Source organism: Streptomyces sp. NPDC058576, assembly GCF_042718715.1.
Taxonomy (GTDB): Bacteria; Actinomycetota; Actinomycetes; order Streptomycetales; family Streptomycetaceae; genus Streptomyces.
This window is the reverse complement of record NZ_JBHXPF010000007.1, coordinates 1-97814: the sequence shown is the minus strand read 5'-3', so window position 1 is coordinate 97814 and position 97814 is coordinate 1. Positions and strand designations below refer to the sequence as shown.

Annotated in this window: 86 protein-coding genes; 26 read left to right on the top strand and 60 right to left on the bottom strand. The window is 72.4% G+C overall.

Annotated features, from left to right (window positions below; all coding sequences use genetic code 11):
• Positions 1-189: 189 nt before the first annotated feature.
• The 5 genes from ACFWRV_RS08250 to ACFWRV_RS08230 all read right to left on the bottom strand — a co-directional run bounded on the left by ACFWRV_RS08250 (position 190) and on the right by ACFWRV_RS08230 (position 5138).
• The gene (locus ACFWRV_RS08250; RefSeq protein ID WP_384330045.1) at positions 190-1824 is read right to left on the bottom strand and encodes a DEAD/DEAH box helicase; all 1635 of its coding nucleotides are present in this window, start codon (positions 1822-1824) and stop codon (positions 190-192) included.
• A gap of 196 nt (positions 1825-2020) precedes the next feature.
• On the bottom strand, positions 2021-2224 hold the full coding sequence (locus tag ACFWRV_RS08245) for a cold-shock protein (protein ID WP_003969786.1): 204 nt from the start codon (positions 2222-2224) through the stop codon (positions 2021-2023).
• Between the two features lie 265 nt (positions 2225-2489).
• A complete protein-coding gene (locus ACFWRV_RS08240) occupies positions 2490-3647 on the bottom strand; it encodes an acetyl-CoA C-acetyltransferase (protein ID WP_384330042.1) in 1158 nt (385 codons plus the stop codon).
• A gap of 27 nt (positions 3648-3674) precedes the next feature.
• Positions 3675-4286 carry a TetR/AcrR family transcriptional regulator gene (locus ACFWRV_RS08235; RefSeq protein ID WP_384330039.1) on the bottom strand — a complete coding sequence of 204 codons (612 nt, stop codon included), beginning with the start codon at positions 4284-4286 and terminating at the stop codon, positions 3675-3677.
• A 63-nt stretch (positions 4287-4349) separates the two neighbouring features.
• Positions 4350-5138 carry an SDR family oxidoreductase gene (locus ACFWRV_RS08230; protein ID WP_384330036.1) on the bottom strand — a complete coding sequence of 263 codons (789 nt, stop codon included), beginning with the start codon at positions 5136-5138 and terminating at the stop codon, positions 4350-4352.
• Between the two features lie 112 nt (positions 5139-5250).
• Here ACFWRV_RS08230 and ACFWRV_RS08225 point away from each other — a divergent pair, with 112 nt between their 5' ends.
• Complete coding sequence (locus ACFWRV_RS08225; protein ID WP_384330033.1) at positions 5251-6396, top strand: acyl-CoA dehydrogenase family protein; 1146 nt, start codon at positions 5251-5253, stop codon at positions 6394-6396.
• Entirely contained in the window at positions 6396-7382 is a 987-nt protein-coding gene (locus ACFWRV_RS08220) for an acyl-CoA dehydrogenase family protein (protein WP_384330030.1), read from the top strand. The genes ACFWRV_RS08225 and ACFWRV_RS08220 overlap by 1 nt, the downstream gene beginning before the upstream one ends.
• Before the next feature lie 12 nt (positions 7383-7394).
• On the opposite strand, the gene ACFWRV_RS08215 is transcribed toward ACFWRV_RS08220, so the two are convergent.
• From ACFWRV_RS08215 to ACFWRV_RS08205, 3 genes are read right to left on the bottom strand one after another with little or no spacing between them, the layout of a single operon-like run.
• A complete protein-coding gene (locus tag ACFWRV_RS08215; protein WP_384330027.1) occupies positions 7395-7916 on the bottom strand; it encodes a pyridoxamine 5'-phosphate oxidase family protein in 522 nt (173 codons plus the stop codon).
• A 45-nt stretch (positions 7917-7961) separates the two neighbouring features.
• Positions 7962-8528 (bottom strand): HutD family protein, encoded by a 567-nt coding sequence (locus tag ACFWRV_RS08210; protein ID WP_384330024.1) that lies wholly within the window; start codon positions 8526-8528, stop codon positions 7962-7964.
• On the bottom strand, positions 8525-9274 hold the full coding sequence (locus ACFWRV_RS08205) for a vWA domain-containing protein (RefSeq protein ID WP_384330022.1): 750 nt from the start codon (positions 9272-9274) through the stop codon (positions 8525-8527). Before ACFWRV_RS08205 ends, ACFWRV_RS08210 begins: the two co-directional genes overlap by 4 nt.
• 153 nt (positions 9275-9427) lie before the next feature.
• Between ACFWRV_RS08205 and ACFWRV_RS08200 the strand changes: the two genes are divergently transcribed.
• Positions 9428-10345 carry a rhomboid family intramembrane serine protease gene (locus ACFWRV_RS08200; protein WP_384330019.1) on the top strand — a complete coding sequence of 306 codons (918 nt, stop codon included), beginning with the start codon at positions 9428-9430 and terminating at the stop codon, positions 10343-10345.
• Between the two features lie 175 nt (positions 10346-10520).
• Here the strand turns inward: ACFWRV_RS08200 and ACFWRV_RS08195 are convergent, their stop codons facing one another.
• The 3 genes from ACFWRV_RS08195 to ACFWRV_RS08185 all read right to left on the bottom strand — a co-directional run bounded on the left by ACFWRV_RS08195 (position 10521) and on the right by ACFWRV_RS08185 (position 17696).
• Positions 10521-11981 carry a glutamate synthase subunit beta gene (locus ACFWRV_RS08195; RefSeq protein WP_384330016.1) on the bottom strand — a complete coding sequence of 487 codons (1461 nt, stop codon included), beginning with the start codon at positions 11979-11981 and terminating at the stop codon, positions 10521-10523.
• Positions 11974-16533 (bottom strand): glutamate synthase large subunit, encoded by a 4560-nt coding sequence (gene gltB / locus ACFWRV_RS08190; RefSeq protein WP_384330013.1) that lies wholly within the window; start codon positions 16531-16533, stop codon positions 11974-11976. Before gltB ends, ACFWRV_RS08195 begins: the two co-directional genes overlap by 8 nt.
• A gap of 431 nt (positions 16534-16964) precedes the next feature.
• Positions 16965-17696, bottom strand: a complete 732-nt coding sequence (locus tag ACFWRV_RS08185; protein WP_384330010.1) for a VIT1/CCC1 transporter family protein — start codon at positions 17694-17696, stop codon at positions 16965-16967.
• 250 nt (positions 17697-17946) lie between these two features.
• Here ACFWRV_RS08185 and ACFWRV_RS08180 point away from each other — a divergent pair, with 250 nt between their 5' ends.
• Genes ACFWRV_RS08180 through ACFWRV_RS08150 form a run of 7 tightly spaced genes read left to right on the top strand, consistent with a single transcriptional unit; the run spans position 17947 to position 25853 of the window.
• Positions 17947-19047: an ADP-ribosylglycohydrolase family protein gene (locus ACFWRV_RS08180; RefSeq protein WP_384330007.1), complete on the top strand. Its 1101-nt coding sequence runs from the start codon at positions 17947-17949 to the stop codon at positions 19045-19047.
• Positions 19044-20390: an ADP-ribosylglycohydrolase family protein gene (locus ACFWRV_RS08175; protein WP_384330004.1), complete on the top strand. Its 1347-nt coding sequence runs from the start codon at positions 19044-19046 to the stop codon at positions 20388-20390. Before ACFWRV_RS08180 ends, ACFWRV_RS08175 begins: the two co-directional genes overlap by 4 nt.
• Positions 20311-21510, top strand: coding sequence for an ADP-ribosylglycohydrolase family protein (locus tag ACFWRV_RS08170; RefSeq protein WP_384330001.1), 1200 nt, complete (start codon positions 20311-20313; stop codon positions 21508-21510). Before ACFWRV_RS08175 ends, ACFWRV_RS08170 begins: the two co-directional genes overlap by 80 nt.
• Entirely contained in the window at positions 21507-22910 is a 1404-nt protein-coding gene (locus ACFWRV_RS08165; RefSeq protein WP_384329998.1) for an ADP-ribosylglycohydrolase family protein, read from the top strand. Before ACFWRV_RS08170 ends, ACFWRV_RS08165 begins: the two co-directional genes overlap by 4 nt.
• Positions 22907-23797 carry a ribokinase gene (gene rbsK, locus ACFWRV_RS08160; protein ID WP_384329995.1) on the top strand — a complete coding sequence of 297 codons (891 nt, stop codon included), beginning with the start codon at positions 22907-22909 and terminating at the stop codon, positions 23795-23797. Before ACFWRV_RS08165 ends, rbsK begins: the two co-directional genes overlap by 4 nt.
• Positions 23794-24990: a CaiB/BaiF CoA transferase family protein gene (locus tag ACFWRV_RS08155; RefSeq protein ID WP_384329992.1), complete on the top strand. Its 1197-nt coding sequence runs from the start codon at positions 23794-23796 to the stop codon at positions 24988-24990. Before rbsK ends, ACFWRV_RS08155 begins: the two co-directional genes overlap by 4 nt.
• 26 nt (positions 24991-25016) lie before the next feature.
• The gene (locus ACFWRV_RS08150) at positions 25017-25853 is read left to right on the top strand and encodes an HpcH/HpaI aldolase/citrate lyase family protein (RefSeq protein WP_384330348.1); all 837 of its coding nucleotides are present in this window, start codon (positions 25017-25019) and stop codon (positions 25851-25853) included.
• 71 nt (positions 25854-25924) lie between these two features.
• Here the strand turns inward: ACFWRV_RS08150 and lgt are convergent, their stop codons facing one another.
• The 11 genes from lgt to hisI form a co-directional block, all read right to left on the bottom strand.
• Positions 25925-26887 carry a prolipoprotein diacylglyceryl transferase gene (gene lgt / locus ACFWRV_RS08145; protein ID WP_384329989.1) on the bottom strand — a complete coding sequence of 321 codons (963 nt, stop codon included), beginning with the start codon at positions 26885-26887 and terminating at the stop codon, positions 25925-25927.
• Positions 26888-26985: 98 nt separating this feature from the next.
• On the bottom strand, positions 26986-27846 hold the full coding sequence (locus ACFWRV_RS08140; protein ID WP_384329986.1) for a DsbA family protein: 861 nt from the start codon (positions 27844-27846) through the stop codon (positions 26986-26988).
• A gap of 75 nt (positions 27847-27921) precedes the next feature.
• A complete protein-coding gene (gene trpA / locus ACFWRV_RS08135) occupies positions 27922-28734 on the bottom strand; it encodes a tryptophan synthase subunit alpha (RefSeq protein WP_384329983.1) in 813 nt (270 codons plus the stop codon).
• Complete coding sequence (trpB, locus tag ACFWRV_RS08130; protein WP_384329980.1) at positions 28731-30017, bottom strand: tryptophan synthase subunit beta; 1287 nt, start codon at positions 30015-30017, stop codon at positions 28731-28733. Before trpB ends, trpA begins: the two co-directional genes overlap by 4 nt.
• Positions 30018-30156: 139 nt before the next feature.
• A complete protein-coding gene (gene trpM / locus ACFWRV_RS08125) occupies positions 30157-30369 on the bottom strand; it encodes a tryptophan biosynthesis modulator TrpM (protein WP_384329977.1) in 213 nt (70 codons plus the stop codon).
• A gap of 16 nt (positions 30370-30385) precedes the next feature.
• Positions 30386-31195: an indole-3-glycerol phosphate synthase TrpC gene (gene trpC / locus ACFWRV_RS08120; RefSeq protein ID WP_384329974.1), complete on the bottom strand. Its 810-nt coding sequence runs from the start codon at positions 31193-31195 to the stop codon at positions 30386-30388.
• Positions 31196-31311: 116 nt separating this feature from the next.
• Complete coding sequence (locus tag ACFWRV_RS08115; RefSeq protein WP_384329971.1) at positions 31312-31752, bottom strand: DUF2752 domain-containing protein; 441 nt, start codon at positions 31750-31752, stop codon at positions 31312-31314.
• Between the two features lie 543 nt (positions 31753-32295).
• The gene (locus tag ACFWRV_RS08110) at positions 32296-32547 is read right to left on the bottom strand and encodes an HGxxPAAW family protein (RefSeq protein ID WP_384329968.1); all 252 of its coding nucleotides are present in this window, start codon (positions 32545-32547) and stop codon (positions 32296-32298) included.
• Between the two features lie 111 nt (positions 32548-32658).
• Positions 32659-33333: a TIGR02234 family membrane protein gene (locus tag ACFWRV_RS08105; protein ID WP_384329965.1), complete on the bottom strand. Its 675-nt coding sequence runs from the start codon at positions 33331-33333 to the stop codon at positions 32659-32661.
• Positions 33334-33381: 48 nt separating this feature from the next.
• Positions 33382-34875, bottom strand: coding sequence for an anthranilate synthase component I (locus ACFWRV_RS08100; protein ID WP_384329962.1), 1494 nt, complete (start codon positions 34873-34875; stop codon positions 33382-33384).
• A 9-nt stretch (positions 34876-34884) separates the two neighbouring features.
• Entirely contained in the window at positions 34885-35265 is a 381-nt protein-coding gene (hisI, locus tag ACFWRV_RS08095; RefSeq protein WP_384329958.1) for a phosphoribosyl-AMP cyclohydrolase, read from the bottom strand.
• Between the two features lie 84 nt (positions 35266-35349).
• Between hisI and ACFWRV_RS08090 the strand changes: the two genes are divergently transcribed.
• Positions 35350-35982, top strand: a complete 633-nt coding sequence (locus ACFWRV_RS08090; RefSeq protein ID WP_384329955.1) for a TIGR03085 family metal-binding protein — start codon at positions 35350-35352, stop codon at positions 35980-35982.
• A gap of 25 nt (positions 35983-36007) precedes the next feature.
• Here ACFWRV_RS08090 and ACFWRV_RS08085 read toward each other — a convergent pair whose 3' ends face one another.
• From ACFWRV_RS08085 to hisD, 11 genes are all read right to left on the bottom strand, one after another.
• On the bottom strand, positions 36008-37279 hold the full coding sequence (locus ACFWRV_RS08085) for an MFS transporter (RefSeq protein ID WP_384329952.1): 1272 nt from the start codon (positions 37277-37279) through the stop codon (positions 36008-36010).
• A 77-nt stretch (positions 37280-37356) separates the two neighbouring features.
• Positions 37357-37944, bottom strand: a complete 588-nt coding sequence (locus ACFWRV_RS08080; protein WP_384329948.1) for an ArsR/SmtB family transcription factor — start codon at positions 37942-37944, stop codon at positions 37357-37359.
• Positions 37945-38030: 86 nt separating this feature from the next.
• The gene (locus ACFWRV_RS08075) at positions 38031-39314 is read right to left on the bottom strand and encodes a PucR family transcriptional regulator (protein ID WP_384329945.1); all 1284 of its coding nucleotides are present in this window, start codon (positions 39312-39314) and stop codon (positions 38031-38033) included.
• A gap of 214 nt (positions 39315-39528) precedes the next feature.
• A complete protein-coding gene (gene hisF, locus ACFWRV_RS08070) occupies positions 39529-40284 on the bottom strand; it encodes an imidazole glycerol phosphate synthase subunit HisF (RefSeq protein WP_359146918.1) in 756 nt (251 codons plus the stop codon).
• Positions 40281-40688: a RidA family protein gene (locus ACFWRV_RS08065; RefSeq protein WP_384329941.1), complete on the bottom strand. Its 408-nt coding sequence runs from the start codon at positions 40686-40688 to the stop codon at positions 40281-40283. The genes hisF and ACFWRV_RS08065 overlap by 4 nt, the downstream gene beginning before the upstream one ends.
• Positions 40685-41410, bottom strand: coding sequence for a bifunctional 1-(5-phosphoribosyl)-5-((5-phosphoribosylamino)methylideneamino)imidazole-4-carboxamide isomerase/phosphoribosylanthranilate isomerase PriA (priA, locus tag ACFWRV_RS08060; protein ID WP_384329938.1), 726 nt, complete (start codon positions 41408-41410; stop codon positions 40685-40687). Before priA ends, ACFWRV_RS08065 begins: the two co-directional genes overlap by 4 nt.
• A complete protein-coding gene (gene hisH, locus ACFWRV_RS08055; protein WP_384329935.1) occupies positions 41410-42054 on the bottom strand; it encodes an imidazole glycerol phosphate synthase subunit HisH in 645 nt (214 codons plus the stop codon). The genes priA and hisH overlap by 1 nt, the downstream gene beginning before the upstream one ends.
• A 13-nt stretch (positions 42055-42067) precedes the next feature.
• Entirely contained in the window at positions 42068-42235 is a 168-nt protein-coding gene (locus tag ACFWRV_RS08050; RefSeq protein ID WP_003969742.1) for a hypothetical protein, read from the bottom strand.
• On the bottom strand, positions 42232-42828 hold the full coding sequence (gene hisB / locus ACFWRV_RS08045; RefSeq protein ID WP_031122041.1) for an imidazoleglycerol-phosphate dehydratase HisB: 597 nt from the start codon (positions 42826-42828) through the stop codon (positions 42232-42234). The genes ACFWRV_RS08050 and hisB overlap by 4 nt, the downstream gene beginning before the upstream one ends.
• Entirely contained in the window at positions 42825-43955 is a 1131-nt protein-coding gene (locus tag ACFWRV_RS08040; protein ID WP_384329931.1) for a histidinol-phosphate transaminase, read from the bottom strand. The genes hisB and ACFWRV_RS08040 overlap by 4 nt, the downstream gene beginning before the upstream one ends.
• Positions 43952-45274 (bottom strand): histidinol dehydrogenase, encoded by a 1323-nt coding sequence (hisD, locus tag ACFWRV_RS08035; protein WP_384329928.1) that lies wholly within the window; start codon positions 45272-45274, stop codon positions 43952-43954. Before hisD ends, ACFWRV_RS08040 begins: the two co-directional genes overlap by 4 nt.
• A 184-nt stretch (positions 45275-45458) precedes the next feature.
• On the opposite strand from hisD, the gene ACFWRV_RS08030 reads away from it, so the two are divergent.
• From ACFWRV_RS08030 to ybaK, 4 genes are all read left to right on the top strand, one after another.
• Complete coding sequence (locus ACFWRV_RS08030; RefSeq protein ID WP_384329925.1) at positions 45459-47060, top strand: oxidoreductase; 1602 nt, start codon at positions 45459-45461, stop codon at positions 47058-47060.
• 256 nt (positions 47061-47316) lie between these two features.
• Positions 47317-48357 carry a hypothetical protein gene (locus ACFWRV_RS08025; protein ID WP_384329923.1) on the top strand — a complete coding sequence of 347 codons (1041 nt, stop codon included), beginning with the start codon at positions 47317-47319 and terminating at the stop codon, positions 48355-48357.
• Between the two features lie 5 nt (positions 48358-48362).
• Positions 48363-49127 carry an LON peptidase substrate-binding domain-containing protein gene (locus ACFWRV_RS08020; protein ID WP_384329920.1) on the top strand — a complete coding sequence of 255 codons (765 nt, stop codon included), beginning with the start codon at positions 48363-48365 and terminating at the stop codon, positions 49125-49127.
• A gap of 15 nt (positions 49128-49142) precedes the next feature.
• On the top strand, positions 49143-49643 hold the full coding sequence (gene ybaK / locus ACFWRV_RS08015; protein ID WP_384329917.1) for a Cys-tRNA(Pro) deacylase: 501 nt from the start codon (positions 49143-49145) through the stop codon (positions 49641-49643).
• Positions 49644-49885: 242 nt separating this feature from the next.
• On the opposite strand, the gene ACFWRV_RS08010 is transcribed toward ybaK, so the two are convergent.
• From ACFWRV_RS08010 to ACFWRV_RS07995, 4 genes are all read right to left on the bottom strand, one after another.
• The gene (locus tag ACFWRV_RS08010) at positions 49886-50632 is read right to left on the bottom strand and encodes an ABC transporter permease (protein WP_384329914.1); all 747 of its coding nucleotides are present in this window, start codon (positions 50630-50632) and stop codon (positions 49886-49888) included.
• Positions 50633-50684: 52 nt separating this feature from the next.
• Complete coding sequence (locus tag ACFWRV_RS08005) at positions 50685-51527, bottom strand: ABC transporter permease (RefSeq protein ID WP_384329911.1); 843 nt, start codon at positions 51525-51527, stop codon at positions 50685-50687.
• Positions 51528-51696: 169 nt separating this feature from the next.
• Positions 51697-52680: an ABC transporter ATP-binding protein gene (locus ACFWRV_RS08000; protein WP_384330345.1), complete on the bottom strand. Its 984-nt coding sequence runs from the start codon at positions 52678-52680 to the stop codon at positions 51697-51699.
• Between the two features lie 116 nt (positions 52681-52796).
• A complete protein-coding gene (locus tag ACFWRV_RS07995) occupies positions 52797-54062 on the bottom strand; it encodes an NYN domain-containing protein (RefSeq protein WP_384329908.1) in 1266 nt (421 codons plus the stop codon).
• Between the two features lie 325 nt (positions 54063-54387).
• Between ACFWRV_RS07995 and ACFWRV_RS07990 the strand changes: the two genes are divergently transcribed.
• Positions 54388-54567: a hypothetical protein gene (locus tag ACFWRV_RS07990; protein WP_018957500.1), complete on the top strand. Its 180-nt coding sequence runs from the start codon at positions 54388-54390 to the stop codon at positions 54565-54567.
• Positions 54568-54662: 95 nt separating this feature from the next.
• On the opposite strand, the gene dnaE is transcribed toward ACFWRV_RS07990, so the two are convergent.
• A complete protein-coding gene (dnaE, locus tag ACFWRV_RS07985; protein ID WP_384329905.1) occupies positions 54663-58199 on the bottom strand; it encodes a DNA polymerase III subunit alpha in 3537 nt (1178 codons plus the stop codon).
• A gap of 214 nt (positions 58200-58413) precedes the next feature.
• Between dnaE and ACFWRV_RS07980 the strand changes: the two genes are divergently transcribed.
• The 4 genes from ACFWRV_RS07980 to ACFWRV_RS07965 all read left to right on the top strand — a co-directional run bounded on the left by ACFWRV_RS07980 (position 58414) and on the right by ACFWRV_RS07965 (position 63233).
• On the top strand, positions 58414-59751 hold the full coding sequence (locus ACFWRV_RS07980; protein ID WP_384329902.1) for a DUF2252 domain-containing protein: 1338 nt from the start codon (positions 58414-58416) through the stop codon (positions 59749-59751).
• A gap of 87 nt (positions 59752-59838) precedes the next feature.
• The gene (locus ACFWRV_RS07975) at positions 59839-60564 is read left to right on the top strand and encodes a hypothetical protein (protein ID WP_384329899.1); all 726 of its coding nucleotides are present in this window, start codon (positions 59839-59841) and stop codon (positions 60562-60564) included.
• A gap of 65 nt (positions 60565-60629) precedes the next feature.
• The gene (locus ACFWRV_RS07970) at positions 60630-61445 is read left to right on the top strand and encodes a DsbA family protein (RefSeq protein ID WP_384329896.1); all 816 of its coding nucleotides are present in this window, start codon (positions 60630-60632) and stop codon (positions 61443-61445) included.
• Between the two features lie 117 nt (positions 61446-61562).
• Positions 61563-63233, top strand: coding sequence for an alkaline phosphatase D family protein (locus ACFWRV_RS07965; RefSeq protein ID WP_384329893.1), 1671 nt, complete (start codon positions 61563-61565; stop codon positions 63231-63233).
• A gap of 15 nt (positions 63234-63248) precedes the next feature.
• Here the strand turns inward: ACFWRV_RS07965 and ACFWRV_RS07960 are convergent, their stop codons facing one another.
• On the bottom strand, positions 63249-63827 hold the full coding sequence (locus ACFWRV_RS07960) for a dienelactone hydrolase family protein (protein WP_384329890.1): 579 nt from the start codon (positions 63825-63827) through the stop codon (positions 63249-63251).
• Between the two features lie 52 nt (positions 63828-63879).
• Here ACFWRV_RS07960 and ACFWRV_RS07955 point away from each other — a divergent pair, with 52 nt between their 5' ends.
• Positions 63880-65034 carry a mechanosensitive ion channel family protein gene (locus ACFWRV_RS07955; protein ID WP_384329887.1) on the top strand — a complete coding sequence of 385 codons (1155 nt, stop codon included), beginning with the start codon at positions 63880-63882 and terminating at the stop codon, positions 65032-65034.
• A 12-nt stretch (positions 65035-65046) separates the two neighbouring features.
• Here the strand turns inward: ACFWRV_RS07955 and ACFWRV_RS07950 are convergent, their stop codons facing one another.
• The 5 genes from ACFWRV_RS07950 to ACFWRV_RS07930 form a co-directional block, all read right to left on the bottom strand.
• A complete protein-coding gene (locus ACFWRV_RS07950; RefSeq protein ID WP_384329884.1) occupies positions 65047-66633 on the bottom strand; it encodes a Na+/H+ antiporter in 1587 nt (528 codons plus the stop codon).
• Between the two features lie 132 nt (positions 66634-66765).
• On the bottom strand, positions 66766-67251 hold the full coding sequence (locus ACFWRV_RS07945) for a GNAT family N-acetyltransferase (RefSeq protein ID WP_384329881.1): 486 nt from the start codon (positions 67249-67251) through the stop codon (positions 66766-66768).
• The gene (locus ACFWRV_RS07940; protein ID WP_384329878.1) at positions 67248-68189 is read right to left on the bottom strand and encodes an RluA family pseudouridine synthase; all 942 of its coding nucleotides are present in this window, start codon (positions 68187-68189) and stop codon (positions 67248-67250) included. Before ACFWRV_RS07940 ends, ACFWRV_RS07945 begins: the two co-directional genes overlap by 4 nt.
• 49 nt (positions 68190-68238) lie before the next feature.
• Positions 68239-68829 carry a signal peptidase II gene (gene lspA / locus ACFWRV_RS07935; RefSeq protein WP_384329875.1) on the bottom strand — a complete coding sequence of 197 codons (591 nt, stop codon included), beginning with the start codon at positions 68827-68829 and terminating at the stop codon, positions 68239-68241.
• Positions 68830-68888: 59 nt separating this feature from the next.
• Entirely contained in the window at positions 68889-69644 is a 756-nt protein-coding gene (locus tag ACFWRV_RS07930) for a TraR/DksA family transcriptional regulator (RefSeq protein WP_384329872.1), read from the bottom strand.
• A 568-nt stretch (positions 69645-70212) separates the two neighbouring features.
• Between ACFWRV_RS07930 and ileS the strand changes: the two genes are divergently transcribed.
• Positions 70213-73356 carry an isoleucine--tRNA ligase gene (ileS, locus tag ACFWRV_RS07925; protein WP_384329869.1) on the top strand — a complete coding sequence of 1048 codons (3144 nt, stop codon included), beginning with the start codon at positions 70213-70215 and terminating at the stop codon, positions 73354-73356.
• 265 nt (positions 73357-73621) lie between these two features.
• Here ileS and ACFWRV_RS07920 read toward each other — a convergent pair whose 3' ends face one another.
• The 16 genes from ACFWRV_RS07920 to rsmH all read right to left on the bottom strand — a co-directional run bounded on the left by ACFWRV_RS07920 (position 73622) and on the right by rsmH (position 91677).
• Positions 73622-74773, bottom strand: a complete 1152-nt coding sequence (locus ACFWRV_RS07920; protein WP_030086687.1) for a DivIVA domain-containing protein — start codon at positions 74771-74773, stop codon at positions 73622-73624.
• Between the two features lie 49 nt (positions 74774-74822).
• Complete coding sequence (locus ACFWRV_RS07915; protein ID WP_006123846.1) at positions 74823-75107, bottom strand: YggT family protein; 285 nt, start codon at positions 75105-75107, stop codon at positions 74823-74825.
• A gap of 91 nt (positions 75108-75198) precedes the next feature.
• A complete protein-coding gene (locus ACFWRV_RS07910) occupies positions 75199-75840 on the bottom strand; it encodes a cell division protein SepF (RefSeq protein WP_010057900.1) in 642 nt (213 codons plus the stop codon).
• A gap of 125 nt (positions 75841-75965) precedes the next feature.
• A complete protein-coding gene (locus ACFWRV_RS07905; RefSeq protein ID WP_384329864.1) occupies positions 75966-76685 on the bottom strand; it encodes a YggS family pyridoxal phosphate-dependent enzyme in 720 nt (239 codons plus the stop codon).
• Positions 76686-76691: 6 nt separating this feature from the next.
• Entirely contained in the window at positions 76692-77432 is a 741-nt protein-coding gene (gene pgeF, locus ACFWRV_RS07900; protein ID WP_384329861.1) for a peptidoglycan editing factor PgeF, read from the bottom strand.
• Entirely contained in the window at positions 77429-78652 is a 1224-nt protein-coding gene (gene ftsZ, locus ACFWRV_RS07895) for a cell division protein FtsZ (RefSeq protein ID WP_384329858.1), read from the bottom strand. Before ftsZ ends, pgeF begins: the two co-directional genes overlap by 4 nt.
• 276 nt (positions 78653-78928) lie before the next feature.
• A complete protein-coding gene (locus ACFWRV_RS07890) occupies positions 78929-79723 on the bottom strand; it encodes a cell division protein FtsQ/DivIB (RefSeq protein WP_384329854.1) in 795 nt (264 codons plus the stop codon).
• Positions 79724-79785: 62 nt separating this feature from the next.
• Positions 79786-80874, bottom strand: a complete 1089-nt coding sequence (murG, locus tag ACFWRV_RS07885; protein WP_007451369.1) for an undecaprenyldiphospho-muramoylpentapeptide beta-N-acetylglucosaminyltransferase — start codon at positions 80872-80874, stop codon at positions 79786-79788.
• Positions 80875-80880: 6 nt separating this feature from the next.
• Positions 80881-82329, bottom strand: a complete 1449-nt coding sequence (gene ftsW, locus ACFWRV_RS07880; RefSeq protein ID WP_384329851.1) for a putative lipid II flippase FtsW — start codon at positions 82327-82329, stop codon at positions 80881-80883.
• 64 nt (positions 82330-82393) lie between these two features.
• Positions 82394-83836: a UDP-N-acetylmuramoyl-L-alanine--D-glutamate ligase gene (gene murD / locus ACFWRV_RS07875; protein ID WP_384329848.1), complete on the bottom strand. Its 1443-nt coding sequence runs from the start codon at positions 83834-83836 to the stop codon at positions 82394-82396.
• Entirely contained in the window at positions 83818-84888 is a 1071-nt protein-coding gene (gene mraY, locus ACFWRV_RS07870) for a phospho-N-acetylmuramoyl-pentapeptide-transferase (protein WP_383262076.1), read from the bottom strand. Before mraY ends, murD begins: the two co-directional genes overlap by 19 nt.
• Positions 84885-86306 carry a UDP-N-acetylmuramoyl-tripeptide--D-alanyl-D-alanine ligase gene (gene murF / locus ACFWRV_RS07865; protein ID WP_384329844.1) on the bottom strand — a complete coding sequence of 474 codons (1422 nt, stop codon included), beginning with the start codon at positions 86304-86306 and terminating at the stop codon, positions 84885-84887. The genes mraY and murF overlap by 4 nt, the downstream gene beginning before the upstream one ends.
• A gap of 4 nt (positions 86307-86310) precedes the next feature.
• Positions 86311-88026, bottom strand: coding sequence for a UDP-N-acetylmuramoyl-L-alanyl-D-glutamate--2,6-diaminopimelate ligase (locus ACFWRV_RS07860; protein WP_384329841.1), 1716 nt, complete (start codon positions 88024-88026; stop codon positions 86311-86313).
• A 40-nt stretch (positions 88027-88066) separates the two neighbouring features.
• The gene (locus ACFWRV_RS07855) at positions 88067-90055 is read right to left on the bottom strand and encodes a peptidoglycan D,D-transpeptidase FtsI family protein (RefSeq protein ID WP_384329838.1); all 1989 of its coding nucleotides are present in this window, start codon (positions 90053-90055) and stop codon (positions 88067-88069) included.
• 4 nt (positions 90056-90059) lie between these two features.
• Positions 90060-90647 carry a septum formation initiator family protein gene (locus tag ACFWRV_RS07850; protein ID WP_384329835.1) on the bottom strand — a complete coding sequence of 196 codons (588 nt, stop codon included), beginning with the start codon at positions 90645-90647 and terminating at the stop codon, positions 90060-90062.
• A 64-nt stretch (positions 90648-90711) separates the two neighbouring features.
• Positions 90712-91677 (bottom strand): 16S rRNA (cytosine(1402)-N(4))-methyltransferase RsmH, encoded by a 966-nt coding sequence (gene rsmH, locus ACFWRV_RS07845; protein ID WP_384329832.1) that lies wholly within the window; start codon positions 91675-91677, stop codon positions 90712-90714.
• Positions 91678-92106: 429 nt separating this feature from the next.
• Between rsmH and ACFWRV_RS07840 the strand changes: the two genes are divergently transcribed.
• The 4 genes from ACFWRV_RS07840 (at position 92107) to ACFWRV_RS07825 (ending at position 97754) form a co-directional block, all read left to right on the top strand.
• Complete coding sequence (locus ACFWRV_RS07840; RefSeq protein ID WP_384329829.1) at positions 92107-92670, top strand: beta-class carbonic anhydrase; 564 nt, start codon at positions 92107-92109, stop codon at positions 92668-92670.
• Positions 92671-92920: 250 nt separating this feature from the next.
• The gene (locus ACFWRV_RS07835) at positions 92921-93973 is read left to right on the top strand and encodes an AAA family ATPase (RefSeq protein WP_384329826.1); all 1053 of its coding nucleotides are present in this window, start codon (positions 92921-92923) and stop codon (positions 93971-93973) included.
• The gene (locus ACFWRV_RS07830) at positions 93973-95340 is read left to right on the top strand and encodes a DUF58 domain-containing protein (RefSeq protein ID WP_384329823.1); all 1368 of its coding nucleotides are present in this window, start codon (positions 93973-93975) and stop codon (positions 95338-95340) included. Before ACFWRV_RS07835 ends, ACFWRV_RS07830 begins: the two co-directional genes overlap by 1 nt.
• Positions 95337-97754 carry a DUF3488 and DUF4129 domain-containing transglutaminase family protein gene (locus ACFWRV_RS07825; protein WP_384329820.1) on the top strand — a complete coding sequence of 806 codons (2418 nt, stop codon included), beginning with the start codon at positions 95337-95339 and terminating at the stop codon, positions 97752-97754. Before ACFWRV_RS07830 ends, ACFWRV_RS07825 begins: the two co-directional genes overlap by 4 nt.
• Positions 97755-97814 lie beyond the last annotated feature (60 nt).

Below are 97814 nucleotides of genomic sequence, written 5' to 3'. Positions count from 1 at the left end.
GCCCCCTCACTACCCGGGGCGGGCGTTGGTGTCCGCCCCCCCCCTCCCCCCCCCGGCCCGTGGGTGTTCTCCCCCCACCCCCCCCCCCCCCACCCCGGGGTTCCCGGTTGGCGCCCCAAGCCCCGGTCCGGGGCTTTCGGGGCTCTGCCCCGGACCCCGGTCCTCAATCGCCGGACGGCTGGATTCGTCCTACGCGGCCCGACGGCCCCGGGCAGGCGCGCCGGAGCGGCCGGTGCCGCGGGCCTCGCCGCCCGAACGGCCCGCGCCACCGGAACGCGCACCCTGAGCACCGCCCCCCGCACCCGCACCGGACCCACGCCGTCCGCGCCCCCGGCTGCCGGACCGCACCGTGCCGCCGCCGGAACCGGAACCCGCCGCACCGCCCGACCGCGTCCGCTGCTTCGGCGGAGTCGGCTGCGGCACCTCGATCACGATCGCGATGCCCGAAGGCTCCCGCGCCCCCGTGATCCGGCCCAGCTCAGCGTCGCTGGAGGTGACCCGCGTGGTGCGCGGCGCGATGCCCGCGTCCTGCATCAGGCGCGTCATCTCCCGCTTCTCCTCGGGCAGCACCAGCGTGACGACGCTGCCGGACTCCCCGGCGCGCGCGGTGCGCCCACCGCGGTGGAGGTAGTCCTTGTGGTCGGTCGGCGGGTCCACGTTGACGACCAGGTCGAGGTCGTCGACGTGGATGCCGCGGGCCGCGACGTTCGTCGCGACGAGCGCGGTGACCTGCCCGTTCTTGAACTGGTCGAGCGTCCGGTTGCGCTGCGGCTGCGAGCGCCCGCCGTGCAGGGCGGCCGCCCGCACGCCGCTGGCGAGCAGCCGCTTGGCGAAGCGGTCGGCGGCGCGCTTGGTGTCGACGAACATGATCACCCGGCCCTCGCGGGCGGCGATCTTCGTGGCGACGGCCTTCTTGTCGGTCTCGTCCAGGACGTGTAGCACGTGGTGCTCCATCGTGGTGACCGCACCGGCGGACGGGTCGACGGAGTGCACGACCGGGTCGGTGAGGAACATCTTGACGAGCCGGTCGATGTTCTTGTCGAGGGTCGCGGAGAACAGCATCCGCTGGCCGTCCGCCTCGACCTGCTTGAGCAGGGCGACGACCTGCGGCATGAAGCCCATGTCGGCCATCTGGTCGGCCTCGTCGAGGACGGTGATGGAGACCTCGTCCAGGCGGCAGTCGCCGCGCTCGATGAGGTCCTTGAGCCGCCCCGGGGTGGCGACGAGCACTTCGGCCCCGCGCCGCAGGGTGGCGGACTGCTTGGTGATCGACATGCCGCCGACGACGGTGGCGAGCCGCAGGTTCACGGCGGTCGCGTACGGGGTCAGCGCGTCGGTGACCTGCTGGGCCAGCTCGCGCGTGGGCACGAGGACCATGGCGAGCGGGGCGCGCGGCTCGCTGCGGCGGCCGGCGGTGCGGGCCAGCAGCGCCAGGCCGAAGGCGAGGGTCTTGCCGGAGCCGGTGCGCCCGCGGCCGAGGATGTCCCGGCCGGCCAGCGAGTTCGGCAGGGTCGCGCCCTGAATCGGGAACGGCTCGGTGACGCCCTGCGCGGCGAGGGTCTTCAGCAGCGCGGCGGGCATGTCCAGGTCGGCGAAGGCGTCGACGGACGGCAGCGCGGGGGTCACGGTCTCCGGCAGGGCGAACTCGCCCTGCGGCGGGGTGGCGCGGCGACGGGCCGGGGGCTTGGAGCCGCCCTGGGCCTTGGAGCGGGGTGCGCCGCCACGGCCGTTCGAGGGAGCCTGGGGGCCTGCGCCCTGGCCGCGGCCTCGGCCGCGGGCCGGTCGGGAGCGGGGGGTGCGGTCCTGGCGTTCGGAGCTGGTCATACGGAATTGCCCTCCTGGGGGATTCCTGGGCAACTGCCGAATGGGTTTGGTGCGATGTGCCGGCCGGGCCGTCCGGGTGCGCCCCCAGGATGTGCGCACAGAACGGGTTGGTGCGACGCGTGGTCGCTCGGACAGCACAAACCGGGGCCCGCACCTCACGGTGCGGGCCCCGGTCAGCGAGGTACGCGTCCGGCAATTAGGCCGGGACGATGTTCTCCGCCTGCGGGCCCTTCTGGCCCTGCGTGACGTCGAAGGAGACCTTCTGGCCCTCCTGGAGCTCACGGAAGCCCGAGGTGGCGATGTTGGAGTAGTGGGCGAAGACGTCGGCGCCGCCGCCGTCCTGCTCGATGAAGCCGAAGCCCTTTTCCGAGTTGAACCACTTCACGGTTCCAGTAGCCATGTCATTCTCCTAAAAGAGGTGCAGTGCCGGAAATCCGCACTTTACGGATTCCAAGTCGCCGCATTGAGCCCCATCCGGAGAAAGCCGGAAAACAATAAAGCGCCTGAGGAAGCATTCCCGTCAGGCGCACATAAAGTTCATGGGTACCAAAACTGCAACGGGAAACACCCTAGCACGTCCTCCCCTCCGGCGGTGGGGCACGCCGCGCCGCAGGAGGGGAAACATGGCTGACCAGAGGGCGTACGGCAGGCGTACGGCAGATGCCTCAGAGCCGCTCGACGATGGTGACGTTGGCCTGTCCGCCGCCCTCGCACATCGTCTGGAGCCCGTAGCGGCCGCCGGTGCGTTCGAGTTCGTGCAGCAAGGTCGTCATCAGCCGGGCGCCGGTTGCCCCGAGCGGGTGACCCAGGGCGATGGCTCCGCCGTTGACGTTGACCCGCTCGGGGTCCGCACCGGTCTCTTTCAGCCAGGCCAGGACGACCGGGGCGAACGCCTCGTTGATCTCGACGAGGTCGATGGCGTCGATCGTGAGGCCGGTCTTCTTCAGGGCGTACGCGGTGGCCGGGATCGGGGCCGAGAGCATCCGGATCGGGTCCTCGCCCCGTACGGACAGGTGGTGGACGCGGGCCCGCGGGGTCAGGCCGTGTTCGGCGACGGCCCGTTCCGAGGCGATGAGCAGGGCGGCGGCCCCGTCGGAGACCTGGGAGGAGCAGGCGGCGGTGATGGTGCCGCCCTCGACGACGGGACGCAGTCCGGCCATTTTCTCCAGGGTGGTGTCGCGGCGCGGCCCCTCGTCAGCGGTGACGTCTCCGTAGGCGACGGTCTCCCGGCCGAAGCGGCCCTCGTCGAGGGCGCGGACCGCCCGCCGGTGGGAGGTGAGGGCGAACTCCTCCATGTCCCGGCGGCTGATGCCCCACTTCTCGGCGATCAGCTGGGCGCCGTGGAACTGGTTGACGGGGGCGTCGCCGTAGCGGGCGCGCCAGCCCTCGCTGCCCGCGAAGGGCCCCTGGGTGAGGCCGAGGGGTTCGGCGGCCTGGCGGGAGGCGAAGGCGATCGGGATCTGGGTCATGTTCTGGGTGCCGCCCGCGACGACGAGGTCCTGGGTGCCGGAGAGGACGCCCTGGGCCGCGAAGTGGAGGGCCTGCTGGGAGGAGCCGCACTGCCGGTCGACGGTGACGCCGGGGACCTCCTCGGGCAGTCCGGCGGCGAGCCATGACGTACGGGCGATGTCGCCGGCCTGCGGGCCGACGGTGTCCAGGCAGCCGAAGACGACGTCCTCGACGGCCGCCGGGTCGACGCCGGAGCGGGCGATCAGCTCCTTCAGCACGTGTGCGCCGAGGTCGGCGGGGTGGACGGCCCCGAGGCCGCCCTTGCGCCGCCCGACAGGGGTGCGTACGGCTTCGACGATGTAGGCCTCGGTCATGGCTGCTGCTCCTCGGGGCGCTCGGGGTCAGGTACGCAGGGCGATGCCGTCCAGCACCATCGAGAGGTACTGGCGGGCGATCTCCTCGGGGCTGTGGTGTCCGCCGGGCCTGTACCAGGAGGCGGCGACCCACACCGTGTCGCGGACGAAGCGGTAGGTGAGGCGGATGTCGAGGTCGTCGCGGAAGGCGCCTTCGGCGACGCCGCGCTCCAGGGTGCCGAGCCAGGCCTTCTCGAACTTGGTCTGCGAGTCGGCGAGGTAGGCGAAGCGCGGCTGGGCGGCGAGGTGTCTGGACTCCTTCTGGTAGATCGCGACGGCGGGGCGGTGCCGGTCGATCTCCCGGAAGGACTCGGTGACCAGGGCCTCGATGGTCTCGCGGGGGCCGAGCCCGGCTGCCAGGACCTCGTCGTAGCCCCGCCAGAGCTCGTCGAGGAAGGTGGAGAGGATCTCGTCGACCATCGATTCCTTGGAATCGAAGTGGTAGTAGAGGCTGCCCGCGAGCATCCCGGCCTCGTCGGCGATGCGGCGCACGGTGGTGGCGTTGTATCCGTGGGCGGCGAAGACCTCGGCGGCGGTGGCGAGCAGTTCGCGTCGCCGCTCGGGTGTGGGGGTCACCTGGGGCTTCTTCTTGGTAGGCACCCGGCCATTGTCCGCCCGCGGCCTGTGTGTTCACGCAGGTGTTCGCGCGGGCGCCGGGCGTGCTCACGCATGCTGACTGCTGACGGGGACGACTTCGCCGGTCATGTACGAGGAGTAGCCGCTGGCGAGGAAGACGATCACGTTGGCGACCTCCCAGGGTTCGGCGTACCGGCCGAAGGCCTCCTTGGCGGTGAGTTCGGCGAGGAGTTCGGCGGAGGTGACCTTGGCCAGGTGGGGGTGCATGGCGAGGCTGGGGGCGACGGCGTTCACGCGGACCCCGTAGTCGGCGGCCTCGACGGCGGCGCAGCGGGTGAGGGCCATGACGCCGGCCTTGGCGGCGGCGTAGTGGGCCTGGCCGCGCTGGGCGCGCCAGCCGACGACGGACGCGTTGTTGACGACGACTCCCCCTCGCCCGGCGGCCTTGAGGGAGCGCAGGGCGGCGCGGGTGCAGCGGAAGGTGCCGTTCAGGGTGACGTCGAGGATCTTCGTCCACTGGTCGTCGGTCATCTCGGTGAGTTCGGCGGTGCCGCCGAGGCCCGCGTTGTTGACGACGATGTCGAGGCCGCCGTGGGTGCGTTCGGCGTGGGCGAAGAGGGCGCCGACCTGCTCCTCGTCGGTGACGTCGCAGGTGAGGTGGGTGACGCGGTCGGGGCCGAACGCCTCGGCGAGGAGGTGGGCGCTCTCCTTCAGCCGGCGGGCGTGGGCGTCGCTGATCACTACGCGCGCCCCCTCCTCCAGGAAGCGGCGGGCGGTGGCGCCGCCGATGCCGGCTCCGGCGGCGGCGGTGACGACGGCGGTGCGGCCGGCCAGCAGCCCGTGTCCCGGCAGGTACGGCGGTGCGCTCGCGCTCATGCCCGTTCCCCCGGCTTCTCGACGGTGTAGGGGTCGTAGGTTAACCTACCAAACACTTGTTAGGGAACTCTCCCGGTGATGGTCACGACGGAGCGGGGAAGGCGGGCCGGTCATGGATCTGGCGCACACGGCAGGGACGAAAGCCCTGCGGGCCGAGGCCCGGGCCTGGCTGCGGGAGCACGTACCGTCCCGGCCGCTGCCCTCCCTGGAGACCGAGGAGGGGTTCGCCGCGCACCGGGAGTGGGAGGCGCTGCTGTACACCGGCCGGTGGTCGGCTCCCTCCTGGCCCGAGGAGTACGGGGGCCGGGGCGCGGATCTCTTCGGCTGGCTGGCGTTCGAGGAGGAGTACTGGGCGGCCGGTGCGCCCGGCCGGGTCTCGCAGAACGGGATCAGCCTCCTCGCCCCGACGCTGCTCGCCCACGGCACGGCACGGCAGCGGGCCCGGGTGCTGCCCGAGATGGCGAGCGGCGAGGTGATCTGGGCGCAGGCCTGGTCGGAGCCGGAGGCCGGCTCCGACCTGGCGGCGCTGCGGTCGCGGGCGGTGCGCACGGGGGGCGGCTGGCTGCTGTCGGGGCAGAAGACCTGGTCCTCGCGGGCGGCGTTCGCGGACCGGGCGTTCGGCATCTTCCGTACGGACCCGGGGGCCGCGAAACCGCACCAGGGGCTGACGTATCTGATGTTCGGGCTGCGGGATCCCGGGGTGACGGTCCGTCCCATCGGGCGGCTGGACGGGAAGCCCGCGTTCGCCGAGATCTTCCTCGACGAGGTCTTCGTACCGGACGAGGACGTCATCGGGGAGCCGGGGCAGGGCTGGCGGATCGCCATGTCGGCCACCGGCGACGAGCGCGGGCTCACCCTCCGCTCCCCCGGCCGCTTCCTGGCCGCCGCCGACCGGCTGGCGGCCCTGTGGCGGGGGGCGGGCGATCCGGCGGACACGGCGCTGCGCGACCGGGTGGCGGACGCGGTGATCGGGGCGCGGGCGTATCAGCTGTTCACGGCGGCCTCCGCGGCCCGGTTCGCGGCGGGGGCGGCGCTGGGGCCGGAGTCCAGCCTGAACAAGGTGTTCTGGTCGCGTTACGACATCGCGCTGCACGAGACGGCCCTCGATCTGCTGGGCCCGGACGCGGAGCTGGCGGACACCGCGTGGGCGGAGGGGTACGTCTTCGCGCTCGCCGGTCCGGTCTACGCCGGGACGAACGAGATCCAGCGCGACATCATCGCCGAGCGGCTGCTCGGCCTGCCGAGGGGACGGCGCTGATGAGCTTCCTGCTCACCGACGAGCAGCGGGAGTTCGGGCGTTCCCTGGACGCGATGCTGACGGCGGCGGACACCCCGGCGGTGCTGCGGGCGTGGGCCGCCGGGGAGCACGGTCCGGGGCGGGCCCTGTGGGGGCGGCTGGCGGACGCCGGGGTGTTCGCGCTCGCCGTCCCGGAGGCGTACGGGGGTCTGGGGCCGCTGCCCGTGGAGAGCGCCGTCGCCTGCGTCGAGCTGGGGCGGCACGCGGTGCCCGGACCGGTGGCGGAGACCCTGGCGGCCGGGGCGCTGCTGGCCGGGGCGGGCGGGCCGGTGGCCGAGGAGTGGCTGCCGGGGATCGTCTCCGGGAGGGCGGTGCTCTCGCTGCGGCTGGAGGGGTACGGGCCGTACGCCCTGGACGCGGACACGGCGGACGCGGTGCTCATGGTGACCGGCGACGAACTGCGGCTCGCGCCGGGGCCCGGGGAGCTGTCGGTGTCGGCGGATCCGGCGCGGCGGCTGTTCCGGCCGGAGGCGGGCGGCGCGCCCGTCGCGAAGGGCCCGGCGATACGGGCGGCGGCACGGGCGGCGGGCGACGCGGCATCCTTCGCCACGGCGGCCCTGGCGCTGGGCTGCGGGGAGGAGCTGCTGCGGGCGACCGTGGCGTACGTGAAGCAGCGCACCCAGTTCGGGGTGCCCGTCGGGTCCTTCCAGGCGGTCAAGCACCGCCTGGCGGACACCCTGCTCGGCCTGGAGTTCGCGCGCCCGCTGCTGTACGGGGCGGCGGTGGAGCTGGCCGAGGGGTCGCCCGGGGCCGGGGCGGCGGTCGCGGCGGCGAAGGTGGCGGCGGGCGAGGCGGGGTACGCGGCGGCCCGCACCGCGCTCCAGTCGCACGGCGCGGTGGGCTACACCGAGGAGCTGGACCTGGCGTGGTGGCTGCGCCGGGCCCGGCCGCTGCGGGACGCGTGGGGCACGCCGTCCGTCTGCCGGGCCCGGGTGCTGGCGGGCTGAGCGGCCCCGGTCTCAGGGGACCTCGACCACCGGGGCGTCGTCGCCGGTCCGGCGTACCGTGCGCAGCGGTCGGCCCGGCTGCCAGGACCGGATGACCAGCGCCTCGCCGTCGAGTCCGATGCGGACCACCTCGGTCAGCTCCGCACGGAAGAGGTGGAAGGGCTCGGGCGGGGTCGCCTCCTCGATGAAGCGGGCGATCACCGCCGGGTCGGTGATCTCCACGGCCCGGCCGCTGACCCGGACGTCCCCGTCGTTCAGCTCGGCGTCGGGGCCAGGGTTGGCGTGGAGTGCGAAGCGCGGGTCGCGGCGCAGGTCCAGGGCCTTGAGGGAGTTCGGCATCATGCCGAGCAGCAGCTCACCGAAGCGGAAGTCGGCCTCCAGGCCGGTGACCCGGGGCGAGCCGTCCTTCCGCAGGGTGGCCAGGACGTGGTGCTTGTAGAGCCGGAAGCGGCGTTGCACGGTGTCGGCGAAGTCGGGCTCGGCGGCGGCGAAGCCGCCCCAGGACAGAGGTGAAGAAGACGTCATGGGCGTCATCGAACACCGGATACCCGACATCCTCCGTCCGGATTCGCCGGGCGATCACACGTGCGAGAAGGTGATCAGCACCGCCTGGCCCATCGTCCGCAGGACCCCGGGCGGCTCCCCGGCCGCCAGCACCGCGTCGTAGCGGTCCAGCCGGACACCGTCCGGCCCCGCCAGCTCCGCGCCGTCGTCCAGGGAGACCGCCAGCACCGCGCCGCCCTCCGGCGGCAGCAGGCGGACGGTGCCGCAGACGACGGCGGTCTCCGCCCGCGTACGGGCCCTGCGGTACATGACGTTGAGGTTGACGACGGGGCCGGCCAGCAGGAAGCCCTCGGTGGGCAGGTCGCCGGGGAACCCGTGCGGCCAGAGGGGCTCGTCGACGATGTGGTGCTCGCCGCCGACGACGAGGTCCATGCCGGCGCCCTCGACCACGGTCAGGATGCGGTCCACGCCGGGGAAGGCGGAGAAGGGGCCGTCGGCGGTGACGTCCGCGAGGCTCACCCGCCAGTCGAAGGCGTCGCTCCCGGCGCCCTCGGGGCCGGTGGCGATCTCCCGGACGATCCCGCCGCCGTTCTTCCAGGGGACGGGTGTGCGGTCGGCGGCGCGCAGGATCCGTACCGTCACCGGACGATCCCCCGCTCCCGGGCGGCGGTCAGCCAGAGCGGGAACTCGGCGACGAGCCGGTCGTACAGCTCGGAGTCCGGGACCTGCCGGGGGTCGAGGCCCGCGTGGAAGTACCCGGCGTTGTCGACGGACCGCTTGGCGGGGACGGCCAGTTCGTCGAGCTTGCGCAGGAAGTCGAACTGGCTGCTGCGGGTGTTGCCGAAACCGACGAACTGCCAGAACAGCGGCAGCTCGGCGGCCTTGCAGAGGTAGCGTTCGGCGGCGAGCTTGTTGATCGGTCCGCCGTCCGTCTGGAAGACGACCAGGGCGGGCGCGGTGGAGCCGCTGTCGAGGTAGTGGTCGATGACGGCGTCCATCGCCAGGTGGTAGCTGGTCTTCCCCATGTGTCCGAGACCCGCCGCGATCTCCTCGATCCGGCCGTGGTGGTTGGCGAGGGCGATGTCGGTGACGGCGTCGACGTCGGTGGAGAAGAAGACGACGGGGACCGTGCCGTCGTCGTCGAGGTTGGCCGACAGGCCCAGCACCCGGTCGGCCAGCGCCTGGACGCTGCCGTCCGCGTAGTAGGGCTTCATCGAGCCGGAGTGGTCGAGGACGAGGTAGACGGCCGCGCGGTGGCCGCCGAGGCCGTGCTTCTCCAGCGAGATCCCGGCGCTCTTGTAGAGGCTGACCAGGGCCGGAGCCGTCTCCTCCACCTTGGTCAGGCTGATGGCCGGGCCCGCGCCCGCGGCCGTGTTCGTACCGTGCATGACGGCTCCCCCCGCTGTGCGTTCCGCGTTCTGCGGAGTTCGAGCGTAGGCCACGCCCGGGCCCCGGGCTCACGGCCCTCCGTGCCGGTTCGCTATCTTGATCGCCGCCGCCCCCACCGGCCCCGTTGCCCACCCCCAGTGAAGGAGCCGGCCATGGAGGCCGCCGCCCCCGCGTGTTACCGCCACCCGTCCACCGAGACGTATGTGCGCTGCACCCGTTGCGAGCGCTACATCTGCCCGGACTGCATGCGCGATGCCTCCGTCGGCCACCACTGCGTGGAGTGCGTGAAGGAGGGGCAGCGTTCGGTGCGGCAGCCCCGTACGGTCTTCGGCGGTGCGGTGTCCCGGGCGACGGCGCCGCTTGTGACGTACGCCCTGATGGCGCTCAACGTGCTGGTCTACCTCAGCGAGGTGGTCAGGCCGGAGATCGTGGACCGGTTCGCGGTGCTCGGCGCGGCCCTTACCGGGCCGGACGGTGAGCAGTACTACTACCGGGGTGACACCTTCCCGGGGTACGAGCTGACGGGCATCGCGGACGGCGAGTGGTACCGGCTGGTGACCGGGGCCTTCCTGCACCTGCCGCCGGACGCCTCGTTCGGGGTGATGCACCTGCTGTTCAACATGTTCGCGCTGTGGAACATCGGCCGGGCGGTGGAGGGGCAGCTCGGCCGGGTCCGCTACCTCGCGCTGTATCTGCTGTCGGCGGTGGGCGGTTCGGTCCTGGTGTACCTGCTGGCCCCGGACACCTCGACGGTCGGCGCCTCCGGTGCGGTCTTCGGTCTTGCCGCCGCGTACTGGGTCATCCACCGGAGGCTCGGCCGTGACATGGCGGCCGTCAACCGCTTCATGGCCGGGTTCCTGCTCTGGATGGTGCTCTCGGCGCTGTTCACCTCGTGGCAGGGGCACCTGGGCGGGCTGCTGACCGGGGCGCTGGTGACGTACGGGCTCGCCTTCGCGCCGCCGAAGCTGCGGAGCGGGCCGGTGCAGGTGGCGGGCGCGGTGGTGCTGCTGGGGCTGTTCGCGGTGGCGGTGGTCGTGAAGACCTCGGCGCTCACCGGCGGCGGCGTCTGAGGTGAACCCATCCCGGGCGCGGGCCGGGGCGCGAAACCGGCCCCGGACGCGCCACGGCGCCCGCTGAGTCCGGTCGGGGACAGGCAGGCGCCGCGTTCAGTTCCGTACGCCGTTGTACGGGACGTTGCTGGGGGCTCCCCCGGGCCGCGTGGCCCAGGGGGAACCCGGGTGGTGCTCAGACCAGCAGGGACCGGTCCGTCGGGCGGATCGGCGCGTGCAGGGCGCTGGTCCCGGTCAGGAAGCGGTCCACTCCGCGGGCGGCGGAGCGGCCCTCGGCGATGGCCCACACGATCAGCGACTGGCCGCGTCCCGCGTCGCCGGCGACAAAGACGCCGTCGACGTTGGTCGCGTAGCTCTCGTCGCGGGCGACGTTGCCGCGCTGGTCGAGCTCCAGGCCGAACTGCTGGACCAGACCGTTGGACTGGTCGGTTCCGGTGAAGCCCATGGCGAGCGTGACGAGCTGCGCGGGGATGCGCCGCTCCGTGCCGGGCTTCTGCTCCAGCTTACCGTCCTTGAACTCGACCTCGATCAGGTGGAGGGCGGCAACGTTTCCGTCCTCGTCGCCCTCGAAGTGGGTGGTGGAGACGGAGTAGACCCGCTCGCCGCCCTCCTCGTGCGCGGAGGTGACCTTGTAGAGCATCGGGAAGGTCGGCCACGGCTGGCCCGGGTTCCGCTCCTCGCCCGGCTTGGGCATGATCTCCAGCTGGGTGACGGAGGCCGCGCCCTGGCGGTGGGCGGTGCCGACGCAGTCGGCGCCGGTGTCGCCGCCGCCGATGACGACGACGTGCTTGCCGGCGGCGTGGATCGGGGAGACCGTGAGGTCGCCTTCCTGCACCTTGTTGGCGAGCGGCAGGTACTCCATCGCGAAGTGGATGCCGCCCAGCTCACGGCCGGGGACCGGCAGGTCGCGGGAGACGGTGGCGCCGGCCGCGATGACGACCGCGTCGTAGCGGCGGCGGAGCTTCGCGGCGTCGATGTCCTTGCCGATCTCCACCTCCGTACGGAACTTGGTGCCTTCCAGGCGCATCTGCTCGATGCGGCGGTTGATGTGCGACTTCTCCATCTTGAACTCGGGGATGCCGTAGCGCAGCAGGCCCCCGATGCGGTCCGCGCGCTCGTAGACGGCGACGGTGTGGCCGGCCCGGGTCAGCTGCTGGGCGGCGGCGAGTCCCGCCGGGCCCGAGCCGATGACCGCGACGGTCTTGCCGGAGAGGCGCTCGGGCGGCTGCGGGGTGACGTCGCCGCTCTCCCACGCCTTGTCGATGATGGAGACCTCGACGTTCTTGATGGTGACGGCCGGCTGGTTGATGCCGAGCACGCACGCCGACTCGCAGGGGGCCGGACACAGCCGCCCGGTGAACTCCGGGAAGTTGTTCGTGGCGTGCAGCCGCTCGGAGGCCGCGGTCCAGTCCTCGCGGTAGGCGTAGTCGTTCCACTCGGGGATGAGGTTTCCGAGCGGGCAGCCGTTGTGGCAGAACGGGATGCCGCAGTCCATGCAGCGGCCGGCCTGCTTGCTGATGATCGGGAGCAGCGAGCCCGGAACGTAGACCTCGTTCCAGTCCTTCACGCGCTCGGCCACGGGGCGGGTCTGGGCGACCTCGCGTCCGGTGGTCAGGAAGCCCTTGGGGTCAGCCATGGGTCGCCGCCTCCATCATCTTCTCGGTGGTCTCCTGCTCGGAGAGACCGGCGAGCTCAGCGGCGTCCTTGGCGGCGAGCACAGCCTTGTACGTGGACGGGATGATCTTGCTGAAGCGGGTCACGGCGGTGTCCCACTCGGCGAGGAGCTTCTCGGCGACGGTGGAGCCGGTCTCCTCCTCGTGGCGGCGCACCACGTCGTGCAGCCACTGCCGGTCGGTGTCGTCGAGCTCCTCGACCGCGCCGAGGTTGCCGACGTTGACGTCGTCGCGGTTCAGGTCGATGACGTACGCGACACCGCCCGACATGCCGGCGGCGAAGTTGCGGCCGGTCTCGCCGAGGACGACCGCGTGGCCGCCGGTCATGTACTCGCAGCCGTGGTCGCCGACGCCCTCGGAGACGACCAGCGCACCGGAGTTGCGGACGCAGAAGCGCTCGCCGGTACGGCCGCGGAGGAAGATCTCGCCGCCGGTGGCTCCGTAGCCGATGGTGTTGCCGGCGATGGTGGAGTACTCGGCGAGGTGGTCGGCGCCCCGGTCCGGGCGGACGATCACGCGGCCGCCGGAGAGGCCCTTGCCGACGTAGTCGTTGGCGTCGCCCTCCAGGCGCAGGGTGACCCCGCGCGGCAGGAACGCGCCGAAGGACTGGCCGGCCGAGCCGGTGAAGGTCAGGTCGATGGTGTTCTCGGGCAGGCCCGGACCACCGAACTTCTTGGTCACCTCGTGGCCGAGCATCGTGCCGACGGTCCGGTTGATGTTGCGGATCGCGACCTGGGCGCGGACCGGCTGGGCGGCCTCGGCGCTGTCGGCTCCGAGCGCGTCGGCGGCCAGCTTGATCAGCTGGTTGTCGAGCGCCTTGGTCAGACCGTGGTCCTGCTCGACGATGCGGTGGCGGACCGCGCCCTCGGGCAGCTCGGGCACGTGGAAGAGCGGGGCGAGGTCGAGGCCCTGCGCCTTCCAGTGGGTGACCGCACGGTCGGTGTCGAGGAGTTCGGCGTGGCCGACGGCCTCCTCGATGGTGCGGAAGCCCAGCTCGGCGAGGATCTCGCGGACCTCTTCGGCGATGAACTCGAAGAAGTTGACGACGTACTCGGCCTTGCCGGAGAACCGGTCGCGCAGGACCGGGTTCTGGGTGGCGATGCCGACCGGGCAGGTGTCCAGGTGGCAGACGCGCATCATGACGCAGCCGGAGACGACGAGCGGCGCGGTCGCGAAACCGAACTCCTCGGCGCCCAGCAGCGCGGCGATGACGACGTCGCGGCCGGTCTTGAGCTGGCCGTCGGTCTGCACGACGATGCGGTCGCGCAGGCCGTTGAGCAGCAGGGTCTGCTGGGTCTCGGCGAGGCCGAGCTCCCAGGGGCCGCCCGCGTGCTTGAGCGAGGTGAGCGGGGACGCGCCCGTTCCGCCGTCGTGGCCGGAGATGAGGACGACGTCCGCGTGCGCCTTGGAGACCCCGGCGGCGACCGTGCCGACGCCGACCTCGGAGACCAGCTTCACGTGGATCCGCGCCTGCGGGTTCGCGTTCTTCAGGTCGTGGATCAGCTGGGCGAGGTCTTCGATGGAGTAGATGTCGTGGTGCGGCGGCGGCGAGATGAGGCCGACGCCGGGCGTCGAGTGACGCGTCTTGGCGACCCACGGGTAGACCTTGTGGCCGGGCAGCTGGCCGCCCTCGCCGGGCTTGGCGCCCTGCGCCATCTTGATCTGGATGTCGTCCGCGTTGACCAGGTATTCGCTGGTCACACCGAAGCGGCCGGAGGCGACCTGCTTGATGGAGGAGCGGCGCGCCGGGTCGTACAGGCGGTCGGCGTCCTCGCCGCCCTCGCCGGTGTTGGACTTGCCGCCGAGCTGGTTCATCGCGATGGCGAGCGTCTCGTGCGCCTCGCGGGAGATGGAGCCGTAGGACATGGCGCCGGTGGAGAAGCGCTTGACGATCTCGGAGGCGGGCTCGACCTCGTCGAGGGAGATCGGCTCGCGGCCGGAGTCGAAGCCGAAGAGGCCGCGGAGCGTCATGAGGCGCTCGGACTGCTCGTTCACCCGGTCCGTGTACTGCTTGAAGATGTCGTAGCGCCGGTTGCGGGTGGCGTGCTGGAGGCGGAAGACCGTCTCCGGGTCGAACAGGTGCGGTTCGCCCTCGCGCCGCCACTGGTACTCGCCGCCGATCTCCAGCGCGCGGTGCGAGGCCGCGATGCCGGACGCGGGGTACGCCTTGGTGTGCCGGGCGGCGACCTCCTTGGCGACGACGTCGAGTCCGGCGCCGCCGATCTTGGTGGCGGTGCCGTTGAAGTACGTCGCGACGAAGGCCTCGTCCAGGCCGACGGCCTCGAAGACCTGGGCGCCGCGGTAGGAGGCGACGGTGGAGATGCCCATCTTGGACATGACCTTCAGGACGCCCTTGCCGAGCGCGTAGATCAGGTTCCGGATGGCCTGCTCGGCCTCGATGTTCTCGATGAAGGTGCCGGCGCGGACCAGGTCCTCGACGGACTCCATCGCGAGGTACGGGTTGACCGCGGCCGCGCCGTAGCCGATGAGCAGGGCGACGTGGTGGACCTCGCGGACGTCCCCGGCCTCGATCAGCAGGCCCACCTGGGTGCGCTGCTTGGTGCGGATGAGGTGGTGGTGGACGGCGGAGGTGAGCAGCAGCGAGGGGATCGGCGCGTGCTCGGCGTCGGAGTGCCGGTCGGAGAGGACGATCAGGCGGGCGCCGTCCTCGATGGCGGCGTCGACCTCGGTACAGATCTTCTCCAGCCGCGCGGCCAGCGCGTCACCGCCGCCGCTGACCCGGTAGAGGCCGGAGAGGGTCGCGGCGCGCATGCCCGGCATGTCGCCGTCGGCGTTGATGTGTATCAGCTTGGCGAGCTCGTCGTTGTCGATCACCGGGAAGGGCAGCGTGACGCTGCGGGCCGCGGCGGCGGTCGGCTCCAGGATGTTGCCCTGGGGGCCGAGCGAGGAGCGCAGCGAGGTGACGAGCTCTTCGCGGATGGCGTCCAGCGGCGGGTTGGTGACCTGGGCGAAGAGCTGGGTGAAGTAGTCGAAGAGCAGCCGGGGGCGCTCGGAGAGCGCGGCGATCGGCGAGTCGGTGCCCATGGAGCCGAGCGGTTCGCCGGCGGTGCGGGCCATCGGCGCGAGGATGACGCGGAGCTCTTCCTCGGTGTAGCCGAAGGTCTGCTGGCGGCGGGTGACCGAGGCATGGGTGTGCACGATGTGCTCGCGCTCGGGCAGGTCGCTCAGCTCGATCTCGCCGGTCTCCAGCCACTCCTGGTAGGGCTGCTCGGCGGCGAGGGACGCCTTGATCTCGTCGTCCTCGATGATGCGGTGCTCGGCGGTGTCGACGAGGAACATCCTGCCGGGCTGGAGGCGGCCCTTGCGGACGACCTTCGCGGGGTCGATGTCGAGGACGCCGACCTCGGAGGAGAGCACGACGAGGCCGTCGTCGGTGACCCAGTAGCGGCCGGGGCGCAGCCCGTTGCGGTCGAGGACCGCGCCGACCTGGACGCCGTCGGTGAAGGTCACGCAGGCCGGGCCGTCCCAGGGCTCCATCATCGCGGAGTGGTACTGGTAGAAGGCGCGCCGGGCCGGGTCCATGGAGTCGTGGTTCTCCCACGCCTCGGGGACCATCATCAGCACCGCGTGCGGCAGCGACCGGCCTCCGAGGTGGAGCAGCTCCAGGACCTCGTCGAAGGAGGCCGAGTCGGAGGCGTCCGGGGTGCAGACGGGGAAGATCCGGTCGAGCTGCGCCGGTCCGAAGAGCTCGGAGGCGAGCTGGGACTCGCGGGCCTTCATCCAGTTGCGGTTGCCCTTGACCGTGTTGATCTCACCGTTGTGCGCGACGAAGCGGTACGGATGGGCCAGCGGCCAGCTCGGGAAGGTGTTGGTGGAGAAGCGGGAGTGGACCAGCGCGACCGTGGAGGCGAAGCGGCGGTCGGAGAGGTCCGGGAAGAACGGCTCCAGCTGCCCGGTGGTGAGCATGCCCTTGTAGACGATGGTGCGGGCGGAGAGCGAGGGGAAGTACACCCCGGCCTCACGCTCGGCACGCTTGCGCAGGACGAACGCCTTGCGGTCCAGGACGATGCCGGTGGACTCGCCGTCGGCGACGAAGACCTGGCGGAACTCGGGCATGGTGGCGCGGGCGCCGCTGCCGAGGAGTTCGGGGGTGACCGGGACGTCGCGCCAGCCGAGGACCTTCAGGCCCTCCTGCGTGGCGATCTTCTCGATCGTGCGGACGGCCTCGGCGGAGTCGTCCGCGGGGAGGAAGGCGATGCCCACGGCGTACGAGCCGGCCTCGGGAAGCTCAAAAGGGGTCTCGGCGCGCAGGAAGGCGTCCGGGACCTGGCACAGGATGCCGGCGCCGTCGCCGGAGTCGGGCTCGGAGCCGGTGGCGCCGCGGTGTTCGAGGTTGCGCAGTACGGTCAGCGCCTGCTCGACCAGCTCATGGCTGGCCACACCGGTCAGAGTGGCCACGAACCCGACGCCACAGGCGTCGTGCTCGTTACGGGGGTCGTACATCCCCTGCTGGGCGGGGCGACCGTCCATGGGCGACCAGGCGTCGATACGCATCGGCTCTCCCGTCGTCGTCGTGGCATTTGCGGTGCCGAGGGACGACGTTGGCCCTCTGCGAAATTTCGTGCAGGTTACATGATGGGGCGCTTCTCAAGAAGCGGAAGGCTTGTTCCAACATACGGACACCGTGGTGACCGGAAGTGACTGGGTGACCAGAGATGACCGGCTGACCAGAGGGTGGGTCGCTGTCGGAACGATCGGCGCCCGGGAGTCTGCAGAGAGCAGGCGTCGTTGCCTGCGGTGCTTACGGCTCTTGCCCGGTGGTCGAGTGAACGAAACCACCGAGTAACGGCTACTTATGTGTAGCGCTGCATAGCGTCTCATTTTACGACTGTGGAGCCGGTCACGCCCAGTGGGCGGCGCCAAGACGTACGTCACACGGGTTGCCGTGGCGTTGCGCCGATCGGGGCGGCCCGGTTGCGCCGTCGTCACCCGGCGGCGACGCCGAACAGCGTGCCCAGCCCGTACGTCATCGCGGCGGCGGCGCCGCCGAGGGCGAGCTGGCGCAGTCCGCTGAACCACCAGCTGCGGGCCGTCACCCGGGCCACGACCGCACCGCAGCCGAAGAGGCCGAGGAGCGCGAGGAGGACGGCGGGCCACAGGGCGCTCGCGCCGAGGAGGTAGGGCAGGACGGGCAGCAGGGCGCCGAGCGCGAAGGCGCCGAACGAGGAGACGGCGGCCACCAGCGGCGAGGGCAGGTCGCTCGGGTCGATGCCGAGCTCCTCGCGGGCGTGGATCTCCAGCGCCTGCTCCGGGTCGCGCGACAGCTGCCGGGCGACCTCGCGGGCCAGCGGGGCGTCCACGCCCCGGGACTCGTAGAGCGCGGCCAGCTCGGCCATCTCGTCCTTGGGGTGCTTACTCAGCTCCCGGCGCTCGACGTCGAGCTCGGCCTCGACCAGCTCGCGCTGCGAGGCGACGGAGGTGTACTCGCCGGCCGCCATGGAGAAGGCTCCGGCGGCGAGCCCCGCGAGCCCGGTGATCACTATGGTCTGCTGGGACACCGCGCCGCCGGCGACGCCGGTCATCAGGGCGAGGTTGGACACCAGGCCGTCCATCGCGCCGAAGACGGCGGGGCGCAGCCAGCCGCCGTTGACATCCCGGTGGGTGTGGTTGTCCCGGTGCGCCTCGTGCAGAACGGCGTCGGTCTCGATGATGGCCACGACTCGCTACTCCCCAGGTGAGTACAACTCTCGACAAAGTCCAAACTACGCTGTTCGAGCGGTCGCCGCCAGGAAGGCAAGGCTGCCCTACAACCCCACTGACCTGCGAAGAAAGGCCAGCCTCAGCTATCTCGGCCGTCATCCGACCGGCCCCTTTCCCCGCCATTTCCGCCTCCCCCCGCCCTCCGCGTGGCACAGATGCGGACAGGGCCCGGAAACGGACTCGCCGGACGAGCGGAAGGGCGACGCGATGAACACGGCCGTCGGCAATGACCGGGCCAGGGGTGCGCTGCTGGGCCTGGCGGTCGGGGACGCGCTCGGCGCCCCGGCGGAGAACCTGCGGCCCTCCGAGATCCGCCGCCGCTGGGGACGGATCGAGGGGTTCGTCAGCGACGACCCGGCGGGGACCGACGACACGGAGTACGCGATCTTCTCCGGGCTGCTGCTGGCCCGGCACGGCTCCGCGCTCGACGTCTCCCATGTCGAGCGGGCCTGGCACCACTGGATCGCCGATCTGGACGAGGGCCCGTTCCGGGGGGCCGGGTTCAGCGAGCGCGGCACCCTGGAGAACCTGCGCCGGGGCCTGGCCGCACCGATCTCGGCCCAGCACCGGCACGCCTGGAGCGACGGTCTCGCGATGCGGGCGGCCCCCTTCGGGGTGTTCGCGGCGGGCCGCCCCGCCGAGGCGGCCCGGCTGGTGGCGGTGGACGGCCGGGTCAGCCACGAGGGCGAGGGGATCTACGGGGGCCAGGCGGTGGCGGCCGGGGTGGCTGCGGCCATGGTCGGCTCGGGCCTCGCCTCGGTGATCGCGGCCGCGCTCTCGGTGGTCCCGATGGACTCCTGGACAGCCCGGTCGCTGCGCCGGGCGGTGACGGCGGCCCAGCGGCCCTACCCCGACCGGCTCACGATGGAGCGGGCGGTGCGCTCGGCGGTGGTGATCGCCGGCTACCCGTGGACGGACCTGGCGCCGGAGGCGGTGGGCCTGGCGTTCGGGGCGTTCACGGCGGCGCGCGGGGACTTCCCCGCGGCGGTGCTCACGGCCGTCAACATGGGCCGCGACGCCGACACGACGGCGGCGGTGGCGGGCGCCCTGGCCGGAGCGCTGAACGGGGAGAGCGCCATTCCACCGGACTGGGCGGGCGCGATCGGCCCGGTCCGGGGCAGTTGCCTGCCCTCGATGCGCGGCTACCACGTGCTGGACATCGCGGAGCTGCTGACCCCGGAGGACCCGGACGCGACCGCGCCCTCAGGGCCCGCGCAGGAACGGGGCGGCGGTCGCGAGCCCTCGGCCGTACGGGACATGGCCTCCGTGGCGGCCTCCTTCGAGCCCGTACGGGAGGAAGGGCGATGACGACGGCAGGCGGAGCGCCCGGGGGCGGCCGGGCGGCGATTCCACGCGATACGGCTGCCCCCGAATCCCCCGGGCGCGGCCCGGCGACGACGGCCGCCCGCGACACGGCCGCCACCGGGGCCCCCGCCCCCTCCCGCCGCGCCCGGATCGAGGGACTGCTGCTCGGGCTCGCGGCGGGCGACGCCGCCGGCTGGCCCGCCGCCCGGCACCGGGCGGCCCGGATGCCCGAGTGGACCCGGCGGCTCACCCGGGAGCTGGACACCTTCGCCGAGCAGAACGCCACCACCACACTGCCGGTGCCCATCGCCCTCAACCAGCCGCCCGAGCCGCTGCGGCTCGGGCCGTCCGACGACGCCGAGTGGGCCGCGTTCGCCGCTCGTACGGTGCTGGCGGCGGCCGACGACGCGGCGGGTCTGGCCCCCGGCCGGCGGATGCGGGACGCGGTCGACCGGGCCTGGAACGCGCTGGCCGCCGCCGTCGCCGCAGCCAGCGCCCGGGCCCCCGAGGTCGAGGCGGCGGTACTTCCGCTGCGGGCCCGGATCTCGGTGCGGGCCGGGCTCGGCAACCTGGCCGCCGGGCTCCGGCCGCCCGCCACCGGGCACGACAACCCGCACTACTTCGACGACGCCGCGTGCGTACGGGCGGCCGTGCTCGCCGTGGTCCACCCGGGCGACCCGGAGGAGGCCGCCGCACTCGCCGAGTTCGACGCCCGCTACACCCAGGACGGCGACGGGGTGCACGGGGCTCGGGCCATGGCCGCCGCCATCGCTGTGGCCCTGACCGGGGCGGACGTCGACACGGTGGTGAACGCCGCCCTCGACCGGCTCCCCGAGGGCACCGAGATCGCCCGCAACGCCGTACACGCGGTCCGCCTGGCCCGGGAGTTCGCGGACGAGCCGGCCGGGGCGTTCGCCCTGGTCCCGGTGTTGGAGCACCAGATCGTCGACCACGTCTACAGCTACGGGATCGCCGCGGCCGAGACCGTGCCGGTCGCCCTGGCGCTGACCACCGCCGCCCGGGGCGAGATCGCCCAGGCGGTCCCGGCCGCCGCCTGCCTCTCCCGGGTCGCGGACTCCGCGCCCGCCCTGGCCGGGGCGCTGACCGGGGCCATCGGCTCGATCACCGCCGTACCGGCGGGCTGGCGCGAGGCCTGCCGGACACTCGCGGGCTGCGCGCTGCCCCGGCTCGCGGGCACGGACCTGATCGAACTCGCCGGGCTGCTGGCAGCCACGGAACCGGCCCTCCCGGGTGGACAATTCCGACATGACGCCCACAACGGCCACGGCAGCCGCGCCCGCCCCCTCGACACCGCTCCCCTCCCCCACCGCGCCCGGACTGGATGAACGCATCACCCGGGCCCTCGTCGGAGCCGCCGTCGGCGACGCGCTCGGCGGCCCGGTCGAGGGCTGGACCCCCGAGCAGATCGCCGAGCGCCACGGCGGCCGGGTGACCGGGATCGTCGGCCCCTGGTACGGCGAGGACTGGCGCACCGCGCGCCCCATCGCGCCGTACCACAAGGGCGACGGCCACGTCACCGACGACACCTTGATGACCCACGCACTGATCCGGGTCTACGAGAAGGTCCGCGACCACCTCGACGCGTACGCCGTCGCCGACCACCTCGTCCCCGACCTGCTCTCGCCCCGGTGGATCCCGGAGCTGGAGGCCGAGGCGCTCCCCCTCCAGCGGATCTTCCTGGCGGAGAAGTGGATCGTGGCCCGGCTGCACTACGGGCACGTGGACCCCCGCGAGGCAGGTGCGGGCAACATCGTCAACTGCGGGGCGGCGATGTACATGGCCCCGGTGGGCCTGGTCAACGCCGGCCACCCCCGGGCCGCGTACGCCGAGGCGCTGGAGGTCGCGGCTCCCCACCAGTCGTCGTACGGGCGGGAGGCCGCCGGGGTGTTCGCGGCCGCCGTCGCCGCCGCCTGCCTCCCGGGCGCCACCCCGGGCACGGTGGTCGAGGCCGCCCTCGCGCTGGCCGAGGACGGCACCCGGTCCGCGATCGAGGCGGTCTGCGAAGTGGCCACGCGCCACGACGACTTCGAGACCGCGCTCGCCCCGCTGCGGGCCGCGGTCGAGCCCTTCGACACGGTGGGCCCCGACTACCGAAGCCCCGCGCTCGGCGCCCGCCGCCCCTCCCGGCTGCACGCCATCGAGGAACTGCCCGTCGCGCTCGGGATGTTGCTGGTCGGGGGCGGCGACTACCGGCGTACGGTGCTCGGTTCGGTGAACTACGGGCGGGACTGCGACTCCATCGCGACGATGAGCGGGGCGATCGTGGGCGCGCTGGGCGGCGAGGTCCCGGCGGACTGGGCGGCCACGGTCGCGAAGGCGAGCCGACTGGACCTGCACACCCCGGCCCGGGCGCTGGCCGAGGTGGCCCGGGAGGTCTTCGCCCGGGACCTGGAGCGCCGCCGGGCCCACGAGGAGGCGTTCACCGCGCTGGCCGGTGAGCGGTGAGCGTCCGCCCTCCCCGGGCACGGCTCCAGGCCCCGCCCGTCCGCCTCACCTGGGTGCAGCCCGAGGATCTGGTCGGGCACGAGCTGCGGCAGGCCGCGCAGGACGGCCGGGACGCCCGGGAGATCCAGGAGCGGTGGTACGCGGCCGGGGGCTCCCCGGCCCCGGACCGGGCGGGCGCCTCCGAGCCGCCCGCGCCGGCCCGGCTGCGGGCCCTGGCCGGTGAGCTGCTGGACGAACTCGCCACGCTGGAATCGCCGTCGGCCGCCGACGAGCCGACCGGTCTGGACGAGATCGTGGCCGCGTGCCCGCACTGGCCGGGGCCTTCGGACGCCGTGCCGCTCGTCGGCCGGGACCGGCTGCACGCCGCCTGGCTCGGCCGGGCGGCGGGCTGCCTGCTGGGCAAGCCCGTGGAGAAGCTGCCGCTGCCCGGCATCCGCGCGCTCGCCCGAGCCACCGGCAACTGGCCGCTCACCACCTGGTTCACCGCGCGCCAGGTGCCCGCCGAGCTGCTCGCCGCCCACCCCTGGAACCGCCGCTCGGCCCCTACGTCGCTGGCCGAGAACATCGACGGCATGCCGGAGGACGACGACCTCAACTACCCCTTGCTGACTCTGCTGCTGCTCCAGCGGCACGGGCGCTCCTTCACCACGGCCGACCTGGCCCGGCTCTGGCTCGACGAACTCCCGGCCGGGCGCACCTTCACCGCCGAGCGGATCGCGTACGGCAACCTCCTGGCGGGTGTCGAGCCCCCGGAGGCGGCCCGCTTCCGCAACCCGTTCCGGGAGTGGATCGGCGCGCAGATCCGGGCCGACGTGCACGGCTGGACCCGCCCCGGCGACCCGGCCGGGGCCGCCGCCCAGGCCCATCGCGACGCGGTCCTCACCCACACCGGCAACGGGGTGTACGGCGCGATGTTCACCGCCGCCGCGCTCGCCGTCGCGGCCGGCGGCGAGAGCGATGTGCACGGCTGCCTCGCGGCCGGGCTGCGGGTGGTGCCGCCGCACTCGCGGTACGCCCGCGCGGTCCGCCTCGGCATCGAAACCGCCCGCACGGAAAGGGACTTCGACCTCGTCGTGGACCGGCTGCACGCCGTCTACGCGGACACCCACCACTGGGTGCACGTCCTGCCCAACGCCGCACTGCTGGCAGCCGCTCTCACCCACGCCGACGGCGACTTCACCCGCTCCATCGGGTGTGCCGTCTCCGGCGGCTGGGACACCGACTCCAACGGGGCGAGCGCCGGCTCGCTCGCCGGACTGCTGGCGGGCGGCCCGGACGGACTGCCCGCGCACTGGACGGCTCCGCTGAAGAACCGGCTCGCCACCTCCGTGCCCGGTTTCGACCGGACCGGGTTCGACACCCTCGCCGCACTGACCCATCAGGAGGCTCTGCGCCCATGACCCGCATCGCGGTGCTCGGCAGCACCAATATGGACCTCGTCGCGTACACCGCCCGCGCCCCGGGCCTCGGCGAGACCGTCACCGGACGGGAGTTCCGGACGATCCCCGGCGGCAAGGGCGCCAACCAGGCCGTCGCCGCCGCCCGCGCGGGCGGGGAGGTGGCGATGATCGGCGCGGTCGGCGACGACGTGTACGGGGCGCGGCTGCGCGACGGCCTCGAACACGCGGGGGTGGACACCGACCTCCTGCACACCGCCGAGGGGCCCAGCGGCACCGCGCACATCGTGGTCGACGACACCGGGTCCAACGCGATCGTGGTGGTCCCCGGGGCGAACGGGGTGGTGACCGCGCTCGGACCCGGGGAGATCGCGGCGGTCGCCGCCGCCGATCTGCTGCTGATGCAGCTCGAACTCCCGCTGTCCGCCGTCGTGGAGGGCGCCCGCGCGGCCCGCGCCCAGGGCGTACGGACCATCCTCACGCCCGCCCCCGTGCAGCCGCTGCCCGACGAACTCCTCGACCACATTGACCTGTTGGTCCCCAACGAGCACGAGGCCGCCGAGCTGTCCGGGCAGGCCGATCCGCACGCCGCCGCACAGATCCTGCTGCGCCGGGTGCCCGAGGTCATCGTCACGCTGGGCGCGAAGGGCTGCCTGTACGCGGCCCGGGGCGGCGAGCCGGTGCTCTTCGAGGCGCCCTCGGTGATCGCCGTCGACACGACCGGGGCCGGGGACACCTTCGTCGGCTCGCTGGCCGTGGCGCTCGGCGAGGGGCGGCCGGTGGCCGAGGCCGTGGCGTTCGCCTCCTCGGCCGCCGCGCTCTGCGTCCAGAAACCGGGCGCGTCCACGTCCATGCCCTACCGCAGCGAGATCGAGGCCGGTGCCGTATGAGTACGACAGCAGGGCCCCTGACCGGGCTGAAGGTCATCGACCTGGCCACCCTCTTCGCCGGCCCGCTCGCGGCCACGATGCTGGGCGACTTCGGCGCCGATGTGATCAAGGTCGAGCACCCCCGTAAGCCGGACCCCTCGCGCGGGCACGGGCCCGCCAAGGACGGGGTCGGCCTGTGGTGGAAGCTGCTGGGCCGCAACAAGCGCGCCCTCACCCTGGACCTGTCCGCCCCGGGTGGCCGGGACGTTCTCCTCCGACTGGCCGCCGAGACCGACGTCATCGTCGAGAACTTCCGGCCGGGGACCCTGGAGCGCTGGGGTCTGGGCCCCGAGGAGCTGCACGCCGTCAACCCGCGTCTGGTGCTGGCCCGGGTCACCGGCTTCGGCCAGTTCGGGCCGTACGCCCACCGCCCCGGGTTCGGCACGCTCGCCGAGGCGATGAGCGGGTTCGCCGCGATCACCGGGGAGCCGGACGGGCCGCCGACGCTGCCGCCGTTCGGGCTCGCCGACTCCATCGCCGCCCTGGCCACGGCGTACGCGGTGATGGCGGCGCTCGCCGGGCGGGAGAAGACGGGCGAGGGCCAAGTGGTGGACCTGGCGATCATCGAGCCGATCCTCACCGTGCTGGGCCCGCAGCCGCTCTGGTACGACCAGCTCGGCTACGTCCAGCCGCGCACCGGCAACCGCTCCCGCAACAATGCCCCGCGCAACACCTACCGCACCGCCGACGGCCACTGGGTCGCGGTCTCCACCTCCGCCCAGTCCGTCGCCGAGCGGGTGATGCGCCTGGTCGGCCGCCCGGACCTGATCGACGAGCCGTGGTTCGGCGCGGGCACCACCCGGGCCGAGCACACCGAGGAGCTGGACGGGGCCGTCGGCCACTGGATCTCCCGGCACAGCCGCGAGGAGGTGCTCAACGGCTTCGAGAAGGCGGAGGCGGCCGTCGCGCCGATCCACGACGTACGGGAGGTGATGGAGGACCCGCAGTACCGCGCGCTGGGCACCATCGCCGAGGTCGACGACCCGGAGCTGGGGCCGCTGCGGATGCAGAACGTCCTCTTCCGGCTCTCGGAGACCCCCGGCGGGATCCGGTGGGCGGGCCGCCCGCACGGCGCGGACACCGAGGAGATCCTGGCCGGGCTCGGGCTCTCGGAGACGCGGATCGCGGCGCTGCGGGACCAGGGGGCGCTGTGACGGACCGCGCGGTGCCGGTCCCGCCGCTGCCGGAAGACCCACTGCCCGACCTCGGCCGGCCGCCGCTGACCTGGCTCTACGTGCCCGGGGACCGGCCGGAGGTGGTGGCCAAGGCCCTGGGCTGCGGGGCGGACGTGGTGATCGTCGACTTGGAGGACGCCGTCGCCCCCGACCGTAAGGAGTACGCGCGCTCGGCCACCGCCGAACTCCTCGGCGACCAGGTCACGGTGGACCCGGACGCGGTGCCGGTCCATGTCCGGGTGCACGGCGAGGACGACGTCCGGGCGCTGGCCGGGCTGCCGGGCCTGGCCGCGTTCCGGCTGCCCAAGATCACCCATGCGGTCTCGGTGCACCATGTGGCGGCGGTGGCCCCGGGCGTACCGCTGTACCCGCTGCTGGAGTCGGCGCTCGCGATCGAGCACGCGTACTCGATCGCCTCGGCCCACCACGCCGTACGGGGCATCGCCCTGGGCGAGGCGGACCTGCGGGCGGACCTGGGCGTACGGGAGGACGCCGGGCTGGACTGGCCGCGCAGCCGGGTCGTGGTGGCGGCCCGGGCGGCGGCCCTGCCGCCGCCGGTGCAGTCGGTGTTCCCGGACATCCGGGACCTGGACGGGCTGTGGGCCTCGTGCGGGCGGGGGCGGGCGCTCGGGCTGCTGGGCCGGGCGGCGATCCACCCGCGCCAGTTGCCGGTGATCGAGCGGGCGTTCCGGCCGACGGCCGAGGAGATCGAGGCGGCCGAGCAGATCGTCGCGGCCTCGGCGGTGGAGGCGGGGGCACTGGCGCTGCCGGACGGGAGGTTCGTGGACGCGGCGGTGGTGGCGTCCGCCCGCCGGACGATCGCGCTCGCCGGGCGGGCCTGAGACCGCGGGCCCGCCCGGCGAGCGGGAGGTGGGTACGGGGTGCGCGCGCCAGGGGGCGCGGCCCCGGCCGGTCAGCTCTTCTCGGCTGCCGGTTCGGTGCTCCCGGCGGTGGCGCCCCTGCCCGGCTCACCGGGTTCGTCCTTGGTGAGCGGGTCCTTCGCCTCGGCGTCGTCCGTCTTCGCCGAGCCGTCCTCGTCGGGGCCCTTCCCGCCGTTGGCGTCCCGGTCGGGCTCGACGATCTCCTCACGGCCCGGACGCCGCTTCGCGGAGACCACGATGTAGGCGACGGCGAGGACGAAGGCGATGATCGCGGTCCACACGTTCAGGCGGAGGCCCAGGATGTGGTGGGCCTCGTCGACCCGCATGTACTCGATCCAGCCGCGCCCGGCGCAGTAGGCCGCGACGTACAGCGCGAACGCCCGTCCGTGGCCGAGCCGGAAGCGGCGGTCGGCCCAGATGACGAGCAGCGCGACACCGATGCACCACAGCGACTCGTACAGGAAGGTCGGGTGGTAGGTCCCGGCGGCCCGGTTCGGGCCCTCGCTGATCTCCAGCGCCCAGGGGAGGTCGGTGGGCTTGCCGTACAACTCCTGGTTGAACCAGTTGCCCCAGCGTCCGATGGCCTGCGCGATCGCGAGGCTGGGCGCCATCGCGTCGGCCCAGGCGGGCAGCGGGATGCCCCGGCGTCGGCAGCCGATCCAGGCGCCGACCGCGCCGAAGGCCACCGCGCCCCAGATGCCGAGGCCGCCCTCCCAGATCTTGAAGGCGTCGACCCAGTTCTCACCGTCGCTGAAATACAGCTGGTAGTCGGTGATCACGTGGTAGAGCCGTCCGCCGACGAGGCCGAAGGGCACCGCCCAGACGGCGATGTCGGCCACGGTGCCGGCTTTGCCGCCCCGGGCGATCCAGCGCTTGTTGCCGAACCAGACGGCGACGAAGACACCGATGATGATGCAGAACGCGTAGCCGCGGAGCGGGATCGGGCCGAGCTCGATCACGCCGGTCGACGGACTGGGAATGGAGGCAAGATTCATGGCATGGTCGACGCTACCTTGCCGGGCGGTGGGTACGGCAAGCCACCCGGCAACTTCTGGGTAACGAGGACCGCGTCACGGGCGGGAGCGGAACGCGGTCAGGAACCGGCCGCGGACGAGGGCGCCGCCGGGGCTGAGGACCCTGCGGACGGGGCGTCGGTCCCCGGCTTCTTGCCCTTGTTGGCCTCGGCGACCCACTTCTTCAGGTTCTCCGGGGAGATCTGCTCGTCGCCCTTGCTCGGGAAGACGGACTCCCCGTTGAGCAGCACCGTCGGCGTGCCCTGGAAGCCGCCCTCGCGGAACGCCGTGTCGGACTTCTTCACCCAGCTGTCGTGGTCGCCGTCCTCCACACAGCTGCGGAAGGCCGGAGTGTCGAGCCCCTCGACCTCCCCGGCCAGCTCGATCAGCCGGCTGTTCTTGGCGAAGGCGTCGTCCGGCTCGGGCGGCTGGTTGCTGAAGAGGACGTCGTGGTAGGGCGCGAACTTGCCGGCGTCCTGGGCGCAGGCGGCGGCATTGGCGGCGCGCAGCGACCCGGTGCCGCCGAGATTGCCGTCGATGATCGTGGCCAGGTGGTACTCCACCCTGACCTGGCCGTCGTCCGCCAGCTCGGTGATGGTGTCCCGGAAGGCGGTCTCGAACTGGGCGCAGACCGGGCAGCGGAAGTCCTCCCAGATCGTCAGGGTGGACGGCGCGTCGGCCGCGCCGACCGGCAGGGTCAGGGCGTCCTCGCCGATCGAGCCCGACGGGGCGACCGCCGGGCCGGAGGCGGAGTCGCCGCCGTCGTCCTTGCCCGCGTTGGCCGCGATCAGGCCGACCACGGCGGCCAGGGCGAGCACCCCGACCACCGCCGAGGCGACGATCAGCGTCCGGCGGCGCTTCTCGCGCCCCTTCTCCCGCTCGCGCTGCTGGGCCAGGCGCTCACGCGCGTTTCTGTTTCCCTCAGGGATCTTGTCGCTCACACCCGGGGAACGAACCGGGGAGGCGCCTCCGCGCCTCCCCGGTCCACAATCCACCCATTCGGATGGTTCACGCGCTCAGCGCTTTCGAACACCTTCGGCCAGTTCGCCCGCCAGGGAGCGGACGGCGGCGAGGCCGGCAACCTCGTCGGGGGCGTCCAGCATGGCCTTGACGAAGGCCGAGCCGACGATCACGCCGTCCGCGAACCCGGCGACCTCGGCGGCCTGCGCCGCGTTGGAGACGCCGAGGCCGACGCAGACCGGCAGGTCGGTGGTGGCGCGGGTGCGTCCCACCAGGTCCTGGGCCTGGGCGCCGACGGAGGCACGGGTGCCGGTGACGCCCATCAGGGACGCGGCGTAGACGAAGCCGCTCCCGGCCGCCGTGATGGTGGCGAGGCGGGCGTCCTGGCTGCTGGGGGCGACGACGAACACGGTGGCGAGACCGTGCTTGTCGGCGTGCTCGCGCCACAGCGCGGACTCCTGGACCGGCAGGTCGGGCAGGATGCACCCGGCGCCGCCCGCCTCGGCCAGCTCGGCGGTGAACCGCTCCACGCCGTAGCGGTCGATGGGGTTCCAGTACGTCATGACCAGGATCGGGACGCCGGTGGCCTCGTACGCCTCGCGGACCGTGCGGATCACGTCGGCGATCCGGACGCCGCCGCGCAGGGCGATGTCGTCGGCGGTCTGGATGACCGGCCCGTCGAGGACCGGGTCGCTGTGCGGGAGCCCGATCTCGACGACGTCCGCGCCGCCCGCGATGACGGCCTTGACCGCCTCGATGCCGCCGTCGACGGTCGGGAAGCCCGCCGGGAGGTAGGCGATGAGGGCGGCCCGGTCCGCGGCCTTCGCGGCGGCCAGGGTGGTGTTCAACAGCTCGATGTTGCCGCTCACTTGGCGTCCCCCTCGATCTCGGCGCGGTCGCTGTCGGCGTCCGCCTCGACGGCGGCGTCGGTGTCGTAGAGCCCGAAGTAGCGGGCGGCGGTGTCCATGTCCTTGTCGCCGCGGCCGGACAGGTTGACGAGGATCAGTCCGTCCTTGCCCAGCTCCCGGCCCAGCTCCAGGGCCCCGGCGAGGGCGTGGGCGCTCTCGATGGCCGGGATGATCCCCTCGGTGCGGGACAGCAGGCGCAGGGCCTGCATGGCCGCGTCGTCGGTGACCGCGCGGTACTCGCCGCGTCCGATGTCCTTGAGGTACGAGTGCTCCGGGCCGATGCCCGGGTAGTCGAGACCCGCGGAGATGGAGTACGGCTCGGTGATCTGGCCCTCGTCGTCCTGGAGGACGTAGGAGCGCGAGCCGTGCAGGATGCCCGGCTCGCCCGCCGTCAGGGTCGCCGCGTGCTCGCCGGTCTCCACGCCGTGTCCGGCGGGCTCGCAGCCCACCAGGCGGACATCGGCGTCGGGGATGAAGGCGTGGAAGAGGCCGATGGCGTTGGAGCCGCCGCCGACGCAGGCGACCGCCGCGTCCGGGAGGCGGCCCGCGCGCTCCAGGAGCTGGCGGCGGGCCTCGACGCCGATGACGCGGTGGAAGTCGCGGACCATCGCCGGGAAGGGGTGGGGGCCCGCGACCGTGCCGAAGAGGTAGTGGGTGCGGTCCACGTTGGCGACCCAGTCGCGGAACGCCTCGTTGATGGCGTCCTTCAGGGTGCGCGAGCCGGACTTCACGGCGACGACCTCGGCGCCGAGCATCCGCATCCGGGCCACGTTCAGCGCCTGGCGCTCGGTGTCGATCTCGCCCATGTAGATGGTGCAGTCGAGGCCGAAGAGGGCGCAGGCGGTCGCGGTGGCGACGCCGTGCTGGCCGGCTCCGGTCTCGGCGATGACACGGGTCTTGCCCATGCGCTTGGTGAGGAGCGCCTGGCCCAGCACGTTGTTGATCTTGTGCGAGCCGGTGTGGTTCAGGTCCTCGCGCTTGAGATAGATCCGGGCGCCGCCCGCGTGTTCGGCGAAGCGCGGGACCTCGGTGAGCGCGCTGGGGCGGCCCGTGTAGTTCACCATCAGCTCGTTGAGCTCGGCGGCGAACGCGGGGTCGGCCTTGGCCTTGTCGTACTCGACGGCGACCTCGTCCACGGCGGCGACGAGCGCCTCCGGGATGAACTTGCCGCCGTACGCGCCGAAATAGCCCTCGGCGCTGGGGATCAGACCCTCGGGGTCCGGAATGAAGAATTCGGACGTCATGCGACGTGCTCCTTGGCATGGCAACGGGTGGGTTCACCGTATGCGCGGAGGAGCGAGCGGCACCGGGACCGGCATGCGGTCACGACGGTGCGGACGTACGTACGAAAAGGAGTGCTGCGGTACGTCGGCCGGGGCTCGCCTACAGCGCGGACCCCGGGCGCCATCGCATCCCGTTCACCTGGCCCGGCTCGTCACCGATGACGTACCGCACCCGCCGGCCGTGCACGCGCCGTGCGGGGGCGCGGCAGCCGCGCGGGCGGCAGCCGCGCGCCAGCGGGGCGTGCGGGTCCCGGGCCGGGGCCCCGGCGGGGCCGAGGCCCGGCCGGGTACGGGGCACGGGACAGTCGGTCATGGTCGCTTCGCCCCGGTCAGCCGCGGCCGTGGCGGAGCGCCGGGTGGGCGCCCGCGGCGACCAGGTCGGCGACGGCGGCGCGCGGGTCGCGGCCGGTGACCAGGGACTCGCCGACCAGGACGGCGTCGGCGCCGGCGTTGGCGTACGCGATCAGGTCGTGCGGGCCCCGGACGCCGGACTCGGCGACCTTGACGATGTGGTCGGGGATCTCGGGGGCGACGCGCTCGAAGGTGGAGCGGTCGACCTTGAGGTCCTTGAGGTTGCGCGCGTTGACACCGATGATCTTGGCTCCGGCGTCCACGGCGCGCTCCGCCTCCTCCTCGTCGTGCGCCTCGACGAGCGGGGTGAGCCCGATCGACTCGGCGCGCTCGATGAGGGAGACCAGGGCCTCCTGGTCGAGGGCGGCGACGATCAGCAGGACGAGGTCGGCGCCGTACGCCCGGGCCTCCCACAGCTGGTACGAGGTGACGATGAAGTCCTTGCGCAGGATCGGGGTGTCGACCTTGGCGCGGACGGCCTCCAGGTCGGCGAGCGAGCCGCCGAAGCGGCGCTCCTCGGTGAGGACCGAGATGACGGACGCGCCGCCCGCCTCGTAGTCGGCGGCGAGCGCGGCCGGGTCGGCGATGGCGGCAAGGGCCCCCTTGGAGGGGGACGAGCGCTTGACCTCGCAGATGACGGTGACGCCCTCGCCGCGCAGGGCGGCGACTCCGTCCTTGGCCTGGGGGGCGCGGGCGGCGCGCTCCTTCAGCTCGTCGAGGCTGACGCGCGCCTGCCGCTCCGCGAGGTCGGCGCGAACGCCGTCGATGATCTCGTCGAGCACACTCACGCGAGCGGCCCCCTTCCGGAACGGTGATGAGGGAACAGGATCAGCCGTACCGATGGTATCCGCAGGAGGGCCCGGGGCTCGCATCCGGCCACGCCGCGTCCCACTACCTGGGCATTTCAGGGGGCCAGCGCGGAGCCGAACGGCAGATTCCGGACGACGGTGAAGATCAGCAGGACGGCGCCCACGCCCCACCACCAGGCGGGTGCCAGAGCGATCCGCAGGGGCCGTCCGCGCCAGGCCCGGCCCAGCCAGAGGACCCAGACCACGGCGAAGAGGAAGTAGCCGACGGTGGCGATCGCGTTGGCTTCGAGCGCCGCGCCGAGGTCGCCGGTGATGAAGGCGTGGGCGCTGCGCAGTCCGCCGCAGCCGGGGCAGAACACGCCGGTCAGCTTGAGCAGCGGGCAGATTGGGTAGTGGCCGGACTCGTTCGGGTCGACGGCGCCGACGTACGCGAAGGCTCCGGCGACGGCGGCGAGGATGCCGAGGGGCGTGGCGAGCCGGCGCACCCGGCTTACCTGACCCGTTGGGTGGCCCACCTGGGCTGTGGGGCGACCCATCCAGCCCGTCCGGCGTTTGAGGACGGAACCGTGGCCGTGGGGGCCGTGCACCTGCGAGGTCCCTCCACCCGAGGGCCCTGTGACCTCCGGGCCCACCCCCACGAGGGTTCCGTCCTCAAACGCCGGACGGGCTGGGGTAGCGGGGGTTCCGTCCTCAAACGCCGGACGGGCTGGGGTAGCGGGGGTTTCGCCCTCGGACGCCGGACGGGCTGGGGTAGCCGGGGTTTCCCCCTCGGACGCCGCACGGGCTGGGGTAGCGGGGGTTTCCCCCTCGGACGCCGGACGGGCCGGAGTGGCGAGGGTTCCGTCCTCGAACGCCCGGCCGGCTGAAGTGGGCATGGCCATGTCGGGGGTCGGGCAGACGGTCAGCGGCATGGGTCCGTGGCCCGGCGGAGACTCCGTTTCCGGGTCCGGGGGCTGGGCGGGAGAGGGGGCAGGCGAGGCGTCCACCCGGTGATTGTCACCCGCGGACGCGAAAAGGCGCAGCCCCGGTGGGGCTGCGCCAGTCTGCGTGTCGGTCGCCGGGACGGGCCGACGTCCGGGTCAGTGCGAGATCTGCGCCTGCCCGGCGCGCTCCCGGGCCTCGATCAGCTCGGCCGACTCCTTCGGCATGCCGAGGCCGGCGACCTTCATGGCGAGGCCCACGAGACCGCCGGCGAAGATGACGACGATGCCGGCCCAGAAGCCGAGCGGGTTGGCCGCGACCATGAAGACGCCTGCGACGCAGAAGCCGATGAAAGCAATGATGACACCGGTCCAGGCGGCCGGGGTGTGTCCGTGGCTCGTGCCCGCCATGAGTTGCTCCTCGTTGGTGTTGCGCCGTGGGTGGCGCTGTGCGTGTGGCCGCCGCCCGGGGACGGCTCGGGTCCATTGTCCCGTACGGGCAACGGGGCGTGAGCGCGGGGGTCACGCCTCGCGCGTCGGGTCCTCGCCGCGGTCCAGGGCCTTCCACAGGTCCTCGGGCCGGTCCGGGTCGGGGGCGGTGCGCGGCGCCTTGCCGGGGCGCGGGGTACCGTCGCGCTCGTACTTTCCGGACATCGCGGGCCAGCGGCTGCCGTAGCGCAGGGCGAGGAGCCCGGCCAGCAGGATCAGCAGGCCGCCGACCGCGGTGACGTAGGGCCAGGCGGTGTGGCTGAGGGCGTGGATGGCGGCCGCCGCGTCGCCGGTGGTCCTGGCCGCCTCCTCGTCGAGGGCCGTGCTGTCGGACGCGCCGGCCCAGGCGCTGAGGGTGGCACCGAGGCCGCTGAGGGCCAGGAGCGCGGCGACGATCCGGCGGCCCGCGCCGCGCACGGCGAAGACGGCGACGAGGGCGGCGAGACCGACGACGGCGAGGGCGGCGGGGACGCCCGTGACGTCCCGCCCGTCGGCGGTCAGCGGCAGCGCGCCGCCGCCGGTGGCCGCCCGGCCCTCGGCCCAGGTCTGCCCGGAGGCGAGGAGGACGACGGTCGCGCCGGCCGCGCCCAGGAGCAGACCGGCCGCGAGGGAGCGGCGGCTCCCTGCGGAGTCGGGCGCGGCGCCGGACGCGGAGTCGGCGGTGCGGGCACGGGGCTGGGGTACGGGAACAGCACTCACGCCCTCCACTATCCCCTACCGCCCCGACGCCCGTGGAGCCGGTCGGCAGTCAGCGGTTCAGCGGTCGTGGAGGCGGTTGGCCGTGTGGACGGCGCGGAGCACGGCCGCCGCCTTGTTGCGGCACTCGGTGTCCTCGGCGACCGGGTCGGAGTCGGCGACGACCCCCGCTCCGGCCTGCACGTACGCGGTGCCGTCGCGGAGCAGTGCGGTCCGGATGGCGATGGCGGTGTCGGAGTCCCCGGCGAAGTCGAGGTAGCCGACGCAGCCCCCGTACAGTCCGCGGCGGCTCGGCTCCAGCTCCTCGATGATCTGCATGGCGCGGGGCTTGGGGGCGCCGGAGAGGGTGCCCGCGGGGAAGCAGGCGGTGAGGACGTCGAAGGCGGTGCGGTCCTCGGTGACGCGGCCGGTGACGGTGGAGACGATGTGCATCACGTGGGAGTAGCGCTCGATGGACATGAAGTCGACGACCTCGACGCTGCCCGGCTCGCAGACCCGGCCCAGGTCGTTGCGGCCGAGGTCGACGAGCATCAGGTGCTCGGCGCGCTCCTTGGGGTCGGCGAGCAGTTCCTCGGCAAGCGCTTGGTCCTCCTGCGGGGTCGCGCCCCGGTGCCGGGTCCCGGCGATCGGGTGGACCATGGCCCGCCCGTCCTCGACCTTGACGAGGGCCTCGGGGCTGGACCCGACGACGTCGAACCCGTCGAAGCGGAAGAGATACATGTACGGGGACGGGTTGGTGGCCCGCAGCACCCGGTAGACGTCCAGGGCGCTCGCGGTGCACGGGGTCTCGAAGCGCTGGGAGGGGACGACCTGGAAGGCCTCGCCCGCCCGGATCCGCTCCTTGATGTCCACGACGGCGTCCTGGTAGGCCTCGCCGCCCCACAGTGCGGTGTACGGGGGCAGCTCGGACGGGGGCAGGACGGCGGGGGCGTTCTCGACCGGGCGGCGCAGGTCGCGCTCCATCGCGTCGAGGCGGGCGACGGCGTCCGCGTGGGCCTCGTCGACGCCGGTTTCGAGGTCGTTGTGGTTGATCGCGTTGGCGATCAGCAGGACGGTGCCGTTCTGGTGGTCGAGGACGGCGAGGTCCGAGGTGAGGAGCATGGTCAGCTCGGGCAGCTTCAGGTCGTCGCCGCCGTGCTCACCGATCTTCTCCAGGCGGCGGACGACGTCGTAGCCGAGGTAGCCGACCATGCCGCCGGTGAACGGCGGAAGGCCCGCGTCGCCCACCAGGTCGCGGGGGGTGTGCAGGGTCTCGACGGTGGCCCGCAGGGCGTCGAGCGGGTCGCCGTCCACCGGGACGCCGACCGGCGGGGTGCCGAGCCAGTGGGCCGCGCCGTCAAGGGTGGTGAGGGTGGCGTCGCTGCGGACGCCGATGAACGAGTAGCGCGACCAGGTCCGGCCGTTCTCGGCGGACTCCAGCAGAAAGGTGCCGGTGCGCTCGGCGGCGAGCTTGCGGTACAGGCCGACCGGGGTGTCGCCGTCCGCGAGGAGGCGGCGGCTGACGGGGACGACGCGCCGGTCGACGGCCAGCTTGCGGAAGGTGTCGAGATCCATGGCCGGACCTTAGCTGTCGAGGAGGGTGAGGACGTCGGCGTCGAAGCAGGTGCGGTCGCCCGTGTGGCAGGCGGCCCCGGTCTGGTCGACCTTGACCAGCACGGTGTCGGCGTCACAGTCCAGCGCGACGGACTTCACCCGCTGGATGTGCCCGGAGGTGTCGCCCTTGACCCAGTACTCCCGGCGGCTGCGCGACCAGTAGGTGCAGCGGCCCGTGGTGAGGGTGCGGTGGAGTGCCTCGTCGTCCATCCAGCCGAGCATCAGCACCTCGCCGGTGTCGTACTGCTGGGCGATGGCCGGGACCAGACCGTCGGCGCCCCGCTTGAGGCGGGCGGCGATGGCGGGGTCGAGGCTGCTGGCGGGCGGCGTGGGGCCGGGCGTGCTGGTCATGGGCCCATTGTGCCGCGTCGGTGGGAGCTATCCGGGCGGACGTCCACTGGGCGGACCCCGGGTGACGGTCGTACGCTGGCGGGCATGTCGACCCATGCGAAGCGTGAACGTCTTCTGCTCGCCGATCTGTTGGAAGCGGCCGGTCCCGAGGCTCTGACCTTGTGCGACGGCTGGAAAACCCGCGATCTGGCCGCCCATGTGGTGGTCCGCGAGCGCCGGGCGGACGCCGTGGGCGGGCTGCTGGTGAGCGCGTTGAAGGCCCGGCTGGAGCGGGTGCAGGCGGAGTTCGCGGCGAAGCCGTACGAGGAACTGATCCAGCTGATCCGTACCGGCCCGCCCCGGTTCTCGCCGATGTCCCTCAAGCAGATCGACGAGGCGGCGAACACCGTGGAGTTCTTCGTCCACGCGGAGGATGTGCGGCGGGCCCAGCCGGACTGGTCGCGTCGCGAGCTGAACCCGGTCTTCGCCGATGTGCTCTGGTCCAACGTGGAGAAGACCGCCCGGCTGGTGGGCCGCCGCTCCCCCGTCGGCCTGGTGCTGCGCCGCCCGGACGGCCGGACGGCGGTGGCCCGCAAGGGCACCCCGGTGGTGACGGTGACCGGGGAGCCCGCCGAGCTGCTGCTGTTCGTGTACGGCCGCCAGAACGCGGCGGACGTGCAGGTGGAGGGCGACGAGGCGGCGGTGGACCGGCTGAGGACGGCCGAGCTGGGGATGTAGGCGCCGGGGGCGGAGAGCGCCCGGGTCAGCGGGGCAGTTCGGCGCGGCGGAGCGCGGCGAAGGCGAGGCCCGCCACGCCACCCGTCGCGCAGACGGCCGCGCTGACGGCGTAGACCGGCCCGGTGCCCCACAGGGTGACGGCCGCCCCGGTGACCGGGTAGCTCAGCGGGATGAGCGCGTAGGTGAAGAACGTCGATACGGAGGTGACCCGGCCCAGGTACGCCGGATCGGCGGTGGTCTGGACGAGGGCTCCGCACAGCGCGCCGGCCAGGCCGCCGACGAGGCCGACGAACGCGGCGGTCGCGGCGGCGAGGGCCACGGTGGGGACCTGGGCCAGGGCGGCGATGCCCGTCGCGCCGACGACGGCGGTCAGGCAGAGCACGAGCCCGGCGTGCTCCACCCGGCCCCGGACGGCGAGCAGGAGGGCGGACCCGGCCGCCCCGACGGCGAATCCGGCGACGATCCAGCCCATGCCGGCCGCGCCCCAGCCGCGCTGCTCGGAGAGCAGGATCAGGCCCAGGTTGAGCGGCCCGACGAAGCCCAGCTCGCTGAGGGCTATGACGAGCATGAGCGGGCCGAGCAGGGGGTGGCGGCGGATGTACCGGAGCCCGTCGACGAGGTCGTGCCAGGCGTTCGGTGACGGTGCCGTTTCGGTGTCCGTAGCCGTCCCGTCGGGCTTCACCGGCTCGGACAGCGGTCTGATCCGCAGGCTCAGAAGCAGCGGCAGGGACAGGGCGAACAGCACTCCGGCGGCGGCGAAGGCGAGCGAGGGGCCGCCGGTCGCCACGGCGACCCCGCCCATCGGCGCACCGATGATCGAGGAGCCGCGCGCGGCCAGTGCGCGCAGGCCCTGGATCCGGGCGAGCTGGCCGGGGCCGCTGATCCGGGGCGGCAGCGCTCCGACGGCGGGCAGGAACAGGGCGTCGACCGCGCCGAAGAGCAGGGCGACGACGACCAGGACGCCCACGGTGGGCGCGGTCAGGACGAGCGTGGCGGCGAGGGAGAGAACGAGGAGCGCGCGGGCGGCGTCGCTGCCGATGACGACGCGGCGGGGCCCGAGGCGGTCGGCGAGCACTCCCCCGCCGAGCATCAGGAGCGCCCGGGGTACGGAGCCGGCGGCGAGCACCAGGCCGGTGCCGGAGGCGCTGCCGGTCCGGGCGGCGGCCCAGGCGAGGGCCATGAAGTAGACGCTGTCGCCGATCATCGACGCGGTGTACGCGCCGAGCCAGCGCAGGACGTTCGGGTCGCGGTGCGCGGGGCGTTCGGGGGTCTCGGTGGCGGTCGCGGTGACGGTCACAGGGGTCCTTCCGTGAGGCGGCGGGGGCTGGGGCGCGTCCGGCGGATCCTGACCGGGTCCGTGACGCCCGGCACGCCCTAGGGACGGAACGGGAAGCCGTAGGTGTGCAGGGCGACGCTCTCCCGGCCCTCCGTGTCGCCCTCTTCCTCGCGGGTGCGGCCGGCTTCCTCGTAGCGGTCGATCAGCGCGCCCATCTCCCGGCTGAGCTCGGCCAGTTCGCCGGCAGTGAGGCGGAGGAGGTTCTCCGAGCTCCAGGAGGCGCTGCGCCATTCCGTGTCCCAGGTGTGCCGTGAGTCCTGGTGGGCCCGGTAGAGCTCGACGTGCTGGTCGAAGGAGATCCGGCCGGCGGCGGCGTAGACGGCCGCCTTGTCCGGCGCGTCGTCGAAGTCCGTTTCGCTGTAGGTCAGTCCGCGGGAGGACGGCTGCCACCAGCGCTCCCGGCCGTCGGTGCCCTGCCCCTCGGCGGGTTCGATCAGTCCGTGGTCGGCGAGCTTGCGCAGGTGGTAGCTGACGAGCGACACCGCCTCGTCGACCTGGTCGGCGAGCTGGGAGGCGGTGGCGGTGCGCTTGATGTGCAGGGCCCGGTAGAGCTTCAGGCGCAAGGGGTGGCCGATCGCCTTGAGGGTGTCGAGGTCGGTGACGCGGCGTCGTTCTTCACTGGGCATGACACGACCGTAGATGTGCAGGAAAAGTTGCGCAAGAATAATTGCGCAATATTCGTTGCGGAGTTCTCCAGGCCGCTGCGGCCCCTTCAGGCGCCGAGCAGTCGTCGCGCGGCCAGGGCGAGGGAGACCTCGACCGCGTCCCGGGGGCGGGTGAGGCAGCGACCGGTGAGCTGTTCGAAGCGGCGGAGGCGGTTGAGGACGGTGTTGCGGTGGCAGTAGAGCTTCGCGCCCGCCCGCTGCGCCGAGCCGTCCGCGTCCAGCCAGGCGGTGAGGGTCTCCACGATGACGTCGCGGTCGGCGGGGTCCAGCCGGTCCAGCGCGCCCAGCACCCGGTCGGCGAGCGCTCCGGCCAGGGCGGGCGAGGAGGCGACCAGGGCGTCCGGGAGGTGCTCGTCGAGCAGGACGGTGCCGCCGGACGCGGGGCAGGCGCGCAGCGCGGTCTCGGCCAGCCGCCGGGCGTCGCCGAGGGCGGCCAGGCCCTCGACGGCGGAGCCGATCCCGGCCCGGGTCCCGGCCGGCACGTCCAGCGCGGCGGCGAGTCCGCTCAGCTCGCCGGGCGGGCCCGCCAGCGGCAGGATCGCGAACTCGGCCTCCGGGCCCGGGTGCCAGAGCACCGCCGCCCCCGGGTGGGCGGCGGGCAGCGTCAGCCGAGGACGGGCGGCGGCCCCGGGCCCGCGCGGGGCGGCGGCCACCGCGAGCACGGCGTACCGGCCCTGCTCCGGCAGTCCCAGCATGGCGGCCGCCTCGGCGAGGTCGGCGATCCGGGCGGTCCCGTCCAGCAGGGCGGCGACCATGAGCCGCTGCCGGTTCTCGCGCCGCCAGGACAGCCGCCGCTCCGCCTGCCGGTAGGCCTCGGCGACGACCCCGCAGTGCTCGTCCACGAAGTTCCACACGTCGGCGGCGACATGGACGAGCAGCCGGACGTCGTCGGGGTCGCGCCGGGCGGTCTCGTCCACGAGGTCCTGCCAGACCATCGCACCGCCCATCCGGAAGGCGTGCAGGACCGCGTCGAGCGGTACGCCCTGCTCGGCGCGGATCTCGCCGATCCAGCGGGAGGTGCGGTGGGCGGACTCCCGGTACTCGCGGGGCTGGATCAGGGAGCCGACGTTGTGCCGCAGCGAGTGGTGGACCTCCTGCCAGACCTCGGCCCGGTCGGAGTCGATCGCCGCCCGGTAGCCGGGCTCCTGGGCGTACAGGGCCTCGACGAGCCGGTCGGTGAGGGCCGGCAGGGACGCGACGAGGACCCGGGCGGCCCGGTGCAGCACGTCGACGGCCTCGCGATCGGCCAGGGAACGCAGGCGCTGCGGCAACGGCGTAGCGGAGGGCGTGCCGTGCAGCTCCCCGATCCGCGAACGTACGACCTGTGGCATGGCGGCCTCCACCGGGAATCGGCCCACCGCGCGAGCGGCGGGTCCGGCGCACCCGGCCCGGCGGGGCGCGAGCGCGGCGACACGATCCTGACGCCCGCAGAATGGCATACCGCCCGGTCGGTACCTAGGGGTCTGCGCGGAACTCGACATCACGGTCCGGCAACCCCGGGGAACCTGCGGCCCGGCGCACCCAGAGGGGCGCCGGGCCGTCCGGTCAGCGGACCGGGTGCCCCGCGTCCCGCAGCGCGCCCTTGACCTCGGAGATCCGCAGGTCGCCGAAGTGGAAGACGGACGCGGCGAGCACCGCGTCGGCCCCCGCCCCGATCGCCGGGGCGAAGTCCGCGAGCCGGCCCGCGCCGCCGGAGGCGATGACGGGGACGGTGACGTGCCCCCGTACCGCCTCGATCATCTCGGTGTCGTAGCCGTCCTTCGTGCCGTCGGCGTCCATCGAGTTGAGCAGGATCTCGCCCGCGCCCAGCTCGGCGGCCCGGTGGGCCCACTCGACGGCGTCGATGCCGGTGCCCTTGCGGCCGCCGTGCGTGGTGACCTCGAAGGTGCCCTGAGGGGTGCGGCGGGCGTCGACGGAGAGCACCAGGACCTGGCGCCCGAAGCGTTCGGCGATCTCGCGGATGAGGTCGGGGCGGGCGATGGCGGCGGTGTTGACGCCGACCTTGTCCGCCCCGGCGCGCAACAGCTTGTCGACGTCGTCCGGGGTGCGGACGCCGCCGCCGACGGTGAGCGGGATGAAGACCTGCTCGGCGGTACGGCGGACCACGTCGTACGTCGTCTCGCGGTCGCCGCTGGACGCGGTGATGTCGAGGAAGGTCAGCTCGTCGGCGCCCTCGGCGTCGTACAGCTTGGCCATCTCGACGGGGTCGCCCGCGTCGCGCAGGTTCTGGAAGTTGACGCCCTTGACGACCCGGCCGTTGTCGACGTCCAGGCAGGGGATGACCCGTACCGCGAGAGTCACTTGGCGCCTCCCCGGTAGGCCTCGACCTCGACCTCGACGACCAGGCTCGGGTCCACGAAACCGGACACGATGATCATCGAGGCGGCGGGGCGTACGGCGTCGAACAGCTCCTTGTGGGCGCGGCCGACCTCGTCCACGTCCCGGGCGTGCGTGAGGTACATCCGGGTGCGGACGACGTCCTCGCGTCCCAGGCCCACCTGCTCCAGCGCCGCGAAGGCGACGTCGAAGGAGGTGATGGCCTGCTCGTACGGGGAGCCCGCGGAGATCTGGCCGTTGATCACGGAGGTGCAGCCGGCCACCAGGACGAGCCCGTTGGGGAGCTCGACGGCGCGCGAGTAGCCGAACTTCTCCTCCCAGGGGGCGCCGGTGGAGATCCGGCGTACGGAAGGGGCGGCATCGGTCATGCGGCGACCGCCTTGAGGGCCTCTTCCAGCGTGAACGCCTTCGCGTACAGCGCCTTGCCGACGATCGCGCCCTCGACGCCTTCGGGGACGAGGAGGGAGATCGCGCGGAGGTCGTCGAGCGAGGAGACGCCGCCGGAGGCGACGACCGGGCGGTCGGTGACGGCGCAGACATCCCGCAGCAGGCCGAGGTTGGGGCCCTGGAGGGTGCCGTCCTTGGCGATGTCGGTGACGACGTAGCGGGCGCAGCCCTCGGCGTCGAGGCGGGCGAGGGTCTCGTACAGGTCGCCGCCGTCGCGGGTCCAGCCCCGGCCGCGCAGGGTGGTGCCGCGGACGTCGAGGCCGACGGCGATCTTGTCGCCGTGCTCGGCGATGACCTTGGCGACCCACTCGGGGGTCTCCAGGGCGGCGGTGCCGAGGTTGACGCGGCGGCAGCCGGTGGCGAGGGCGGCGGCGAGCGAGGCGTCGTCGCGGATGCCGCCGGACAGCTCGACCTTGATGTCCATGGCCCCGGCGACCTCGGCGATCAGGGCGCGGTTGTCGCCGGTGCCGAAGGCGGCGTCCAGGTCGACGAGGTGCAGCCACTCGGCGCCGGCGCTCTGCCAGGCGAGGGCGGCCTCCAGCGGGGACCCGTAGGAGGTCTCGGAGCCGGACTCGCCGTGGACGAGGCGGACGGCCTGGCCGTCACGGACGTCGACGGCGGGGAGCAGTTCAAGCTTCGGCATTACAGCGTCTCGATCCAGTTGGTCAGCAGCTGGGCGCCGGCATCGCCGGACTTCTCGGGGTGGAACTGGGTGGCCCACAGCGCGCCGTTCTCCACGGCGGCCACGAACCGTTCGCCGTGCGTCGCCCAAGTGACCTTGGGGGCACGGATCTTGGCGTTGGTGACTTCGAGGGACCAGTCGTGCGCCGCGTAGGAGTGCACGAAGTAGTAGCGGGCCTCGGGGTCCAGGCCGGCGAAGAGCCGGGAGTCCTCGGGGGCGTCGACGGTGTTCCAGCCCATGTGCGGGACGACGTCGGCCTTCAGGGGTCCGACCGTACCGGGCCATTCGTCCAGGCCCTCGGTCTCCACGCCGTGCTCGATGCCGCGCTCGAACAGGATCTGCATCCCGACGCAGATGCCCATCACGGGGCGGCCGCCGGAGAGCCTGCGGCCGACGATCCAGTCGCCGCGGGCCCGCTTCAGCCCGTCCATGCAGGCGGAGAACGCGCCGACGCCGGGGACGAGGAGCCCGTCGGCGTTCATCGCGCGGTCGTAGTCGCGGGTGATCTCGACGTCCGCGCCGACGTGGGCGAGGGCACGCTCGGCGGAACGGACGTTGCCGAAGCCGTAGTCGAAGACGACGACCTTCTTCTTGTTCTCACTCATGACGTACCTGTCCTCAGTCCCACAGGCCCTGGATCCGCAGGATGCCCGCCACCAGGCACATCACGGAGCCGATCGACAGCAGCACGATGACGCCCTTGGGCATCCCCTGCTTCGCGAAGGAGTAGACGCCGCCGGCCAGGAAGAGGCCGACGACGATCAGGATGGTGTTGAGGCCGGTCACAGGGCGCCCTTCGTGGAGGGCAGGATGCCGGCGGCGCGCGGGTCGTGCTCGGCGGCGTACCGCAGGGCGCGGGCGAGCGCCTTGAACTGGCACTCCACGATGTGGTGGGCGTTGCGCCCGTACGGCACGTGGACGTGCAGGGCGATCTGCGCCTGGGCGACGAAGGACTCCAGGATGTGCCGGGTCATCGTCGTGTCGTACTCGCCGATCATCGGCGCCATCTTCTCGGGCTCGGTGTGCACGAGGTAGGGGCGGCCGGAGAGGTCGACGGTGACCTGGGCGAGCGATTCGTCCAGCGGGACGGTGCAGTTGCCGAAGCGGTAGATCCCGACCTTGTCGCCGAGGGCCTGCTTGAAGGCGGCGCCGAGCGCGAGGGCGGTGTCCTCGATGGTGTGGTGGCTGTCGATGTGCAGGTCGCCCTCGGTCTTGACCGTGAGGTCGAAGAGGCCGTGGCGGCCGAGCTGGTCGAGCATGTGGTCGTAGAAGCCGACCCCGGTGGCGACATCGACCTTTCCGGTGCCGTCGAGGTTGATCTCGACGAGCACGGACGTTTCCTTCGTGGTGCGTTCCACGCGGCCTACGCGGGGGCTCATGCGTCGTGCTCCTTCTTGAGTTCGCGTACCGCATCGAGGAACGCGTCGTTCTCTGCCGGGGTTCCCGCGGTGACCCGCAGCCATCCCGGTACGCCGTTGTCCCGGACCAGGACGCCCCGGTCGAGGATCTGCTGCCAGACGGCGTGGCTGTCGTCGAAGCGGCCGAACTGGACGAAGTTGGCGTCCGAGTCGGTGACCTCGTAACCGGTGGCGCGCAGCTCGGCCACCAGCCGGTCGCGCTCGCTCTTGAGCTGCGCGACGTACCCGAGCAGCGTATCGGTGTGCTCCAGGGCGGCGAGCGCGGTGGCCTGGGTGACGGAGGAGAGGTGGTACGGCAGCCGCACCAGCTGGACCGCGTCGACCACGGCCGGGTCGGCGGCGAGGTAGCCGAGGCGGAGCCCCGCCGCGCCGAACGCCTTGGACATGGTCCGGGAGACGATCAGGTTGCGGCGGCCCTCGATCAGCGGGAGCAGCGAGGGGTGGTGGCTGAACTCGCCGTACGCCTCGTCGACGACGACGACCGAGGGCCCGGCGGCCTGGGCGGCGTCGTACAGGGCGAGGACGGTCTCGGCCTCGACGGCGGTGCCGGTGGGGTTGTTGGGCGAGGTGATGAAGACGACCTCGGGCCGGTGCTCGGCGATGGCGGCGCGGGCGGCGTCCACGTCGACGGTGAAGTCGTCGTTGCGCGGCCCGGAGATCCAGCCGGTGCCGGTGCCCCGGGAGATCAGGGCGTGCATGGAGTACGAGGGTTCGAAGCCGATCGCGGTGCGGCCGGGCCCGCCGAAGGTCTGGAGCAGCTGCTGGAGGACCTCGTTGGAGCCGTTGGCCGCCCATACGTGGGCCGCCGTCACCTCGTGCCCGGCGGTACGGCTCAGGTAATGGGCCAGCTCGGTGCGCAGCTCGACGGCGTCCCGGTCGGGGTAGCGGTTGAGGCCGCGGGCGGCCTCGCGGACCCGCTCGGCGATCCGGTCGACCAGGGCTTCGGGGAGCGGGTAGGGGTTCTCGTTGGTGTTGAGGCGTACGGGGACGTCGAGCTGGGGGGCTCCGTACGGGGCCTGGCCGCGCAGTTCGTCGCGGATGGGCAGCTCGTCCCAGGGGTTACGGGGGGTGGTGCTGTCGTTCGTCACTGCTGCGGAACCTTCCAGCCGAACCTTGCCTTGAGGGCGGCGCCGTGGGCGGGGAGGTCCTCCGCCTCGGCGAGGGTCACGACATGGTGGGTGACCTCGGCGAGCGCGTCGCGGCTGTAGTCGACGATGTGGATGCCGCGCAGGAAGGACTGCACGGACAAGCCCGAGGAGTGGCAGGCGCAGCCGCCGGTGGGCAGGACGTGGTTGGAGCCGGCGCAGTAGTCGCCGAGCGAGACCGGGGCCCAGGGGCCGACGAAGATCGCCCCGGCGTTGCGGACCCGGTCGGCGACGGCGGCCGCGTCGGCGGTCTGGATCTCCAGGTGCTCGGCTCCGTACGCGTCGACGACCTTGAGGCCGTCCTCGATCGAGGAGACCAGGACGACCGCGGACTGGCGGCCGGCCAGCGCGGGCTCGATGCGGTCCGTGATGTGCTTGGTCGCGGCGACCTGCGGAACCAGCTCCGCCTCGGTGGCGGCGGCCAGCTCCGCGGAGTCGGTGACCAGGACGGCGGCGGCCATCGGGTCGTGCTCGGCCTGGCTGATCAGGTCGGCGGCCACGTGCACCGGGTCGGCGGTGGCGTCGGCGAGGATCGCGATCTCGGTGGGCCCGGCCTCGGCGTCGATGCCGATGCGGCCCTTGAGCAGGCGCTTGGCGGCGGCGACGTAGATGTTGCCGGGGCCGGTGACCAGGTTGACCGGGGGGCAGTCCTCGGTGCCGTACGCGAACATCGCCACGGCCTGGGCGCCGCCCGCCGCGTACACCTCGTCCACGCCGAGCAGGGCGCAGGCCGCCAGGATGGTGGGGTGCGGGAGGCCGCCGAAGTCCTTCTGCGGCGGGGAGGCGACGGCGACGCCCTCGACGCCCGCCTCCTGGGCCGGAACCACGTTCATCACGACGGAGGAGGGGTAGACCGAGCGGCCGCCGGGGACGTAGAGCCCGACGCGCTCGACGGGAACCCACTTCTCGGTGACGGTGCCGCCGGGGACGACCTGGGTGGTGTGCGTGGTGCGGCGCTGCTCGCGGTGGACGAGGCGGGCGCGGCGGATCGACTCCTCCAGCGCGGCGCGGACGGCCGGGTCCAGCTCCTCCAGCGCCCGGTTCAGGGCGTCGGCCGACACCCGTACCGACTCGATCCGGACACCGTCGAGCTTCTCTCCCCACTCGATCACTGCCGCGGAGCCACGATGGCGTACGTCCTCGCAGATGGGCCGCACCGTCTCCAGGGCGGCTTCCACGTCGAACTCGGCACGGGGCAGCAGGTCGCGCAGAGCGGCGCCCTCGGGGAGGGCGTCGCCGCGCAGGTCGATTCGAGAGATCACACGGCAATTCTCTCAGACCGCCCGGAGCGCCCGGTCGCCCGTATCACTGGCTGATACCGGTCGTCCGCACCACTGGCTGATACGCGTCTCGGCCATGTCCGGCTGTCACTGCTGACCACTGGCTTTCACCGCGTCACACCAGGGAATAACGGCACTACAGCATGTGTGCACGGAGGGAGCGGCCGTGACCGAGCCGCACGAAGGCGACATCCCGGACGGCCTCAGCGCAGCGGAGCTGGGCATGTGGCAGTCCTTCCGCAACGGGACCACCTACGACTTACGTACCTACGACACGACCCGCAACGACCCGTTCGCCCCGCAGACGTGGGGGCCCGAGCGGAGCGTCGGCGCGCGCACGGTGGCGCGGCTGCTGCTGAGCGGTCCACCGGCCCGGCCCGGCCGGGTGGCGGCGCTGAAGCTCCGGGGGGTGCGGATCACCGGCAAGCTGGACCTGGCGGGCGGCCGGGTCTCGCCGTACGTGGAGCTGACCGGCTGCCGTTTCGAGCAGGAGGTGGTGCTTCCCGAGTGCCACTTCACGACCCTGCGGCTGGTGGGCTGCGCGCTGCCCCGGCTGGAGGCGGCACGGCTGCACACCGAGGGCGATCTGCATCTGCCCCGTTGCCGGATCGACCGGGGGATCCGGCTGACCGACGCGCAGATCGGCACGGATCTGCTGATCAACCAGCTCAGTGTGGGCCCGGACCGGCACGGGCGGGCCATCGTCGGGGACGGCATGGCGGTCGCCCAGGACCTCCAGGCCGAGATGATCGAGACGCTCGGTGAGCTGAGCCTGCGCGGGGCGAAGGTGGGCGGTTCGCTGAGCCTGCGCGGCAGCCGGCTGCACGCCGCGGAGGACCGGCGCGCGCTGAACGCTCCGCAGCTGACGGTGGAGCGCACGCTCTACATGACCGAGGCGTGGGTGAGCGTCGACACGGGGAACCAAGGCACCACTCCCCCGTACGGCGTGGTCTACGCCCCGACCCCGGCGCGCGGCACCCGCTCGCAGATCTTCGAGAGCAAGGGCGGGGTGCGGCTGGACGACGGGCGGTTCGGGGACGCGGTGGACCTGCACAAGGCCCGGTTCACCATGACCCGGCAGGAGGAGTTGTCGCTGCGCCGGATCGTGACGCCGGAGCTGCGGTTCAACGCGGAGCGCCCGGAGGAGGGCCGGGTCGTGCTGAACGGCGCGAAGGTGGTGACCCTGATCGATTTGTCGACGAGCTGGCCGGGCCCCGGGGGTCTGGCGATGGGCGGTTTCGTCTACGAGAACCTCGTCCCCTACGGCCACTTCCCGCTGTCCCGGCGGCTGGAGTGGGTGCAGGCCGCCACCCCGGAGTACGTCCCCGAGCCGTACGAGCGGCTGGCCACGGTGATGCGCAGCTGCGGCGAGGACGCGGACGCGCGCGAGGTGCTGCTCGCCAAGCAGCGCCGCCGCCGCGAGACGCTGCCGCCCGCGGCGAAGGCCTGGGGGTACCTCCAGGACTGGACGGTGGCGTACGGCTACCGGCCGGGGCGGGCCGCGGTGTGGATGGCGGTGCTGTGGGCGGCGGGCACGGCGGCCTTCGCGCAGCACGCCCCGCCCTCGATCAAGGGCGAGGAGCATCCGCAGTGGAATCCCGCGCTGTACGCGCTGGATCTGCTGGTCCCGGTGATCAACCTCGGGCAGGACGGTTACTGGCGGATGGAGGACGCCTGGCAGTGGGCCGCGGCCGGTCTGGTGCTGGTGGGGTGGGTTCTGGCCACCACGGTGGCGGCGGGGGCGTCCCGGATGCTGCGCAGGGGCTGACCAGGGAGAGGTGCCGGATGCCGTGCGCGGGCCGGCCCGGGAGGCATCACCGTACGACCGCGGGCGGCCGGGACCGTGGGCTCGGCCGTCCCGCGCCCGGTGACCGTCGGGGCGGACGAGCACCCGCGGGTGGATGCAATCAAGCCAATGGCGGGCATTTCCTTTGCCCTTTCTTGACTCGGCTCGATACAACCCATTCACTCGGCACAGAAGCTTCACAGCACGCCTCTGGCGCGGCCCTCACCAGCGCTTTTCAATGGTCTGCACCATGGCATTCCTTCGCGCTCTGCTCAGTACCGCGCGCATGATCCGGCACAGCCCTCCGCTGTCCGCCGGACTGTCCGCGGATGACGCGGTGCTGCTCGACGCCCCGGACGAGCGGCTCTCTCCCGCGCTGGTCGCCGCCGCCCTGGGCGACTACGAACCGGCCGCCAAGCTGCTCGCCACCACGCGGGACGCCGCCGACTGGGAGAACCGGGACCGCTACCTGGGCCGGCTCGTGGCCTTCGCCCGCAGCCGGGACGGCTGGCTCGACGACTGGCTGGCCGCCGCCCCGCGCGATCCGGACGCGCTGCTGGTCAAGGCGGAGCTGTCGGTCCGCCGGGCCTGGGAGTCGCCCGCCCGCGCGGAACGGCTCCGCGAGGTCGGCCCGCTGATCACCGCGGCCGCCGACGCGGACCCGCGCGACCCCGTGCCGTGGCGGCTCGCCCTGGACCACGCGCGCGGCACCCACGCCACGCACACCGCCTTCGAGTCGCTGTGGGAGCAGGCCGTACGGCGCTCCGCGCACCACTACGGCTGCCATGTGGCGGCACTGCGCTATCTCTCCGCCGCCTGGTACGGCTCGCACCGCGAGTGCTTCGACTTCGCCGAGCAGGCCGCCGAGGACGCGCTGCCCGACTCCCTGGTGCAGGCCCTGCCGGTCCGGGCGGCCTTCGCGCTGCTCCTGGACACCCAGGCGGCGGGCCGGACCACCTCCGTACTGGAGGAGCGGATCGACGCGGCGGCCGACCTGGCGATCAGGCTCTCCGCCGCCTACCGGCCCGGCGATCCGTGGCCGGCCGAGGTCCGCAATCTCCTCGCGTACGTCCTGCTCGCCCGGGGCCGCTGGGCGGAGGCGCTGCACCAGTTCAACATGATCGGCCTGCACGCGACGTCGTTCCCGTGGTCGTCGGTGTCCGAGGACGCGCTCGGCCGCTTCCTGGACGCGCGGGACGGCGCACGCCTCCAGGTGGCCTCCCTGACCCCGCTGCGCGACCGGGCCGACCACGGCCGCCCCCGGGGCCATTACGCTTGAGCGTTGTGACCACCGCCCGCCTTCCCCTTTTCCCGCTCAACGCGGTGCTGTTCCCCGGCCTGGTGCTGCCGCTCAACGTCTTCGAAGAGCGATATCGCGCCATGATGCGGGAACTGCTGAAGAGCGACGAGGAAGAACCTCGTCGCTTCGTCGTGGTCGCGATCCGCGACGGCCGCGAGATCGCCCCGACGGCCACCGGCATGCCGGACACGGTCGCGGCGGCCCCTCCCGCCGAGCGCGCCCCGGCGGACGGCTTCGGCCCCGATCCCATCCAGACCTTCCACCGGGTCGGCTGCGTCGCCGACGCGGCGACGGTCCGCGAGCGCGCCGACGGCAGCTTCGAGGTCCTGGCGACCGGCACCACCCGGGTCAGGCTGCTGTCCGTCGAGGCGAGCGGCCCGTATCTGACCGCCGAGGTCGAGGAGCTGGCCGAGGAGCCGCCCGCCGAGGACGAGGCCGATGAGGCCGGAGCCCTGGCGGAGGGCGTCCTGCGGGCTTTCCGCTCCTACCAGAAGCGGCTGGCCGGAGCGAGCGAGCGCTCGCTGGCGACCGGCGCCGACCTCCCCGACGACCCGTCCGTGATCTCCTACCTGGTCGCGGCGGCCACGGTCCTGGACGTACCCACCAAGCAGCGCCTGCTCCAGGCCCCGGACACCGCGACCCGGCTGCGCGAGGAGCTGACGCTGCTGCGCAAGGAGACCGCGGTCATCCGGCACCTGCCCTCGCTGCCCGCGACCGACCTGACCCGGGCCCCCACCCACCCCAACTGACGAGGACCGGCCCCGGTGGCGAAGAAGTCCAAGAAGCAGCAGCCGGGCGGCACCCCGGCCACGGTCGCCCTGACCTCGGCGGGCACCGCCTTCACGGTCCACGCCTACGACCACGACCCGGCGAGCCCGTCCTACGGCGAGGAGGCCGCCGAGGCCCTGGGCGTCTCCCCCGACCGGGTCTTCAAGACCCTGGTGGCGGACGTGGACGGCGCGCTGACGGTCGCGGTGGTCCCGGTGGCCGGCTCCCTGGACCTCAAGGCCCTGGCGTCCGCGGTGGGCGGCAAACGGGCCGCGATGGCGGACCCGGCGGCGGCGGAACGCACGACGGGCTATGTGCGGGGCGGCATCTCCCCGCTGGGCCAGCGCAAGCGCCTGCGCACGGTGCTGGACGCGTCGGCGCGGGCGCACGCCACGATCTGCGTGTCGGCGGGCCGCCGGGGCCTGGAGGTGGAGCTGGCGGCGACGGATCTGGCGGAGCTGACGGGGGCGGTGTTCGCGGAGATCGCACGGGCATGATCCAGCCCGTTCGGCGCCTGAGAAGCGGGGTCCGGGGCGGGCCCCGGAACCCAGCCCGTCCGGCGCCTGAGAAGCCGGGTCCGGGGCAGAGCCCGGAACCCAGCCCGTCCGGCGCCTGAGAAGCCGGGTCCGGGGCGGGCCCCGGAACCCAGCCCGTCCGGCGCCTGAGGAGCGAGGTCCGGGGCGGAGACCCGGAATCCAGCCCGTCCGGCGCTTGAGGACACCGGGGCCAGGGCAGCGCCCTAGGCCGCGCCTCCCCCACCCGCAGGAGGCGGCCCCGAAGAAGGCGCCCCCGACCCCGGCCCCGCCAGGGGCCCCTGCACGGGCCCGTCGTAGTACGCCGAATACCCCGCCCCCGGCCAGTCCGGCTCGACATCCCGCGGCCCGAACGCCGCCGTCAGCAGCAGATGGATCCCCATCGCCGCGAACGGCCACGCGAGCACCGCCACCCACACCGCGTGCAGCTCCAGCGGGGCGTCGAACGTCACGCCCTGACCGGCCTCCCGGGCCCGTCCCACCACGTCGGAGGACGGCCCCAGCCAGACGCCGACCCGCCACGCCAGCAGCGAGGCGAGCAGCGCTCCCAGCGCAAGACCCACCACCACGAGGACGCCCCCGCGGCGCAGCCGCCAGAAGACGGCCGCGGCCGAGAGCGCACCGAAGCCGATGGCCAGCAGGACGAACGTTCCGTCCGCCCCGATCGCCTCCTCGCCCTCGCTGTTCTTGAGGAAGACGGCCGTGTCGTCGGAGACCAGCGGTACGCGCGGCGCGAGCCACAGCCACAGCAGCCCGAGCGCGATGCCCGAGATGGCCACCAGGACGGCGACGACGGCGGCCTGACGGAGCTCCGTGGCCGTGTCGGGGTCGTCCGGCGCGCCCGAGGAGGGCGCGAGGTGAGAGCCCGAGGGCGGGGTCTGCCACGGATCGTGGGGGCCGGGCTGGTGAGGCGGCGTCAGAGGTGCGGTCACCGTGCCATCGTGCCAGGCCACCCTGTGAGGCGCCTCACCGGATACCGCACCCGTGCTCGTCGGCCCCGGAGGGCTACCGTACGGCGGCCCGCCGGTACGCCCACGTCGCCGCGGCCAGCGAGAGAACCCCGACCGCCGCACAGATCGCGAGGAAGAAGGCGATGAGCCCCCAGTCCGGGCGGGCGTCGAAGGACCGGGCCAGGGCTTCGACCCCGTACGTCGAGGGCAGCAGGTCCCGCGCCCAGCTCACCGGCTCCGGCAGCCGCTCGGCCGGCAGCACCCCGAGCAGCAGGGCGGCGGACATCCCCAGCTGGCCCAGCAGGGTCGCCAACTCGGGGCGGGGGGCGAGCAGCCCGAGGGCCGCGCCGAGACCGGCCAGGGCGGCGCCGGAGAGCGGGACGACGGCCACCAGGACCCACAGATGGGTCATCGGCAGCTGGAACAGCACGCTTCCGGTGATCGCGGTGAAGACCGTGCCGGGCACGGTGAACGAGGCGTACGCGGCGGCCGCCCCGAGCACCACCGCGGCGGGCGGCACCGGCAGCGTGGCGTAGTGGTCGAGCCCGCCGCTCGCCCGCAGCTGCCCGAAGTACTGGGCGAGCAGGTTGAGCGCGACGAACGCGACGACCAGGACGCTGGACCCCGCGACCACGGCGCGGGCCTCCGCGCCACCGTCCACGACCCCTCGCATCAGGATCATGATCCCGACGGACTGGAAGGTCGCCACGAAGAGCAGCGGAATCCGGGCGACGCGCGCCCGGGAGAGCTGGGCGCGGTAGACGGCGGCCAGCGAGGGCAGCAGCCGGGCGCGCGGGGCGAGGGGTGCGGTGAGGGTACGGGCGGGGCCCGTACCGGAGGGACCGGGCGCGGGCCCGACACGCGTCGCCGCGGTCCTGGCCGGAATGATGCTCGTCACCTGCGGCCGCTCCCCTTGGACACATCCACCACGTCAAACACGTGGAACACGCTCATCGCGTCCGGCACGTTCCCCACGTTCAGCCCGTCCAACCCGCTCACCCCGTCCGACCTGTCGAGTACGTCCGCCGCGCCCGGCGCGTTCACGCGTCCCGCGACACGCACGCTCCTCACGCCTTCACCAGCCCCTCGGTCGCATCGCCGGCGTCTCCCCCGAGCGCGAGATAGACATCTTCCAGGCTGGGTGTGGCCAGGGTGAAATCGTCGAGCGCCGCGAAGGCCGCGCCGCCCGTCACCGCGGCGACCGCGGCCCGGGCCTCGTCCGGCCCCAGCCGCAGTACCCAGCGCCGCCCGGACTCCTGGGCGGACGCCCGCAGCGCCGCCACCTCGGGTACGTCCAGCGGTGCCCGCTCGCGCCACACCAGCTCGACGCGCACCTCACCGGCGACCTGTTCCTTGAGCCCGGCGGGGGTGTCGCAGGCGATGACCCGGCCGCGTTCGAGGACGGCGACCCGGTCGAGGACGGTCTCGGCCTCGATCACGTTGTGGGTGACCAGCAGGACCGTGACCCCGTGCTCCGCCCGGCGGCGGTCGACGGCGGCCCAGACGGCACGGCGGGCGACCGGGTCCATGCCGGTGGTCGGTTCGTCGAGGACCAGGACGGGCCGGTCGCCGACCAGGGCGGCGGCGAAGCAGGCGAGCCGGCGCTGACCGCCGGAGAGCTTCTTCAGAGGCCGCCCGGCGATCGCGGTGAGGCCCAGCTCCTCCAGGACGGCGTCGCGCTCGGCGCGGGCGTCCCGGACGGCGAGGCCGCGCAGCCGCCCGGTGGTCTCGGCGGCGAGCGAGACGGTCAGTTCGTCGAGGGCGGTGGATTCCTGCCCGAGGTAGCCGATCAGCCGGGAGGCGCGTTCGGGGTGGCGGACGAGGTCGTGGCCCAGCACCTCGACGCTGCCGGAGTCGGGCCGCATCAGCCCGGTGAGCTGGCGGACCAGCGTGGACTTGCCGGCGCCGTTGGGGCCGAGCAGTCCGAAGATCTCGCCGCGCTCGACGTCCAGGCTGATGCCGTCCGTGGCGTGGACCTCGGGCGTCGCGGGGGCGCCGCGACGGCCCCGGGTCGCGGGATAGGTCTTGACCAGATCGCGCACCGCGCACACGGTGCCGGTGTCGCTCTGCGCCTGTGCTGTGCCCGTACTCACGAGGTATGAGGGTACGGGGTCACGGGCCCCGGTCCGCGTCCGGGGCCACCCCGGGTCGCTTCCCGGGCGGGCGGCTACTCCGCCGCCGGTACGTGCTCGGCGGCGGCCCGCACGTCGATCTCCCGCCAGAAGCCGGCCCGGATCGCGTAGCGGTCGTGCTCGTCGATCTGGTCGTCCTTGTGGGCGAGGAGCCCGAAGCGGGCCGCGTACCGCAGGAGTTCGCCGTCGATCCGGTGCGGGATGCGCGGGTACATGGTGGAGAGTTTCTGCAGGTGGACGGTTTCCGGCAGGCGCTCCATCCAGCGGCGGGCGAAGACCTGGCCCACTTCGAAGGGGTCTCCGCCGACGGTGGTGATGTCCTCCTCCCGGTCCGCCCAGCGCTGTTCGGCGCTGGTGACCTGGGCGAGGGTCGGCAGGGACGCGGTCTCCGCCGGCTCGCCGAGAGGGCCGCCGCGCTCCACCCATCCTCTGTCGGAGGACCAGCGCAGCGTGGCGTTCCCGGGATGGGGCGGGTGCTGGCGGTCCGGGTGGGTGGCGTGGGCGCGCAGCGCGGCCAGGTCCTTGGGGGTCGGCACGCCTTTGTGGCCGGCGGCGGGCGCGCCGGAGTCGGAGGGGGCGGGGGCGCTCTCGGCCGGCTCCGCGGAACTGCCCCGGGCCGCGGCGGCCTGGGCCTCCGAGGCGCGTTCGGCGGAGGCGGCGAGGGCCGCCTCGGGCAGCGGTGCGGAGAGGATCGCGGCGATCTCGGGGCGGGTGGCGGGCTGCGGGGCGCAGGTGCCGCCGGTGTCCTTGGCGCGTACGGCCTTGGTGATCCAGGCCCGGTCGAGGACCCGGCGTTCGTCGGCCTCGGCGACGAGGTCCTCGGACTGGTTGTAGTCGCCGTCGGCGGCCTGCACGGCCCAGAGGTGGACGGCGACCCCGTGTTCCTTGGCGGACATCAGGCCGGGCAGCAGATCGCCGTCGCCGGTCACCAGGACCACGTCGGAGCAGGCCCGGTTCCTGGCCAGTTCGGTGAGCTCGGCGTGCATGGCGGCGTCCACGCCCTTCTGGGCCCAGCGTCCGTCGCTGCGGGTCAGGGCGCCCAGCCGTACGGTCACCCGCGGCATCACGCGGAGCCGGCGGTGCTCGGGCTGGGGCACCCGGTCGGGGGCGCCGTCGAACCAGTAGATGCGGAGCAGGGGCTGCTGCGTGTCGGCCTCGGCCCGCTCGCGCAGCCCCTGGATGAGGGCGGTGTGGTCGACGGTGATGCGGGAACGGGCGGGCTCTCCGGCCAGCAGACTCGCGGCTGCGCCCAGCAAGTAGCCGGCGTCCACCAGGACGACGCAACGGTCCACGCGTTCCACCCTCTTCCAGAATTCGGGAACGGTTCAGCGGCCCGCTCCTCGATGACCGGGTCCGCTTACCCAGGGTTTCCTTCGAGTCTGCCCGACCGCGCGGGGGTTAACGGCCGGAACTGGATCATCGGCGTGGCGGATCCGGAAAGGAAGGGGAAAAGGCAGGAGTGAAGGAGGGCGAAGGAACGGGGAAGGGGCGGGCGGAGGCGGTGGGACGGGGGGCCACCGCGGAAACCACTACGCACGGTAATGATCCAAAATGCGGCGTTTGCGGCGCTATGTGAGTCTGACAGCGGTCCTGGCCCCCCAGGATTCCCCACAGGAGGCATGCATCATGGCCAAGAACAAGAACCGCAAGCAGGGCAGCCAGCACGACCGCGCGTCCGCGTCGGAGCGTAGTGCGGAGCAGGCCAAGTCGACGGCGTACGAGTCGCAGAACCAGCCGCAGGCGCAGGCCCAGGGCAGCCCGTCCGACGTGGCGCGCAAGCATCAGCGACGCTTCGGCCACAACTGACCCGTCGGCCGCTCGCGGTAGAGACAGCCGTTGAAGAAGGCCAGAGGGGCGTCCCGCACCGGCGGGACGCCCCTCTCGTCGTGTCGTGCTCGGGCTCAGCCGGCCAGGCAGGCCGGGCCGAGCAGCACCTTCAGGTCGCCGAAGAGGGCCGAGTCGGCCTTGACCCGGTGCCGGTCGAGCCGGAGCACCGTGGTCTTGCGGGGGCCCTGGAGCTTGATGCGCACCTCGGTGTCGCCCCGGTGGTGGCTGAGCACCTCGCCGAGCCGGGTGACCATGGGCGGGGTGATCTTCACCGTGGGGATGGTGAGGACGACGGGCGCGTTGGTCCCGGCGTTGGAGATGTCGGGGACCTGCATCTCCATGGCGACCAGCCGGGGCACGTCCTCGCGCTTGTCGAGCCGTCCCTTGACGAAGACGACGGTGTCCTCGACGAGCTGGGTGGAGACCAGCTGGTAGGTGGCGGGGAAGAACATGCACTCGATGGAGCCCGCCAGGTCCTCCACGGTGGCGATGGCCCAGGCGTTGCCCTGCTTGGTCATCTTGCGCTGGAGGCCGGAGATGATGCCGCCGACGGTGACGATGGCGCCGTCCCCGTAGTCACCGCCCATGAGCTGGGAGATCGAGGAGTCGGCCTTGTCGGACAGCACGTGCTCCAGGCCGAACAGCGGGTGGTCGGAGACGTACAGGCCGAGCATCTCCCGTTCCTGGGCGAGCAGGTAGGCCTTCTCCCACTCGACGTCGGAGAACTCCACGTCGAGTCCGAAGCCCGGCTCGCCGCTCTCCTCCTCGCCGCCGCCGAAGAGGTCGAACTGCCCCTCGGCCTCCTTGCGCTTGACCTGGACCACGTTGTCGATCATCGGCTCGTGGTGGGCGACGAGGCCCTTGCGGGTGTGCCCCATCTCGTCGAAGGCTCCGGCCTTGATCAGCGATTCGACGGTGCGCTTGTTGCAGACGACCGCCTCGACCTTGTCGAGGAAGTCGGGGAAGGTGCTGTACTTCCCCTTCGCCTTGCGGGACCGGATGATCGAGTCCACGACGTTCTGGCCTACGTTGCGGATGGCGGTCAGGCCGAAGAGGATCACGTCGTCGCCCTGGGCGGCGAAGTTGGACAGCGACTCGTTGACGTTCGGCGGGAGCACCTTGATGCGCATGCGGCGGCACTCGTTGAGGTAGACCGCGGACTTGTCCTTGTCGTCCTTGACCGAGGTCAGCAGAGCCGCCATGTACTCGGCGGGGTAGTTGGCCTTGAGGTAGGCGGTCCAGTAGGTGACCAGGCCGTAGGCCGAGGAGTGCGCCTTGTTGAACGCGTATCCGGCGAAGGGCACCAGGACGTCCCACAGCGCCTTGATCGCCGCGTCGGAGAAGCCCTTCTCCTTGGCGCCCTTCTCGAAGAGGACGAAGTTCTTCGCCAGCTCCTCGGGCTTCTTCTTGCCCATCACGCGGCGCAGGATGTCGGCCTCGCCGAGCGAGTACCCGGCGACGATCTGGGCGGCCTTCTGGACCTGCTCCTGGTAGACGATCAGGCCGTAGGTGAGGCCGAGGACCTCCTTGAGGGGCTCCTCCAGCTCCGGGTGGATCGGGGTGATCTCTTGGCGGCCGTTCTTGCGCTCCGCGTAGTTCGTGTGCGAGTTCATGCCCATCGGGCCCGGCCGGTAGAGGGCCGAGACGGCGGAGATGTCCTCGAAGTTGTCGGGCTGCATCTGACGGAGCAGGGAGCGCATCGGCCCGCCGTCGAACTGGAAGACGCCGAGCGTGTCGCCGCGGCAGAGCAGTTCGTACGTCTTGGGGTCGTCCAGCGGCAGGGAGAGCATCTCCAGGTCGATGCCCTTGTTGGACTTCACCATCTTGATGGCGTCGTCCATGATCGTCAGGTTGCGCAGGCCGAGGAAGTCCATCTTCAGCAGGCCGAGCGACTCGCACTGCGGGTAGTCCCACTGCGTGATGGTGACGCCGTCGGTGTGCCGGACCCAGACGGGCGCGTGGTCGACGATCGGTTCGCTGGACATGATGACGCCGGCGGCGTGCACGCCCATCTGCCGGACCAGGCCCTCGACGCCCTTGGCGGTGTCGATGACCTTCTTGACGTCCGGTTCGCTCTCGTACATGCCCCGGATCTCGCCCGCCTCGCTGTAGCGCGGGTGCTTGGGGTCGGTGATGCCGTTGAGGTCGATGCCCTTGCCGAGGACGTCGGCGGGCATCGCCTTGGTGAGCCGGTCGCCCATCGCGTACGGGTAGCCCAGCACGCGGGCGGAGTCCTTGATGGCGTTCTTGGCCTTGATCTTGCCGTAGGTGCCGATCATGGCGACCTTGTCGGCGCCGTACTTCTCGGTGACGTACCGGATCACCTCGACGCGCCGGCGCTCGTCGAAGTCGATGTCGACATCGGGCATGGAGACGCGCTCGGGGTTGAGGAACCGCTCGAAGATCAGCCCGTGCTCGATCGGGTCGAGGTCGGTGATGCCCATGGCGTACGCCACGATCGAACCGGCCGCGGAGCCACGGCCGGGGCCGACCGCGATGCCGTTGTTCTTGGCCCACATGATGAAGTCGGCGACGACCAGGAAGTACCCCGGGAACCCCATCTGGATGATGATGTCCATCTCGTACTCGACCTGCTTCTGCCGGTCGTCGGGGACACCGTTCGGGAAGCGGCGGGCCATGCCGACCCGGACCTCCTCCTGGAACCAGGTGACCTCCGTGAAGCCGTCCGGGATCTCGAACTTCGGCATGAGGTTCTTCGCCTCGAACATGCCGGAGGTGTCGATCTGCTCGGCGACCAGGAGGGTGTTGGCGCACCCCTGCTGCCAGGCGTCGGAGGAGTCGACGGCGTACATCTCGTCCGTCGTCTTGAGGTAGTAACCGGTGCCGTCGAAGCGGAAGCGGTCGGGGTCCGAGAGGTTCTTGCCGGTCTGGATGCAGAGCAGGGCGTCGTGGGCGGTGGCCTCGTGGGCGTACGTGTAATGGGAGTCGTTCGTCACGAGCGGCGGGATGTCGAGCTTCTTGCCGATCTCCAGCAGCCCGTCGCGGACCCGGCGCTCGATCTCGATGCCGTGGTCCATCAGCTCCAGGAAGTACTTGTCCGCCCCGAAGATGTCCTTGTAGTCGGAGGCCGCCTGGACGGCCTCGTCGAACTGGCCGAGCCGCAGCCGGGTCTGCACCTCGCCGGAGGGGCAGCCGGTGGAGGCGATGAGGCCCTCGGACCACTGGGAGATGGTCTCCTTGTCCATCCGGGGCCACTTCTGGAGCCAGCCCTCGGCGTACGCGTCGGAGGAGAGCCGGAAGAGGTTGTGCAGCCCGGTCTTGTTGGACGCCCAGATCGTCTTGTGGGTGTAACCACCGGAACCGGACACGTCGTCGCGCTTCTGGTGCGGCTGTCCCCACTGCACCTTGCGCTTGTGCTTGCGCGACTCCGGGGCGACGTACGCCTCGATGCCGATGATCGGCGTGACGTTCGCCTTCTTCGCCGAATGGAAGAAGTCGTAGGCCCCGTGGAGGTTGCCGTGGTCGGTCATCGCGATGTGCGTCATGCCCATCTCGTTGGCCGCTTCGAACATGTCCTTGAGCCGCGCCGCACCGTCCAGCAGCGAGTACTGGGTGTGAACGTGCAGGTGCGTGAAGGGCGGCTTGGTCACGGCGTCGGGCCTCCGGGAAGTCGGGCGATGACGGACGGGGGGACAGCGTGGAAGTCTACGACGTGACGGAGTCGGACGACGGGCACTCCCGGCTTCCGCCGAGCGTTGGAGAAGGCGGGAGACGTGTCCGATTTGTCATGCACTCGGTCATGACTCGATCATGTGGACCCACGGTTCGGCCAGACACGCCAGCTACAGCAGGAGGCAGTAAGAGATGTCGGAAACGCAGACCGGCGCAGCGCAGCGCGGGGAGCAGATTCTCGCCGTTTTCGACACCGCCTTCGGGGAGTTGCTGGCCGCCGATCCGGCCGCCTTCCGGGTCAAGTTCCGCAAGATGGCGGGCTCGGCCTTCGCGTTCTACCGGGGCACGGCCTGCCTGTTCTACAGCGACCTGGAGCGCGAGCGGCACGGCGGCCCGTTCCTGGACGAGCGCACCGGCCGGGTGTGGATCCACGGTGATCTGCACGCGGAGAACTTCGGCACCTACATGGACGCCAACGGCCGCCTCGTCTTCAACGTCAACGACTTCGACGAGGCGTACGTGGGCCCCTTCACCTGGGACCTGAAGCGCTTCGCCGCCTCCGTGGCGCTGATCGGCTACGCGAAGGCGCTGGCCGACGAGCAGATCACCGAGCTGGTCCGGATCTTCGCGGCGTCCTACCGCGAGCGGATCCGCGCCCTGGCGACGGGCGCGAAGAACGACGAGGTGCCGCCGTTCACGCTGGACACCGCGGACGGCCCGCTGCTGGGCGCGCTGCGCGCCGCCCGTTCGCGCACCCGGTTCTCGCTGCTGGACTCGATGACGGTGATCCGGGACTTCGAGCGCCGGTTCGCCGACGGCGGCGGTGCGATCGACCTGGACGCGGCGACGCGCTACAAGGTGCTGGCCGCGTTCGACGGCTATCTGGAGACGCTGCCGGAGTCGAGCCTGACCCGGCCGGACTCCTACCGGGTCAAGGACGTGGTGGGCCGCCGGGGCATCGGCATCGGCTCCGCCGGGCTCCCCTCGTACAACATCCTTCTGGAGGGCAACAGCGACGCCCTGGAGAACGATGTGGTGATCTACCTCAAGCAGGCGCAGACCCCGGCCGTCTCCCGGCACATCACGGACGCCGCCGTGCGGGAGTACTTCCAGCACGAGGGGCACCGCACGGTGATCTCGCAGCGCGCGCTCCAGGCGCACGCGGACCCGTGGCTGGGCTGGACCGAGCTGGACGGGGCCGGACAGCTCGTCGCCGAGGTCTCGCCGTACGCGGTCGACCTGGACTGGTCCGACATCGACGAGGTGGACGAGATCGCGGCGGTCGTCGCGGATCTGGGCCGGGCAACGGCCACGATGCACGCGGCCGCCGACGACGAGAGCGGCCACTCGCTGGTGCCGTTCTCCACGGAGCGGGCGATCGACGCGGCCATCGCGGCCGACGAGGAGGGCTTCGCGCCACTGCTGGTCGACTTCGCCCACAGCTACGGGGCGCGGGCCCGCGCGGACCACCAGATCTTCGTGGACCTCTTCCGCAACGGCAAGATCCCCGGGCTGCGGGGCCCCGCGTGAGCGGCCGGCGGTCCAGGGCCCTCGCCGGGAGGACTCTCAGCCTCTTTTAAGGCCCGTTTACCTCGGCGCATGACACACTTTCCGGCGATGGACATCTCAGGGACGCAGCTCAGGGCCGCGCGCGCGGCGGTCTTCACCGCGCTCGTCGTCACCCTGTCCACGGCGTCCCATGTGCTGCTCTCCCGGGTTCCGCTGCCGCTCACCGCGGTCGCGCTGCTGGCCGCCGCCGTCTTCGCGGTGGCGTACGCGCTGGCCGGCCGGGAGCGCGGCTTCGGGGCGATCGCGGGGCTGCTGGTCCCGCTGGAGCTGGCCGCCGACACGCTGTTCACCACGGGCCAGCATCTCTGTTACGGGGCGGCCGGTGGCCCGGTCGCGGGCACGCTGCGCGCGGTGGGCTTCGACGTCCTGTGCGGCGGCGAGGTCGGCACGGGCGGGGCCCGGATCGCGGGCGTCGGTGCGGTGGGCACCCCGCTGGCCGACGTGGCCGGTGCGGGCGACCGCGCGGCGGCGCTCCTCGCTCAGCCCGGTCCCGCGGTGCCGTGGCTGCTCCTCGTCGCCCATGTGGCGGTCGGGCTGCTCGCCGCGGCCTGGCTGCGGCGCGGCGAGGCGGCCCTCGCGGGGCTGCTGCGCGCGGCGGCCCTGCTGGCGTTCAGGCCGCTGCTGACCGCGGTCGCCGTGGTGCGCGCCGGTGTCCGGGCGGCTGCCCGCCGCTCCCGGCCCGCCGGGCGTCCGCACCCGCCGCTGACCGCCCGCTTCCTCGTGCACTGTGTGGGACGCAGGGGCCCGCCGCTCGCGCTGTACGCCGCTGCCTGAGGGCCCGGCGACGCGACGACGGCAGGACCGCCCACTCCCCACACACGTATCCACGGAGAACGATCATGAGCAAGCGCAACACCCAGGCGAACAAGGCAGCGGCCCGCGATCGGCTGCGCGCCGAGCGCGAGCGCCAGGCGAAGAAGGACAAGACCCGCAAGCAGCTCGTCGTCGCGGGCTCGGTCGTCGCGGCCCTCGCCGTGGTCGGCGGCATCAGCTTCGGCGTGATGCAGCTGAACAAGCCTGACGCCTGGGAGGCGGCTGCCGACGCCAAGAACGTCACCGCGCCGAAGAACACCTCGGGCGCCGACGGCACCACCGTGGTGGTCGGCAAGTCGAGCGCGAAGAAGACCCTGGAGCTGTACGAGGACTCGCGCTGCCCGGTCTGCGCCACGTTCGAGCAGGGCGTCGGCGAGACCGTCTCGAAGGACGTCGAGGCCGGCAAGTACAAGGTCAAGTACATCGGCGCGACCTTCATCGACAACACCGACAACGGCGAGGGCTCCAAGAACGCCCTGAGCGCGCTCGGTGCGGCGCTGGACGTGAGTCCCGAGGCGTTCCTGGAGTACAAGGCCGCGCTGTACTCGGCGAAGTTCCACCCCGAGGAGAGCGACGACAAGTTCGCCAAGGACAGCTACCTCATCGAGGTCGCGGACTCGGTCGACGCGCTGAAGGGGAACGCGGCGTTCCAGAAGGCCGTGGAGGACGGCACGTACGACGCCTGGGCGATGAAGATGTCCAAGACGTTCGACAAGAGCGGTGTGCAGGGCACGCCGACGGTGAAGATGGACGACAAGAAGATCACGGCCGAGGGCAGCGAGAACGCCCCCATGACGGCCGACGAGTTCACGAAGGCCATCGACAAGGCGCTCAAGGCGTAACGCCTCCGCGTCCCCGGGGCCCGGCGGGCCACGGGCCGGCGACCGTTTCCCGACGGGCGGGCGAACTTCCTCTGTTCGCCCGCCCGTTCGCCGTACGCGCCCGTAGGGTGATCGGCCGTGACCAGTCGACACCCTCTCCCGCCGAGCCGCCGCACCGTCGTGCGGGCCGCCGCCGCGACCGCCGCCGCCGTCCCCGTGCTCGCCACCGCGTCCGTCACCTCCGCGACGCCCGCCCGGGCCGCCGGGGCGCCCGCCTTCCTGCACGGCCTCGCCTCCGGCGACCCGCTGCCCGACGGCGTCCTGCTGTGGACCCGCGTCACCCCCGAGCCCGGCGCGGAGCCCGGATCGGGGCTCGGTGCGGACACCCCCGTGCGCTGGGAGGTGGCGGAGGACCGGGAGTTCGCCCGGATATCGGCGACCGGCACGACGCTCGCCTCGGCCGCCTCCGACCACACCGTCAAGGCCGACGTACGAGGACTGCGGCCCGCCACGTCGTACTACTTCCGCTTCACGGCGGGCGAGGGCCCCGGGGCCGGCGTGGTCTCCCCCGTCGGCCGCACCCGCACCGCGCCCGCGGCCGACGCCGCCGTGCCCGGCATCCGGCTCGGCGTGGTGTCCTGCGCCAACTGGGAAGCGGGCTGGTTCTCCGCGTACCGGCATCTCGCCGCCCGGCCCGACCTCGACGCGGTCCTGCACCTGGGCGACTACCTCTACGAGTACGGGACCGGCGCGTACCCGGCGCGGGACACGGCGCTGCGCCCGCACCGGCCCGCCCACGAGATCCTCAGCCTCGCCGACTACCGCACCCGGCACGGGAACTACAAGACCGACACCGACCTCCAGGCGCTGCACGCGGCCCACCCGGTGATCGCGATCTGGGACGACCACGAGTTCGCCAACGACGCCTGGTCGGGCGGCGCGGAGAACCACACCCCGGGTGCGGAGGGGCTCTGGGAGCGGCGGGTGGCGGCGGCCAAGCAGGCGTACTTCGAGTGGATGCCGGTCCGCGCCTCGACCGAGGGGACCGTCTACCGGCGGCTCCGTTTCGGGCGGCTTGCCGAGCTCCATCTGCTGGATCTGCGCAGCTTCCGCTCCGCGCAGGCGTCGGTCGGCAGCGGCGCGGTGGACGACCCGGAGCGCACGGTCACCGGCCGGGCCCAGCTGGACTGGCTGAAGGCGGGGCTGGCCGGGTCGGACGCGGCCTGGAAGCTGGTCGGCACGTCGGTGATGATCTCCCCGGTGGCCTTCGGGGCGCTCCCCGCGCATCTGCTGGAGCCGCTGGCGGGTCTGCTGGGCCTGCCGAAGGAGGGCCTGGCGGTCAACGTCGACCAGTGGGACGGCTACACCGACGACCGCAAGGAGCTGATCGCCCATCTGCGGGACCGGTCCATCGCCGACACGGTGTTCCTGACCGGCGACATCCACATGGCCTGGGCCAACGACGTGCCCGTGCGGGCGGCCACGTATCCGCTGTCGGCCTCGGCCGCGACGGAGTTCGTGGTCACGTCGGTGACCTCGGACAACCTCGACGACATCCTGCGAGTCGCGCCGGGGACCGTGTCACTGGTCGCGGCGGCTGCCGTGCGGGCGGCCAACCGCCATGTGAAGTGGGTGGACATGGACGCGCACGGCTACGGGGTGCTGGACGTCACCGCCGAGCGGGCCCAGATGGACTACTACGCGATCTCCGACCGGACGGACCGCGACGCCACCTCCGCCTGGACCCGCTCCTACCGCACCCGCCGGGGCGCCCAGCGCGTCGAGCGGGCCGACCGCCCGGTGCGCTGAGCCGGGCCGTCCGCTCTACAGGGTGGCGAGGAAGCCGAGCGCGACCTTCCAGGTCTGCTCGGCGGCCGCCTGGTCGTAGTCGTGCAGATCGGGGTCGGTGAACAGGTGCCCGGCCCCGGGATAGCGGTAGACCTCCACGTCGGCGCCCGTCCGCTGCATCTGGAGGTACCAGCTGTTCAGCCAGTCGTGGGACTCGAAGGGGTCCGGGTCCGCGACGTGCAGCTGGACGGGGAGCTCTTCCACCGTGGCGCTCTCGGCGATGTCCGAGGTGCCGTGGAACAGCAGCAGCCCCCGGGCCTTCGCGTCGCCGAGCGCCAGGGTCTGCGCGGTGGCCGCGCCGAGGGAGAAGCCGGCGTAGACGAGCCCCTGGTCGGAGTAGGGCGCGGCGGCCAGCACGGCGCGCTTCAGCAGCTCGTCCTTGCCGACCTCGTCCTTGAAGGCCATGCCCTCTTCCACCGTGTCAAAGGTGTGCCCCTCGAACAGATCGGGCACGCGCACCTCATGGCCGGCGTCCCTGAGGCGCGCGGCCGCGGCGTGCACGGCGGGCGTGAGCCCGTACGTCGAGTGGAAAAGCATGATGTTCATGGGGCCCATGGTGCCATCGCGCACCCTCTGAGGGCCGCTCAACGGCTGGGAGGACGAAGGAATGGAGAGCGTGCTGCGCCCGCTGATCGTCATCGGCGGTTCCGTGGTGATCACCCTGCTGGTCGGCTGGCTGGTCGACCTGTTGCTGCGGCGGGCCGACAGCCGTCACCACGAGACCCCGCTGTGGGGGCTGCTGCGGCGCTGCCGGCTTCCGTTGCAGGTGGTGATCATCACGGCGCTGCTGCGCGGGAGCTACCGCCAGACGAAGATCGACTGGGTGGGGGAGCACCGGGCCGGGATCGGCCAGGTGCTGACCCTGGTGCTGATCGGCGCGTCGGCCTGGCTGGTGGTACGGATCGCGGCGACGGTCGTGGAGGCCAGTTACGCCCGGTACGCGACGGCCACCCGCGACCCGGCCCGGGTCCGCCGGGTCCGTACGCAGGTGACGCTGATCCAGCGGGTCGTCATGGCGGTCGTGACGGTGGTCGCGATCGCGGCGATGCTGCTGACGTTCCCGCCGATGCGGGCCGTCGGCACGTCGATGCTCGCCTCGGCCGGTGTGCTCGGCATCGTCGCGGGCGTCGCCGCCCAGTCGACGCTGGGCAACCTCTTCGCCGGGCTCCAGATCGCGTTCGGCGACATGGTGCGGATCGGGGACACCGTGGTCGTGGACGGTGAGTGGGGCACGATCGACGAGATCACCCTGACGTTCCTGGCGGTACGGACCTGGGACGAGCGGCGGATCACGATGCCGGTCTCGTACTTCACCAGCCAGCCGTTCGAGAACTGGTCGCGCGGCGGGGTGCAGATGACCGGCACGGTCTTCTTCCACCTCGACCACTCCGCCCCGGTCGCCGCGATGCGGGAGAAGCTGCGGGACCTCCTCGGGGACATCGCCGCGTGGGACGGCCGGGACTGGTCGCTGGCGGTCACGGACACCACGCCGTCGACGATCGAGGTGCGGGCGGTGGTCACGGCGAAGGACGCGGACGACATCTGGACGGTGCGCTGCGCGGTGCGCGAGCAGCTGATCGGCTGGCTCCGCGATCACCATCCGTACGCGCTGCCGCGGGTCACCACCGCGCCCGCGGCGCTGCCGCCCGGCGAGCAGTGGGCGGAGCTGACGGGCGCGGCGGGCGGCCGGGCGGGCCGCAACGGAACGGCGCACCCCGCCGACCGGGACGACTCCAAGGCCCCGCGCACGGGTCGCGGCTGAAGGCCGCGGGGTTCAGCGCAGCGAGCGGAAGTCCAGATACCGCAGCACCCGGTCCACGACCTCCGGGTCGGAGCCGGGTTCGCTGCGGGCGGAGAGCACCTCGTGGCGGGCGGCCGACATCATCTCGCGCTGGACCCGGCTGATCGCCTTGAAGCGTTTCGCGCGCTGGGCGTAGGCCTCGCGCCGCTCCTCGTCGACCATGTCGGGGCTGATCCGGGCCCCGATGTCGTACGCGGCGCGCTGGAGCCGTTCCACGACCTCCTCGGGGAAGTCCTCGACCTCCTGGATCTCCTTGAGGCGGTACTTGGCGGCCTTGGCGGCCCGGATCGCGAGGTCCCGCTCCAGGGCTTCCTCGGCGGCGGTGTCGGCCCGGACGTTCAGCCTGCGGACCAGCCAGGGCAGGGTGAGCCCCTGGAAGACCAGGGTGGCCATGATCACGGCGAACGCGATGAAGATGATCTCGTCGCGACCGGGGAAGGGCTGCCCGTCGTCGGTCTCCAGCGGGATCGCCAGCGCCAGGGCGACGGAGGCCACCCCGCGCATCCCGGCCCACCACATCACGACGGTCTCCCGCCAGCTGGTGGGAAGCTCCTCGCTGACGTCCCGACGGGTGTGCAGCCGCTTGGCCAGCCAGGTCGCGGGCAGCAGCCACAGCAGCCGTACGCCGACGACGACCGCGACGATCGCGAGCCCCCAGCCGACCATCTCCAGGGCGTGCCCGTCGGCGGTGCCGAACACGGTGTGCAGCTCCAGGCCGATCAGTCCGAAGGCGACGCCGGTGACCAGGGTGTCGACGATGTCCCAGAAGGTACGCCCGGTGAGCCTGCCCAGCACGTCGTCGGCGTCGGCGGTGTGCTCGGCGAGGAACAGCGCGACGGTCAGGACGGCCAGCACCCCGGAGCCCATCAGCTCCTCCGCGAGGACGTACGCGACGAAGGGCACCAGCAGGGTCAGGCCGACCTGGAGGGTGGCGTCGCCGAGCAGGCCCATCAGCTTGATGGTGAGCCAGCCGAGCGCGAGGCCGACGACCACCGCGACGACGGCGGAGAGGACCAGCAGCCCGAAGGCCTCGGGGAGCGAGAAGGTGCCGCTGACGGCGGCGGCGATGGCCACGTGGTAGAGCACGATGGCCGTCACGTCGTTGAAGAGGCCCTCGCCCTCCAGGATCGACACCAGCCGGCGCGGCAGCCCCACGGAACCCGCGACGGCCGTCGCCGCGACCGGGTCGGGCGGGGCGACGAGCGCGCCGAGCGCGACGGCCGCGGCGATCGGCAGCCCCGGCACGATCGAGTTGGCGACCGCGGCGACGGCGGCCGTGGTGACGAAGACGAGGGCCACGGCCAGCAGGAGGATGGGGCGTCTGTTGGCGGCGAACTGCCGCCAGGACGTGCGCTGCACGGTGGCGTAGAGCAGCGGCGGAAGCAGCGCGGGAAGGATGATCTCCGGCGGGATGTCCACGTTCGGCACGAACGGCATGAACGCCATCGCGATGCCCGCGAGGGTCATCAGCACCGGCGCGGGCAGCCCCAGCCGGTCTCCGAGCGGCACCGTGACCACGGCTCCGAGCAGCAGGAGGAGCAGCAGGGACATCTGTTCCACGAGGGGCCTTCCGGAGCGTGCGGGTCCGGCAGGTCACGAGCGGCCGACCAGGGCTCCACCCTGCCACGCGCGGTGTACGTTTCGGCCGATACCCCCCGGGGTTCGGCCGCTGCACGCGCGCGTATCCGGCGCTCAGGCCGGGCGGATGTCCCGTCGCATGGCCCGGTGGGGCATGCCCGCGTCGGGGAACTCGGGGCCGTACGCGACGTATCCGAGCCGCTCATAGAAGCCGAGGGCGTGCGTCTGCGCGTGCAGGTCGACAGCGGCCAGGCCCAGCTTCCGCGCCTCGTCCTCGATGGCCACGACGAGGGCCGCGCCGACGCCGAGGCCACGGGCCTCCCGGCTCACGGCGAGCCGGCCCAGCGAGCCGACGGTGAGGTCGCCGCCGGTCTTCCCGGCCGCGTCCGCGCCGTGCAGCAGCCGTCCCGTGCCGAGCGCGGTGCCGTCCGCGGCGACGGCCAGGACATGCACCGCGGTCGCGTCGTAGGTGTCGTACTCCAGCTCCTCGGGCACGTTCTGCTCCCCGACGAAGACGTCCTTGCGGACCTGGAAGCACGCCTGGAGGTCGCTCTCCTCGACGGCCCTGCGGGTGCTGTACGCGGTGGGCACGGCGGTCACTGGCTCTCCGCGGAGATGGTGTCGAGGGCGTGCTGGAGGTCGGCCGGGTAGGTGGAGGAGAACTCCACCCAGCTCCCGTCGGCCGGGTGCTCGAAGCCCAGGCGCACGGCGTGCAGCCACTGGCGGGTCAGCCCGAGGCGCTTGGCCAGCGTCGGGTCCGCGCCGTAGGTGAGGTCGCCGACGCAGGGGTGGCGGTGTGCGGACATGTGGACCCGGATCTGGTGGGTGCGGCCGGTCTCCAGCTTGATGTCGAGCAGGCTGGCGGCGCGGTAGGCCTCGATCAGGTCGTAGTGGGTCACCGACGGCTTGCCCTCGGCGGTGACCGCCCACTTGTAGTCGTGGTTGGGGTGGCGCCCGATGGGGGCGTCGATGGTGCCGCTCATCGGGTCCGGGTGGCCCTGGACGAGGGCGTGGTACTTCTTGTCGACAACCCGGTCGCGGAACTGGGCCTTGAGCAGGGTGTAGGCGCGCTCGGACTTGGCGACGACCATCAGGCCGGAGGTGCCGACGTCGAGGCGGTGCACGATGCCCTGGCGCTCGGCGGCGCCGGACGTGGAGATCCGGTAGCCGGCCGCGGCGAGGCCGCCGATGACGGTGGTGCCGGTCCAGCCGGGGCTGGGGTGGGCGGCGACGCCGACCGGCTTCATGATGACGACGATGTCCTCGTCGTCGTGGACGATCTCCATGCCCTCGACGGGCTCGGCGACGATCTGGACGGGGGCGGGCGCCCCCGGCATCTCGACCTCCAGCCAGGCGCCGCCGTGGACCCGCTCGGACTTCCCGGCCACCGAACCGTCCACCTGGACCTTCCCGGCGGCGGCCAGCTCGGCGGCCTTGGTGCGGGAGAAACCGAACATCCGGGAGATGGCGGCGTCGACGCGCTCGCCCTCCAGGCCGTCCGGTACGGGCAGGGTGCGGATCTCGGGGTGCGTACTCACCTGTCGAGTATGCCTTGCGCCGAAGGCTCCCCGCGCAGCCCGGCCTCGGTCAGTCCTTGTGCACGGTCCCGTCGGGGTCCAGGCCCTTGAAGGAGAGGATCACGATCAGGATGCCGCCGCACACGATGGCGGAGTCGGCGAGGTTGAAGACGGCGAAGTGCTTGGGGGCGATGAAGTCCACCACCGCGCCCTCGAACACGCCGGGCGCCCGGAAGAGGCGGTCGGTGAGGTTGCCGAGCGCACCGCCCAGGAGCAGACCCAGGGCGATGGCCCACGGCAGGCTGTAGAGCTTGCGGGCCAGCCGGACGATGACCACGATCACACCGGCGGCGATGATGGTGAAGATCACCGTGAACGCCTCGCCGAACCCGAACGCGGCGCCCGCGTTCCGGATCGCCCGGAACTGCAGCCAGTCCCCGATGACGTCGATCGGCGGCTGGTGCTCCAGCTTCGCGACCACGATCATCTTCGTGACCAGGTCCAGCAGATAGGCCACGACGGCCACGCTCAGGAGAACGAGGACCTTCCGCTTGCCCCGGCCGGCGTTCACGGCGGCGTCGGCGGCCGTGCTGCCGCCTTCGTCCGTGCCCTCGGCCTCGGGATTTTCCGGCGTACCGATGATGCGCTCCGCCTCTGCCACGTGAGTCCCTCAACCCTAGGTGCCTGCCTTCGGATGAGGGTACGACACACCTGTGCGGATCAGCCGCGCCGCTCCTGCTTCTGCTTGTCCTCGACGCAGAGGGTGGCCCGGGGGAAGGCCTGCATCCGCGCCTTGCCGATCGGCTTGCCGCAGATCTCGCACAGCCCGTACGTCCCCGCCTCCAGCCGGGCGAGCGCCCGCTCGGTCTGCTCCAGCATCTCCTGGGCGTTGGCGGCGAGCGACAGCTCGTGCTCGCGGGTGATGTTCTTGGTGCCTGTGTCGGCCTCGTCGTCGCCCGCGCCGTCGCCGGAGTCCCGCATCAGCCCGGCCAGGGCCGCGCCGGAGGCCTCCAGCTCGCTGCGGAGCCGCAGGATCTCGCTGGTGAGCAGGGTGCGCGCCTCGGTGACCTCCTCGGGCGTCCAGGGGTCCTCCCCGGGCCGGACGGCCAGCTCGTCGGGGGCGGCGGCGCGGGCGGTCGGCACGGGGGCCGTGGCCTGTGCGCCTGCTGCGGAACGACGCGCGCTCTTCTTGGCTACCACCGTGTGGGCTCCCGTCTGATCGGCGGCCCGGGCCGCCTCCGTGGCCGCCGCTGCGGCCTTTTTCGCGGTCTTCTTGGCGGTGCTCTTCTTGGCGGCGGGCTTGTCGCCGGCCGCCGTCTTCCTGGCCGTGGTCTTCTTGGCCGCGGCCTTCTTCGCCGACTTCTTCGCGGCCTTTTTCGCTGTCTTCTTCGCCGTCGCCTTCTCGGCCCCGGCCGGTGGCTCGTGGGTACCGTCGTGCTCGGCCGCGGTCTCTTCCGCCGTCTTCTTCGCCACCATGGCCGCGGCCCCTTCACACATTGTGATCTTGCTCGCGAATCGTGCTGGGACGATAAATCGACTCCAGCCCCGCGGCAACGGGGCACGCCGCCCTCTCGCCCCTCCCCCGCGTCCGGTCGTGGCGCGCCTGCCTCCGTTGTTCCCAGCTCCCCGCCCGGTAATCCGGCCCCCGGGCCCCGCCGGGAAGTCCTTCTGCCCCGTCCCGCCACTCGGGTCACGCCCCCGCGCCCCCGATAAACCGGTCGGCCGTCGCCCGTACGGGCCCGTACACTGGGCCCCAGCGAGAGGCGTGGATGGGACGAGTAGCGTCGTACGCAGCCAGCAGCGACCCGGGGACGGTGGGAGCCCGGGGGCGAGCGCGTCGTGAAGATCACCCCGGAGCCGCCGGAAGAAAGCCTTGGACCTGTGGGGTGCCGCCCCCGGGCCCGAGGCCTCTAGACCCGGCATCGCGACCCCAATGAGGGGGCCACGGGCACGCGCCCGAGGCCAAGGAGGGTGGTACCGCGGGAGCCCAGACGCTCTCGTCCCTCCGACGGAAGTGGAAGACATCCGCCGGAGGAAGCCGCACATGACATCGCCGCAGTACCGCCAGGTACCCGCCCAGGTCGACCTGCCCGCCCTGGAGCACGCCGTGCTCGACTTCTGGCGCGAGAGCAAGGTCTTCGCCAAGAGCCTCGACCAGTCCGAGGGCCGCCCCGAGTGGGTCTTCTACGAGGGCCCGCCCACCGCCAACGGCATGCCGGGCGCCCACCACATCGAGGCCCGCGTCTTCAAGGACGTCTTCCCCCGCTTCCGCACCATGCAGGGCTACCACGTCGGCCGCAAGGCCGGCTGGGACTGCCACGGCCTGCCGGTCGAGCTCGCGGTGGAGAAGGAGCTGGGCTTCAACGGCAAGAAGGACATCGAGGCGTTCGGCATCGCCGAGTTCAACGCCAAGTGCCGTGCGTCGGTGACCCGGCACACCGACGCGTTCGCCGAGCTGACGACCCGCATGGGCTACTGGGTCGACCTGGACGACGCGTACCGCACGATGGACCCGGAGTACGTGGACTCCGTGTGGTGGTCGCTGAAGGAGATCTTCGACAAGGACCTGCTGGTGCAGGACCACCGGGTGGCCCCCTGGTGCCCCCGCTGCGGCACGGGCCTCTCCGACCACGAGCTGGCCCAGGGCTACGAGACGGTCGTCGACCCCTCGGTCTTCGTCCGCTTCCCCCTGACCTCCGGTCCGCTGGCGGGCGAGGCGGCCCTCCTGGTCTGGACGACCACCCCCTGGACCCTGGTCTCCAACACGGCGGTCGCCGCGCACCCCGAGGTCCGCTACGTCGTCGCGACGAACGGCGAGGAGAAGCTCGTCGTCGCCGAACCGCTCCTGGAGAAGGCCCTCGGCGAGGGCTGGGAGACGACCGGCCGGTCGTTCACCGGCGCCGAGATGGAGCGCTGGACCTACGAGCGCCCCTTCGCGCTGGTCGACTTCCCGGCGGAAGCCCACTACGTGGTGAACGCCGAGTACGTGACGACCGAGGACGGTACGGGTCTGGTCCACCAGTCCCCGGCGTTCGGCGCCGACGACCTCGCGGTCTGCCGTGCGTACGGCCTCCCGGTGGTCAACCCGGTCCGCCCGGACGGCACGTTCGAAGAGAATCTGCCCCTGATCGGCGGCGTCTTCTTCAAGAAGGCCGACGAGACGCTCACCGCGGACCTGGACGCGCGCGGCAAGCTCTTCCGCCATGTCCCGTACGAGCACAGCTACCCGCACTGCTGGCGCTGCCACACGGCGCTGCTCTACTACGCGCAGCCGTCCTGGTACATCCGTACGACCGCGATCAAGGACAGGCTCCTCCAGGAGAACGAGAAGACCAACTGGTTCCCGGAGTCGGTCAAGAACGGCCGCTTCGGCGACTGGCTGAACAACAACGTCGACTGGGCGCTGTCCCGTAACCGCTACTGGGGCACGCCGCTGCCGATCTGGCGCTGCGAGGACGACCACCTGACCTGCGTGGGCTCGCGAGCGGAGCTGACCGGACTGACCGGCGCCGACCAGTCGTCGCTCGACCCCCACCGCCCCTTCATCGACGAGATCACCTTCACCTGCACGCACGAGAGCTGCCAACTGGAGGCGTACCGCGTCCCGGAGGTCATCGACGCCTGGTACGACTCGGGTTCCATGCCGTTCGCGCAGTGGGGCTACCCGTACAAGAACAAGGAGATCTTCGAGAGCCGCTACCCGGCGCAGTTCATCTCGGAGGCCATCGACCAGACCCGCGGCTGGTTCTACACGATGATGGCGGTCGGCACCCTGGTCTTCGACAAGTCGTCCTACGAGAACGTGGTCTGCCTGGGCCACATCCTCGCCGAGGACGGCCGCAAGATGTCCAAGCACCTGGGCAACATCCTCCAGCCGATCCCGCTGATGGACCAGCACGGGGCGGACGCGGTGCGGTGGTTCATGGCGGCGGGCGGCTCCCCGTGGGCGGCGCGGCGCGTGGGCCACGGCACGATCCAGGAGGTCGTCCGCAAGACGCTCCTCACCTACTGGAACACGGTCGCCTTCCAGGCCCTCTACGCGCGCACCTCGTCCTGGGCCCCCTCCGAGGCCGACCCGGCACCGGCCGACCGCACGGTCCTGGACCGCTGGCTGCTGAGCGAACTCAACGCGCTCGTGGACCAGATGACGGTGGCCATGGAGAGCTACGACACCCAGCGCGCCGGCAAGCTGCTCTCGGCGTTCGTGGACGACCTCTCCAACTGGTACGTACGCCGCTCGCGCCGCCGCTTCTGGCAGGGCGACAAGGCGGCGCTGCGCACGCTGCACGAGGTGGTCGAGACGGTGACGCGGCTGATGGCTCCGCTGGTCCCGTTCATCACGGAGCGGGTCTGGCAGGACCTGATCGTTCCGGTGACGCCGGACGCCCCGGAGTCGGTCCACCTCTCCACCTGGCCGAAGCCGGACCTGACGGCGATCGACCCGGCCCTCTCGACCCGGATGGCGCTGGTGCGCCGCCTGGTGGAGCTGGGCCGGGCGACGCGCGCCGAGTCGGGCGTGAAGACGCGCCAGCCGCTGTCGCGCGCGCTGGTGGCGGCGAGCGGCTTCGAGTCCCTCTCCCCCGACCTGCGCGCCCAGATCACGGAAGAGCTGAACGTCTCGTCCCTGGCCTCGCTCTCCGAGGTGGGCGGCTCCCTGGTCGACACGACGGCGAAGGCGAACTTCCGGGCGCTGGGCAAGCGGTTCGGCAAGGGCGTGCAGGCGGTGGCCAAGGCGGTGGCGAACGCGGACGCGGCGGCGCTCTCCCTCGCCCTGCGCGAGGGCACGGCGTCGGTGGAGGTGGAGGGCGAGCAGATCACCCTCTCCCCCGACGAGGTCATCATCACGGAGACCCCGCGCGAGGGCTGGTCGGTGGCCTCGGACTCGGGCGCGACGGTCGCCCTGGACCTGGAGATCACCCCGGAGCTGCGCCGCGCGGGCCTGGCCCGTGACGCGATCCGCCTGATCCAGGAGGCCCGCAAGAACAGCGGCCTGGACGTGGCGGACCGCATCGCCGTCCGCTGGACCTCGACGTCCCCCGCGACGGTGGAGGCCCTCACGGAGCACGCCCCTCTCATCTCCGAGGAGGTGCTCGCCCTGGACTACGCGGAGGGCGAGGCGGACGCGACGTACGGCGAGACGTTCGAGGACGAGGGCCTGGCCCTGAACTTCCGCCTGCGCAAGCAGTAGCGGTAGCCCGCAGGACCAGAGGGGCCCGCCGGAACGGATTCCGGCGGGCCCTTCCGCGTACCCTCTCAGGGGCTCCGCCCCCGGACCCCGCGCCTCAATCGCCGGCGAGGCTATCTATAGCGCGGGGAGGGGAACAGCCCGCCGCAGGCGCCCCGCCCGCACCGGCGAACACGGCCGAGCCCACGACAAAGGGCCGGGCCCCGGTAAAGCCGGGGGCCCGGCCCTCAGCCTGCCGACGGCTACGCGCTCAGCGAGCGCGAACCGCTCAGTTGTCGTCCTCGTCGATCAGGAACCCACGCATCGGCGACGGCGCCTGCTGCATCGGCTGCGGCGCCTGCGGCCGCACCGGCGCCATCGGCTGCGTCATCGCGGGCGACATCTGCTGCTGACCGCCGTAGGACGGAGCACCGCCCATCGACTGGCCGCCACCCATCTGCTGGCCGCCGTGGCCACCGTGGTTGGAGCCGCCCATGGAGTGACCCATCGCACCCGCACCGGCCGGGGCCAGCGAGGGGGACGGCGGCAGCGAAGCGGCTGCCGGCGTCCGCGGCGGGGCGAGCGAGTCGTCCGCCTGGGTCTCCAGCTGACGCAGCTGGCTCTCCAGGTAGGACTTCAGCCGCGTGCGGTACTCGCGCTCGAAGCCACGCAGGTCCTCGACCTTGCGCTCCAGCGTCGCGCGGGCCGACTCCAGCGAGCCCATCGCCACGCGGTGCTTCTCCTGCGCGTCCCGCTCCAGGGCATCGGCCTTGGCGCGCGCGTCGCGCTCCAGGCCCTCGGCACGGCTGCGCGCCTCGCCGACGATCTTGTTGGCCTCGGAACGGGCCTCCGCGATCGCCTGGTCAGCGGTCTGCTGCGCGAGCGAGAGGACACGGGCGGCGCTGTCGCCACCGGGGCCCTGTCCCTGCTGCTGCATCTGCGGCGGCTGCATCTGCTGCATCTGCTGCTGCTGGGGGTGCTGACCCATGGGGCCGCCCATCGGGCCACCCATGGGACCGCCCTGCATCGGGCCGGGGCCGTGCGGGCCCTGCGGACCGGGGCCGTGGCCACCCTGGGGGCCATGACCGCTGGGACCTGCGGGCAGCTGCGGCGCGCCACCGGGCAGCTGGGGCGGACCCATCTGCGGGGGCTGCTGCTGCTGCGGCGGTCCAGATATGGCGGCGGGAACGGGCGCACCCGGGCGATCCTGCTGCTCCGGGGGCTTGCGCATACCCTGCTGCTGTTGCTGCTGCTGGTTCTGCGCGGCGGCGCGGGTCGCAGCGGCCAGTTTGGCGCGCAGGTCCTCGTTCTCACGGAGCAGACGGGTCAGCTCCGATTCGACCTCGTCGAGAAAGGCATCGACCTCGTCCTCGTCATAGCCTTCTCGGAGGCGGACGGTCGTGAACTGCTTGTTCCGCACGTCCTCGGGGGTCAACGGCATCTCTTCTTCACCTCTACGTAGTCGTCGGCAGTCGGCAAGACCGTATCGCTCACAACCTGACCACAACGCTGATCAGGATGTAGACGATGATCATCAGAACGAAGAAGGACAGGTCGAGTGCCACGCCCCCGAGACGCAGCGGCGGAATGAACCGCCGCAGAAGCTTGAGCGGTGGATCGGTGACAGTGTAGGTGGCCTCAAGTACGACCACCATCGCCTTGCCGGGTTGCCATGAACGTGCGAACTGGAAGACATAGTCCATGACCAGCCGGAAGATCAGCACGATGAGGAAACACATCAGCGCGATATAGACCACATCCAGTGCGACGCCCATGTCTCGCGCTTCCCTCTCCCCTGGCTCTCGTCAGCTCCGGCCTCGCGGCCGGCACCGGCCTTACGGCCGGGTCGTTCCCGGTGTCGTGTTCTCAGCTCTGGTTGAAGAATCCGCCCTCTGCGATGCGGGCCTTGTCCTCCGCCGTGACATCGACGTTAGCAGGCGACAACAGGAACACCTTCTGCGTCACGCGTTCAATGCTGCCATGGAGACCGAAGACGAGTCCCGCGGCAAAGTCGACAAGTCGCTTCGCGTCCGTATCGTCCATCTCCGTGAGATTCATGATCACCGGAGTGCCCTCACGGAAGTGTTCCCCGATGGTACGGGCCTCGTTGTAGGTCCTGGGGTGCAGCGTGGTGATGCGGTACGGCTCCCGCTCGGACACGACCTTGGGCATGATCACCGGTGCGTTCTTCTCCATGTTCGGGCGTTCAGGTGTGATGGATGCCACGGGCGCGATCCGGGCGGGTCGCACGCTTTCCGCGGGGAGCTGAACCGGCTCGCGCTGGGCGGGTGGTTGCACCACTCGTACCGGTTCGTCCCTTTCGCGCTCGCGTTCACGATCCCGCTCGCGTTCCCGCTCCACCTGGTGCGGGGGCTGATGCCGCCGCCGGTCGCGCTCGGGCTCCGGCTCAGGTTCGAATTCGTCATCGGGGTCGAACCCCGGACCGTCGTACCCATCGTCCTCCACGAGGCCGAGGTAGACCGCCATCTTGCGCATCGCGCCGGCCATGCTCCGAGTCCTCCGCTCTGTGGTGGATCGGCATTCGTCACCAAGTGCCCGCGATCCACTGTGGTCCACCCACCGTGAGTGGGAATGACCATATTTTCTGCTGTGGTCCGACTTGCTTCGCGACGTTACCCGAGCCGGGGTCGGACTCCGAGTACCGCCGTACCGACGCGTACATGTGTCGCTCCGGCCGCCACCGCGTCCTCCAGGTCCCCGCTCATACCTGCGGAGACCATGTTCGCAGCCGGATGACCGGCGCGCAGGCGGGATGAGATTTCCATCAGCCGGTCGAACGCGGCCCGTTGCCGGCCGGCGTACTCCCCGGCCAGCGGCGCCACGGTCATCAGTCCGTCGAGCCGGAGTCCGGGAGCCGCGCCGATCGCGGCCGCCAACTCCTCGACCCCGTCGGGCGCGACACCGCCGCGCTCACCGCGCTCACCGCTCTCCGCGTCCAGGGCGACCTGGATCAGGCAGCCGAGTTCGCGCTCCCCGCGCACCACGGCGGCGGAGAGAGCGGTGACCAGCTTGGCGCGGTCCACCGACTGCACCACATCGGCATAACTGGTCACGGAACGCACCTTGTTCGTCTGCAATTGTCCGACGAAGTGCCAGGTCAGCGAAAGATCAGCGCAAGCGGCGGCTTTGGGGGCCGCGTCCTGGTCGCGATTCTCGGCGACATGACGGACGCCGAGGTCATGCAGGATCCGCACGTCGCTCGCGGGGTAGGTCTTGGTGACCACGATCAGGGTCACTTCTTCCCGCTTGCGACCTGCGGCCGCACAGGAGGAGACGATCCTTTCCTCCACGTGTGCCAGATTCGCCGCGAGTTGAGCTTTACGGTCCGTCATGCCCTATCAGTCCAACCAGACATATCCGGCGAGCCGCCCGGTGACGCGGTCGCGGCGGTACGAGAAGTGGTCGCCCGATTCCAGGGTGCAGTACGGCGAGGAGTGCCGGTCCGTCACGCCGAGGGCGGCGAGCTGGGCGTGGACTCCGCCGGTGACGTCCACCGCCGGGGTACCCCAGCTGGTCTCGGACCTGGTGCCGGGGACGGCCTCGGCGACCTCGGCGCGCATCGCTTCCGGCACCTCGTAGCACCGTCCGCAGACGGCCGGTCCGGTGTGCGCGGTGATCCGGGACGGGTGTGCGCCGAGCGCGATCATGGCCTCGACCACCGCGGGCACGACTCCGGCGACCAGTCCCGGCCGCCCGGCGTGCGCCGCCCCGACGACGCCGGCGACCGGGTCGGCGAGAAGGACAGGGGTGCAGTCGGCGGTGAGGACCGCGAGCGGCAGCCCGCGCCGGGCGGTCACCACCGCGTCCACGGCCGGAATCTCCGCGTCCGCACCCCAGGGTCCGTCCACCACCGCGACGTCCCGGCCGTGCACCTGGTTCATCCAGACGACGAGCGCCGGATCGATGCCGAGGTCGCGGGCGGCACGCTCCCGGTTCGCGCCGACGGCGGCGGGGTCGTCACCGACCGCGCCGCCGAGGTTGAGCTCACCGTACGGAGCGGCGCTCACTCCGCCCCACCGGTCGGTGAAGGCGAAGTGAGCGCTGCCCGTGACGGGTTCCGCCCGGTGCTGATCTATCACTTCAAGAAGTCCGGTACGTCCAGCTCTTCGGCCTGAGTGTCCTGGTAGGGACGGGCCGGCGGGACGTGCGGCGGAGAGACGGGCGGAAGCGCGCTCTCGCTCGAAGCCGACGCGGGGGCGGGCTCGGCCGGGGCCGGGCTCTCCTCGCGCGGGGGTACCGAACCGAGTCCGCCCGTCGGGCGGGCGGGCTCGGCGGAGGACCTGGCCGGGGTGGCCGGCTCCTCGCGCTTGTTGCTGTTCGCGCCGAGGACGTTCTCCCGGCGGGCCGGCGGCTGTCCGCCGTCGAAGCCCGCGGCGATCACGGTGACCCGCACCTCGTCGCCCAGGGCGTCGTCGATGACGGCGCCGAAGATGATGTTGGCCTCGGGGTGCGCCGCCTCGCTCACCAGCTGAGCGGCCTCGTTGATCTCGAAGAGACCGAGGTCGCTGCCGCCGGAGATGGAGAGCAGGACCCCGCGGGCGCCGTCGATGGAGGCTTCCAGGAGGGGCGAGGAGATCGCCATCTCAGCGGCCGCCACCGCGCGGTCGTCGCCGCGCGCCGAGCCGATGCCCATGAGCGCCGAACCGGCCTCGGACATGACCGACTTGACGTCGGCGAAGTCGAGGTTGATCAGTCCGGGGGTGGTGATGAGGTCGGTGATGCCCTGGACACCCGAGAGCAGCACCTGGTCGGCCGACTTGAACGCGTCGAGCACGCTGACCTGACGGTCCGAGATGGACAGCAGGCGGTCGTTGGGAATGACGATGAGGGTGTCGACCTCTTCGCGGAGTTCGGCGATGCCGTCCTCCGCCTGGTTCGCGCGTCGCCGGCCCTCGAAGGTGAACGGGCGGGTGACCACGCCGATCGTCAGGGCGCCGAGCGAGCGCGCGATGTTGGCGACGACGGGTGCGCCGCCGGTGCCGGTGCCGCCGCCTTCTCCGGCGGTGACGAAGACCATGTCGGCCCCCTTGAGGACCTCCTCGATCTCCTCACGGTGGTCCTCTGCCGCCTTACGACCGACGGCCGGGTTCGCCCCGGCGCCGAGGCCCCGGGTGAGTTCGCGGCCGACGTCGAGCTTGACGTCGGCGTCGCTCATCAACAGGGCTTGTGCGTCCGTGTTGATCGCGATGAACTCGACGCCCTTGAGACCGACCTCGATCATTCGGTTGATGGCATTGACACCACCGCCGCCGACACCGATGACCTTGATGACTGCGAGGTAGTTCTGCGGTGCTGCCACGTCGAAGGCCTCTCGCCTCGAGTTACGTGTCGTCGCTCTGCGGTGGACCCGCGGCGACGACTGATGTCGATGGGGACGGTCCGAACGCCGACCCAAACCCTAACGTTCAAGTTTAGGGTTATCCGTGTGTCTGCTTCCTGGACTCTTCCGAACAGGACACTAAGTCGACAAGTGGCGCACGTTCAACGAACACGCCGAACCTCCCGTTTTTCTTTTCACCCTATGTGATCACCCGTAGCGCTGACCAACCAGGGTGCTGGCCAGCACAAATGCCCGTCAACTCGCCGATACCGCCGGGGCGGTGGGAGCGCTTACGTCGAACTGTCCCGCTTTGGGGGCGGCCTTCATGAGTGCGGCGAGGACGCGTGCCTTCACCGGGCCGTCCTCGCCGCTGCCCCAGGTCACCTCACGGTCCCGGGTGAGCCGCAGGGTGATCGCGTCGTACGAGGACACCAGGACGACCTCGACCTCCTCGGCGACACCCGCCGGAAGGTCGCCGGCGACCCGGACCGCTTCCCGCAACAGACGGTCATCGCCGAAGCGGCGCAGGCTCGCGGACGGTTCGGGCTTCAGCTCCAGCAGGGGCACGCCCTTCGGCGCCTTGTCCACGGTGGCGAAGCGCACGCCCTCGGCGTCCACTTCCACGAACTTCCCGCCCTTTTCGACCAGAAGGACCGGCTTTCGTTCCGTCACTTTAAGGCTGATGCCGTGCGGCCAGGACCGAACGACATCAACCGTGTCGATACGAGGCAACTTCTGGCGCAACCGGCGCTCCATGGCATCGGTGTCCACCGAGACCAGCGGGGCTCCGATCGGTGTGGCGGCAACCGCTTCCACCTCCTCGCGGGTCAGCACCTCGACGCCGCTCGTGCTGACCTTCTCGACGCGGAGCCAGGAGGAGCCGTAGAGCACCCAGATCGCGAACGCGGCGAGCAGGGCGACCGCGACGCCGATCAGGATCAGCAGGGTGCGGCGGCTGATCCGGGGCCCCTCGCGGCCGATGTGCGGCGGGCGGGCGGCGGTGTCCGCCCGCCCGGGTGCGCCGCGCTGGGCGGTCGTCGGTCCGGCCACGCTCGCTCCTTCGCCGGACCCGGGGCGCCCGCCCCGGGTCCGCACCGCATCGCGCCGTACGCCTAGCGGCGCGCGGCAATCGCTTCGTACACCATGCCGACGAGCAGGTCGTCGGCGTCGCGCCGGCCGAACTCGGCCGCGGCGCGGGACATTTCGTACAGCCGGTGGGGGTCGGACAGCACCGGCAGGACGTTGCCCTGCACCCATTCCGGGGTGAGCGCCGCGTCGTCCACCAGCAGGCCGCCGCCGGCGTTGACCACCGGCTGGGCGTTGAGCCGCTGTTCGCCGTTGCCGATGGGCAGCGGGACGTAGGCGGCGGGGAGCCCGACGGCGGAGAGTTCGGCGACGGTCATCGCGCCCGCGCGGCAGAGCATCATGTCGGCCGCGGCGTACGCGAGGTCCATCCGGTCCACGTACGGTACCGGGATGTAGGGCGGCATCCCGGGCATGTTGTCGATGCGCGGCAATTCGTTCTTCGGGCCGACCACATGGAGGATCTGGATCCCCGAGCGCTGGAGCAGCGGCGCGACCCGCTGCACGACCTCGTTGAGGTGGCGCGCGCCCTGGGAGCCGCCGGAGACCAGCAGCGTGGGCAGGTTGGGGTCCAGGCCGAAGGAGGCGCGGGCCTCCGGGCGGACCCGGGCGCGGTCCAGGGTGGCGATGGTGCGGCGCAGCGGGATGCCGATGTAGCGGGCCCCGCGCAGCTTGCTGTCCGGGGTGGAGACGGCGACCCCGTGGGCGTACCGCGAGCCGATCTTGTTGGCCAGGCCCGGCCGGGCGTTGGCCTCGTGCACCACGATCGGCACGCCGGCCCGCTTGGCGGCCAGGTAGCCGGGCAGGGCGACGTAGCCGCCGAAGCCGACCACGCAGTCCGCCTTGGTGCGCTCCAGGATCTGCTCGGCGGCCTTGATGGTGCCGCGCAGCCGGCCCGGTACGGTGATCAGTTCGGGCGTGGGCTTACGGGGCAGCGGGACCGCGGGGATGAGCGCCAGCTCGTACCCCCGCTCGGGTACGAGCCTGGTCTCCAGGCCGCGTTCCGTGCCGAGGGCAGTGATTCCCACGGTCGGGTCCTGCCTGCGCAGGGCGTCTGCGAGGGCAAGCGCGGGCTCGATGTGTCCGGCGGTCCCCCCGCCGGCGAGTACGACATGCACCGAAATTCACCGCTCTCCGGACGAACGCTTCTTGACGCGCCGTCTCATCGTCTTCCATCTCACCCGGGGCCTCCGCATGGCCAGGGCCGCCTTCGCCGCGGGGTCCTCCCGTGCGAAGGCGATCATCAGCCCGACCGCGAACATCGTCGGCAGCAGGGCCGATCCCCCGTAGGAGAACAGCGGGAGCGGGACCCCGGCGATCGGCAACAGGCCGAGCACCGCACCGATGTTGATCACGGCCTGGGCCGTGATCCACGTGGTCACGCCTCCCGCGGCATACCTCACGAAGGGGTCCTCCGTGCGTCCGGCCACGCGGATACCCGCATAGCCTAGAGCCGCGAACAGGGCGAGCACGGACAGCGTCCCCGCCAGACCCAGTTCCTCACCGGTGATCGCGAAGATGAAGTCGGTGTGCGGTTCCGGGAGTTGGCCCCATTTTTCCACACTCGCACCGAGCCCGGAACCGAACCATCCGCCGGAGGCCAGAGCGTAGATTCCGTGGGCGGCCTGCCAGCAGCCGTCCTCCGGGTCGGGCTCGCCGATGATGCCCATGCAGGAGAGCCTGGACATCCGGTTGGGGCTGGTCCAGATCAGCAGGAACGCGAGGACGGCGGCGAAACCGAGCACCCCGGCGAACAGCCGGGTGGGGGCGCCGGCCAGCCAGAGCAGACCGAACAGGATCGCCGTGAGAATGATCGCGGTTCCCATGTCGCCGCCGAGCATGATCAGTCCGAGCAGCATGAAGGCGACCGGCACCAGCGGCACGAGCATGTGCTTCCACTGCGTCAGCAACCGCTTGTCCTGCTTGCGGGCCAGCAGGTCCGCGCCCCACAGGATGAGGGCCAGCTTGCCGAACTCGCTGGGCTGGAGCTGGAACGGGCCGCCCAGATAGAGCCAGTTCTGGTTGCCGTTGACCGACATCCCTATCCCCGGCACCTGGACCAGGACCATCAGGAAGACGGTGACCATCAGCATCGGGTAGGCCAGCCCCCGGTGGAGCTTCACCGGCATCCGGGCGGCGATCAGCATCAGCCCGCCGCCGATGACGGCGGCGAGGAACTGCTTGCCGAAGAAGTAGGTCGCGGGCTTGCTGATGTCCAGCGCCTTGATCATCGAGGCGGAGTAGACCATCACCAGGCCCAGCACGGTGATCAGGAGGCTGGAGCCGAGGATCACGTAGTAGGCGGTCAGGGGGCGGTCCCAGGCCCGCCGTGCCCGCTCGTAGGTCCGGCGCGGTCCGCCGCCGCGTCCGGTGCGCGGGGTACGGGAGCCCGAGCCACCGCGTCCGGAGCCGCGGGGGGCCTCGGGGCGCCGGGCGCCGGTGGCGAGCCGTCCGCGCAGAGCGAGTCCGGGGGGCAGGGGGACGTCGGCGGGTGCGGGCCCCACCGCGAGGGGGCGGGGCCGCGAGGCCCGTGCGCTCTCCCGCCGTACGGCGAATCTCTCGTCGGCCGGCATTGTCGCTGTCCCCTCCACTGCTCGTGCCCGGGGCCCGTGACCCCGGGCGCGGAGGCCCGGTCGGTCAGGCGCTCTCGTCGGCGCGTGCGCGGACCGCGTCCGCGAACGCATCGCCCCGCTTGTTGTAGTTGGTGAACATGTCCATCGAGGCACAGGCCGGGGCCAGCAGTACCGTATCGCCCGGCCGGGCGAGCTCGGCCGCCCGTGCGACCGCTTCGGACATCGCCCCAGTGTCGGTCCGGTCGAGGTCGACCACCGGGACTTCCGGGGCGTGTCGCGTCAGGGCTTCGTGGATCAGGGCGCGGTCGGCGCCGATCAGCACGACCCCGCGCAGCCGCTTCGCCGCGCCGGTGACCAGCTCGTCGAAGGTGGCGCCCTTGGCCAGTCCGCCCGCGATCCAGACGATGGAGTCGTAGGCGGCCAGGGAGGCCTCGGTGGCGTGGGTGTTGGTGGCCTTGGAGTCGTCGACGTAGGCGACCTCGTCGATGTCCGCGACGTGTTCGATGCGGTGGGCGTCCGGCCGGAAGGCGCGCAGCCCGTCGCGGACGGCGGTCGGCTCCACGCCGAAGGCGCGGGCCAGCGCGGCGGCCGCGAGGGCGTTGGCGATGTTGTGCGGGGCCGGCGGGTTGACGTCGGAGACCTCGGCCAGCTCCTGGGCCTGCTTCTGGCGGTTGGCGACGAACGCCCGGTCGACGAGGATGCCGTCGACCACGCCGAGCTGCGAGGGGCCGGGGGCGCCGAGGGTGAAGCCGATGGCGCGGCAGCCCTCCTCGACATCGGCCTCGCGGACCAGGTCCTCGGTGGCCGGGTCGGCGACGTTGTAGACGCAGGCCACCGTGTTGCCCTCGTAGACGCGGCCCTTGTCGGCGGCGTACGCCTCCATCGAGCCGTGCCAGTCGAGGTGGTCGGGAGCCAGGTTGAGGACGGCCGCGGAGTGGGCGCGCAGGGAGGGCGCCCAGTGCAGCTGGTAGCTGGAGAGTTCGACGGCGAGGACGTCGTACTCCGTCTCGCCGAGCACGGCGTCCAGCAGCGATACGCCGATGTTGCCGACGGCCGCGGTGCGCAGGCCCGCCGCCTCCAGGATCGAGGCCAGCATCCGCACGGTGGTGGTCTTGCCGTTGGTGCCGGTGACCGCGAGCCAGGGCGCGGCCTTCCTGCCGTTGTCGCCGCGCAGTCGCCAGGCCAGTTCGACGTCGCCCCAGACCGGGACGCCCGCCTCGGCGGCAGCCAGGAAGAGCGGCTTGTCCGGCTGCCAGCCGGGGGCGGTGACGACGAGTTCCGTGGACGGCGGCAGGGTCGCGCCGTTGCCGAGGCGCACGGTGATGCCGAGCGCCTCCAGTTCGGCCGCCTGCGCGCGGGCGCGTTCGTCGTCGCCGTCGTTGACGACGGTGACGAGCGCGCCGCGCTCGTGCAGGGCGCGGGCCGCGGGGATTCCGCTGACGCCGAGCCCGGCGACGGTGACGTGCTTGCCCTGCCAGTCCACGGTGCTCACTTCTTGGCTGCCCATCCCGCGTAGAAGAGGCCGAGTCCGACGATCACGCACATGCCCTGGATGATCCAGAAGCGGACCACCACCAGGACTTCGGACCACCCCTTGAGTTCGAAGTGGTGCTGGAGCGGCGCCATCCGGAAGACCCGCTTGCCGGTCATCTTGAACGAGCCGACCTGGATGACCACGGACATGGTGATCATCACGAAGAGGCCGCCGAGGATGGCGAGCAGGAACTCGGTGCGGGACAGGATCGCGAGGCCCGCGAGGGCGCCGCCGAGGGCGAGCGAGCCGGTGTCGCCCATGAAGATCTTGGCGGGCGAGGTGTTCCACCACAGGAAGCCGAAGCAGGCGCCCATCAGGGCCGCGGCGACGACGGCAAGGTCGAGCGGGTCGCGTACCTCGAAACAGGCGCTGGGGTTGGTCAGGTTGTCCGCGTTGGCGCAGGACTCCTGGAACTGCCAGAGGCCGATGAAGGTGTAGGCGCCGAAGACCATCACCGAGGCGCCGGTGGCCAGTCCGTCGAGGCCGTCGGTGAGGTTCACGCCGTTGGACATGGCCAGGATCATGAACAGCGCCCAGACGCAGAACAGCACCGGGCCGATCGACCAGCCGAAGTCCTCGACGAACGAGAGCCGGGTGGAGGCCGGGGTGTAGTTCATGGAGTTGGGGAACTGGAGCGACAGCACCGCGAAGGCGATGCCGACGATCAGCTGTCCGGCCATCTTCGCCTTGGCCCGCAGACCGAGCGAGCGCTGCTTGACGATCTTGATGTAGTCGTCGAGGAAGCCGACGAGGCCCATGCCCGCCATGAGGAAGAGCACGAGGACGCCGGAGTAGCGGATGTCCTCGCCCGTGATGACCTTCGCGAGGAGGTACGCGATGATCGTCGCCAGGATGAAGGCGATGCCGCCCATCGTGGGCGTGCCCTTCTTGCTGCCGTGGGTGCGCGGGCCGTCGTCCCGGATGAACTGCCCGTAGCCCTTGCGGGCCAGCAGCTTGATCAGCAGCGGGGTACCGACCAGGGTCAGGAAGAGCCCGATGGCCCCCGCGAAGAGGATCTGCCTCATCGGCCGGCGACCTCGCCCTCGGTCGCGTTCTCCAGCAGTGCCTGGGCGACCTTCTCCAGGCCGACCGACCGGGACGCCTTCACCAGCACGACGTCTCCCGGGCGCAGTTCACTGCGCAACAGGTCGACGGCCGCCTGTGCGTCGGACACGTGCACCGACTCCTCACCCCACGAACCCTCGTTATATGCGCCCAGTTGCAGCCAGGAGGCTTCTCTCCCCCCGACAGCGACGAGCTTGCTGACGTTGAGCCGGACGGCGAGCCGTCCGACCGCGTCGTGCTCGGCGAGCGACGCGTCACCGAGCTCGGCCATCTGACCGAGCACCGCCCAGGTGCGCCCCCCGTCGCCCTGCCGGGCCTGGCCCATGGCAGCCAGCGCACGCAGTGCGGCTCTCATGGATTCGGGGTTCGCGTTGTAGGCGTCGTTGACGACCGTCACACCGTCCCCGCGCTCGGTGACCTCCATGCGCCAGCGGGAGAGGGTGCCCGCCTCCGAGAGCGCATCGGCGATCTCGGTCACGGACATGCCCAACTCATGGGCGACGGCGGCCGCGGCGAGCGCGTTCGACACGTGGTGCTCACCGTACAGGCGCATGGTCACGTCGCTGCACCCGGTGGGTGTGTGGAGCTCGAAGGCGGGCCGCCCGTCGGGGGTCATCCGGACCTTCTCGCCCCGTACGTCCGCTTCGGGGGCTTCGCCGAAGAGCAGGACGCGGGCCTTGGTGCGCGAGGCCATGGCACGGACGAGGGGGTCATCCGCGTTGAGCACGGCACAGCCGTCCTCGGGGAGGCCCTCGACCATCTCGCCCTTCGCCTGGGCGATGGCCTCCCGGCTGCCGAACTCGCCGAGGTGCGCGGAGCCGACGTTGAGGACCAGGCCGATCCGCGGCGGGGTGAGCTCGGTGAGGTAGCGGATGTGGCCGATGCCGCGGGCGCCCATCTCCAGGACCAGGTGCTCGGTCTCGGCGGTGGCGGTCAGGGCGGTGAGCGGGAGCCCGATCTCGTTGTTGAGGGACCCGGGTGTCCAGACGGTCGGGCCGTGGCGCTGGAGGAGCTGCGCGATCAGGTCCTTGGTGGACGTCTTGCCCGCGGAGCCGGTGAGGGCGACGACGCTGGTGCCGAGGCGTTCCACGGCGGCCCGGGCGAGGGCTCCGAGCGCGCCGACGACGTCGTCCACGACGATCGCCGGAACGCCGACGGGACGGGCCGCCAGGACGGCTGCCGCGCCCGCCTCGACGGCGCGCCGGGCGTAGTCGTGGCCGTCGACCCGTTCGCCGGCGAACGCGGCGAACAGGCTGCCGGGCGCGACCTCCCGGGAGTCGATGACGACGGGTCCGGTCACGGTGACTGCCGGATCCGGTATGTCGTGCGTCTGCCCGCCGACGATTTCGGCGATCTCGGCGAGGGAAAGGGTGATCACTTGGTCATCCCTGACTGTTGTTCTCGTGGTGAGGGGCACGGTCGGCGCCGGGGTGCGCCAGGGACCGCTCGATGGCTGCGTGCAGGACCTTGCGGTCGTCGAAGGCGCGTACCACTCCGTGGATGTCCTGGCCCTGTTCGTGTCCCTTGCCCGCGACGAGGACGGTGTCGCCCGGTTCGGCGCGGGCGACGGCGGCGGCGATGGCGGAGGCCCGGTCGGCGTCGACCAGCACGTCGCCGCGTTCGTGGACGGGGACTTCGGCCGCGCCGGAGAGCATCGCGGCGAGGATCGCGAGGGGGTCCTCGGAGCGGGGGTTGTCGGAGGTCAGTACGGCGGTGTCGGCGAGGCGGGCCGCCGCGGCCCCCATCGGGCCGCGTTTGGTGGTGTCGCGGTCGCCGCCGCAGCCGAGGACGATGTGCACCTGGCCCTCGGTGACCTTGCGCAGGGAGCGCAGTACGGACTCGACGGCGTCGGTCTTGTGCGCGTAGTCGACGACGGCGAGATAGGGCTGTCCGGCGTCCACCCGCTCCAGCCGGCCGGGGACCCCGGGGACGGCGGCGACGCCGTCGGCGGCGATCTGCGGGTCGACGCCCGCGACGGCCAGCGTGACGATCGCGGCGAGGGTGTTGGCGACGTTGAACGGGCCGGGCAGCGGGGCGCGGGCGGTGATCCGCTCGCCCTTGGGACCGACGGCGGTGAAGGTGCTGTCCTGCGGGCCGACCTCGACGTCCTCGGCGTGCCAGTCGGCGTCCGGGTGGCCCTCGGCGGAGAAGGTGGTGACCGGGACGCCCGACTCGGCGATGAGCCTGCGGCCGTACTCGTCGTCGAAGTTGACCACGCCGCGGTGGCTGCGCTCGGGGGTGAAGAGCTGGGCCTTGGCCTGGAAGTAGTCCTCCATGCCGGAGTGGAACTCCATGTGCTCCGGGCTGAGGTTGTTGAAGACGGCGACGTCGAAGACGCAGCCGTCCACCCGGCCGAGCACCAGGGCGTGGCTGGAGACCTCCATCGCGACGGCCTCGACACCGCGTTCGCGCATGACGGCGAACAGGGCCTGGAGGTCGGTGGCTTCGGGGGTGGTGCGCTCGGACTTGATGCGCTCGTCGCCGATCCGCATCTCGACGGTGCCGATCAGCCCGGTCGGGCGTCCGGCGGCGCGCAGTCCGCCCTCCACGAGGTACGCGGTGGTGGTCTTGCCGGAGGTTCCGGTGATGCCGATCTGGAGCAGGCCGATGCCGGGCCGCCCGTAGATGTCGGCGGCCAGCTCGCCCATCACGGCGCGCGGGTCCTCGGTGACCAGGACCGGCAGGCCGGTGGCGGCGGCGCGTTCGGCGCCGGTGGGGTCGGTGAGGACAGCGACGGCTCCGAGGCCCGCGGCCTGGGCCGCGAAGTCGGCGCCGTGGAGGCGGGCGCCGGGCAGGGCCGCGTACACGTCGCCCGGCCGCACGGCCCGCGAGTCGTGCGTGATGCCGGTGACGTCACCGCTCCCGGCGGTTTCGACGCCGAGCCGGTCGGCCAGCTCGCCGAGAGGGGTGGGCCGGAGCCGGTCCGGTCGGGGCGCTCCCGGGTAGGTCACAGGCGCGTCCTTCTGAGAGGTTTGGGACTGATCAGCGTGGGGCACGGCGGTGAGCGTACCGGGCCGGTGCGGGCTCTCGCGAAGCGAGGGACCCTGGTTCCGGCGGTTCTCGTTCCGGTTCCCGGGGTCGGGGGTGATCGTTGTCACTGAGGGTTCCCTTGGAGGAGATGCTCGCGCATCCCCGTGTTCACTCGCCGGGCTTGAAGGACACCGGCAGCCGGGGCGGCTTGCTGCCGGACGGTGGGGTCTGGAGCGTCTTGAGCGCGAACTCCATGACCTGCTTGTAGATCGGGCCGCAGATCTGGCCGCCGAAGTAGCTGCCCTTGGTGGGGTTCTGGATCGCGCAGTAGACCGTGACCTGCGGGTTGTCGGCGGGGGCGAAGCCCGCGAAGGAGGCGGTGTAGCCCTTGTAGACGCCGCGCACGGGGTCGACCCGGTTGGCGGTTCCGGTCTTGCCCGCGACCCGGTAGCCGGGGATGGCGGCCTTGGTGCCGGTGCCTTCGCTGTCGTCGACGACGGACTCCAGCATGGTCGCCAGGGTCTTGGCGGTCTTCGGGCTGACGACCCGGTTCTCCTCGGGGGCCTCGACCGGGGAGAAGCGGCCGTCGGAGCCCTTGGTGCCGCGGACGAGGGTGGGGGCGACCCGTACGCCTCCGTTGGCGATGGTGGAGTAGACCGAGGCGGCCTGGACGGCGTTGAGGGAGAGGCCCTGGCCGAAGGGGATCGTGTACTGCTGCGAGGTCGACCAGTTCTTCGGGTGGGCCAGCAGGCCGGGCGACTCGCCGGGGTAGCCGAGCCCGGTCTTCTTGCCGAGGCCGAACTTCCGCAGGTAGTCGTAGAGGACCTTGTTCGACTCCGCCTGGGTCTTGCCGAGCTGACCGGTCGCCAGGATGGTGCCGATGTTGCTGGACTTGGCGAGCACCCCGTTGAGCGTGAGATACCAGGTGGGGTGGTCGACGTCGTCCTTGAAGAGGCGGTCGCCCCGGTGCAGCCGGTTGGGGACGGTGACATGGGTGCCGGGGGTGGCGGCCCCCTCCTCCAGCACGGCGGCGATCGACATGACCTTGCTGGTGGAGCCGGGCTCGTACACGTCCTGGAGGGCCGCGTTGCCGAGCGAGGCGGAGGTGGCCTCGGAGAGGTCGTTGGGGTCGTAGCCGGGTGAGTTGGCCATGGCCAGCAGCTCGCCGGTCTTCGTGTTCTGCACGATGACGTAGCCCCGGTCGGCCTTGGACTTCGCGACCTGGTCGCTGATGGCCTTCTGCGCGGCCCACTGGATGTCGCGGTCGATGGTCAGCTCGATGTCGGAGCCGGGCACGGCCGGGATCTCGCTGCTGCCCGCGGTGGGGACCCGCCGGCCGCCCGCCTGGGCGTAGCGGATCTTGCCGTCCTCGCCCGCGAGTTCCTTGTTCAGCTGCGATTCGAGGCCGCCGCCGCCCTTGCCGTCGGCGCTGACGAAGCCCAGTATTCCGGCGGCGAGGTCCCCGTTGGGATAGACGCGCCTGGTCGTCGGCTCCTGGAGGACGCCGGCCAGGACGTTGGCTCCGGGGCCGCCCTTCAGCTTGTCCTCGGACGCCTTCTCGGCGAAGACGGCCTTGAGGTCCTTGATCTGCTTCCAGACCTGGGGGGTCTGCCGGTAGGCGAGGACGGTGTAGCGGGACTTGGGCTTCGAGAGCTTCTCGACGAGCTCGTCGACGTCCTTGCCGAGGATCGGGGCGAGCAGGGCGGCGGCCTGCTGGGGCGCGTCGGGCGCTTTGCTCTCCTCGGGCAAGAAGAGCTTGGGGTCGGCCGTGATGTTGTGCGCGTCCACGCTGGTGGCGAGGGCGACACCCTTGCGGTCGGTGATCTCGCCGCGCTCGGCGGCGACCGTGTACTCCAGGTAGCGGTTCTTCTCGGCCTTGGCCGCGTACGCGCTGGCGTCGACGGCCTGGACCTGGAGCAGGCGGGCCACGAAAGCCAGCATGACCAGGGTCAGCCCGAGGCTGACGAGCCGGAGCCGGGGGCGCGGACTGCCCAGGCGCAGAGAGCGCGGTGCGCGTCCGCGCCGGGTGGTGCCGGCTGCCGCGGGCCGGGGGCGGCGGGCCGGTGGGCGCGCGCCCGAGCGACCGGATCCGGATCCTCCGTTACGGGGGCGGGCCGGACCGGGTACGCGGCGGCGCGGCGGATCCTTGGGCGGCACTGCGTCACCTGCCGGGGCTCGTCGGGGGCGGGCTGTTCTCCGCCGCGGGGGCGGCTGCGGGGTCGGACTCGGTCGCGGGTGAGGACCCGGAGGGCGACGCGGAGCCGGAGGGGCCGGCCGATGCGCCGGAGGCCGAGGGGCCGGCCGCCGGGGCTTCGGGGTCGGGTGCGGCGTCGGCCGAGGCACTGGGGCTCGGACTCGGGCTCGGGCTCGGCGGCGGGGCGGTCGCCTTCGTCGGCTTGCCGCGGACCGTGCCGTCGGGGTTCAGGAAGGCGGGGCTGCCGCCGGGGACCATGCCCAGCTCCCGGGCGCGGCGTTCCAGGGCGTCGGGCTGGGAGCGGCCGTCGACGTCGCGCTGGAGGGCCTGCTGCTCGTCGGTGAGCTCGGTGGTCTCCCGCTTCAGCTCGCTGAGCCTGAACGATCCTTCGTTGAGGGCCGAGTTCAGCAGGAGCAGGGTGATGAGTCCGCCGCCCAGGAGCAGGACGACCAGCAGGACGAAGGGGGTGCGGGCCGCGGTGCTGGGCCCGGTGGACGGCATCAGCCGGGCGAGCCGCGCGGCCCGCCCCTTCAGCGGTGCGGCCGGTTCGCTCACCGCAGGGCTCCCCTGGCGCCCGGCGCCGGGCTGCTGTCCTTCGGGCGACGCCGGGTCCCGGTGCTCATCGCTCCTCCTCGCGGATGCGCTGGGCGCCGCGCAGCCGGGCGGGGGCGGCGCGCCGGTTCTCGGCGACCTCCTCCTCGGTGGGCAGTTCGGCGCCCCGGGTGAGCTGCTTCAGCCGGGGCTGGTAGCGCTCGGGGACGACGGGCAGTCCGGGGGGCGCGGTGTTGGCCGCGCCGGCCGCGAAGACCTGCTTGACCAGCCGGTCCTCCAGCGAGTGGTACGACAGCACCGCGATGCGGCCACCGACGGCGAGGCACTGGACGGCGGCCGGGATGGCCCGCTCCAGGACGCTCAGCTCGCCGTTGACCTCGATGCGCAGCGCCTGGAAGGTCCGCTTGGCGGGGTTGCCGCCGGTGCGCTTGGCGGCCTGCGGCAGCGCGTCGCGGATCAGCTCGACGAGCCGGGCGCTGTTGCTGAACGGCTCCTTCTCGCGCTCGCGAACGACGGCGGAGACGATCCGCTTGGCCTGCTTCTCCTCGCCGTACGCGCGCAGGATCCGGACCAGCTCGCCGGGCGGGTAGGTGTTGAGCACCTCGGCGGCGCCCATGCCGGTGGACTGGTCCATGCGCATGTCGAGCGGCGCGTCCTGGGCGTAGGCGAACCCGCGGTCGGCCTCGTCCAGTTGCATGGAGGAGACGCCGAGGTCGAACAGCACGCCCTGGACCTTCGGGATCCCGAGGCGGGCGAGGACCTCGGGGAGTTCGTCGTAGACCGCGTGGACGAGGGTGGCCCGGTCGCCGTAGGGGGCGAGCCGTTCGCCGGAGAGGCGGAGCGCCTCCTTGTCGCGGTCCAGGGCGATCAGCCGGGCGGTGGGGAAGGAGGCGAGCAGGGCCTCGCTGTGACCGCCGAGGCCGAGGGTGCAGTCGACGACCACGGGCTCCGGGTGGGCCGGGTCCTGGAGAGCCGGGGCCAACAGGTCCAGACACCTCTGGAGCATCACCGGGACGTGTCGGGTCTGGCTCAATGCGCCCTCTCAGGCTCTGTCCCGCGCGGCCGGCACGTACGTCCTGGTCCCCGCCCGCTCTGAAGGGGAGGTCCGCCGGCGCCGGGGAAGAGGCGTCGGCCGACCGAGAGCGGGAGAGGGCCGGGTCGCACGTACGCCGCACATCACGGGGGAAAATGCGGAATATGCAGAAGGTGCGGGGCGGTGCGATGGGGCAGTGGGCGGGAAGGTGGATGGTGACTTCGCGTTACTTTAGTCCACCCTGCCATTCGATCGATTCGCGATCAACGAACCGCGCAGCGAGTCGCTCCACCCGACCGGATGCGGCGAACTCACCCGAACAGGTGCGTCCACCGGGTTCTGTGGGTTAGCTCACAACAAGCCGTGTTGACGTTCTTTGTCCGCTCTCACAGCCCGCTCCCGGCAGGTGGGAAGGCTAACGTCGTAGCCATGTCGACTTCTGCTCACTCCCCCGCCGAGTCCGTGACGTCCTCCGCCCCGGCGGTCCGCGAGGGGGGCCAGGTCACCGACCGCCTCGTCTCGCTGAACACCGAGTACGCGAAGGACTTCCGCGACCCGGGCATGGACGCGCGCCCGGTCCTCCAGGTCGCCGTGGTCGCCTGCATGGACGCCCGGCTCGACCTGCACGCCGCGCTCGGTCTGGAGCTCGGTGACTGCCACACCATCCGCAACGCGGGCGGTGTGGTCACCGAGGACGTGCTCCGTTCGCTGACCATCAGCCAGCGAGCGCTCGGCACCCGCAGCGTGGTCCTCATCCACCACACGAACTGCGGCCTGGAATCCCTCACCGAGGACTTCCGGCAGGACCTGGAGCGCGAGGTCGGCCAGCGTCCGGCTTGGGCCGTGGAGGCCTACACGGACGCCGACCAGGACGTGCGCCAGTCGATGCAGCGGGTGCGGACCTCGCCGTTCCTGCTGCACACCGACGACGTGCGCGGGTTCGTCTTCGACGTGACCACCGGCCTGCTGCGGGAGATCGACTCCGCTTCCTGAACGGACTCGCCTCGCCACCCGGCCCTCCGCCGCACCTCACGCACGCATCGCCGTGTCCCGCGGCGCCGAAATCGCGACAGACGCTGACTTTTCACACCCACTTATCCACAGGCGAGTGACACGAAGCGGTAACGGCAACAAGAATGCGGGTGTGACCTCCCCCGGGCCTTCCGGAGGAGTGTCCGATTTTCGGGGTGGGCCGCGCGGGTACGCGCGACGGCCCCTGCGCAAAAGGGCCGAGGAGGGCCGGGTGACGACCTATGACGATCGAGCGAGCCTCACGGATCTGACCACCACAGCAGAGCGGGTGCGCGCGTCGGTGGAGGGTGTGATCGAGGGCAAGCCCGAGGTCGTACGGCTATCGCTGACCGTGCTGCTCGCGGAGGGGCATCTCCTCATCGAGGACGTGCCCGGGGTCGGCAAGACCATGCTGGCCAAGGCGCTGGCGCGGTCCATCGACTGTTCGGTGCGGCGGATCCAGTTCACGCCGGACCTGCTGCCGTCGGACATCACCGGCGTGTCGATCTTCGACCAGCAGCGCCGGGAATTCGAGTTCAAGCCGGGCGCGATCTTCGCCCAGATCGTGATCGGCGACGAGATCAACCGCGCCTCGCCGAAAACGCAGTCGGCGCTGCTGGAGTCGATGGAGGAGCGCCAGGTCACCATCGACGGGCACAGCTACGAGCTGCCCGACCCGTTCATGGTGGTGGCCACCCAGAACCCGGTCGAGATGGAGGGCACCTACCCGCTGCCCGAGGCCCAGCGCGACCGCTTCATGGCCCGGGTCTCCATCGGCTACCCCAGCCCGGAGGCCGAGCTCCAGATGCTCGACGTGCACGGGGGCCTCTCCCCGCTGGACGATCTCCAGCCGGTGGCCCACGCCCACGACATCGTGAAGCTGATCGACGCCGTCCGCACGGTGCACGTCGCCGACGCCGTGCGGCGCTACGCCGTCGAGCTCGTCGGAGCCACCCGCAGCCATCCCGACCTCAGGCTCGGCGCCTCCCCGCGCGCGACGCTGCACCTGCTGCGCGCCGCGAAGGCGTCCGCCGCTCTCAGCGGGCGTGACTACGCCCTGCCGGACGATGTCCAGGCCCTGGCCACGCCGGTGCTCGCGCACCGGCTGCTGCCCACCGCCCAGGCCCAGCTGAACCGCCGTACGGCGGAGCAGGTGGTTCTGGAGATCATCCAGCGCACCCCCGTGCCGACGTCGGCCGGTGACACCGCGCCGCCCGTGCCGGGCGGGCGGGAGCCGGGCCGCCCGCTGTACCACCAGCAGCAGCCCGGGGCACGGCGGCTGTGATGGCGGCCGGCGAGCCCGGCGCCGTGGAGGACGGCGACCGGAAGGGCGGCCTCCGGGCAGCTCTGGGCGGACTGACCACCCGGGGACGCTCGTTCCTGGCCGCCGGTCTTGCCGCCGCCGTCTGCGCGTACGTCCTGGGCCAGGGCGACCTGCTGCGGGTCGGCCTGCTGCTGGCCGTGCTGCCCCTGGTCTGCGTGACCGTGCTCTACCGCACCCGCTACCGGGTGACAGGCACCCGGCGGCTCTCGCCGTCGCGGGTGCCCGCGGGCGCGGAGGCCCGGGTGCACCTGCGGATGGAGAACGTCTCCCGGCTGCCCACCGGTCTGCTGATGCTCCAGGACCGGGTGCCGTACGTCCTGGGCCCGCGCCCCCGCTTCGTGCTGGACCGGGTGGAGGCGGCCGGCCGGCGCGAGGTGTCCTACCGGGTCCGCTCCGACCTGCGCGGCCGCTATCCGCTCGGCCCGTTGCAGCTGCGGCTCAGCGACCCGTTCGGCATGTGCGAGCTGACGCGTTCCTTCAGCGCGTACGACACCCTCGTCGTCATTCCGCGTACGGTGCCGCTGCCCGCGCTGCGGCTGGCGGGCGAGGCCTCCGGCTACGGCGACGGGCGGCAGCGGTCGCTCGCGCTCGCCGGTGAGGACGACATCATCCCGCGCGGCTACCGGCACGGCGACGACCTGCGCCGGGTCCACTGGCGCTCCACCGCACGCCACGGCGAGCTGATGGTGCGCCGTGAGGAACAGCCGCAGCGGGCCAGATGCACGGTCCTGCTGGACACCCGGCAGATCGGCTACCAGGGCGCCGGGCCCGACTCGGCGTTCGAATGGGCGGTCTCCGGGGCGGCATCCGCCCTTCTGCACATGCTGGAGCGCGGCTTCGCCGTCCGGCTGCTCACCGACGACGGGAACGCGGTGCCCGGCCAGGGGTCCGACGGATTCGCCGGCTCGACCCAGGAGTCCGCGGACTCGGCCGGGCTGATGCTCGACACGCTCGCCGTGGTCGGCCACTCCGACGGCGGGGGCCTCAGCCGCGCCCATGACGTGCTGCGCGGCGGCAACGAGGGGCTGCTCATCGCCTTCTTCGGCGATCTGGACGAGGAACAGGCCGCGGTCGCGGCCCGGATGCGGCAGCGCGCGGGGGCCGGGGTCGCCTTCGTCCTGGACAGCGCCGCCTGGGCCGGCGACGAGAGCGCGGCGGGAGCGGCCGACGACCGGCTGCGACGGTTGCGCGAGTCCGGCTGGACGGCGGTGCCGGTGGAGCCGGGTGACGCGCTCCCCGAGCTGTGGCAGTTGGCCGGCGGGATGCGCACGGACACGCCGGCCGCCCCGAGCGGCGGCCCGACAGGTTTCGCGGGGGGATGGTCATGAGCGGGCGGGCCAGGCTGGCACTGAGCGCGTACGCGGCGACACTGCTGGCGGCGGGGGCGCTGATCCCGCTGGTGGAGGGGGTCGGCTGGCTGGTGCAGGCGGCGGTGCTCCTCGGCGTCCAGAGCGGGGTGGGCGCCCTCGCGCGCCGGGTTCCGCTGGCCCGGACGCTGACCATCGCCGCCCAGGCGGTGGTCACCCTGGTGCTGCTGACGCTGGTGTTCGCCCGGAGCCACGCCCTGCTGGGGGTGCTGCCCGGCCCGCAGGCGGTGATGCGGCTGGGCGAGCTGCTGGTGGCGGGCGGGGAGGACGTCGGTACGTACTCCACCCCGGCCCCGCTGACCGACGGCATCAAGCTGATGGTGGTCGGCGGGGTGATCCTGATCGGTCTCGCGGTGGACGCCATGGCGGTGACCTTCCGCAGCGCGGCCCCGGCCGGGCTGCCGCTCCTCGCCCTGTACTCGGTCGCGGCCGGCCTCTCCGACGGCGGAGCGGGCTGGCTGTGGTTCCTGCTGGCCGCCTCCGGCTATCTGCTGCTCCTGCTGGCGGAGGGCCGGGACCGGCTCTCCCAGTGGGGCCGCGTCTTCGGCGGCGCCGCGCGGAACACGGGCGGTCTGGCCGACGGACTGTCCGGTGTGAGCGGCGGGCCCTCCCCCGTCCGCACCGGGCGACGGATCGGCGTGCTGGCGCTCGGCATCGCCCTGGTGGCCCCGCTGGCCCTGCCCGCGCTGGACAGCGGTCTGCTGGGCGGCAGCGGACCGGGGAACGGCCGGGGCAGCGGCGGCGGCACCATCTCCGCGGTGAATCCGCTGGTCTCGCTCCAGAACAACCTCAACCAGCCGGAGAACCGGGAGGTGATGACGTACCGCAGCAACATCGAGGACCCGCAGAGCCTCTATCTCCGGATCCTGGCCCTGGACGAGTTCAACGGCAGCGAGTGGCGCTCCTCCACCCGGCGGCTGACGGACCTTCCCGACCGACTTCCGCAGCCCGCCGGGCTGGGCGGAGACGTCTCGGTCACCGAGGTCCGGACGAACATCTCCGCCTCGCGCTCCTACCAGCAGACGTATCTGCCGCTCCCCTACCCGGCGAGCGAGGTCCGCGTCGGCGGCCGGTGGCGGTACGAGCCCGAGGGCCGCACCCTGGTCGGCGACGACGGGCAGACAACCCGCGGCGCGCGGTACGAGGTCGGCAGTCTGGTCGTCGAGCCCACGGCGGAGCAGCTCGCGTCCGCGGGTGCGCCGCCCGAGGAGCTGCTCCGCGAGTACACCCAGGTCCCGGGCTCGCTGCCGGGCGTGGTCGCCGAGACCGCCGAGCGGGTCACGGAGGGCTCGGCGAACGCCTACGAGCGGGCCGTGAAGCTCCAGGACTGGTTCGCCTCCGAGGGCGGCTTCACCTACGACACGACGGTCACCTCGGGGACGGGGTCGTCCGCCATCGCCCGGTTCCTCCGTGACAAGGAGGGTTTCTGCGTCCACTTCTCGTTCTCGATGGCCGCGATGGCCCGGACGCTGGGCATCCCGGCCCGGGTCGCGGTGGGCTTCACCCCGGGCACCATGAAGTCGGACGGGGCGATCTCGGTCGGGCTGCGCGACGCGCACGCCTGGCCCGAGCTGTATTTCGAGGGCGTCGGGTGGACCCGGTTCGAGCCCACCCCGAGCCGCGGCAGCACTCCCTCGTGGACCCGCCCCGAGGTCCCCACGGACAGCGCGAGCGAGGCGGCCGAGCCCTCCACCGGCACCTCGGCCGCGCCGTCCGCCGTCCCCTCCGCCGAGGACAGCTGCCCCCCGCAGTTGCGCCAGGAAGGCGGGTGCGGGCCCTCGCCGGAGCCGGGAGCGGCGCTGCCGACCGACCGGGGCACCCCGGCCGGGACGGTGCTGCTGGTGATGCTCGTGGCGGTCCTGGTGCTGGTGCTGCCGTTGTCACCGCTGCTCTGGCGGAACCGGACGAGAAGCAGCCGGCTGGGCTCCGGGGGCCGGACGCCCGCGGACGCCGCCGCGCAGACGCTGGCCGCCTGGCGGGAGATCACCGACACGGCCTGGGACCACGGCATCGCGCCGGACGAGTCGCTGACGCCCCGGAAGGCGGCGGCCCGGATCGTGCGGCTGGGCCGGCTCGACACCACCGCGGCCGAGGCCGTGCACCGCGTCGCGAGCTCGGTGGAGCAGGTGCTGTACGCCCCCGAGCCGCGCCCCGCGCCCGGGCTGGCCGAGGACGCGTCGGCGGTACGGGCGGGTCTGCGGGCGTCGACGGGCCGCGGCACCCGGCTGCGGGCAACGCTTCTGCCCCGCTCGTCCGTCCGGGTGGTGTGGGCCCTCGCCGACCGTAGGACGGCGCTCGCGGAACGGTGGGCGGGCCGCCCGGGAGCCGGTCGCTGGACGGCCCGGCTGCGCCGCCTCACACGCCAGCACGGCTGAGGCGGGCGGGGGGCGACCGCGCGAAGGCCCCCGGCCCGGACCCTGTGCAGGGTCCGGGCC

Coding starts and splice junctions, on each gene's coding strand:
- ACFWRV_RS08250 (WP_384330045.1), bottom strand. CDS start 1,824: ATGACCAGCTCCGAACGCCAGGACCGCACCCCCCGCTCCCGACCGGCC.
- ACFWRV_RS08245 (WP_003969786.1), bottom strand. CDS start 2,224: ATGGCTACTGGAACCGTGAAGTGGTTCAACTCGGAAAAGGGCTTCGGC.
- ACFWRV_RS08240 (WP_384330042.1), bottom strand. CDS start 3,647: ATGACCGAGGCCTACATCGTCGAAGCCGTACGCACCCCTGTCGGGCGG.
- ACFWRV_RS08230 (WP_384330036.1), bottom strand. CDS start 5,138: ATGAGCGCGAGCGCACCGCCGTACCTGCCGGGACACGGGCTGCTGGCC.
- ACFWRV_RS08225 (WP_384330033.1), top strand. CDS start 5,251: ATGGATCTGGCGCACACGGCAGGGACGAAAGCCCTGCGGGCCGAGGCC.
- ACFWRV_RS08220 (WP_384330030.1), top strand. CDS start 6,396: ATGAGCTTCCTGCTCACCGACGAGCAGCGGGAGTTCGGGCGTTCCCTG.
- ACFWRV_RS08215 (WP_384330027.1), bottom strand. CDS start 7,916: ATGACGCCCATGACGTCTTCTTCACCTCTGTCCTGGGGCGGCTTCGCC.
- ACFWRV_RS08205 (WP_384330022.1), bottom strand. CDS start 9,274: ATGCACGGTACGAACACGGCCGCGGGCGCGGGCCCGGCCATCAGCCTG.
- ACFWRV_RS08200 (WP_384330019.1), top strand. CDS start 9,428: ATGGAGGCCGCCGCCCCCGCGTGTTACCGCCACCCGTCCACCGAGACG.
- ACFWRV_RS08195 (WP_384330016.1), bottom strand. CDS start 11,981: ATGGCTGACCCCAAGGGCTTCCTGACCACCGGACGCGAGGTCGCCCAG.
- gltB (WP_384330013.1), bottom strand. CDS start 16,533: ATGCGTATCGACGCCTGGTCGCCCATGGACGGTCGCCCCGCCCAGCAG.
- ACFWRV_RS08180 (WP_384330007.1), top strand. CDS start 17,947: ATGAACACGGCCGTCGGCAATGACCGGGCCAGGGGTGCGCTGCTGGGC.
- ACFWRV_RS08175 (WP_384330004.1), top strand. CDS start 19,044: ATGACGACGGCAGGCGGAGCGCCCGGGGGCGGCCGGGCGGCGATTCCA.
- ACFWRV_RS08170 (WP_384330001.1), top strand. CDS start 20,311: ATGACGCCCACAACGGCCACGGCAGCCGCGCCCGCCCCCTCGACACCG.
- rbsK (WP_384329995.1), top strand. CDS start 22,907: ATGACCCGCATCGCGGTGCTCGGCAGCACCAATATGGACCTCGTCGCG.
- ACFWRV_RS08155 (WP_384329992.1), top strand. CDS start 23,794: ATGAGTACGACAGCAGGGCCCCTGACCGGGCTGAAGGTCATCGACCTG.
- lgt (WP_384329989.1), bottom strand. CDS start 26,887: ATGAATCTTGCCTCCATTCCCAGTCCGTCGACCGGCGTGATCGAGCTC.
- trpB (WP_384329980.1), bottom strand. CDS start 30,017: ATGACGTCCGAATTCTTCATTCCGGACCCCGAGGGTCTGATCCCCAGC.
- trpM (WP_384329977.1), bottom strand. CDS start 30,369: ATGACCGACTGTCCCGTGCCCCGTACCCGGCCGGGCCTCGGCCCCGCC.
- ACFWRV_RS08115 (WP_384329971.1), bottom strand. CDS start 31,752: ATGGGTCGCCCCACAGCCCAGGTGGGCCACCCAACGGGTCAGGTAAGC.
- ACFWRV_RS08110 (WP_384329968.1), bottom strand. CDS start 32,547: ATGGCGGGCACGAGCCACGGACACACCCCGGCCGCCTGGACCGGTGTC.
- ACFWRV_RS08100 (WP_384329962.1), bottom strand. CDS start 34,875: ATGGATCTCGACACCTTCCGCAAGCTGGCCGTCGACCGGCGCGTCGTC.
- hisI (WP_384329958.1), bottom strand. CDS start 35,265: ATGACCAGCACGCCCGGCCCCACGCCGCCCGCCAGCAGCCTCGACCCC.
- ACFWRV_RS08090 (WP_384329955.1), top strand. CDS start 35,350: ATGTCGACCCATGCGAAGCGTGAACGTCTTCTGCTCGCCGATCTGTTG.
- ACFWRV_RS08080 (WP_384329948.1), bottom strand. CDS start 37,944: ATGCCCAGTGAAGAACGACGCCGCGTCACCGACCTCGACACCCTCAAG.
- ACFWRV_RS08075 (WP_384329945.1), bottom strand. CDS start 39,314: ATGCCACAGGTCGTACGTTCGCGGATCGGGGAGCTGCACGGCACGCCC.
- ACFWRV_RS08065 (WP_384329941.1), bottom strand. CDS start 40,688: ATGACCGATGCCGCCCCTTCCGTACGCCGGATCTCCACCGGCGCCCCC.
- priA (WP_384329938.1), bottom strand. CDS start 41,410: ATGCCGAAGCTTGAACTGCTCCCCGCCGTCGACGTCCGTGACGGCCAG.
- hisH (WP_384329935.1), bottom strand. CDS start 42,054: ATGAGTGAGAACAAGAAGAAGGTCGTCGTCTTCGACTACGGCTTCGGC.
- hisB (WP_031122041.1), bottom strand. CDS start 42,828: ATGAGCCCCCGCGTAGGCCGCGTGGAACGCACCACGAAGGAAACGTCC.
- ACFWRV_RS08025 (WP_384329923.1), top strand. CDS start 47,317: ATGGTCTGCACCATGGCATTCCTTCGCGCTCTGCTCAGTACCGCGCGC.
- ACFWRV_RS07990 (WP_018957500.1), top strand. CDS start 54,388: ATGGCCAAGAACAAGAACCGCAAGCAGGGCAGCCAGCACGACCGCGCG.
- ACFWRV_RS07980 (WP_384329902.1), top strand. CDS start 58,414: ATGTCGGAAACGCAGACCGGCGCAGCGCAGCGCGGGGAGCAGATTCTC.
- ACFWRV_RS07975 (WP_384329899.1), top strand. CDS start 59,839: ATGGACATCTCAGGGACGCAGCTCAGGGCCGCGCGCGCGGCGGTCTTC.
- ACFWRV_RS07970 (WP_384329896.1), top strand. CDS start 60,630: ATGAGCAAGCGCAACACCCAGGCGAACAAGGCAGCGGCCCGCGATCGG.
- ACFWRV_RS07960 (WP_384329890.1), bottom strand. CDS start 63,827: ATGGGCCCCATGAACATCATGCTTTTCCACTCGACGTACGGGCTCACG.
- ACFWRV_RS07955 (WP_384329887.1), top strand. CDS start 63,880: ATGGAGAGCGTGCTGCGCCCGCTGATCGTCATCGGCGGTTCCGTGGTG.
- ACFWRV_RS07930 (WP_384329872.1), bottom strand. CDS start 69,644: ATGGTGGCGAAGAAGACGGCGGAAGAGACCGCGGCCGAGCACGACGGT.
- ileS (WP_384329869.1), top strand. CDS start 70,213: ATGACATCGCCGCAGTACCGCCAGGTACCCGCCCAGGTCGACCTGCCC.
- ACFWRV_RS07920 (WP_030086687.1), bottom strand. CDS start 74,773: ATGCCGTTGACCCCCGAGGACGTGCGGAACAAGCAGTTCACGACCGTC.
- ACFWRV_RS07915 (WP_006123846.1), bottom strand. CDS start 75,107: ATGGGCGTCGCACTGGATGTGGTCTATATCGCGCTGATGTGTTTCCTC.
- ACFWRV_RS07910 (WP_010057900.1), bottom strand. CDS start 75,840: ATGGCCGGCGCGATGCGCAAGATGGCGGTCTACCTCGGCCTCGTGGAG.
- ACFWRV_RS07905 (WP_384329864.1), bottom strand. CDS start 76,685: ATGACGGACCGTAAAGCTCAACTCGCGGCGAATCTGGCACACGTGGAG.
- ftsW (WP_384329851.1), bottom strand. CDS start 82,329: ATGCCGGCCGACGAGAGATTCGCCGTACGGCGGGAGAGCGCACGGGCC.
- murD (WP_384329848.1), bottom strand. CDS start 83,836: ATGGGCAGCCAAGAAGTGAGCACCGTGGACTGGCAGGGCAAGCACGTC.
- mraY (WP_383262076.1), bottom strand. CDS start 84,888: ATGAGGCAGATCCTCTTCGCGGGGGCCATCGGGCTCTTCCTGACCCTG.
- ACFWRV_RS07840 (WP_384329829.1), top strand. CDS start 92,107: ATGTCGACTTCTGCTCACTCCCCCGCCGAGTCCGTGACGTCCTCCGCC.
- ACFWRV_RS07830 (WP_384329823.1), top strand. CDS start 93,973: ATGGCGGCCGGCGAGCCCGGCGCCGTGGAGGACGGCGACCGGAAGGGC.
- ACFWRV_RS07825 (WP_384329820.1), top strand. CDS start 95,337: ATGAGCGGGCGGGCCAGGCTGGCACTGAGCGCGTACGCGGCGACACTG.